A 113,372-nucleotide genomic window follows, 5' to 3' on the forward strand; every position below is an offset into this window, starting at 1 on the left:
GGATGCAGTTGGACTGCCGATGGTGATCTGGTATTAGGTTTCGTCCACTCGCTCACTGGAAGCATGCCATGATTGCTTTGAGTAGCAGCCAGTTTCGGCGCAATGTCGGTCGCGCGACGCGTGAATCGGAGCGGGGGCCAGTGCTCATCACGCAGCGAGGGGAGCCTGCGTACGTGCTGCTTTCAATTCAAGACTATCGCCGTTTGGTCGTGCCGCGTCGGACGCTTGCCGATGCGCTTGCGATGCCAGGCGCCGCAGCTGTCGAGCTCGATTTGCCACGTCTGCGTGACTATCCGCCGATGGTGAACTTGGCGAGCGAGGCCGACGGATAGAGCGCAAAAAAAATAAACAAAGAAGTAGCCAATCCAGGGCTTGACATCCTGTTCTTTCAGTAGCACGCTCGTCCCCGGAGCCTCGAAACTCCGTGCATAGCGGTACCCACCTCCGACAAACTGGTGGGTTTTTTGTGCCTGCATCTTTCGCAGGTGCAACCGGCGCGATCTCTGCGTCGGGAGGGCGGTGAATACAACACCCGAAAGGGGAATAAGCCCGCCGGCTATGCACGGTTTCGAGCCTCCCGACTTCCCGTCCACCGTGCGCGGTGGCGGGGCACTTCCCATGGAATGGAGGCAAACGCGATGTCCAAGCATGACCATGATGATCAGAATCAGCCTGGCTACTTCGTGCCGGAAGACAGCCGCACGCGGCTGCGGCAGCTGATCGAGCATATGCAGTTCTTGTCGGAACTGGCGCAACCGCGCTCGCTGGCTGATGAGGAGCAAGGCATCCCACAGGTGCGGGGCGGCGATGTGGCCACCTGCCTGACGCTGTTGGCCGAGCAGGCCGATCAGGTGCTCGAAGCGATGCGGTGGCGGCCATCGCGGGCGGCGCGGCAGGATGCGTACACGCCGCCGGAGGATCTCGAATCTGACGAGGCCACGCATGCCGATGACACGCCGCAAGAGGCGACCAGGGGCGCGTACGCCAAGGCACGCGCAGCGGAGGTAGCCGATGTGCCGGACGACTTCGTGTTCGGCGTCACCATCGACCAGGCCGATGCGCTGGATCGTCTGGTGCAGACGCTGATGGCGCATGGCGATGTGCTGGCGTCCGGCCATGAGGACGATTTGGCCGACGCCACGATCTCGACGCTGGGGCTGGCGATCTCGGAAGGTGCCGACACGGTGCGCGAGATTCTGGAACAAGTGCAGGAACAGCAGTTGCACGCGCCGTCGCGGCCGGCCACGGGTGTGCGTGAGCCGCGCCCGACGTACGGAGCCGTGCTGCACTGAAGTTGGTATGGGGCCGGGCGCGCCGCGTTGACGTTGCGCGCCCGGCTTTTAGTATCTAAACTTCAGATCAAGGGTGACGGAAACTTCGCAGTGCATGTCAGGCCATTAGGGTGCGCGGCCTGTGCCTCTGCGGGGACACCCGGACTGACTTCTCTGGACTCATTGCACAGGAAGCTCGCCGACATGACAACGCAACGGATGGTGGCTGGGGTCACGCTGGATCAGGTGGATCGACTCGACCACTTGCTGCAATCGATCACCGCCCTGGGTGATGTACTCGCGATGGGGGATGTCCCCCTCCTGCAGGAACACACGGTGTCCACGCTCGGGCACGCGGTCTTTCGCGCCGGGCTCGAGGCGCAGGAGATTCTGGACACGGTAGGCGCGCAGCGGCTTGGGATGAACGTTACGGTCGACCCTGTGGCCAGCTGCGATGTCGACAGTCGCAAGTCTCGCTCGGTCAAGGAGAACGAGTTGCGGCGCCGCCTGTCGGAGGCGCGCACGCGCGAAGAACTGGAGCGCGTGCTGGAGGACAGCTATTTCGACAGGATCCGCCAGGTGCTGGCCGATGGGCCTGGTGGGCCTGTCAAGGACGACGACTAGCCCAGGGCGCGGGCGCGGTTCGATGCCGCGGTGCCGGGCTTGCGTCGGGATTGCTTGACGTACTTGCGTCGTCGCGTTGGCCGAGCGGATGTGGCCGAAGATCTGACCCAGGAAACGCGCGTGCGCTTACTGTCGTATCGGGAGAATCCTGACATCAAAAGCCATACGCGCCTGATGTATCGGATTGTACAGAACTTGATAATCGAGTTCAGACGCGCTCGCGGGCGCCGGCGTGCCGCGCAGCATGTCTGCCTCGACGATGCCGGCATGCTGCAGGCGCCGTTACCCCCGATCGAGGAGCGGGCGCTGTCGACGTTACGTGCTGCAACAAGCTGACGATCCGTGCTTGGTATTGCAGCGCGATCTGTGGGTCGCACGCGATGGGTCGCGTTGCGAGCCGCCTGAAACGGATCGAAGGACGTTTCCCCCACACATGGAGGTCAATCATGACCGGATCACCGAATGACACGGACGAACACCTGGGTTACTACCTGTCAGTGGATGCCCAGTTCCGCCTGGAGCGGCTGCGCGTGTTCATGCGCTTCATCGCGCGGCTGGCCGAGCCGCGCACCAGTGAGGACGACCCACCGCAACTGGACTGGCAGGAACTGCAGTTCTGTATGGAACAGCTGGCCGAGCAGATCGACAGCGTGATGGAGGTGCTGGACTGGCCGGCGCGGCGGAGTGCGGCCGACCGCACCGACGAAGACGCAACGTCCGCGTCGGTGGATGAGGACGATGCGGCGCCTGCGGAACGCGCGGCCAAGACGGGACGGCCCGGCGGCCAGGCGTCGCGCGTGTCGGCGGGGCAGGCCGAGGACGCGCCTGCAGCGACCCCGTTCGGCCAGTGCACGGACGGCGAGCCGTTTGTCTTCGGCCTGACGACGGACCAGGCCGATGCGCTGGGGCGGCTGTTGCAGACGATTGCCGCGCATGGTGACGTCATTGCCTCCGATCACGCCGACGACCTCGCCGACGACACCTTGTCGACATTGGGTCTGGCGATCTCCGAGGGCGCGGATGACGCCCGTGTGCTGCTGGATCAGATCGAGACGCAGCGGCTCGGCGTCGCCTCGCGGCCGATCCACGGCGTCGAAGAACCCCGGCCTCGCTATGGCGCAACCCGCGTCGAGCGCACACGCCGCCCTACGGTTCGGCAGGCGGCAGCGCCGGTGTATCAGGTGCATTGAACAGGTGGACTTGGGGCTGCCGGACGCTTTGGCGTCCGGCAGTTTGAGGATGAAATGAGGTTGCGCATGTCTACCACTACCATTCGCCTACCTAGTGCGCTGAAGGCGCGTGTCGAGAAAGCAGCCGAGCAGGCAGGTAAGGGCCTCGATGCGTTCATCATGCATGCGATTGCCAAACCGGTCGAATTGGATGGGCGGCACGCCGACTTCGATGCCGTTGTAGAGGCGCGCTATGCGCGCTTGGCTGCGACAGGCCACGCTATTCCCTGGGACAACATGCGCACTTATCTGGAGGCGGTAATCGCCGGTGAACAACCGGAGCCGCTTGTGGCGCGCCACTGGAAGCGGGAGTGACGCGTGTCAAGTTGGAACGTGAAGCGGGCTATGCAGGTTGACGCATTGCTCACTTGCAGCGCCGAACCACCGATACGATCGTCTGTTCGAGCTCGTCCTGGGCTTGCGCCGGCGTGATGTCGCCGGCGCAAGCGGCATCGGACAGGGCATCGGCGGCGCCGAGCATCGCCCAGCGCGATGCCGTCGGCAGGCCCGCCGGACCGGCGAACGGGGCGAGGACCGCGGCGCATTTGTCCAGGAACGTCTGCTGATAGCGGCGTTTGACGGCAGCCAGTTCGGGCGAACCGCTGAGCGCGGCCAGCACGCCGGCGATCTCCGCGCCCTGGGTCAACACGCAGTCCACGTAGCTGGTGGCGATGGTGCGGGCCTTGGCCTGCAACGTTGGCCGTGCAGCGGCGACGGCGGCGTCGAAGAGTGCCGTCTGGCGCACGTCGAAGTCCTCGTACAGCGCCGCCAGCAGACCGTTGCGCGTGCCGAAATGGTCGTAGACGACGGGCTTGGTCACGCCCGCGGCCTCGGCCAGCCGTGCCAGCGTCAGGGCGTCCGTGCCTTCGTGGCCGATCAGCGTCCAGGCGGCGTCCAACAGCTGCCGCGTGCGCTCGGCACGTGGCAGTCGGCGGCGGGTGTTGTCGGGGGCGGGCGAGGGCAAGGTGTCGTGTCCGGTGTCGTCAGGGGCGGGGGGCAAACACACGTTGGCCCAGCGCGTGGGCGGTGTCGAGGTGCGCCTGTGGAAAGCCGGCGTCGGAGGCGAGCAGCAGTTCGGAAGTCAGCACCCGAGCGCCGCAGTAATCGAAGATGCCATGGTCGATCTGGGTCTTCATCGCGCCGAAGTAGCCATGCCGCGCCATGGTCCGCTGGTCGGCGCCGCCGTTGGCGATCAGGTGCACCTGCAGGCGTTGCAGCTTCTTGTGGAGCTTGCCGCCGTCGTCCTGGTCGTAGGCCCAGCCATTGGTGAAGACGCGATCGATCCAGCCCTTGAGCAATGCGGGGAACGACCACCAGTAGATCGGGTAGACCAGCACGAGCGCATCGGCGCGCTCGAGACGTGTGTGCTCGGCGGCCACGTCGCTCGGAGGAGACGCCTGTTTGTGGAACAGCGCGAGGTCGGCCTGGTTGAACCGGGGATCGAAGCCTTCCGCCGCGAGATCGGCGGTCTCGGCGGTATGGCCGCTGGCTTCGATGCCGGCGACAAAGTGCGCGGCGATGGCGTGGGTCAGGGAGGCAGGGTTGGGATGGGCGACGACGACGAGAGCGTGCACGGGAGATCCGGGGGAAGATGATTTCCTACGGATAGTAACTTACGAATAGTAATTTATGCTGAAGCGCCAGGCGCGTGGTCGGCTGCCAAGGCGGGCAGCGCGTCGCAGAAGAAATCCACGAACACACGCAGCTTGGGCGCCATCCACTCGCGCGCCGAGAAGTACAGATAGAAGCCCGGCTGCGCGCAGCGATAGTCGGCCAGCACCTCCACCAGCCGACCGGCGGCGAGATCGTCGGCCACGCATTGCGCGAATTGCCATGACAGGCCCAGGCCGCCGCGCGCGGCCTCGCGCACGAGGCGGTCGTCGGCGAACACCAGGCGGCCGTGGACGTCGAGGTCGATGTCGGTGCCGGCCTCGGCGAAGCGCCAGGCCTCGATGCGGCCACTGCCGGGCAGGCGAAAGCGGATGCAGTCGTGGGCGGTCAGGTCGCTGGGTGAGGCCGGGATGCCATGCCGGCGCAGGTAATCCGGGGTGCCGACGACGACGCGCTGCTGCGCACCGCCGATCGGCCGGGCGATGACATCGCGTGCAAGCGAGGGGCCGAACCGGATGCCGGCATCGAAGCCGCCGACGACGAGATCGGCCAGGGTGTCGTCGGTGAATAACTCGACCTGCAGCTCAGGGTAAAGGGCAAGAAAGTCCGGCAGTCGCGGCACCACCAGCAGGTCGGCGGCCAGGCGCGACAGATTGATCCGCAGCAGGCCGCTCGGCTGACCGCGGCCGGCGCGTGCCTGCTGCATGGCGATGTCGATCCGGTCGAGCGGGGTGTCGATCTGTTGGAGGAATGCGTGCCCGGCCTCGGTCAGCGTGACCCGGCGGCTGCTGCGGTGCAGGAGCCGCACGCCGAGTCGGGCCTCGAGCGCACGCACCCCTTGGGATACCGCGGACGGGCTGACGCCAGCGGCATCGGCCGCGCGGGTGAAGCTGCCCAGCCGCGCGACGCTGCGAAATGCGGCCAGGCCGGCGAGGGTTTCGTGCTTGGACATGAAGCAGAACTTACAGGCCGGTGAAGCCCGATCCGCTGTTTCTGGCATGTCGTGGGCGGGACAGTGTGTGCCCCGCAGCCCGAGAGTCCGCCATGACCGCCTTGTCTGCCTTGCTTGCCCTGTCCATTGCCGCCAGCAGCGCGCCGGCCACGCCATCGTCGCAGAACCTTGCGACGCGGCTCGACGCCGTGCTCGACACCGCGGTGCGCGAACAGCGCATCGTCGGCGCGGTGCTGCGGGTCGAACGCGATGGGCGCACGGTCTACCGGCGGGCCGTGGGCCAGATCGACCGCGAGGCCGGCCGTTCGATGCCCGAGGACGCGGTGTTCCGCCTGGCCTCGGTCAGCAAGCCGATCGTGACGCTGGCGGCGCTGCGCCTCGTCGATCAGGGCCGGTTGCGGCTGGACGACCCGGTCACGCGCTGGATTCCGGCGTTCCGCCCCGCGCTGGCGGACGGCCGCGTGCCGACGATCACCGTGCATCACCTGCTCACGCACAGCGCCGGGCTCGACAATCCGGGCGCGCAGCCACCGGAGGGGCCGTATCACCGGCTGGGTATTTCCGATGGGCTGGACCGGCGTGCGTTGACGCTGGCGCAGAACGTGCAGCGGATCGCCGACGCGCCGCTCGCGTTCGCACCGGGCACCGGCTGGCGGTACTCACTGGCGATCGACGTGCTCGGCGAGGTCGTCGCCCAGGCGCACCGCACCGATCTGCCGCGCGCGGTGGCCGACCTTGTCACCGGACCGCTCGGCATGACGGACACAGCGTTCTGGGTGCCGCCTTCGGATCGGGTCGCGGTGCCCTACGTCGATGGCGTTCCGGTGCCGCGGCGGATGGCCGGTGCGATGGACGTGCCGCTGCCCCCGGGGCTGGGCGTGTCGCTGCGCTTCGATTCCGAGCGTGCGTTCGATGCGCAGGCCTTCGCGTCGGGCGGTGCAGGGATGCTGGGCACGGCCGATGATGTCGTGCGCGCGCTCGAGGTCTTCCATGGGCGCGGGCCGTTCTTGCAGCCGGCCACCATCGCCCAGGCGAGGCGCGATCATGTCGGCGCGGCCGCGGCCACGCAGGGGCCGGGCTGGGGCTTCGGTTATGGCGGCGCCGTGCTCGTCGACCCGGCCGCCGCCGCCACCCCGCAGGCGCCCGGCACGCTGCAGTGGGGCGGGGTGTACGGCCACACCTGGTTTGTCGACCCGGCCAACGGTCTGACCGTCGTGCTGCTGACCAACACCGCATTCGAAGGCATGTCTGGCGCACTGCCGCGCGAGGTCCGGGATGCGGTGTATGCGGGCGACTGACTGGCCGTGGCTGCGGATTGCGAGCCATGCGTTGATTGGACGCTGTATTCGCCGCACAATATGCGGTGAATAAGGGGCGCAATCGCCGCAGGAGACGCCATGCCGCATTGGATCTGGGAACGTGACGATTGGCCTGCCTTCCGTTACGACCCTGGCCGCCTGGCGTCGTCACTGGCCGAGGCGGCCCATGCGATCGGCCGCCTGCACGGTCGCATCGAGGCACTACAGGCGCCGGAGCGCGACCGCGCCGCGTTGGCCGCGTTGTTGGCCGATGTCGTGAAATCCAGCGCGATCGAGGGCGAGCGACTGGACGTGGAGACGGTGCGCTCGTCTTTGGCACGACGGCTGGGCGTGGATGAAGGCAACACGATGGCGGTCGACCGCCATGTGGAAGGCGTCGTCGCGATGAACCTCGATGCGACGGAGCAGGCCGCTGTCCCGCTGACATCGGATCGATTGAAGGCGTGGCAGGGCGCGTTATTTCCCACCGGACGCAGCGGGCTATCGGCCGTGCGTGTTGCTGCATGGCGTGACGATCGTACCGGGCCGATGCAGGTGGTGTCCGGTCCGCACGGGCGCCAAGTCGTGCATTACCAGGCACCCCCCGCCGAGCGATTGGACGCAGAGGTCGCGCGTTTTCTGCGTTGGTTCGAATCACCTTCGTCCGAGTCGCCGCTGATCCGGGCCGGACTCGCGCACTTCTGGTTTGTGACCTTGCACCCGTTCGAGGATGGCAACGGACGCGTCTCCCGGGCAATCGGTGATATGGCGCTGTCGCGCTACGACCAGTTGCAATACCGCTACTACAGTGTCTCCGCTCAGATCCAGGCCGAGCGCGCCGATTACTACGCGCGTTTGGAGTGTAGCCAGCGTGGCGATCTCGATGTCACGTCGTGGCTGGCGTGGTTCCTCGGCTGTCTCACGCGAGCGGTGCTTCGCTCGGACGCCGAGCTCGATCGCGTGCTGCACAAGGCGCTGTTCTGGCAGCGCGTGGCGACGGTGCCGCTGTCAGAGCGGCAGATCAAAGCACTCAACAAAGTGATCGATGGCTTCGAGCAGCCGATCACCAACCGCAAATGGGCGGCGCTGACGCGGGTGTCGTCGGATACGGCATTGCGCGATCTCAAAGCGCTGGTCGCGGCAGGCGTGCTTGAACCGACGGCAGGCGGGGGGCGCTCCGCCGCTTATTGGCTCAAGGGCGTTCCACGGCCAAGTGAGAAGTAGGGCGCCTCCAGGCGTTTCCCGCGTCGAACTGGGATGATTCGCTCTACTGCCGCAGGTGGATCGCCCAATAGCCGAGCCCGACGCAGGCACCGCCGAGGATGTTGCCCAGCGTCGACCACACGAGGTTGACGCCGGCGCTGGCCCACGACAGGTCCGCGGGCGGCGCGATGCCGCTGGCGGACGCGGCCAGCAGGCCGAGCGGCAGCAAGGACATGTTGGCGATGGAATGCTCCAGCCCGAGCGCGACGAAGGCGGCGATCGGCGGCACGATCACCGCGACCTTGTCGACCGCGCTCTTGGCGCCAGCCGCCATCCACACCGCCAGGCACACGAGGATGTTGGCGAGGACGCCGCTGGCGAGGATCGCGGTGGGGGATTTCGCGGTCTTGGTCGCGGCGAGTTCGATTGCCGACGCCGCAACCGCGCCGTCGCCCGCGGTGTGCAGGCCGGCGGCGATCGCCAGCAGCACCAGCGCGAGCGCGCCGACGAGGTTGGCCAGCCAGACCACGCTCCAGGCACGCAGCAGACGTCTCGGACTGAGGCGGCGCTGGGCGAGCGGCAAGGTCATCAGCGTGTTGCCGGTGAACAGTTCGGCGCCGGCCAGCAGCACCAGGATCAGGCCGAGCGCGAAGCCGGTGCCGATCGCGAGTTGCGCCGGGCCGTAAGGCAGGTCGGCGGTGCCGGCGCCGAGCAGCGCGGCCATCAGACTACCGAAGCCAATGTAGGCGCCGGCCAGAATGCCCAGGCCCGCCATCGCGCCGAGCGGCCGATGGGCCTTCTCGACGCCGGTTTCGGACATGGTCTTGGCGATGTCCTCAGGGAGTGGCATCGCAAGGGCAGGCGTCGTCATCGGCGCGGTCCGTGCGGAGGGACAGGTGTAGCGGATGCGCGGTGAACGTGGCGGCCAGAGCGTTTTCGCGAACGGCTGCCCCCTCCCAACCTTCCACCCGTGAAGGGCGCAATGCCCCGTGCACGGGGAAGGAGACAAGCAGCCGCTCGCGTGGTGGCACCCCGCCGCGCGGGGAAGGAAACAGGCGATGGTCTGCGAGGTCGCCCTACTGTGTGAGGGAAAAGGAGGCAAGCGGCGGCCTTGCTTGATCACCTCCACTACAAGCGGGGGATCCACTATAAGCGGGGAAGGGAAACACGCAGTGATCTTGGATCGCCATCACCCGCGACTTGCGGGAAAGGAGAGGGGCCCGGGCGGTTACCTCCCCCGCGTGCGGGGGAGGTCGGTGCCGTGGGCACCGGGTGGGGGCGGGTTCGCAGGTACGAGGGGCTCGAGCCATGACCGGTGCAGGAGATGCCGATGGGAGGATCAGCACGGTGCGTCTTCCGCAATGGCCTTCACGCGTGCCGTCCTAGCCTCGAGGCTCTACCCATCGGGACAACGCCATGACCACGCAAGCCGGCAAGACGCAGGGCGGCGCCGCGCCGCAGGACGACGACACCACGCGGACTCCACCGCGCGATCCGAAGACAGGCATCGACCGCGAGGTCGGCGATCTCGATGATCCGGATGCGCCGGATAACGACGATGCACTGCCGGGGCGTGCAGGCGGGGGGCTGGCGGGCGGATGACGCCGAGCGCGTCTGCGACGCACCGCTTCGATCGCCGTTGGTGCGCGCAGCACACCTGCGAAAGCGACACGTTGCAACCCGCGACATTGCGTTCGCGACAACATCGCGTCGGACGCGACACTCGGGTTCTTGCGGTCGACGCGCACATTGGGGTCATCGTCCGCATTGAAGTCACCGAAACGCACGAGACGAGGTTGTCGCCTCGTGCGTTTCGATGCGAAGCGCCAGGCCGGCGATCAGACGATATCAGGCGACGTCCGGCAACCCCGGCAGCAGCTTGTCGAGCGTGATCGGGTAATCGCGCACGCGCACGCCGGTGGCGTTGTGGATGGCGTTGGCGATCGCGGCACTGACGCCGCACAGGCCCAGTTCGCCGACGCCCTTGGCCTTCATCGGCGAACTGTCGGCGTCGGCTTCATCCAGGAATACGACCTCCTGCTCGGGCACGTCGGCATGCACGGGGACTTCGTAGCCGGCAAGGTCGTGATTGACGAAGAAGCCGAGGCGCTCGTCGACGGCCAGTTCCTCCGACAAAGCGGCGCCGATGCCCATCGTCATCGCGCCGATGACCTGGCTGCGCGCCTGCTTCGGGTTGAGGATGCGACCGGCGGCGCACACGGCGAGCATGCGCCGCACACGGGTTTCGCCCGTCAGCGCGTCAACGCCGACTTCGCAGAAGTGCGCAGCGAACGTGGACAGCTGTTTGCGCTTGTCGAGGTCGCCAAACTCGATCGCATCCTCGACGACGATCTGGCCGTCACCGGCCACCTCGGCAAGCTTCACTGCACGTCCGCCGCCGCGCACTTCGCCGTCGACGAACTCTGCGGTCGCCGGATCGAGGTCGAGCCGGTTCGCGATGACTTCGCGCAATTTCATGCAGGCGGCATAGACGCCGGCGGTCGCGCTGTTGGCGCCCCATTGGCCGCCGGAACCGGCGGAAGCGGGGAAGGCGGAATCGCCAAGCTTGACCTCGATCTGGTCGATCGGCAGCCCCATCGTTTCGGCAGCGGTCTGCGCAATGATCGTGTAGCTGCCGGTACCGATGTCGGTCATGTCGGTTTCGACCGTGACCCGGCCGTCGGGCTGCAGGCGCGCACGGGCGCCGGACTTGGTGACCGGCGCATTGCGGAAGCCGGCGGCCATGCCGAGGCCGACGAGCCAGCGGCCATCGCGGACGCTGCCATGCGCGGCACGGCGATGCCAGCCGAAGCACTCGGCGCCCTGGCGCAGGCACTCGACCAGTTGCCGTTGCGAGAATGGCCGCTCGGGCTTTTCGGGATCGACCTGGGTGTCGTTGCGGATGCGGAACTCGACCGGGTCCATGCCGAGCTTCTCGGCCATTTCGTCCATGGCGATTTCCAGCGCCATCAGCCCGGGCGTCTCGCCCGGCGCACGCATCGCGTTGCCCTCCGGCAGGTCGAGCGTGGCCAGCCGCATCCTGGTCATGCGGTGTTCGCCGGCGTAGAGCAGGCGGGTCTGTTGGATCGCGACCTCCGGGTCGCCGCCGGGCAGGTTGCCCGACCAGCTCTCGTGACCGATCGCGGTGATGCGGCCGTCACGACCCGCGCCGATGCGAATGCGTTGCTCGGTTGCCGGGCGGTGCGTGGTGTTGTTGGCGATCAGCGGGCGGTGCAGGGCGACCTTGACCGGGCGCTTGGCCGCGCGTGCACCGAGTGCGGCGAGGATGGCGTCGGCGCGCACGAACAGCTTGCCGCCGAAGCCGCCGCCGATGTACGGCGAGACCAGACGCACCTTCTCCGGCGCAAGCCCGAGCGTGCGGGCGACGTCGCCGCGGCTCCAGGCGATCATCTGGTTCGACGTCCAGATCGTCACGTGGTCGCCGTCCCAGGCCGCGAGCGAGGCCATCGGTTCCATCATCGCGTGCGACTGGTCGGGCGTGGTGTAGGTCGCGTCGAGCGTGACCTCGGCCGATGCAAATGCGCTGTCGAAGTCGCCGACCGCTGTGTCGGCCGGCGTGTCGCCCTCCGGCTTGATGGCGCGGTCCTTCTCGGCATGCAGCGAGAAGCGACCGGGCTCGCGCGCATAGGTCACGCGGACCAGTGCGGCTGCGGCGCGCGCCTGCTCGAAGGTCTCGGCGACGACCAGCGCGATGGCCTGGTGGTAGTGCTCGATCGCCGGGCCGCCGAGCAAGGTCGCAGTGTTCATCTTGCCCTTGCCGAGCTCGCCGGCGTTGCGCGCAGTGACGACTGCCAGCACGCCCGGCGCGCGTTCTGCGGCCGAGGTGTCGAGCGCGGCGATGCGGCCCTTGGCAATGCCCGCGCCGACGACGTGGCCATAAGCGGCGCGTTCGGTGACGTCGTGCCATTCGTAGGCATAGGGGGCGGTGCCGGTGACCTTGTGTGGGCCGTCGATGCGGTCGAGCGGCTGGCCGACCACACGCAGGCGGTCGATCGGGTTGGGGCCGGCAGGCGTGTCGAATTTCATGCGCGGGTCTCCTGTGCGTCGACGAGCACGGCCGCGATCGTGCGCTGGGCGAGCGTGAGCTTGAAACGGTTGTCGTCGGTGGGCGTGGCGCCCTCGAACAGGCGCGCAGCGACGGCGGCCGCGCCGTTGGGCAGTTCGGCATCGGCGGCGTCGCTGCGCCAGGGCGTGTGCGCGACGCCGCCCACGGCGATGCGGCCGCGGCCATCGTCGTGCACGATCGCCGCGACCGACACCAGCGCGAAGGCGTACGAGGCGCGGTCGCGGACCTTGCGGTAGAGCTGGCGGCCGCCGACCGGCGGCGGCAGCACGACCGCGGTGATCAGTTCGCCGGGGGCAAGCGCGGTCTCGCGCTGTGGTGTGTCGCCGGGTGCGAGATACAGATCGGCGAGCGCGATGCGACGTTCGCGTCCGTCGGGCTGGACGGTCTCCACCGCCGCATCGAGTGCGCGCATCGCGACCGCCATGTCGCTGGGATGGGTGGCGATGCAAGCGCGGCTGCCGCCGATGACCGCGAGCTGCCGGCTGTAGCCGTCGAGCGCGCCGCAGCCGCTGCCGGGCAGGCGCTTGTTGCAGGGCTGCGCGGTGTCGTAGAAGTAGGGGCAGCGTGTGCGCTGCAGCAGGTTGCCGGCGGTGGTGGCGCGGTTGCGCAACTGGCCGGACGCGCCGGCGAGCAGGGCGCGCGACAGTACCGGATAGTCGCGGCGCACACGGGCATCGGCGGCAAGATCGGTGTTGCGCACCAGCGCGCCGATGCGCAGGCCGCCATCGGGTGTCGCCTCGATGGTGTCCAGTGCCAGGCCATTGACGTCGATGAGTTGCGCGGGGGTCTCGATCTCGAGCTTCATCAGGTCGAGCAGGTTGGTGCCACCGGCGATGAACTTCGCGCCCGGCGTACGGGCAGCAGCGGCCGCTGCCTCGGCCGGGGAGGCGGCGCGTGTGTAGTCGAAGGCCTTCATGCGCCAGCCTCCGTTGCGCGACGGCTGCCGGCCACATCCTCGATCGCGTCGAGGATGTTGGCGTAGGCGCCGCAGCGGCACAGGTTGCCGCTCATGCGCTCGCGGATCTCGTCGGGGCTGAGCGCAGGACGGGCAGTGAGGTCGCCGGTAACATGGCTCGGAATGCCGGCGCGCACTTCGTCGAGCACCGCGACCGCCGAGCAGATCTGCCCGGGCGTGCAATAGCCGCACTGGTAGCCGTCGTGCTTGACGAAGGCCGCCTGCATCGGATGCAGGCGCTCGGGCGTGCCGAGGCCTTCGATCGTGGTGACCTTGGCATCGGCGTTCATCACTGCCAGCGTCAGACAAGTATTGATGCGGCGGCCATCGACGATCGCGGTGCAGGCGCCGCACTGGCCGTGGTCGCAGCCCTTCTTGGTGCCGGTGAGCTGCAGGTGTTCGCGCAGCAGGTCGAGCAGTGTGGTGCGCGTGTCGACCTCGCGTTCAATGCGGCGGCCGTTGACCTCCAGCGAGACGCGTTGCATGACCGGGGGGCGGGGCGGGGCGGGGGTCACGGAGGCGGTGGCGGCCTGGGCGATGCCGGGCGCGGCGACGGCGCCGGCCGAGGCCGCGCCTGCCTTGAGCAGTTCGCGGCGGGAGAGCGGTGACATGGCGGAATCCTTCTGGCTGGCGACCGGGGGCACGGGCTGGCGGGGATTGGTGTGGGGCGGAAGATGCGCGCGCGGCGTGCGCACTTGAACGAGATGCAGAGCGAGCGTGCCGGTCGTGGCGTGTCGAGGGGATCAAGAATGCAGCGGGTTGTTGATCGGCGTGCGCGGCATGCCTATTCATTCGCCGCAAGCAGATGCGATCTGCGGACTTGCGGCGTGCTGGCGGTGGGGGCCCACCGGTCGCGACCGCCACCGATCTCAGCTGCACAGGGGCCTGCATGCTCGCGGGCGTTGATTCGGCGCGTGTAGACCGCGACCGTGACATGCAATTGTGGGCGCCTACGCGTGTGCGCCGCGCCAGAGCTGCAGTTGCGTGGCGATGCTCAACGCAATCGCCGCCGCGCCGCGGCCGCAGCCGGGAACACCGACCGGCGACTGCAGGCGCTCGGCGAGCGCATCGCGATCTTGAGCGCGCAGCAACTTGAACAGGTCGCGACGCCGACGCTCGGGCCCGAGCAGGCCGATGAAGGGAATGTGCGAGGCCGCCAGTGCTTCGAGTGCATCGCGGTCGGCCTCGAAGCCGTGGTGCATGACCAGCGCAACGTCGGCATCGGCGTGGGCGGTGATCGCGGCGGTGGGGGGGACCTCGATCACGTCGATGTCCGGCGCGACGCGGGCGCGCCAGGCGGGGCGGGCCTCGGCGATGACCACACGCCAGCCCAGCGTGCGCAGCATCGGCACCAGCACCGGCGTTTCCGGTCCGGTGCCGAGTACGAGCGCGGACGGCATGCGTCGCACGCTGATTGGCCAGTGGTCCACTTCGGAGGGCGGCACCGGCCCGCTGGGCAGGCGCCACTGCCATCGGCGTGCGCCGATGCGCCAGTCGATGGCGCCTTCGCGATCGAGCGTGATCGTCAGGTCCTGGTGTTCGGCGAGCCAGGCCTGCAGTGCGGTGTCGATGTCGTCTAGCGCAGCGAGCGGCAACAAGGCGATCAGCTGGCGGCCGCGACAGCCCACGGCCGAGCCCAGGAACAGCGCACCATCGTCGGTGGTGTCGATCTCCAGCCAGCCCACGCGTTCACCGGCCGCGGCCGCCATCGCCAGACGCGCGATCTCGGGTTCCAGGCAGCCGCCGCTGATCCAGCCGTGCTGCAGGGCCTCGCCGAACAGTGCGAGCGTGCCAGGCGCGGCATAGGTCGAGCCCTCGGTTTCGACGACGATCGCCAGCACCGGGCGCGTCCCTGCCGCCAGCGCATCGCGCGCTGCCTGCAGCACCGCGCCGGGGTCGCCGTCCGCAAAGCGGGAGGGCGGCGCCTGCGGACGTGGCGTCGATGCCGGTACGGTCGGCATCGGCATCGGCATCGGCGACGTGCGGAGCAGGGGAGCGACTGCGGCCATCGGGATCGGGAGCGCCGGCAGCGGAGCGCGATGCCGGACAGAAGCGAAAGAGCAGCCAGCCTCCATCAGTGGGTGTGAAGGGGGGTTGTAGGTGGTGCGGGTGGCAGGTTGAGCGCTTCGGGCAAGGCGGCCCCCATCCCAACCTTCCCCCGCAAGCGGGGGAAGGAGCAAAAACACCGCCGCGCGCAGATCACCTCCCCCGCCTGCGGGGGAGGTCGCCGCGCTTGCGGCGCGTGGGGGCAGGGCTCTGCGCGCGCGCTAGCCGCGGTGCGCGCGATCGGCGCCGACCGCGGCGGCGCCACGCAGCAGCATGCGGATCATCTTCGCGAGATCGTCGACCAGCGCGTCGTCGCGTTCGGGCGGAGAGTCGAGCGCGGTGCCGCCCAGCGCGAACACCAGGCGGGTGATCGCCCGGGCCACCAGCGCGGGTTCGTGGAAGGCCGCGCCCTGCGCGGCGGCGATGCGCACCAGATCGGCGCGCAGTTCGTCCTCGAAGAAATGCAATTGCCGGTCCACCGCGCGCTTGAACGCGTCCGAGCCCACGGTGCCTTCGCGCAGCAACACATGCAGCAGTTTGTCGTCTGCGCGCAGGCGTTCCATGAACGCCTCCAGAGAACCGCGCACGATGCTGCGTCCCGAGACCGCGCGCTTGCGGGCGTCGCCGACGATGCGGCGCAGCGATTCGCCGGCCTGGTCGATCAGCGCGACGGCCAGTTCGTCCATGTCGTGGAACTGGCGATAGAAGCTGTTCGGGGCGATGCCCGCCTCGCGCGCGACTTCGCGCAGGCTCAGCGTCGAGACGCTGCGGTGCGGACCGATCAGGCGCAGTGTTGCGGCGATCAGGTCATCGCGGACGATGGTCGGCTTGCGGCCGGGTTGACCGTCCTGAGCGGCGGGATCGCCGGCGGGCGCGGGAGCGGTGACGGTCAAAGGGGAAGCCAGGTGAAGCGGGCGACCAGCATAACAGTGCAGCGGGGAACGTCCGCCTGACCGCGGGAAACGGCGCGCTGAACAATTAATGCACAACTGTATACACGCCTGTGCGGATGCCTGTACAGTCGCGCCATGTCCGCCGTCTCCCAGTGTGCCTCCCGCACGCGCAGCCCGCTTCGTCGGCTCGCCGCGCCCTTCGTCGCGCCCCCGGTGTTCGACTTCTGGGCCCGCCGGCTGCATCCCACGTGGACCTGGGAGCGGCCGCTCGCACGGGTCGTCGGCCGGGTGCCGGCCGCCGATGGAGCGGTCACGCTGACCTTGCAGCCCAATCGCCACTGGACGGGGGCGCAGCCGGGCCAGCACGTCAATCTCGGTGTCGAGATCGACGGCGTGCGCATCACGCGCAGCTACAGCCTCGATGCGCCGGTGGCGGCCGATGGCAGGCTGACGATCACGGTCAAGCAGGTCGAGGGCGGTCGCGTGAGTGGGCATCTGCTCGAGCGCGCACGGCGTGGCGATGTGTTCGATATCGGTCCGGGCTTCGGCGACCTGGTGCTGCCCGAGGCGCCGCAGGGCAGCTGGCTGCTGCTGGCCGCTGGCAGCGGGATCACGCCGATGATGGCGCTGATCCGGCAACTCGCCGCGCAGGACATGCCGGTGCCGGTGACGCTGTTGTACTGGGTGCGTCATCGCGCGCAAGCCTGTTTCGTCGAGGAGCTCAGGACCTTGGCCGCACGCCATGCCGGCTTCGACGTGCGCTTCCTCCTGACGGGCGATGTGCCGGCGGTTGACGACGAAACGGCGGGCCGCATCGATGCTGCGTTGTTGGACACGCTGGTGCCCGATCTTGCGCAGCGCCAGGTCTATGCCTGCGGGCCCGGCGGCTTTGTCGCCACCGCGCAGACGCTGCTCGACGGGCGCGTGCCGCTTTTGCGTAGCGAAGCCTTTACACCGCCGCCAAGCCCGCCGGTCGACGACACCGGCACGGTGTCGGTGCAGTTGGCGCGCAGCGGACGCGCGCTTGTACTGCCGCGCGGCACCAACCTGCTTGCCGCCCTCGAAGCCGAGGGGCTCAAGCCCCGGTCGGGCTGCCGCATGGGCATCTGCAACACCTGCGCCTGCGGCAAGGCCGCCGGCGCTGCGCGCGACCTGCGCACCGGTCACGTCCACGGCGAGCCCTCGGCCGCGCTGAAGCTGTGTGTCAGCAGCGCGGTCACCGATCTCGTTCTCGATCTGTAGAAATTTGCGGAGCTCCCTGATGTCCAAGACCACCGCCCGCCGATTGGGCGCGCAGGAACTCGAAGCCTTCGGCACCGAACTCGATGCGCTGCACACGCGCACGATGGCGCAGGTGGGCAAGGTCGATGCCGACTACATCCGTCGGGTCGTTGCTGCGGTGCGCTGGACGGGCCTGGCCGGTCGCGCGCTGTTGATGCTCGGTGCGGTCGCCGGCGCGTTCGTGCCGTGGGTCCTGTGGGCGGCGTGGCCGGCGGGCGTCTTGCTGCTGGCGCTGGCCAAGATCCTCGAGAACATGGAGGTCGGGCACAACGTGATGCACGGCCAGTACGACTTCATGGGCGATCCGCAGCTCGAGGGCCAGCGCTACGAGTGGGACATCGTGGCGACCGGCGACAACTGGCGGCATTCGCACAACTACCGCCATCACACCTACACCAATGTGCGCGGCATGGACGACGACATCGGTTACGGCCTGCTGCGGATCTTTCCCGAGCAGCGCTGGAAGCCGTTCTACCTGCTGCAGCCGCTGATCGCGCCGGTGTTCGCGCTGTACTTCCAGTGGGGTGTGGCGATCCAGGAACTGAAGGTCGGTCGCTGGTTCGCTGGCAAGATGCCCAAGGGCAAGCTCGCGCGCGATTTCGCGCCGGTTGGCCGCAAGATGGGCCGGCAGTTGCTCAAGGACTACGTGCTGTTCCCGGCGCTGGCCGGGCCGTTCTTCCTGCCGGTGCTGCTGGGCAACCTGGTCGCCAACGGCCTGCGCAACATCTGGACGTTCGTGGTGATCTTCTGCGGCCACTTCACCGCCGATGCCGAGGTGTTCCCGAAGGACTGCCTGCGCCAGGAGACCCGCGGCCACTGGTACCTGCGCCAGTTGCGCGGCTCGTCGAACATCGGCGGTGGCCGGCTGATGCACCTGCTGACCGGCAACCTGAGCCACCAGATCGAGCACCACTTCTATCCCGACGTGCCGGCGCATCGCTATGGCGCAATGGCGGTCGAGGTGCGCGAGATCTGTGCGCGCTATGGCCAGCCCTACAACACCGGCTCGCTGCTGCGGCAGTTCGGCCAGGTGACCTGGCGGATCGTGCGGCATGCCTTTCCGAGCCGGCCGCGCCGCGCCGCCGCGCCGCTGGTCGGCGCGCCGCAGCAGGCTTGACGGGCCGGCAAGCGCCGCGCGGTCAAAGACTCGCGCGCAGGTCGCTCAGGGTCGCCATCAGCAGCATCGGATCGAGCGGCGAAGGCTCGAATCCCACCTGCCGGTAGAAGCGGGCGGCGTCTTGCGACAGCGCGTGCACCAGTAGGCCGCGGATGCCGATGGCGTCGGCCGCCTGCAGGACGCGCAGCGCGGCATCGCGGACGAGCGCGCGTCCGATGCCGCGCCCCTGCAGCGACCGATCCACCGCCAGGCGGCCGAGGACGACCACCGGGATCGGCTCGGGCATGTTGCGCCGGAAGCGGCCCGGCGCCGAGGCGACGGCGACTGCGCTCGAGGCCAGTGCGTAGTACGCCATGACGTGTCTGTCGTCGCATGCGACGAAGGTCCGCGACGCACCGCTGGTCTGGTTGGCGAGCGCGCGTCGTCGCAGCCACCGGTCCAGCCCGTCCTCGCCCGAGTCGAATGCGTCGACATCATGCAGAGCGGTCAACGGCTCGGGGGCAGCGAGCGTCATCGCGTCTGCGTGGAGCTGTCCCAGGGCGCCGGGGTCTGCATCGTGATACGCAACCGGTCATTTGGCTCGGGCGGCTGGTCCAGCCGTGCCAGGAAGGCGGCATAGGCCTTGCTGTCGACATGGAAGGTCGCCTGGTCGAGCAATGCTTCCTCGGCAGCGGCGCGGGCGGCTGCCAGCACGAAATCGGTGCGGTTCTTGCCCCGGCTCTTGGCGGCGCGATCGATCAGCGCCCGGTCCTCGGCCCGGATCCGCAGATTCAGGGTCTCGCGCTTGACGGGTGGGCGGCTGGCGATGGGCATGGTGTCGGGACGGTCGATGAACAAGATGATCATCGCACAAGTGTAATGACGGTGTCGTTACGTGGGCCGGAGCGCCGGCCGACGCCGCCGACACGGCGGCGGGCCGATAATGCCGGCCGCTTCCGCTTGTCAGGCCGCCCCATGCCCAAGTCGCCGTCGTCGATGCCGCCCGGTCCCGCGCACTGCGTGCGCGTGCGTGGCGCGCGCGAGCACAACCTCAAGGACGTCGATGTCGACATCCCGCGCGATGCGCTGGTGGTGTTCACCGGTGTGTCGGGCTCGGGCAAGTCGTCGCTGGCCTTCGGCACGCTGTTTGCCGAGGCGCAGCGCCGCTATCTCGATTCGATTTCGCCCTATGCGCGCCGGCTGATCGACCAGGCGGGCGTGCCGCAGGTCGATGCGATCGAGGGCCTGCCACCGGCAGTGGCGCTGCAGCAGGCGCGCGGCACACCGACCGCGCGCTCGTCGGTGGGCAGTCTGACGACGATCTCCAACTCGCTGCGCATGCTGTATTCGCGCGCCGGCGATTACCCGCCGGGGCAATCGATCATCTACGCCGACGGGTTCTCGCCCAACACCCCGGCCGGCGCTTGCCCGACCTGTCACGGGCTGGGCCGCATCTACGACGCGACCGAGGCGTCGATGGTCCCCGATCGCAGCCTGACGATCCGCGAGCGCGCGGTCGCGGCGTGGCCGGGCGCCTGGCACGGCCAGAACCAGCGCGACATCCTGACCACGCTCGGCATCGACGTCGATGTGCCGTGGTCGACGCTGCCGAAGAAGACCCGCGACTGGATCCTGTTCACCGACGAGCAACCGGTGGTGCCGGTCTATGCCGGCTTCAGCCTCGACGAGGTGCAGCGTGCGCTGAAAAAGAAAATGGAGCCCAGCTACATGGGCACCTTCACCAGTGCGCGGCGCCACGTGCTGCACACCTTCGCCAATACCCAGAGCCCGCAGCAGAAGAAGCGCGCGGCGCAATACCTGATCGGCGTCGACTGCCCCGAGTGCCACGGCAAGCGCCTGCGCCGCGAGGCGCTGTCGGTGACGTTTGCCGGGCTGGACATCGCCGCGTTCTCGCAGCGCCCGCTGGATGAACTTGCCGGCCTGCTGGCCCCGGCCGCGGCCGGCAAGACCCATGCCCGTGCGCATCCCGAGCAGGCGCTGGCCGCGCAGCGCATCGCGCAGGACCTGCTGGCGCGCATCGCGGTGCTGCAGGACCTGGGGCTGGGCTATCTGACGCTCGCGCGCAGCACGCCGACGCTGTCGCCGGGCGAATTGCAGCGGCTGCGCCTGGGCACGCAGATCCGCTCGCAGCTGTTCGGTGTGGTCTACGTGATGGACGAGCCCTCGGCCGGCCTGCATCCAGCCGATGCGCAGGCGCTGCTGCGCGCCCTCGACCAGCTCAAGAGCGCCGGCAATTCGTTGTTCGTGGTCGAGCACGAGATTGATGTGATCCGGCATGCCGACTGGATCGTCGATGTCGGGCCGGCCGCGGGCGAGCAGGGCGGCCGGGTGCTCTACAGCGGACCGCCGGCAGGCCTGGCGGACGTCGAGGCCTCGGCGACGCGGCGCTATCTGTTCGCCGGGCACGCGCCCGAGGCCAGCCGCTTGCGCGCGCCGACCGGCTGGTTGCAACTGCGCGGCATCGTGCGCAACAACGTGCGCGGGCTCGATGTCGACCTGCCGCTGGGTGTATTTGCGACTGTCACCGGCGTCAGCGGGTCGGGCAAGTCGTCACTGGTGAGCCAGGCGCTGGTGGAGTTGCTGGGCGCGCACCTGGGCCAGGCCGGCGATGCCGACGAGGCGCCACTCGACCCGCTCGAGCGCGGTGCCGAGACATCGCTCGAGGGCCGGATCGTTGGCGGGCTCGACGTCGTGCGCCGACTGGTGCGGGTGGACCAGAAGCCGATCGGGCGCACGCCGCGCTCGAACCTGGCGACCTATACCGGCCTGTTCGACCATGTGCGCAAGCGCTTCGCCGACACCCCGGCCGCGCGCCGTCGCCGTTTCGATGCCGGGCATTTCTCGTTCAATGTCGCCAAAGGGCGCTGCGCGACCTGCGAGGGCGAGGGCTTCGTCAGTGTGGAACTGCTGTTCATGCCCAGCGTCTACGCGCCGTGCCCGACCTGTCACGGCAGCCGCTTCGATGCGAAGACGCTGGCGATCACGCTGCGCGGCAAGACCATCGCCGACGTACTCGGCATGACCGTCGCCGAGGCGGCGGCGTTCTTCGAGGACGACAGCGCGATCGCACGACCGCTGCAGGTACTGCTCGAAGTCGGCCTGGGCTATCTGCGGCTGGGCCAGCCGGCGACCGAACTGTCCGGCGGCGAGGCCCAGCGGATCAAGCTGGCCAGCGAGTTGCAACGCGCGCAGCGGCGCGGCACGGTCTATGTGCTCGACGAGCCGACGACCGGCCTGCACCCGAGCGATGTCGACACGTTGATGACGCAGTTGCACGGGCTGGTGGACGCGGGCAATACCGTGATCGTCGTCGAGCACGATATGCGCGTGGCGGCTGCCAGCGACTGGATCGTCGATATGGGGCCGGGCGCGGGGGCGGCGGGCGGCCATGTGGTCGTGGCCGGGACGCCGGCGGCCGTCGCCAAGCATCGCAACAGCCGGACCGCGCCGTTCCTGCGCGAGGCGATGGGTGAGGTCGTACGCCGTCAGTCTGACGTGCAGACGCCCGAGCCGCCGCGCAACTAAGGCGAGATCGAGAACGCCACGAACGCGCCGATCTCGCCGGCGTCGGACTGGATACGTTCCACACGCAAGGTGCGGTTGCCGACGGTCAGCGTATCGCCAACGCGCAGTTCGAGGGCCTCGATCTGGTCGGCCGGCGTCCTCGCCAGCGGTTGCAGCTTGGGCCAGCGCCGGACATGGGCGATCTTCGCCTCCGGGGGAGCTACCAGTTCCAGGCGGGTCGATCCGATGTCCAGGCTGCCATGCAGCGGCAGGACCGCGTGCTCGGGTGGCACGGGTGCGATTGCACCTGTGTCGCTCGCCGGCGACAGGGCGATCCAGCCGCCGGGTTCGCCGTGACGGATCTCCGACACCCGCAGGAATCGGCCGCCGGCGGGCAGGATTGCATCTGGCTGCAGGCGGTGGTGCACCGACCAGGCCGGCTCGGCCTCGCTCCAGACATCAAGCAGGGCGCCGCCGCGTCCGTCGGCGCCGACGTAACCGAGCCGTTGGCCCTGCCACGTCGAGGCGGCACCCTGGCGGATCTGGAGGACATCGTCTTGCATGGGAGCCCCGGAAGAAGCAGAAGTGGACGCCGACGACGGCGTAGGAGCCGTGCACCCGGCCGCGATGCCAAGCGCCATCGCACTGGCAAGCAGCGGCCCCGAGCGGACAGACCGGACGTGCGTGTGGTGGCGCGGGAACGATCGCATGGGCCGATGCTACCGCACCGGCCCGCGATCGCGGTTCCGGTATCTGCAGTCGCGACCGGAGAGCAGTATCGACGTGCGCATCGCGCTGGCAAGGTCGCTGAGGCGGAGGATGTCGCCGTTACTCGGTCGCCGCGCTGCTGACCCAGCCGTAGACCTCCTGATAGCCCGAGTACGGCATGACTACGTCGGAACTGCCCCAGGGATTGTCGAGCACGACCACGTCCTCGTTGGCGACGACTGACTCACCGGTCGTGGGATCCACATAGGACGTGCCCGCGGGAATGACCTCGCTGACCGCGTAGGCGTGCCCGCCGGCAATGCCGTAGTGCTCGATCAACGCCTGTTGTTCTTCGGTGATCTCGGGCAGCCAGTTGCCGTCCCCGTCCTTGAAGCTCGGGGTCCAGGCGACGGTCGCCTCGCCATCGGCGAGGCGTCCGCGCATCTGCTCGGCCGAGACCTCGTCCGTGCCGGCGGTCTGCGCTTTCGCACCAAGAATGTGTTCCATCACGTCGGCTGGCATGACCCCGGTTTCGTAGGTGAGGTCGCCGTCCTTGTACTGCTGGGCGTAGGCGGCCTCGATGATGGCCGGCCAGACTTCCTCGCCGTTGGCGCCCACGTCCGCCGGATTCGCCGCGCCGCCGGTGAACAGACCGCTGACGGTCACCTCGACCGGCTTGAAGAAGGCGAAGCCGAGGATCTCGACCTTCTCCTGGAACGTCACTGTGTAAGTGCCATCGCCATTGTCCTGGATCATGTTCTGGATGACCGAGGGGTCGTGCTGGGCGATGGTGTGCAGCGTGGACAGCACCGCGCAGCTGCCGTAGCCGTCCTGCTGGATGTCGTTGGGATCGACGGTGTGCCGGTCGTCTTCGCCGCGGACGAACGGGGTCTGCTCGGGGGTCTCGGCTTTGGGCGAAGACTTGGGGTCGAGCGTCGGCGGCAGAAAGGTGGCCCTGAGGGCGTCGGGGGCGGCAATGTGCATCGTGGACCTCGGCGATCGTCAGCAGGTGGAAGGCTAGCGCGCGCGGCCCGATCGGGGCATTGGGGTGGACCCTAGCCTGGCGGTTGCCCGATCCTGCCTGGCTGTGGCACAAGCATCGACCGGCCGATCGGGCCGCTGCAGCGACGGGGACGATGGCACGACCGGACAAGGGGAGCGCGGGGCGGCTGGCCGCGTGGGGTGTGGCGGCGCTGCTGGCGCTCCCGGCGATCGTGATGGCGGCCGGGCCGGATGCCGACGACTACGCGCGCGCGCTGGCACTGCGCGCGCAGTGGAGCGGCTTGACGCGCAATGTGACCTGGCCGGCGCGCTGGACCGACGACGGGCGCTTCCATTACCGCGCGACGGTCGAGGGCGGCTTCGCGTTCCTGCGCTACGACCTCGCCGGCGGCGGGGCGCGCCGCGCGTTCGACCACGACGCGATCGCGACCGCATTGGGTCGCGCCGACGGCACGCGCCATGATCCGCTGCACCTGCCATTCGACGCGTTCGACTACGAGGCAGGCGGTCGCGCGATCGCGTTCCAGGTCGGCGACGTGCGCTGGGGCTGCACGCTGCAGCCCGCGCACTGCGCGCCGAAGCCAGCGCGCCCGGGCCGTCCGCGCGCATTCGGCGTGGTGCGCGACCTCACAGTGGCCGCCGACACGACACCGCGACCATCGCCCGACGGCCGTTACGAGGCCCAGGTCGAAGGCGACAACGTCGTCGTGCGCCGGGTCGCCGATGGCCAGGTGGTGCTGCGTGGCAGCGGCGGGAGTGCGGCGGCGTTCGACGATCCGCAGACGCTGGCCTGGTCGCCCGATTCGCGCTGGTTGGCGGTCTATCGCGTCGTGCCGGGCGATCGCCGCGAGGTCGTGCGGGTGGAGACCGCGCCGCGCGACCAGCGCCAGCCGCGGGTGCACACCCAGCTCTATCCCAAACCCGGCGACCGGGTCGATATCGAGCGGCCGGTGCTGTTCAATATCGCGCAAGGCCGGCAGTTGGAGATCGACGCCTCGGCGTTCGCCAACCCCTACCGGCTCTCGCCGATCCAGTGGCGTCGCGACAGCGGCAGCTTCGCGTTCGAGGTCGTGCATCGCGGTCACCAGCGCGTGGACGTGATCGCGGTCGACATGCCGCCCGGCGATGGCGCGGCGATTGCCCGGGTCGCGATCGCCGAGCCCAGCGCCACGTTCGTCGACACCTGGCGCGGGTTCCGCCACGAGGTCGACGGGCTGGGCGAGGAGATCGTCTGGGTATCGGAGCGCGACGGCTGGCGTCACCTGTACCTGTTCGACGGCCGCAGTGGTGCGATCCGCCAGCAACTCACCCGCGGCGACTGGGTCGTGCGCGACGTGCTGCGTGTCGACGAGGCCAAGCGCGAGGTCTGGTTCACCGCCAGCGGCATGGACGCCGGGCGCGATCCGTACTTCCGCCAACTGTTCCGCATCAGCCTCGACGGTGGCGACCCGGTGCGCTTGACCGAGGCGGATGCCGACCACGACATCGCACTGTCGCCCGATGGCGCTTATTACGTCGACGTATATTCGCGCGTCGACCTGCCGCCGGTGATGGAACTGCGCCGTGCCGACGGCCACCTGGTCGCGGAGATCGCGCGCGGCGACGTCACAGCGCTGCGTGCGGCCGGTTGGCGACCGCCCGAGCCGTTCGTCGCCAAGGGGCGCGACGGCGTCACCGACATCTGGGGATTGGTGGTGCGCCCGCGCGATTACGATCCGGCGCGGCGCTACCCGGTGATCGAGAACATCTACGCCGGTCCGCACGATGCATTCGTGCCCAAGACGTTCTGGCCGTTCGGCTATCACTCGGGTGGCGACAAGCAGATCGGCATGCAGGCGCTGGCGGATCTGGGCTTCATCGTCGTGCAGATCGACGGCATGGGCACGGCGCACCGCGGCAAGGCCTTCCACGACGTGGCCTGGAAGAACCTGGGCGACTCGGGCTTCCCGGATCGCATTGCCTGGCACCGTGCGCTGGCCGCGGTCGATCCGGCCTACGACATCTCGCGCGTGGGCATCTACGGCGCCTCGGCCGGCGGCCAGAGCACGCTCGGCGCGCTGCTGTTCCATCCCGAGTTCTACAAGGTCGGTGTGGCCTGGAACGGCTGCTACGACAACCGCATGGACAAGATCAGCTGGAACGAGCAGTGGATGGGCTTGCCCGAAGGCGAGGGCGATCACTACGCGCGCGCGTCCGGCGTCGACAATGCGCACCGCCTGCAGGGCGAGTTGCTGCTGATCCTCGGCGAGCAGGACGACAACGTCGACCCGGCTTCGACGATGCAGGTCGCCGATGCGCTGATCCGCGCCGGCAAGGATTTCGAACTGCTCGCCATCCCCGGCGGCGGCCATACCGTCGGCCGCTCCAGCGGGCCGATCGACTACGCCCACCGTCGCCAGGCCGACGTCTTCGTCCGCCATCTGCTCGGTGCCGCACCGCCACGCTGGAACCGCGCCGCGACCGCCACCCCATGAATCCGTTGTCCAGGAGTTGCCCGATGTCCATGCCACTGCGTCGTCGTACGACGCTGTCCGTTCTCGCCCTGTCGCTCTCGCTCGCGATCGGCGCCGCCCTGCCTGCGCTGGCGCAGGACGCGCCTCCCGCGCCGTTGGCCGCACCGGCGAACGCCGCAGAAGCCGCCCTGCGCGCGCTCTACACGCAGGAGTGGGCGTGGCGGCAGCGCGAGTTCGTGCGCGAGAAGGTCGACGGGCGCTGGCAATCGGGCGACCGCCTGCCGTCGGTGACCCCCGAGGCCTGGACGCGCCGCGCCGACTACTGGACACAGACACTGGCCGCGCTCGATGCCATCGACGTCGCTGCGCTCGGCGGCGAGGAGCGCATCAATGCCGCGGTGTTCCGCGCCACGCTCGAGGCCAATGTCGCCAACGCGCAGTGGCGCACCTACGAGGCGCCGTTCAACAGCGACAGCTTCTTCTGGGGCGGCATAAATCCGCGCCAGCCGTTCCAGACCGAGGCCGACTGGCGCCGGTTCATCGGCCGGCTGTCGGACGTGCCGCGGTACTTCGACGAGCAGATCGCCAACATGGAGCGCGGCCTGGCGCGGGGCTGGAGCGTGCCGCGGGCGACGCTTGAAGGCCGCGACAACACGCTCGACCCCTACGTGCAGACGGGCGAGGGCAATCCCTTGCTGGCGACCTTCGAGCGCATTCCCGCGACCATCCCCGAACCGGCGCGCACGCAGCTGCGCGAGGAAGGCCGGCGCGTGGTGCTGGAACGTGCGATCCCGGCGTACAGCAAGCTGCTGGATTTCATCCGCGGCGAGTACCTGCCGCGCACGCGCACCACGATCGCCGCCAGCGACCTGCCTGACGGCCGTGCGTTCTATCGCGCGCAGATCCGCGAGTACGTGACCCGCGACATGGACCCGCGGCAGATCCACGACCTGGGCCTGGCCGAGGTTGCGCGCATCACCGCCGAGATGGAGCAGGTCAAGCAGCGCGCCGGTTTCAGCGGGACCTTGGCGCAGTTCATCGAGTTCCTGCGCACCGACCCGCAGTTCTATGCGACCACGCCGCGCGGGCTGTTGGCCGAGGCGTCACTGATCGCCAAGAAGATCGACGGTCAGCTGCAATACGTCGTCGGCACGCTGCCGCGCTACCGCTTCACGATCCTGCCAGTGGCCGACGACATCGCGCCGATCTACACCTCCGGTCGCGGCGGGCTGGAGGCGTGTTTCTTCAATACCTACGACCTGCCGTCGCGGCCGCTGTACAACCTGCCGGCGCTGGTGCTGCACGAGTGCGCGCCGGGCCACAGCTTCCAGGCCGCGCTCGCGCTCGAGGCGCCGGCACGCCCGGATTTCCGCCAGCAAACCTACTTCTCCGGCTACGGCGAGGGCTGGGGGCTGTACACCGAGTGGCTGGGCACGCGCATGGGCCTGTACGAGACGCCGTACGAAGAGTTCGGGCGGCTCACGTTCGAGATGTGGCGCGCGGCGCGGCTGGTGATCGACACCGGCCTGCACGAGTACGGCTGGACGCGTGAGCAGGCGATCGACTACCTCGCCAGCCACACCGCGCTCGCCAAGCACGATGTCGTGACCGAGGTCGACCGCTACATCTCCTGGCCGGGCCAGGCGCTGTCGTACTACATCGGTTACAAGACCATCCTCGACCTGCGCGCCGAGGCCGAGCGCGAACTCGGGCCGGCCTTCGACCAGCGCCCATTCCACGACACGATCCTGAATCTGGGCTCGGTGCCGCTGCCGGTGCTCGAGACGGAGGTGCGCCGCTTCATCGCGGAAGAGAAGGCGAAGCCGGCCGCGCAAGGCTGACCGACGGCGCAGGCGCGCGCACCGCCGGTGCGCGGTCTCACGGTTTGAGACGTCGCCGCGGCAGGCTGTGCGCATGTCCCGACGCACCGGCAGCGCCGATCTTCCCCTGCATGGCGGGCGCGTGCCCGCGTGGCTGGGCCAGCGCATGACCCGGCTGGGGGCGGTGCTGTGCGAGGCCATCGTGCTCGAGTACGGGCGTGCCGAGCTGCTGCGCCGGCTGGCGCATCCGTTCTGGTTCCAGGCCTTCGGCGCGGTGATGGGCATGGACTGGCATTCGTCGGGCATCACCACCAGCGTGGTCGGCGCGCTCAAGCGCGGGCTGGCGCCGTTGTCGGGCGAACTCGGCCTGCATGTCTGCGGCGGGCGCGGGCGGCACTCGCGGGCGACCCCCGACGAGCTGCTGGCGGTCGGGGCGCGCACCGGGCTCGATGGCACGGCGCTGGCACGCACCAGCCGGCTGGTCGCCAAGGTCGACAGCGCGGCGGTGCAGGACGGCTTCGATCTCTATCTGCACGGCTTCATCGTCGCCGACGACGGCCAGTGGGTCGTGATCCAGCAGGGCATGCATGGCGGGCGAGGGCAGGCGCGTCGCTACCACTGGCTGTCCGAGGGCCTGGAGAGCTTCGTCGATGCGCCGCATGCGGCGATCGACGGGCCGGGGCAGGGGCGGATCGTCAATCTCGCCGATCGGCGCGCGGCCGCCTCGCGCGCATCGCAGGTCGCACTGCTGCAGGAGATGGCGCCTGCGCAACTGGTGCAGGAATTCGGGCAGTTGGAACGGGCGGCGGGTGCGGCGCCGGCACGTGTTCGGCCTGCGACATCGACGCAGCCGACGCCGGGCGCGACCGGCGATCTGTTCGCGCCCATCGGTGGTGACGCGGCCCCGCTGCAGCCGCACCTGAGTCTGCCCGATCATCACGACGTACGCAGTGGCGATGTCGTGCTGCGGCGGCTGCATGGCGCGCTGGCCGCGGCCGCCGAGTGTGGGCCGCGCGATTTCACCGAGCTGCTGCAGGTGCCTGGGGTGGGCGCGCGGACAGTGCGTGCGCTCGCGCTGGTGGCCGAGGTCGTGCACGGCACGCCGTGCCGGTTCAGTGATCCGGCGCGGTTCTCGCTGGCGCACGGGGGCAAGGACCGACACCCGTATCCGGTGCCGACGAAGGTGCTGGACCACACGATCGAGGTGATGCGCACCGCAGTGACGCGCGCCAAGCTCGGCAACGACGACCGGTTGGCGGCGATCCGTCGGCTCGATGCGCAATCGCGCGCGCTGGAGGCGACCGCGGGCGGTCCGTCATTGGCGGCCTTCCTGGCCCAGGAGCGCGCCGCCTCGCACACTTACGGCGGACGCAGCGTGTTCGGCTGGGAGCCGCCCGTTGATGACGCAGGCGTGTCGCGCGCGGGTTGAGGTGTTCGCGAGGCGTCTGCCCCCGCCCCAGCCCTGCACCCGTAAAGAGCGCAATGCCCCGCACGCGGGCAGGGTGAGGCATCGGCAGGGGTGTTCGCCCCCACCCCAGCCCTCCCCCGCATGCGGGGGAGGGAGCGTTATTCGGCGATTGGGGGCACTACCTTGCGGGGAGCGTTGCCTCGTAGGGCGAGCAGCGCTTTGCGGTAGGGTCACCTCCTCCGCGTTGCGGGGGAGGTCGGCGCGCATTGCGCGCCGGGTGGGGGCACGGCTCCGCGCAGGATCCTCAAGGCACCGCGTAGCCCGCCTCGCGCAACAGGCGGGCGGTCTCGATCAGCGGCAGGCCGATCAGCGCGGTCGGGTCGTCGCTGGTGATCGCCTCGAACAGGGCGATGCCCAGACCTTCGCATTTGAAGCTGCCGGCGCAGTCGAAGGGCTGTTCGGCGTCGACGTAGCGCTCGATCGTCGCCCGGTCGAGGGTGCGGAAGCGCACCTGTGTGCGATCGAGGGCCTGGCGTGCCGGCTCGCCATTGCGGACCAGGGCGACCGCGGTATGGAACACCACGGTGCGGCCGGCCATCGCCGACAACTGGACGATGGCGCCGTTGCGGTCGCCGGGCTTGCCCAGCGGCGCGCCATCGAGCGCGGCGACCTGGTCGGAGCCGATGACCCAGGCGTCCGGTGCATGGGTCGCCACGTCGACCGCCTTGGCCAGCGCCAGGCGTGTCGCCAGCGCCTGCGCGTCCTCGCCCGGGGCTGGCGTCTCGGACACCTCGGGGCGCCGGCATTCGAAGGGCAGGCGCAGGCGGGCGAGCAGGTCGCGGCGGTAGGGGGAGGTGGAACCGAGAATCAGGGGCGCGGGCATCGTGGGTCCTGTGCAGCAGGGGGCAGGGCGGGTGGAGCGGAGAGGCGCGGCGTGCGCCGTCATCATCGCCTGAATGGGTGGGCGATCGCGAAGTGGCCGCTCGCGCCGCTACAATACCGACCCATCGGCCGGCGCCCGCAGTGCGATCGGCCCGTGTCGAACGATAACGGCAGCATCGCCGGGCGGTCGAAGACGATTCCGGGGCGATGGCGTATTTGACAGGCTCTCGGCACGTCTTTAACATTCAGCGGCTTATGTCCGCGCAAATGCCCGAGTTGGTCGATGCTTGGCGTCTGGTCGCGGCCGGAAGCCGTCTGGAAGCCAAGGTTCCGTTGTCGTCGATGTCGCGTCTGCGCGACGTCCTGGCCGATACCGAGGCCGACGATGTCGTCTGTTCGATCGAGTTCGGTCGCGACGCGCTGCAGATCCCGTATGCGGAACTGCGGATCGACGCGATGCTGCCGCTGATGTGTCAGCGCAGCCTGCAGCGGTTCGTGTTGCCGGTCGGCACGGTGCAGCGGTTGGGCCTGATCCGCGACGAGGCGGACGAGGCCGGGCTGCTTCCGGACTACGAAGCGCTGCTGGTCCCCGAGGACGGCATGTTGTCGCCGGCCACGCTGGTCGAGGACGAGCTGATTCTCGCGGTGCCGCTGATTCCGGCGGCCCCGGGGTCGGAAACGGTCGAGCGCGATTGGCCGGTGTCGACCGAAGAAGAAACACGCGTCAATCCGTTCGCGGCATTGGCGGATCTCAAGAAAGAACGAAACAACTGAACCTGTTGCTGGAGCAATTCCCATGGCTGTGCAGAAATCCCGAGTGACCCCGTCCCGCCGTGGCCAGCGCCGCGCGCACGACAAGCTGAGCGCCAAGCTGCTGTCGACCGATCCGACGACCGGCGAGACCCATATCCGCCACCACGTCACGGCCGATGGCTACTACCGCGGCAAGCAGGTGATCCAGCCCAAGACGCGGATCGTCGAGGAAGACTGAGGTCTTCTCCGGGTCCGTCGCGTCGCGGCGGACCCTTCGGCGTGTATCAAGCGTTTTGAGTATCACGCTTTCCAGGCGACGCGCCGCGTTGCGGCATAGCGCCGGTCGCTTTCGCGAATTCGCGGACGCTCCGGTCGCCGCCGTCCTTTCCAAGACGTTCATGAGGCGAGGGCAGTCCGCACGATGAGCAGCGAACGCATCTATTCCCGCATCGCAGGCACCGGCAGTTATCTGCCCGAGAAGGTGCTGACCAACGACGACCTGTCGAAGATTGTCGACACCAGCGATGAGTGGATCGCATCCCGCACCGGCATTCGCGAGCGTCACATCGCGGCCGAAGGCGAGACCACCAGCGATCTGGCCTTCCACGCCGCCACCCGCGCGATGGAGGCGGCCGGTGTCTCGGCCAGCGAGCTCGACCTGATCATCGTCGGCACCACCACGCCCGACATCATCTTCCCGTCCACCGCGTGCCTGCTGCAGGCGCGGCTGGGCGCGGGCGGCTGCGGCGCGTTCGACGTCAACGCGGCCTGTTCTGGCTTCCTGTTCGCGATGTCGGTCGCCGACAAGTTCATCAAGTCCGGCGATGCGAAGACCGTGCTCGTGGTCGGCGCCGAGACGCTCACCCGCATGGTCGACTGGACCGAACGCACCACCTGCGTGCTGTTCGGCGACGGTGCCGGTGCGGTGGTGCTCAAGGCCGATCGCGAGACCGGCATCCTCAGCACCCATCTGCATGCCGATGGCGCGAAGAAGGAACTGTTGTGGAATCCGGTCGGCGTGTCGGCCGGATTCAAGCCCGACGAGCCCAATGCCGGCGTGCGCATCCGCATGGCCGGCAGCGAAGTGTTCAAGTACGCGGTCAAGGCGCTCGACTCGGTGGTCGACGAGACGCTGCACGCCAACGGTCTGGATCGCCACGACATCGACTGGCTGATCCCGCATCAGGCCAACCTGCGCATCATCGAAGCCACCGCCAAGCGGCTGGATATGCCGATGGATCGGGTGGTCGTGACGGTGGACCGGCACGGCAACACCTCGTCGGGATCGGTGCCGCTGGCGCTGGACGAGGCGGTGCGGTCGGGCCGCGTCGAGCGCGGCCAGTTGCTGCTGCTGGAAGCCTTCGGCGGCGGATTCACTTGGGGTTCGGCGCTGCTGCGCTACTGAATGCCGATCGTGGCGCGCGCGTGACCGGTCCGGCCCCGCGCGGACCGGCTGCGATCGCACGGAGGACGCCGCCATGGGCGTGCAATCGATCGTCATCGCCGGGCGCGAGGCCTGGCTCAAGGCCTATGAGGCTGGAGACAGCCGCAAGCTGACCCTTGGTCTGCTCGACGCCGTCGTCCGCAAGCTGGAGATCGATGCGCTGCGCCCGCCGCCGCATCCCGGCGGCGAGGAAGCCAAGGCCATCGAGGCGCGCCGTCTGGCCGAGCTCGAGGCCCTGGGCATCCGTGTGCCGCGGGTGCTCGGGGAAGGCGAGTCGACCCTGCTGCTCAGCGACATCGGCACCACGCTGTCCGCACGCCTGCGTGCGGCCGATGGCGACGCGGCCACGATCGATGCGCTGACCCGGCAGGTGATCGCCGCGATCTCCGATGCGCATGCACGCGGCGCCTATTTCGGGCAGATGGTCCCGCGCAACATCACCATCGACGACGCTGGCCGCGTGGGCTTCATCGACTTCGAGGAAGATCCGCTCGAGGTGATGTCGCTGCCGCAGGCGCAGGCGCGCGACTGGCTGCTGTTCGCCTTCGGCATCGCCAAGTACTACGACGGACGCACCGACGCGCTGGCCGATCTGCTTGCCCCGGCGCTGCGCGATGGGCCCGGTGAGGTCGCGTGGCATGCGGGCCAGGTCGGGCGCCTGCAGGGGCTGGCGCGGCGCATGCAGTGGCTGGGGCGCTCGGCGCGGCATATCGCCCATTCGATCCTGGTGGTGCATGCCGCGACGTTGCTGCCGCTGCTGGTGCTGGCCTTCGTGCTGTGGGACTGGATCGATGATGGTGAGATCGATCTGCTGCAGATGCTGTTCTGAACCTGCGTGACTGGCCGCTGCGCTGCTGCGCTGAGGGCGTGACCGCGCGCACGCGTCGTCGCCCTGCATACGCCTGAGTACAGACAATGTCGTACCCGGGCCCTTATCATCGCCCCGGTTTTTTCCGCTGGAAGATCGTGTGACCGCATCGCAACTCGCATTCGTGTTTCCCGGGCAGGGCTCGCAGTCGCTGGGCATGCTCGGCGAACTGGCCGCGCAGCACCCGATCGTGATCGACACGTTCGCGGAAGCTTCCGACGGTGCCGGCGTGGACCTGTGGGCGCTGGCCCAGCAGGGGCCGGAAGCTGAGTTGGGCCGCACCGAGTTCACCCAGCCGGCGCTGTTGGCCGCTGGAGTCGCGGTGTGGCGCGCGTGGCAGCAGCGCGGCGGTGCCCGCCCGGCGGTGCTCGCCGGCCACAGCCTGGGCGAGTACACCGCGCTGGTCGCGGCCGATGCGCTGTCGCTGGCCGACGGCGCGCGCCTGGTGCGTCTGCGCGGGCAGCTGATGCAGGACGCCGCGCCCGCCGGGACCGGTGCGATGGCCGCGGTCATCGGCGCCGAGGATGCGATGGTCGAGGCCCTGTGCCGCGAGGTGTCGGCCGACACCTCGGTGGTGGTACCGGCCAACTTCAATTCCCCCGGTCAAGTCGTGATCGGCGGGCATGCCGACGCCGTCGACCGGGCGATCGCGTTGCTGGGCGAGCGTGGCGTACGCAAGGTGGTGAAGCTCGCGGTCAGCGTGCCCTCGCATACCCCACTGATGCGCGAGGCCGCCGACCGGCTGGCCGACGCGATGGGCGAGATGACCTGGCAAGCGCCTGCGCTGCCGGTGGTGCAGAACGTCGATGCGGCCGTGCACGACGAGGTCGGAGCGATCCGCGACGCGCTGGTGCGCCAGCTCTACTTGCCGGTGCAGTGGACGCGTTGCGTCGAGGCCCTGGCCGCGCGCGGCACCACCCGTATCGCCGAGTGCGGGCCGGGCAAGGTGCTGGCGGGCCTGGTCAAGCGCATCGACAAGTCGATCGAGGCGCGCGCGCTGGGTCTGCCGGCCGATTTCGACGCCGCCCTGGCCGATTGGGCCGCCTGATTCCCGGGCGGCGGATCGGCCGGTCGGCGCGGATCGCGGGCAGGGCGGACGGGGATCGCACCGTCCGCCGTGACTTCGATCGACCTTGACCCCGCTGTAGATCCGTCGCACCCGACGTCTTTTTTTGGAGCATTCCATGAGCACACCGCTTTCGGGCGAGATCGCCCTCGTCACCGGCGCCAGCCGCGGCATCGGTGCCGCGATTGCCGACACCCTGGCCGCGCAGGGCGCGACCGTGATCGGGACAGCGACCAGCGAGGCCGGCGCTGCGAAGATCGGCGAGCGTCTGGCCGCGCATGGCGGCCATGGCCGCGTGCTGGACGTGGCGCAGGCCGGCGCGATCGAGGCGCTGGTCGAGTCGATCGCCGCCGAGTTCGGTGCGATCTCGATCCTCGTCAACAACGCCGGCATCACCCGCGACAATCTGCTGATGCGCATGAAGGACGAGGACTGGCAGGCCATCCTCGACACCAACCTGACCAGCGTCTACCGCAGCTCCAAGGCAGTGATGCGCGGCATGATGAAGGCGCGCCGCGGCCGCATCGTCAACATCGCCTCGGTGATCGGCGTGACCGGCAACGCCGGCCAGGCCAACTACGCCGCGGCCAAGGCCGGGATCATCGCCTTCAGCAAGTCGCTGGCCAAGGAGATCGGCTCGCGTGGGGTCACAGTCAACGTGGTTGCCCCCGGCTTCATCGCCACCGACATGACCCGCGACCTGCCCGAGGCCTCCAAGGCCGCACTGACCGAGCAGATCGCGCTCGGCCGTCTTGGCGAGCCGAACGACATCGCGCAGGCGGTGGCGTTCCTGGCCAGCCCGGCCGCCGCCTACATCACCGGTGAAACCCTGCACGTCAACGGCGGCATGTACATGCCCTGAGACGGCCGTCACCGTCCTCCCGATTTCGAGGGCAAGTCGTTGAATGGCAAGGGCTTCGATGGTGGTGCGCCCGCTGCCCGGCTTTCCCTTACACTATCCACCGCAAATCGCCTCCCCGGAGCAGAAGACCTATGAGCAACATCGAAGAGCGCGTCAAGAAAATCGTGATCGAGCAGCTGGGCGTCAAGGAAGACGAGGTCAGCAACAACGCCTCGTTCGTCGACGACCTGGGCGCCGACTCGCTGGATACCGTCGAGCTGGTGATGGCGCTGGAAGAAGAGTTCGAGTGCGAGATCCCGGACGAAGAAGCCGAGAAGATCACCTCGGTGCAGCAGGCGATCGACTACATCAAGGCACACGCCAAGGGCTGATGCCCGCGTCCTGCGTCGCGCCGCCCCGCGGTGCGCGCAGGTGCCGACCGGTCCGCCGGTCGGCTGCCCGATCCGAATCTGTCACGAGGCCGCACTGCGGCCTCGTGCGTATCGGCGGCCGCGATCTGCGCCGCATCCACGTCAGGAGTTCACCATGGCCAAGCGCCGCGTCGTCATCACGGGCATCGGCATTCTCTCGCCGCTGGGCAACGACCTGGCTTCGAGTTGGGACGGTATCGTCAACGGACGCTCGGGCATCGGCCCGATCACGCATTTCGACGCCTCCAACTTCGCCACGCGCATCGCCGGCGAGGTCAAGGGCTTCGATGCCGGACAGTGGATCGGGCCCAAAGACATCAAGAAGATGGACCCCTTCGTGCACTACGGCGTGGCCGGCGGCCTGATGGCGATCGCCGATGCCGGGCTTGAGATCCGCGAGGCGGACGCCGAGCGCATCGGTGTGGCGATCGGCGCGGGCATCGGTGGCCTGAAGGGCATCGAAGAGACCGCGATCAAGTACCACGAGGGTGGCCCGCGCAAGATCTCGCCGTTCTACGTGCCCAGCACGATCATCAACATGATTTCCGGCCAGGTCTCGATCATGACCGGCGCCAAGGGGCCGAACATCGCCGCGGTCACCGCGTGCACGACGGCCACCCACAACATCGGCCTGGCGATGCGCATGATCCAGTACGGCGATGCCGACGTGATGATCGCCGGCGGTGCCGAGTTCGCGACCACGCCCACCTCGGTCGGCGGCTTCTGCTCGATGAAGGCGCTGTCCACCCGCAACGACGACCCGACCGCGGCTTCGCGGCCGTGGGACCGCGACCGCGACGGCTTCGTCATGGGCGACGGCGCCGGCATCCTGGTGCTCGAAGAGTACGAGCGCGCCAAGGCGCGCGGCGCACGCATCTACGCCGAGGTCGCCGGTTTCGGCATGAGCGGCGACGCCTACCACATGACCGCGCCCAGCGAGAACGGCGAGGGCGGCGCACGCTGCATGCGCGCGGCGATCGCCGACGCCGGCATCGACGCCTCGCAGATCGGTTACATCAACGCGCACGGCACCTCGACGCCGGCCGGCGACCTGGCCGAGACGATGGGCATCAAGAGCGTGCTTGGCGACCAGGCCGGCAAGGTGATGGTCAGCTCGACCAAGTCGATGACCGGCCACCTGCTCGGCGCAGCCGGCGGCGTGGAAGCGGTGTTCTCGGCAATGGCGCTGCACGCCGGCATCATTCCGCCGACCATCAACCTCGACCATCCGGGCGAGGGCTGCGACCTCGACTATGTCCCGCACACCGCGCGGCAGGTGCAGGTCGAGTACGCGATGTCGAACTCGTTCGGCTTCGGCGGCACCAACGGCTCGCTGGTGTTCCGCAAGGTCTGACGCCTCCGGTATCCAGAGGACGACAAGGCCCGCGCAAGCGGGCCTTGTCGTTGATGGCATTCAAGAACCCGTTGCGCGCGCGATCAAAGAGCGCCTCCGTAGGCCGGTGCGGCGCACGATCCAGGCCCTCCCGCGTGCGGCGAGGCGGTGCGATTGCGGCCTCCCGCGTGCGGCGAGGCGGCGCGATCGAAGCCCTCCCCCGCGTGCGGGGGAGGGTTGGGTGGGGGCGCAGTGCAGCGGACACCCGCATCGCGCGCAGGAGCAGCCCCCACCCGGCGCCTGCGGCGCCGACCTCCCCCGCAAGCGGGGGAGGTGAACGACAAAGCCTTCCCTCGCATGCGGAGAGGCGCGCGATCAAAGCCCTCCCGCGTGCGGCGAGGCGAGCGATCAAAGCCCTCCCCCGCGTGCGGGGGAGGTGAACGAAAAAGCCTTCCCCCGCGTGCGGGGGAGGTGCGCGATATGGCGTTCTCCCACAGGCGGGACGGCGCGCTTTCGTCAGCCGCGCTTCCAGCGCACGCCCTGGGGGGTGTCCTCGAGCACGATGCGTTCGGCGGCCAGTTGGTCGCGAATCGCGTCGGCGCGGGCGAAGTCGCGCGCGGCCTTGGCGGCGACGCGTTCGTCGATCAGGGCCTGGATGCGGGCGTCGTCGTCGTCGCTGGCGCCGCGGCCGAACCAGTCGGCCGGCGCCTGTTGCAGCAGGCCCAGGGCCAGACCGGCGCCGAGCAGTGCGGCTTTTTGGGTGGCGCGGGCCTCGAGCGTCTCGGCGCGCCGGGCCTCGCCGGCGATGCGCGCCAGTTCGGCCAAGGCGGCCGGCGTGTTGAGGTCCTCGTCGAGGGCCCGCTCGATGCTGTCGGGGATCGCCGGCGCGGCCTCGATCTCCTGCAGGTCGCGCAAGGTGCCGTAGAGCCGGTCGAGGGTGCGCACCGATTGCTCGATCAACGCGTCCGACCAGTCCAGCGGCTGGCGGTAGTGCGCCGACAGCAGCGCATAGCGCAGCGCCTCGGGCGGGTGGGCGCGGACGAGGTCGTGTACGCGCTCGATGTTGCCCAACGACTTGGACATCTTGCTGCCGGCGAAGGTCAGCATGCCGTTGTGCAGCCACACGCGCGCGAACGGCGCGCCGCCGTGGGCGCACTCGCTCTGCGCGATCTCGTTCTCGTGGTGCGGAAACTGCAGGTCGACGCCGCCAGCGTGGATGTCGATCGTCGTGCCCAGGTGCGCGGCGGCCATCGCCGAGCATTCGATATGCCAGCCGGGGCGGCCGCGGCCCCACGGCGAGTCCCAGCCGGGCAGGGCGTCGGTCGAGGGCTTCCACAGCACGAAGTCGCCTGGGCCGCGCTTGTAGGGGGCGACCTCGATGCGGGCCCCGGCGAGCATGTCGTCGGGGTCGCGGCGCGAGAGCTTGCCGTAGCCGGCGAAGGTGTCGACCGCGAACAGCACGTGGCCTTCGGCGGCGTAGGCGTGACCGGCGGCGATCAGCGATTCGATCATCGCGACGATGCCGTCGATGTGCGCGGTCGCGGCCGGTTCGATGTCCGGCGGGGCAACGCCGAGCGCGGCCATGTCCTCGCGGTAGGCAGCGACGAAGCGGTCGGTGATCGCCGAGATCGGCACGCCCTGGGCGGCTGCGGCGGCGTTGATCTTGTCGTCGACGTCGGTGATGTTGCGCGCATAGCGCAGCGCGCCGTGCCGGCGGCGCAGCAGGTCGGCCAGTACGCCGAACACCACCGGGCCGCGGGCGTTGCCGATGTGGACGTAGTTGTAGACGGTGGGGCCGCAGACGTACATCGTCGGGCACGCGGGGTCGAGTGGGGCGAAGGGCTCCACTTGACGACTCAGGCTGTTGTACAGATGCAGGGACATTGCGTGCTCGCCGGATAACCGCTCGATTCTAGCGGCGGGGCGCTGTCGGCGACAGGTCGCACATGGCCTTGGCATGTCGCCAAGCCGGCCGGGTCACGACAGCGAGGATTCAGCCCCGGTCGTCGGGGGGCGCCTACACTGGTTTGGTGCCCACGCTCGCCCGTCGAATCCGCCGTTCGTCCATGCCGGTGCCCGTCCTGGCCCTGCTGGCCGTTGCCGCGCCCGGGGCAGCGTTCGCACAATCGCCGGCCGCATCGGCGCCGACGGCGCAGCAGCAGATCGAGAACGCACGTATCGAGTACGCCCAGGTGCTGCGCGCCGAGCCGGTGTACCAGACGTTGCGCGCCACCAGCATGGTCGAGCGCTGCGAGGCGACCACGCCGGTGACGGCCGAGTCGCAACGCCGCGGCTTTGCGCGGGTGGTGGGGGCGGTCAAGGACGTGCTGCGTTCGGATGATGACAAGGTCGAAGAGGTCGACCGTTCGGCCGGCGGCGACTGCCGCATGGTGCCGGTCGAGCGCGAGTTCCGCAGGCCGATCGCCTATGACGTCGACTACGTCCACAAGGGGGTCAAGTACCGCTCCCGGCTGCCGTACGATCCCGGCAACCGGCTGCGGGTGCGGGTCGCGGTGACCCCGGTCATCGAGCCGCGTTGAGCGTGCGGCCGGCCCCTGTTGCAGCGCAGCGCGGCGCATGCGAGGATGCGCGCCCATGACCGCATGCCGCGCCGACGCCGACATCCTGACCTCCGCCCGTATGGCGTCGGGCATGACCTCGCGCGCGCGTCGACCGCAAGCCCACATCCTCCCGGGCTAGACGGAACCTGCCTGCGCGTTGGCGCAGACTCCGACCAAACCCGGCCCATGCCGGGTTTTTTCGTTTCCGCACCGGCCATTTCCTTCCTTCCCGCCTCCCTCGAGCCCATTGCCGATGACCGCCATCCGCCATTTCCTCAACACCCAGGACTGGAGCCGCGCCGACCTGGACGCCGTGCTGGCCGATGCCGCGCGCTTGAAGCGCGAGAAGCTCGGCGATGCGCTCAAAGGCAAGTCGATCGCACTGGTGTTCTTCAATCCGTCGATGCGCACGCGCACCAGCTTCGAGCTCGGCGCGTTCCAGCTCGGCGGCCATGCGATCGTGCTGCAGCCCGGCAAGGACGCCTGGCCGATCGAGTTCGACCTGGGCACGGTGATGGACGGCGACACCGAGGAGCACATCGCCGAGGTCGCGCGCGTGCTCGGCCGCTACGTCGACATGATCGGTGTGCGGGCGTTTCCGAAGTTCGTGGACTGGCAGTACGACCGCCAGGACATCGTGCTCAGGTCCTTCGCCAAGTACTCGCCGGTGCCGGTCATCAACATGGAGACCATCACCCATCCCTGCCAGGAGCTGGCGCACGCGCTGGCCTTGCAGGAGCATTTCGGCACGTCCGACCTGCGCGGCAAGAAATATGTGCTGACCTGGACCTACCACCCCAAGCCGCTCAACACTGCGGTCGCGAACTCCGCGCTGACCATCGCCACGCGCCTGGGGATGGATGTGACCCTGCTGTGCCCGACGCCGGATTACATCCTCGACGAACGCTACATGGACTGGGCCAAGCAGAACGTCGCCGAGAGCGGCGGCTCGCTGGCCGTGAGCCACGACATCGACAGCGCCTACGCCGGCGCCGACGTGGTCTATGCCAAGAGCTGGGGGGCGCTGCCGTTCTTCGGCAACTGGGGCCCGGAGAAGCCGATCCGCGACCAGTACCAGCACTTCATCGTCGACGAGGCGAAGATGGCGCTGACCAACAATGGCGTGTTCTCGCACTGTCTGCCGCTGCGGCGCAACGTCAAGGCGACCGACGCGGTGATGGATTCGCCGCAGTGCATCGCCATCGATGAAGCCGAGAACCGCCTGCACGTGCAGAAGGCGGTCATGGCGACCCTGATGCGCTGACCCGCTGCTCGACACCGAATCTCCTTTTTACGCATCTCACGGACCACGCCCCATGACCAGCGCCACCACCTCCCGCGACATCGTCCTCGCCTTTTCCGGCGGCCTCGACACCAGCTTCTGCGTGCCCTACCTCAAGGAGCAGGGCTGGACCGTGCACACCGTATTCGCCGACACCGGCGGCGTGGATGCCGAGGAGCGCGCGTTCATCGAGCAGCGTGCGGCCGAACTGGGCGTTGCCAGCCACGTCACCATCGACGGCGGTCCGGCGATCTGGGACGGCTTCGTCAAGCCCTTCGTCTGGGCCGGCGAGGCCTACCAGGGCCAGTACCCGCTGCTGGTGTCCGACCGGTACCTGATCGTCGATGCCGCGCTCGCGCGCGCCGCCGAACTGGGCACGAATGCGATCGCGCACGGCTGCACCGGCATGGGCAACGACCAGGTCCGCTTCGACCTGGCGGTCAAGGCGCAGGGCGATTACCGCATCGTGGCGCCGATCCGCGAGATCCAGAAGGAGCACACCCAGACGCGCGCCTACGAGCAGGCGTATCTGGAAGAGCGGGGATTTGGCGTGCGCGCCAAGCAGCAGGCCTACACGATCAACGAGAACCTGCTGGGCGTGACCATGTCCGGCGGCGAGATCGACCGTTGGGAAGCGCCGGGCGAGGGCGCGCGCGGCTGGTGTGCACCGCGTGCCGAGTGGCCGGAAGCGCCGCTGCAGGTCACGCTGCGTTTCGAGCAGGGCACGGCGGTCGCCCTCGACGGCCAAACGCTGCCGGGCGCGCAGATCCTGGCCAGGCTCAATGCGCTGTTCGCGCCCTACGGTGTGGGCCGCGGCGTCTACACCGGCGACACCGTGATCGGGCTCAAGGGCCGCATCGTCTATGAGGCACCGGGTCTGATCTCGCTACTCGCCGCGCACCGCGCGCTCGAGGACGCGGTGCTGACCAAGCAGCAGAACCGCTTCAAGCCCGAGGTCGCGCGCAAGTGGACCGAGCTGGTGTACGAAGGCTTCTTCCACGATCCGCTCAAGACCGACATCGAGGCGTTCCTGGCCTCGTCCCAGGCCAACGTGACCGGCGAGGTCGTGCTCGAGACCCGCGGTGGCCGCGTCGACGCGGTGGCGGTGGCGTCGCCGCACATCCTCAATGCCAAGGGTGCGACCTATGCGCAGTCGGCCGACTGGGGTGTCGAGGAGGCGGAAGGCTTCATCAAGTTGTTCGGCATGAGCAGCACGCTGTTCGCGCAGGTCAATCGTTGAGCCCTGTTCGTGACGCTGGCTCATGCCGGCGTTGCAACGCATCCGTTGCTCCCGTGTCTCTGTCGATGTGGACTCCATGACCGATCTGCTTGCCGAGACCCTCGATCATCTCGAACGGCTGGTGTCCTTCGACACCCGCAATCCGCCGCGCGCGATTGCGGCCGAGGGCGGCATCTTCGATTACATCCGTGCGCAGCTGCCTGGCTTCGCGGTCGAGGTGATCGACCACGGCGCGGGTGCGGTCAGCCTGTACGCGGTGCGCGGTGCGCCGAAGGTCCTGTTCAACGTGCACCTGGATACCGTGCCCGACTCGCCGGCCTGGTCGGCCGATCCGCATACGATGCGGCGCCTGGACGACCGCGTGGTCGGGCTGGGCGTGTGCGACATCAAGGGTGCGGCCGCGGCGCTGATCGCGGCCGCCAACGCCTGCGAGGGCGATGCAGCCTTCCTGTTCTCGTCCGACGAAGAGGCCAACGATCCGCGTTGTATCGCCGCGTTCCTGGCGCGCAGGCTGTCGTTCGACGCGGTACTGGTCGCCGAGCCGACGCAGTGCGAGGCGGTGCTGGCGCATCGCGGCATCAGTTCGGTGCTGATGCGTTTTTCCGGTCGCGCCGGGCACGCGTCCGGGCGCCAGGACCTGGCCGCGAGCGCGCTGCATCAGGCGGTGCGCTGGGGCGACCGCGCGCTCGACCATGTTGCCTCGCTCGACGCCGAACGCTTCGGCGGGCTGACCGGACTGCGCTTCAACATCGGCCGGATCGAAGGCGGCATCAAGGCCAACATGATCGCCCCTGCGGCTGAATTGCGCTTCGGCTTCCGGCCACTGCCGTCGATGGATGTCGACCGATTGCTGGCGACCTTCGCCGGCTTCGCCGAGCCTGCGGCCGCGTATTTCGAGGAAACCTTCCGCGGCCCGAGTCTGCCGTCCGGGGACATCGCCCGTGCGGAAGAGCGCCGGCTCGCCGCACGCGACATCGCCGATGCATTCGAACTGCCGATCGGCAATGCGGTCGATTTCTGGACCGAGGCCTCGCTGTTCTCGGCCGCCGGCCATACCGCCCTGGTATACGGGCCCGGCGACATCGCCCAGGCGCATACCGCCGACGAGTTCGTGACCCTCGACCAACTGCAGCGCTATGCCGATGCGGTGCACCGGATCATCGACGGCGGATCGCGTCCATGAGTGCGTCACCCGACCCGCACCGTCGCGCCGCCGCGACCTGACGCAGCGGCCGATCGTTCTCCTTCCCGTCCGCGCCCGGTGCGCGGCACAGCACAAGCCCAGACCCATGCACGCACACCAACAGACCCGCCAGACCATCGTGCGCCTGCTCTCGAGCATGGCCAGCGCGAAAGAGATCAGCCAGTACCTCAAGCGCTTCTCGCAGCTCGATGCCAAGCGCTTCGCCGTGGTCAAGGTCGGTGGCGCGGTGCTGCGCGACGAACTCGATGATCTGACCTCGTCGCTGTCGTTCCTGCAGGAGGTCGGCCTGACCCCGATCGTGTTGCACGGTGCTGGCCCGCAGCTCGACGCCGAACTGTCGGCAGCCGGGATCGAAAAGAAGACCGTCGACGGCCTGCGCGTGACCACACCCGAGGCGCTGGCGATCGTGCGCCGCGTGTTTCAGGCCGCGAACCTGCGCCTGGTCGAGGCGCTGCAGAAGAACGGGGCGCGCGCGACCTCGATCACCGGCGGCGTGTTCGAGGCGCATTACCTCGATCGCGAGACCTACGGGCTGGTGGGCGAGGTGGAGCGCGTCAACCTGGCCCCGATCGAGGCCAGTCTGCAGGCCGGCTCGATCCCGGTAATCACCAGCCTGGGCGAGACCGCCTCGGGCCAGATCCTCAACGTCAACGCCGACTTCGCCGCCAATGAGCTGGTGCGCACGCTGCAGCCCTACAAGATCATCTTCCTGACCGGCACCGGCGGACTGCTCGATGAAAGCGGCAAGGTCATCGACTCGATCAACCTGTCGACCGAGTACGACCACCTGATCCGGCAGCCGTGGCTGCACGGCGGCATGAAGGTCAAGATCGAGCAGATCAAGGACCTGCTCGAAGGGCTGCCGCTGGCTTCGTCGGTCTCGATCACCCGGCCCGCGGACCTGGCCAAGGAACTGTTCACGCACAAGGGCTCGGGCACGCTGGTAAGGCGCGGCGAGCGCGTGCTGCGCGCCACCTCGTGGGATGCGCTCGACCTGCCACGGCTGCGCACGCTGATCGAGTCGAGCTTCGGACGCACGCTGGCGGACGATTACTTCGAACGCACGCCGCTGCTGCGCGCCTACGTGAGCGAGAACTACCGCGCGGCGGTCGTGCTGAGTGCGGCCGAGGGCAGCACCTACCTCGACAAGTTCGCCGTGCTCGACGACGCCCAGGGTGAAGGGCTGGGACGCGCGGTCTGGCAGGTGATGCGCGAGGAAACACCACAGCTGTTCTGGCGCTCGCGTCACCACAACCCGGTCAACATCTTCTACTACGCCGAGTCCGACGGCTGCATCAAGCAGGAGAAATGGAAAGTGTTCTGGTACGGCCTCGACGGTTTCGAGCAAATCCAGCGCTGCGTGGCCCATTGCGCAACACGTGCCGCCACGCTGGCGGGCTGAGGACAGCGACATGACGGACAAGAAGACCATCGGCATCGTCGGCGCGCGCGGTCACACCGGCAGCGAACTGATCCGCCTCGTCGCCGCGCATCCGGGCCTCGAACTTCTGTTCGTGTCCTCGCGCGAACTCGACGGCCAGCGCGTGGCCGACCACAACGCGGCCTGGCAGGGCGCGTTGCGCTTCGAGAATCTCGATGCCGACGCCGTGGCGGCCAAGGGCGCCGACGCGGTGATCCTGGCGCTGCCCAACGGCAAGGCTGCACCGTTCGTCGCTGCACTCGACGCCGCCCGGGCCGAGACGGTGATCGTCGACCTGTCGGCCGATTACCGCTTCGATCCGGCCTGGTACTACGGCCTGCCGGAGCTGACCCGCGACACCTACGCCGGTCAGCGTCGCATCAGCAATCCCGGCTGCTATGCCACCGCGATGCAGTTGGCCATCGCGCCGCTGCTCGACCAGCTCGCCGGCCCGCCCCAGTGCTTCGGTGTGTCCGGTTACTCGGGCGCGGGTACCACGCCGTCGGACAAGAACAATGTCGCGCTGCTGGCCGACAACCTGATGCCCTATGCGCTGACCGGCCATGTGCACGAGCGCGAGGTCTCGGCCCGGCTCGGCGTGCCGGTCGAGTTCATGCCGCACGTGGCGCCGCATTTCCGCGGGATCACGATGACCGTGAACCTGTGGCTGCGCGCATCCATGTCGCGCGATGCGGTCAAGGCGCGTTACGAGGCCCGCTATGCCGACGAACCGCTGGTCGAGGTGGTCGACGAGGCGCCCTGGGTGAGCCGCATCGCCGGCCAGCACGGTGCCCAGGTCGGCGGCTTTGTGATGGCCCAGGGCAACGGCCGCGTCGTCGTGGTCGCCACGCTCGACAATCTGCTCAAGGGCGCGGCGACACAGGCCATGCAGAACCTCAACCACGCGCTGGGCTTCGACGAGCTGACGTCGATCCAGTGATGCGAGCCCCTCGCAAGCGCCCGCACCGCGCTGCGCGGGATTGAACACAGGCCCATTTCGAGACACATTTCGATGAGCAATCTCCTCTGGCAGAAGCCCGGCGTCGCCGTCGACACCCAGATCCAGGCGTTCCTGGCCGGCGACGACGTGATCCTCGACCGTGCGTTCTTCCTGCACGACATCGCCGCCAGTGCCGCGCATGCGCAAGGGCTGCAGCGTGTGGGCATCCTGTCGTCTGACGAACTCGCCGGCCTGGAGCGTGAGCTGGCAACGCTGGCCGAGGACTTCCGCAGCGGCGCGTTCGTCCTCGACGACCGCTTCGAGGACGGCCATTCGGCGATCGAAGCGCGCCTGACCGAGCGCCTGGGCGATGCCGGCCGGCGCATCCACACCGGCCGCAGCCGCAACGACCAGGTGCTGGTCGCCACGCGTCTGTGGCTCAAGCAGAAGCTGGCGCGTCTGGCCGCGCTGTCGCGCGAGATCGCCAAGATCGCGCTGGATCGCGCCGAGGTCGAGCGCGATCTGCCGATTCCCGGCTATACCCACATCCAGCGCGCGGTGCTGTCTTCGGGCGGCATGTGGTGGTCGGGCTGGGCGGAAGCCTTCATCGATGACGCGGTGCGCGCGGCCGACACACTGGCGCTGATCGACTGCAATCCGCTGGGCACCGCGGCAGGTTACGGCGTCAACCTGGCGCTCGACCGCGACCACACGACCGCTGCCCTGGGGTTCGCGCGGCTGCAGGTCTCGCCGGTCTATGCGCAGCTCTCGCGCGGCAAGTTCGAACTCGCCGCGCTCGAAGCACTGGGCAGCGCCACGCTCGACCTGCGTCGCCTGGCCTGGGATCTGTCGCAGTTCACCAGTGCCGAGTACGGCTTTGTCGCGTTGCCGGCGCAGTACACCACCGGCAGTTCGATCATGCCCAACAAGCGCAATCCCGATGTGGTCGAGCTGATGCGCGCCACGCACGCCAGCGTCGCGGCCGCGCGCACCGAGATCGAGCAGCTGCTGTCGTTGCCGTCGGGCTATCACCGCGACCTGCAGAGCTCCAAGGGCGCGATCGTCCACGGCTTCGGTCGCGGTCTGGCCGCCCTCGAACTGCTGCCGGCCTTGCTGGCGAACCTGGAATGGCGCGAGGACCGGCTGCGTGCGGCGGTCGATTCGGGCATGTACGCGACCGATGTCGCGGTCGAGGCGGCGATCGCCGGCGTGCCGTTCCGCGAGGCCTACCAGGCGGCCGCGGCCAGCGCCGACACCGCCGGTCAGGGGCGCACGCCCGAGGGCAGCCTGGCTGCACGGACTTCGCCGGGGGGCGCGGCCGACCTGCGGCTCGATGCCTTGCGTGCACGCTGGGACGCGCTGGCATGAGCACGACCACGCGCTACCTGGTGCTGGCGATGCGGCGGCCGGACTTCGATGCCTCGGTCATCGCGCCGCACCTGGCCTTTCTCGACGACCTGCGCGCTCGCGGCCTGCTGGAGATGACCGGCGGCTTCGGCGACGGCAGTGGTGGGGCCTACGTGCTGCGCAATGTCGCCTCGCTGGAGGCGGCCCAGGCCATCGTCGCGGCCGACCCGCTCGCGCTGCAAAGTGCGAGCGACCTGGTCGTGCGCGAATGGCACACCCGCTGAAGGCAGACGCGATGTCGGTGTCCCAGTCTCCGGTGTTTCCCGAGCAGCCGCTGCCGCCGTGGCGCCGCGCAGTGCTCAAGGTCGGCAGCAGTCTGCTGGCCGCCGATGGTGGCGGGCTGTCGCCGCAGTACGCCGCTGCGCTCGCCGGTTTCGTGCGCGCCGTGCATGCCGCCGGGCGCGAGGTCGTGCTGGTGTCGTCGGGGGCGGTGGCCGCTGGCCGCGCGATCCTGCAGGCCGGCGGCGAGCCGGGCGCACCCATGGCCGAGCGCCAGGCGCTGGCCGCGCTCGGCCAGGCCCGGCTGACCGGGTTCTGGCAGGGCTTCTTCGAGCGGCCGGTCGCGCAGGTGCTGCTGACCCACGACGACCTGCGCAACCGCCGCCGGTATCTCAACGCGCGCGCCACGCTGCAGACACTGCTGCGCCATCGTGCGCTGCCGGTGGTCAACGAAAACGACACGGTGTCGGTCGACGAACTCAAGCTCGGCGACAACGACAACCTCGCCGCGATCGTCGCCGCGCTGGTCGATGCCGAGGTGCTGTTCATCGCCACCGACATCGATGGCCTCTACGACGCCGACCCGCGGGTGGAGCCGTTTGCCCGGCCGATGCCGGTGGTCGCGCAGATGAGCGGCTCGCTGCTCGCGGTGGCCGGCGGCGCGGGCAGCAGTGTCGGCACCGGCGGCATGCGGACCAAGCTCGAAGCTGCCCAGCGCGCCGCCTCGGCCGGCATCGCGACCGTGCTGTTCAACGGCCGTCGCGCCGACGTGCTCGAGGCGCTGTCCCACGACCGGCTGACCGGGACGCGCATCCATGCGCTGCGCACCCGTCTGGCGGCGCGCAAGCACTGGCTGCGCAATGCACCGGCCGAGCCGGGGGCGCTGGTCGTCGATGCCGGCGCCGCCCATGCCCTGGTGGAGAAGGGCGCCTCGCTGCTGCCCGGGGGCGTGGTCGCGGTCGAGGGGGCGTTCCGTCGCGGCGACCTGGTCGAGATCGTGCGGCGCGATGGCGATGGCCAGGACGCGGTCGCACGCGGTGTCAGCCAGTATTCGGCCGATGACATCCGCCGCCTGTTGCGCCGGCATACGCGCGACATCGAGTCGGTGCTGGGGTACAGCTACGGCGGCAACATCGTCCATCGCGACGATCTGGTGCTGACATGACCGGCGCCCAACTACGCAAGTCCGTATTGGCGGTGGGCATGGGGCTGGCGATGGTTGCCGGCATCCCGCTGCTGATCGCCTGGATGCTGTCGCGCCATGCCGACAGCCGAATCCAATCCGGTCCACTGTTGCTCGACGATGCCGAGGCGCCGCAGATGGCATTCGTGCTCGAAGACACTCGCGCGCACGCGGTCGAGAAGGGCATCGTGCGCAGCCGCTCGCGCCAGTACGCGCAAGTTGTCGACATGCGCGACGGCCGGCTGCTGTGGAGCCGGCGTCTGGACGCCGAGGATGCACAAGGCCGCGACTGGGGCCGCGGCGTGCTGCTGGGCGCATCGCAGCATCACCTGTTTGCTTGGCGCAATGCGGTCTATGCCTTCGGCCGTGCCGATGGCCACCGTGAAAAGCCGGACGGCCCCCTGGCCACACCGGTGGAACGGGCGCGCTACGACGCACAGGCCGGACGGCTGGCGATCGTCGACGCGCAGGGCCGCGCCTGGCGCATCGACGGCGACACGCTGGCGACGACGGCCGCAGACGACATCGATCCGGCAACGCTGTTCGACGAGACCAACCCGGAGATGGCCGCGCCGACGCTGGCGGCGGCCTCGGCGGCGGTCGACGCCGAGGGCCTTTGGACGTTGCTGGCGGCACCGGCGGAGGCCCAGGCGCTGGCCGCCGGCCGCGAGCGTAGCGGCGACGACATGCTCGATGCGCGCCGCCAGTTGCTGCGTGGGCGGCTGGATTGGCGATCGCCCGAGCGCAACCGCTTTGCGCCAGTGGGCGAGGCGGTGTTCATCCGTGGCGTATTCCTGCGCGACCCGGCGCACCCACCGTTGGACATCGACACGGTGTTCTCCCAGGCCGCCCCGGAGGACGACGTGCCGATGCCCGAATCGCCGCGCATGCCGCATTTCGGGCGCGAGCCGTCCGATTTCCCCAGCGAGGCTGCCTATCGGCAGGCACGGGCGCGCTACCGTGCGCAGTTGCCGGCCGCGCTGCGCCGCTTCCATGCCGAGCAGGCGGAGTACATGCGCGCGATGGCGGCCTATCGCGAGCAACGGCAGCAAGCCGATGCGCGTGCGGGGCAGGCGCGCGGTACGCGCAATGCCTACATCAACGCGATGCGTCCGTTGTTGCAGCGGGCCTGGCTCACGGCCGACGAGGCGCTGTGGACGGTCGGCGATGCGCGTGATCGCCTGGTGCTGCACGCCACCGACGCGGCGCGCGGTGCACCGCAACTGCTCAGTGCGGTCGGCGAGGACGGTCTTGTGCGCTGGACGCTGGCGCTGGGCGTGGACCGGGTCGATGCGATCTGGCGCGCGCGCGACGGCGCCCTGCTGGCCGCGGGGCGCAGCGACGACGCGCGTTCGGACGTGCTGCTGCGGGTGGACCTGGGCAGCGGCACCGGCTGGCGCTATCTGGCGCGGACACGCGAGACACAGCCGTTGGCGACGGAGGCGCGCCGATGATCGAACTGATCCTGGTGCTCATGGCAATGGCACTGGCGACGCTGGCGGCGGCATGGGCCGCGGTGTGGCCGCTGCGGCAATGGTGGCGCGTGCGCCGGATCGCCACCGCTGGCGTTCGCCGTGAGGCCGAGGTGGTGTCGGCGACCGCAGGGCCGGGCCCGGCGACCACGGTGACCTTGGCTTTCGACAATCTGGGCGGGCATCGGATCCAGGACGCGGTGACGCTGGTCGACACCCGGCCGCAGCTGCGCCGGTTCGTACCCGGTGGACGTCTGGCGGTGCGGCTGGCACCGGATCCGCGCCGCGTGCCGCAACTGGTGATCGAGGGCGCGCGTTCGCGCCCAACCCTCTGGGTCTGGGCCTTGCCGCTGCTGCCGCTGGGCATCGGCGCACTGTGCGCCTGGCGCCTGCGGCTGCGCCATTACCAGGCCGGCGGCGAGTGGTCGGAGATGTTCGGTCATGGTCAGGCCGAGTTCGGGCTGGCGATCGCGGTGCTGTTGCTGGTGGCGGTGCTGGCGTTCATGGGCCGGACGCTGCGGCGCCATGCGCTGACCGTGCCGGCCGAGCTGCGTTATGGCGGCGTGCCGGCGATGGCCGAGGTGCTGTCGGCCGAGCACACCGGCGCGGTGATCAACGACGCGCCGGTGATCGCCCTGCGCCTGCGCTTCGTCGACCGCGCCGGCGTCAGCCACACGGTGGTCGCCGAGCGTGCGATCGCGCCGCTGCGGCTGGCGCGCGTGGAGACCGCGCGGACGCTCGAGCTGCTGTATCTGCCCGCGCAACCGACGCGGATCGCCTTGCCGTCGCTGGAATAGGCAAAGGCGCAGGTCCCAGGCACGGCCTCTCGGTGCTACGGTGACGCCCTGTTTCCTCGGCACAGGAGCCGGCATGCAGACTCTCCGCGACCAGGCCCTGGCATGCCGCGAGGCCGCCCGCACACTGGCAGGTCTGCGCACCGCCGCGCGCGATGCGCTGCTGCGCGCGATGGCCGATGCGCTGGACGCGCACGCCGAGGCGATCCTCGCAGCAAACGCACGCGACGTCGCCGCCGCCCAGGCGCGTGGCACCACCGGCGCGTTGCTCGATCGCCTGCGCCTGGACGCGGCGCGGCTGGCCGGCGTGTCGGCCGCAGTCCGCGAAGTCGCCGCGCTGCCCGACCCGGTCGGGCAGGTGACCCGCGATGACGTGCGCCCCAATGGCTTGCACGTGCGCAAGGTGCGCGTGCCGCTGGGCGTGATCGCGATGATCTATGAGGCGCGCCCGAACGTCACCGCCGACGCCGCGGCGCTGTGCATCAAGGCCGGCAACGGCGTGATCCTGCGCGGCGGCAGCGAGGCCATCCACTCCAACACGGCGATCGCCACTGCACTGCGCGAGGCGATCGCCGCGCATGGCATCGGTCCCGATGCGTTGACCCTGGTGACCGACCTGCGGCGCGAGACGATGCTCGCGCTGTTGCAGCTCGTGGATGTCGTCGATCTGGCCATCCCGCGCGGCGGCGAGGGGCTGATCCGCTTCGTCGCCGAGCACGCGCGGGTGCCGGTGATCAAGCACTACAAAGGCGTGTGCCATCTGTTCGTAGATGCCAGCGCCGATCCCGAGGTCGCGTTGCGGCTGCTGATCGACGGCAAGACCAGCCGCCCCAGCGCCTGCAATGCGCTCGAGACAATGCTGGTGCATGCCGACATCGCCGCGACGTTCGTGCCGCGCGCGGTGCAGGCATTGCGGGCGGCAGGCGTCGAAGTCCGCGGCGACGCACGTATCCGCGCCGTGGCCGGCGATGTCGCCGAGGCGAGCGAGGACGACTACGCTGCCGAGTTCCTCGACCTGGTCATCGCCGTGCGCGTGGTCGATTCGCTCGACGACGCCATCGCGCACATCCAGCGCTTCGGCTCCGATCACACCGAGGTCATCGCCACGCGCGACGATGACAATGCCGCCCGCTTCGTCGCCGCGCTGCGCGCCGCGGTGGTGATGGTCAATGCGTCCTCGCGCTTCAGCGACGGTGGCGAGCTGGGCTTGGGCGCGGAGATCGGCATCTCGACCACGCGCCTGCATGCTTATGGGCCGATGGGCCTGGAGGCGCTGACCATCGAGCGCTTCGTGGTCGAGGGCGCCGGTCAGGTGCGGCACCCGTAGCGGACGCCGCGCCGCGCCGATACGCGGGCGCGGATTCAGTTCGACGCGGTGTGCTGGCGTGCGGCGATTTCGCGCATCCGGTACTTCTGCACCTTGCCGGTGATCGTCATCGGGAAGCCGTCGACGAAGTCGATGTAGCGCGGAATCTTGTAGTGCGCGATGCGGCCGCGGCAGAACGCGCGGATCTCGTCGGCGGTGCAGATGGCGCCTTCGGCCAAGCGGATCCAGGCGCAGATCTCCTCACCGAACCGGTCGTCGGGAACGCCGAACACCTGCACATCGGCCACGGCCGGATGGGTGTGCAGGAACTCCTCGATCTCGCGCGGATAGACGTTCTCGCCGCCGCGGATGAGCATGTCCTTGAGCCGGCCGACGATGCGGCAGTAGCCGTCGGCATCGAGCGTGGCCAGGTCGCCGGTGTGCATCCAGCCGTCGGCATCGAGCACCTCGGCGGTGCGCGCCGGTTCGCCCCAGTAGCCGCGCATCACCGAGTAGCCGCGGGTCTGCAGTTCGCCGGTCTCGCCGCGTGGCACCACTGCGCCGTCCTTGTCGACAATGCGCACTTCTACGTGCGGGTGCACCCGTCCGACCGAGTCGACGCGCCGGTCGAGCGGGTCATCGGGCGTGGTCTGGAAGCTCACCGGGCTGGTTTCGGTCATGCCGTAGGCGATCGTGACCTCGGTCATGTGCATGCGCTCGACGACCTTCTTCATGACCTCGACCGGGCACGGCGAGCCGGCCATGATCCCGGTGCGCAGCGACGACAGGTCGAACTCGCCGAAACGTGGATGGTCGAGTTCGGCGATGAACATCGTCGGCACGCCGTGCAGGCCAGTGCAGCGTTCGCGCTCGACCGTCTGCAGCGTCGTCAGCGGATCGAAGCCTTCGCCGGGCACCACCATGCACGCCCCGTGGGTCACGCAGGCCAGGTTGCCCAGCACCATGCCGAAGCAGTGGTAGAACGGCACCGGGATGCACAGCCGGTCGGCCTCGGTCAGGCGCATCGCCTCGCCGACGAACCAGCCGTTGTTGACGATGTTGCGGTGGCTCAGTGTCGCGCCCTTCGGCGCGCCAGTGGTGCCGGAGGTGAACTGGATGTTGATCGCATCGTCCGGCGCCAGGCGCTCCTGCAATGCCGCCAGCCGCGCGTGCGCATCGCTGTCGTCGCAGGCCGCCACCGCATCGAAGCGCAGCGTGCCGGGCACCTCGTCGCCATCGCCCAGCACCAGCACATGGCGCAGTTCGGGCAAGCGGGCGGCCTGCAGCGCGCCGGGCGCGGCGCTGTCGAGCTCGGGCGCCAGTTCGCGCAGCAGGCCGACGTAGTCGGAGGTCTTGAAGGCCCGCGCCAGCACCAGCGCTCGACAGCCGACGCGGGTCAGTGCGTACTCGAGCTCGTGGGTGCGATAGGCGGGATTGATGTTGACCAACACCAAGCCGGCGCGCGCGGACGCGAACTGCATCAGCACCCATTCGGCGCGGTTGAGCGACCAGATGCCGATGCGATCGCCCGGTTCGAGCCCCAGCGCGAGCAGGCCGGCGGCCAGCCGTGTGACCGCGGCATCGAACGCCCGGTAGTTCAGCCGCACCGATTGCGACGGAGCGACCAGCGCCTCGCGATCGGGGTGACGGGCCGCGACGCGCGCGAGCATCGCGCCGACGGTTTCCTCGAGCAGAGGCATATCGGTGGGGCCGGTGACGTGGCTGGGCGTGTCGTGCATGGCAATCGGCTGCGCTATCGTTGAGTGCGCAGGATACGAGGCTCGCCCGAGAAGTTCACGGCGCGGCGGCTGCGGTACAGCCGGTGCGACACGCAGATTCAGGCGTCTGTGACCGAACGCGAGTACCGATGCCTGCGCTTCGCCTTGCCGGATACGGATCTCTCGCCAGTTGAGCGCTTTCGTCTTTCTCTTCCAGCTGTTCGGCGGCATCGTCGGTCAGGTCGCGTTGATGCAAGGCATGTTCGTGCTGCGTCCGGCTGAGGCGGGCATCGACCATCCCTCGCGTCCGCATCGGATGTTCTATCGCGGCATGGCGTTGATGATGTGCAATCTGTGGTCGCTGCTGGCGACCGTTCTGCTGCTCGATGCGGCTGGCATCGATGTGCTGGCGCCGGGTCTGTCGCAGCCGGCGCGCGTGGCGATCTTGGTGCTGCTGCCGCTGCCGTTGCTCGGCGTGTTCTATTGGCTGTACCGGCGATTCCTGCATTGGGCAGTGCGCGGCGATGGGCGCGCGAACCGCTGACCGCCGGAACGCGTCGCCTACCAGCTGTCCTCGAGCGCGCGCGGCTTGCAGGCCAGCCAGCCGCCGACCAGCAGCACGGCGACGAAGCCGTAGAGCATCGCGAACGGCCAGCGCCAGCCGCCGGTCGCGCCGTGCAGCACGCCGAACAGCAACGGGCCGGCGCAACTGAGCGTGTAGCCCACGCCCTGCATGAAGCCCGAGAGCGCGGCCGAGCCGGCCGGCGTGCGCGTGCGCAGGTTGATCAGTGTCAGCGCCAGCGGGAACGTCGACGGACCCAGCCCCAGCAGCACGACCCATAGCACCGGTGCGGCCATCGGCGCGAGCAGCAGGCCGGAGAACGCCGCGATGTGGCAACAGGCGCACAGCAGCACGATCGCGAACGGATTGCGCACGCGCACCGCGAGCGCGGGCATGCCCAACGCGCTGACCAGACCGAGCGCGGAGAACAGGGCGACCATCGTGCCGCCGAACGCAGGCGATGCGCCGGCCTCGCTGAGCAGGGTCGGCAGCCAGGTGAACATCGCGTAGGTGATCAGCGAGGTGGTGCCGAACATCATCGCCATGCCCCAGGCGACCGGCGAGCGCCACGCCTGTCCGCGTGCGCCACCGGTCGGGACACTGGCCATCGCGGTGGACGGGCCATCGACCCGCACGCCGCTGCCGCGCCGCCGCGCCATCGCCAGCAGGCCGATCCACGGCAGCGCCGCGGCCAGCGCGGTCAAGGTCCAGGCGCCGAGCGCCACCCGCCAGCTGGCGGCCTCGGCCAGCGGCACGGCAAGCAATGCGGGCAGCATCGTGCCCAGCTGCAGCACGGTGATGTAGAGCGTGGAGACCGCACCGACCCGATCGGGGAAGTAGCGCTTGACCAGCGGCGGCAACACGACGTTGCCGATGCCCATGCCGGCCAATGCGACGATCGATCCGGCCATCAGCAGCCCCACGCCGCCGGCGCACGAGCGCAGCGCCAGGCCGGCGGTGGCCAGCAGCATCGCCAGCAAGGCAGTGCGCTCGATGCCGACACGGCGTGCCAGCATCGGCGTGGTCACGCCGAACACGGCGAAGGCCGCGGTGGGCAGCATGCCGAGCACCCCGGCGGTGGCCGAGCCGAAGCCGAACTGCGTGCCCAGCAGATCGAGCAGCGGGGTGAGCGAAGTCACCGCCGTGCGCAGGTTGAAGGCCGACAACACGATGCCCAGCAGCACGACCAGGCGCACCGTGCGCAAGGCGATCGGTGGGCGGGTGGCGTGAGGCGTGGGCGTCATGGAGGGCGGCATCGCATGCCGCGAACCGGGCACGGCCGTAATAGACGAAAACCGGCGCAAGGGCCGGTTTCGGATCACCAGATTGGTCGGGGAGACAGGATTCGAACCTGCGACCTCTACGTCCCGAACGTAGCGCTCTACCAGACTGAGCTACACCCCGACAGGTGAGCCGCGCATTCTACCGATGCACCTGTCATCAGGGCAAGGGGGTCGTGTTCGACGGGGGCGATCGGCCTCCTGGCGGAGGGCACTCGCGTCGTCGGCGCGGCGGGCTGCGATAATAGCGGGCACGACGCGATACCGACAATGGGTCGCCGTCATCCGCTGCTGGATTTTCCGATTCCATGACCTCGCCGCCGCAAGGAAAGGACCGTGCCGGTCCTCGTCGTCTTCGCCTGCAATGGCTCGATGCGCAACTGCTGCCGAGCCGGCCGCGCCACCGCGTGGCCCAGGCCAGCCAGGTGCTCGCCGGCTGGCTGCTGGTGCCGCAGGCCGCGGCGATCGCCTGGGGGCTGGATGCGGCGCTGATCGACGGACGCGGGCTCGAGGCGCTGCGTGCGCCACTCGCGCTGCTGGCGGTCACGTTGCTGACGCGCACGCTGCTGGGCTGGATCGGGCAGCGCGCGGCCGCCGATGCGGTCGAGGACACACTGGCGCGCATGCGCGTGGGGCTGGCACGTGTGGCGATCGCGCGCGGTCCGGTGTGGCTGCGCGGGCGGCGCAGCGGCGAATTGGTCGCGCTGTCGACCGGACATGTCGATGCCGCGGCGCCGTATTTCGGCGGCTACCTGCTCGCGCGCGCCGAGGTGATGCTGGTGCCGCCGGTGCTGCTGGTGGCGGTGTTCGCTGCCGACTGGATCGTCGGTCTGCTGCTGTTGGCAGCCGCGCCGCTGGCGCCGTTCTTCATGGCGCTGATCGGCATGCGCGCCGAGGGCGCGGGTCGCGCGCAGCTGTCGGCGCTTGCCAGGGCCGGTGCGCATTTCACCGACCGCTTGCGTGGGCTCGACCTGATCCGCGTCTACGGCCGTGGCGAGGCGGAGCTGGCGCAGGTGGGCGAGGCCACCGAAACCATCCGCGTGCGCAGCATGCGCGTGCTGCGCATCGCCTTTCTGTCCTCGACCGTGCTCGAGTTCTTCGCCTCGGTCAGCGTCGCGCTGGTGGCGCTGTACTTCGGCTTCAGTTATCTGGGGCTGATCGCGCTGCGCGCCCCGGCCCCGACACTGGCGACCGGCCTGTTCTGCCTGCTGCTGGCACCGGAGTTCCACGGGCCGATGCGCCGGTTGGCCGGGCATTACCACGATCGCGCGAACGCGCTGGCCGCGGTCGCCGAGGTCGAGGCCGCGTTCGACGACAGCCGCCCCGCGCTCGATGCAGTGCCGGCGGCCGACCCGGCACCGAATGCGACCGGTGCGCCGGCGGTGCGGATCGAGGCGGTCACGCTGCGTCATCCCGGCGCCGCGGTGCCGGCCCTGGCCGGCGCCTCGCGCGACATCCCGGCCGGGCAGCGCCTGGCGATTGTGGCGCCCAGCGGTGGCGGCAAGAGCACGCTGCTCGATGCGCTCGCTGGCTGGTTGCCGCCGGAATTCGGGTGTATCCATGTGCCTCCCGGCACGACGATCGCCTTGGCCGGGCAGCGGCCGTGGCTGTTCCAGGGCAGCCTGCGCGACAACCTGCGCATCGGCGCGCCGCAGGCCGACGAGGCTGCGGTGCGTGAGGCGGCGCAGATCGCGCAGGTCACACGGTTTGCCGCGCACCTGCCCGAGGGCCTCGACACGCCGATCGGCGAGCACGGTTTCGGGTTGTCGGGCGGGCAGGCGCGCCGCGTGGCGCTGGCGCGCGCATTGCTGCTGCGCCCGCAATTGCTGTTGCTCGACGAACCAACGGCGTTTCTCGATCCCGCAACCGAAGCCGACCTGCTCGCCGCACTCGACACCTCGCTGCGCGACTGCACGGTCATCGTCGCCACGCACAGCCAGGCGGTGATGGACTGGGCCGACGCGGTCTGGCGCTTGCCCGGGCCGTCGGCGGCCCCGGTCGAGCCCACCGTGGAGGCGGCGCGATGAGTGCGGCCTCCGATCGCGACATCGCCAGCACCCGCACGCTGCTGCGCCGACATCGCGGGCGCGTGGCGGCGGCGATCGGCTTGCTGGCGCTGACCCTGGTGTCCGGCGTCGCGCTGTTGGGTCTGTCGGGTGGTTTCATCGCCGCGAGTGCGCTGACCTTCGGCACGCTGGGCAGCTTCAATTTCTTTACCCCGTCGGCCGGCATCCGGGCGCTGACCTTCGCGCGCATCGCCTCGCGCTATGTCGAAAAGCTCGCCGGCCACGACGCGATGTTGCGCATCGCCCGCGACCTGCGCAGCTGGTTCTTTGCGCGCGCGCTGCGGCTCACGCCTGGGCAGTTGGGGCGGCTGCGCACCGGCGATCTGCTGGCGCGACTGCTGGGCGACATCGACGCGGTGGATGGTCTGTTGCTGCGCGCGACCGGCCCGCTGCTGGCCCTGCTCGCACTGGGCGTCGCAGGCCTGGGCATTGCCGCCTGGCTGCACCCGCCGACCGCGGCCTGGCTGGCGCTGGTCGCGCTGGCGACCGGGCTCGGCGTGCCCTGGCTGGTCGCGCGCGGGCGGTCGGCCGCCGAGGCCGAGCGGGCCCGGCGCCGTGCCGAACTGCGCGCCCGCCTGCACGAGCTTTACGACGGTCAGGCCGACCTGGCGGCGCTGGGCGTGGCCGACGGCTGGCTGGCCCGCGTCGACGCCGACGCGCAGGCCGTGGGCGATGCCGAGCGCGTGCGCCGGCGGCAGTTGGCCGATGGTGGCCTGTGGCATGGCCTGGCGACCGGCGTCGGCCTGGTCGGCACGCTGTGGATCGTCGGCGCCTCGGCGCTGGGCGGGGCGCTGCCGCCCGCACACGCGGCGGCGCTGTTCTTTCTCGCGATCGGGCTGTTCGAGGCCTGGGCGGGGGCCGGACTGGCCTGGCAAGCGTTGCTGGCCGCGCGTGCATCGATTGCGCGTCTGGACGCGGTGGCCGGCACCGAGCCGACGGTCGTCGATCCCCCAGCGCCGGTGGCCTTGCCGGCCGCCGGGGCGCTGCGTTTCGATGACGTGACCTTCGCCTGGCCTGGCCAGGACCGGCCGGTGCTACGCGGCCTGACGCTTTCGATCGCGCCGGGCGAACGCGTGACGATCGGCGGCGACAGCGGCGGTGGCAAGTCCACGCTGGCGGCGTTGCTGCTGCGCAGTGCCGAGCCCGACGCGGGCACGCTGTCGTTCGGCGGCGTCGACCTGCGCGCGGTCCGTCAGCGCGACTGGTTCGCACGGATTGCCTGGTTGCCGCAAAACGCCCCGGTGTTCGCCGGCAGCGTGCGCGACAACCTGGTCTTTGGCGCGCCGCAGGCCGATGACGCGCAACTGTGGGCGATGCTGGCGCGGGTGCAGCTGGCCGACTGGGCGCGGGCGCTGGGCGGGCTCGATGCCTGGGTCGGCGAGGCCGGCATCACGATGTCCGGGGGCCAGGCGCGGCGATTGGCGCTGGCCCGGGCGCTGTTGCGCGATGCCGCGCTGGTGGTTCTCGATGAACCCACCGAGGGCCTGGATCACGACACCGCCGACGCGCTGCTGCGCGAATTGCCCGACCTGCTCGATGGCCGCAGCCTGCTGCTGATCACCCACGGCGCGGTGCCTCCGGGGCTGGCGGACCGCTGCCTGTGGTTGCGCGACGGGCACCTGCATGCCGACACGCCCTAGAATGGCGGTCTTCCTCCGCATCACCGACGAGCTGCCCGCATGATCAAGCCCCGGACCCCGCCCGGCGTCATGGAACTGTTGCCGCGCGACCAGATCGCGTTCCAGCGCATGCTGGACACGATCCGCCGCACGTTCGAAGGCTTCGGGTTCCTGCCGATCGAGACGCCGGTGTTCGAACTGTCGGAGACGCTGCTGACCAAGTCGGGCGGTGAGACCGAGCGGCAGGTCTACTTCGTGCAGTCGACCGGTGCACTCGCCAAATCGGCCGACAGCGGCCAGGCCGACGGCCTGCCGGAACTGGCGCTGCGCTTCGATCTGACCGTTCCACTGGCGCGTTATGTCGCCGAGCACGAGCACGACCTGGCATTCCCGTTCCGCCGCTACCAGATGCAGCGCGTCTACCGCGGCGAGCGCGCCCAGCGCGGACGCTTCCGCGAGTTCTACCAGTGCGACATCGACGTGATCGGCAAGGACACGCTGTCGCCGCGCTATGACGCCGAGGTGCCGGCGGTGATCAGCGCGGTGTTCGCCGCGCTCGACATCGGCGAGTTCACGATCCAACTCAACCACCGCAAGCTGCTGCGCGGCTATTTCGAAGGGCAGGGCATCGACGATGCGCAGCAGATGACCGTGCTGCGCGAAATCGACAAGCTCGACAAGCGCGGCGAGGACGCAGTGCGCGCGACGCTGACCGGCGAGGCGTTCGGCCTGTCGGACGACGTCGCCGAACGCCTGCTGGCATTCTCGCGCGTGCGCTCGACCGGGCACGACGATGCGCTGGCCAAGCTCGATGCGCTCGGTGCCGGTACGGCGCTGTTCGAGGAAGGGCGTGACGAACTGCGCGCGCTGCTGGGCCAGTTGCGGGCGCTCGGCGTGCCAGAGTCGCGTTACGCGCTGAATCTGTCGATCGCGCGCGGCCTGGATTACTACACCGGCATGGTCTACGAGACCGTGCTCGACGCGCATCCGCAAATCGGTTCGATCTGCTCGGGCGGACGCTACGACAACCTCGCCAACCACTACACCAAGTCCAAGCTGCCGGGCGTGGGCATTTCGATCGGCCTGACTCGGCTGTTTTGGCAGTTGCGCGAGGCGGGCCTGGTGCACACCGCCGACAGCTCGGTCGATGTGCTGGTGACGCTGTTCGACGATGTCGGCCTGCCGTCGGCGCTGGCGCTGTCGCAGCGCCTGCGTAGCGCCGGACTCAACGTCGAGACCCAGCTCGAGCCGCGCAAGCTCGCCAAGCAGATGCAGTACGCCGATCGCGCCGGCATCCGCTTCGTGGTGATCCGCGGGGACGAGGAAGCGGCGCGTGGGGTGGTCGCGGTCAAGGATCTGCGCCGCGGCGAGCAGTTCGAGGTCGCCGACGACGACCTGCCGCGCACATTGCTGGTCGAGCGGGAACAGGCGAGATCGATGCCGTGATCGGCCGGCGTGTCGCCGCGCTGGCCGTGATCACGCTGTCGGCGTGCACGTCCGATCCGCGTGTGTCCCTGCACAAGGTGGCGGCCGACCGGTGGACGGTCGAGGTGGTGCGGTGCGGTCCCGATCCCGAGGCGCGGCGCGTGCGCGAAGATGTCGAGGCGATCGGTAGCCGGCGATGCCCGCGTGGGCATCTGATCGAGTCCAGTGAGGCGGACCTGACGTGGCTCGGCTCGCTCATTGGCGGTGAATGCCAGGCGACCCGCCTGCGCGCAACCGTCGTTTGCAAAGGAGCACACTGATGAAATCCATCCGCCTCGACGGCCGCTCGCTGACCCGGGCGCAGTTGGTGATTGTCGCGCACGGCGCGCCGGTTGAACTCGACGACCAGGCGCTGCGCGCGGTGGCGCAGGCGGCCGATTTCCTCGCCGAACAGGTGCGCCGCGAAGAACCGATCTACGGCGTCTCCACCGGCTTTGGCAGCAATGCCGATCGCCTGCTCGGGGCGCGCCCGCTGCGTGACGACCTGCCGGGTGCCACGCCCTCGGGCCGTGCGTTGCACGAGGAACTGCAGCACAACCTCATCGTCACCCATGCGGTGTGCGTCGGCGAGCCGTTGGCGCCGGAGGTGGTGCGCGCGATGCTGTGCATCCGCATCAACACACTGCTCAAGGGCCACTCGGGCATCCGCGTGGCGACGCTGCAGGCGCTGGCCGACCTGCTCAACGCCGGCGTTGTGCCAGTGGTCCCGGAGCTGGGCTCGGTCGGCGCCTCGGGCGACCTGGCGCCGCTGTCGCACCTGGCGATCGTGCTGCTGGGCGGCGGCGAGGCGTTCTTCGAAGGCGAGCGCATGCCCGGCGCCGACGCGCTGCGGCGCGCCGGCCTGGCGCCGGTCACGCTGTCGTACAAGGAAGGCCTGGCGCTCAACAACGGCACCGCGCAGATGCTCGCCACCGGCGTGCTGGCGCTGCACCGGCTCGATGCGCTGCTCGACACCGCCGATCTCGCCGCGGCGATGACCATCGATGCCTTCGCCGGCCGGCTCGGCGCGTTCGACGCCGATGTCCATGCGCTGCGTCCGCACCCCGGGCAAGTCGAAGTCGCCGCGCACCTGCGCGAGCTGCTCGACGGCTCGACGCTGGCCGACATCGCCTACCACCTGGTGCCGAAGTTCCGACCGTGGCTGCCGTCGAGCTGGGACACCACGCAGGCCCAGGCGCTGCGCTTCGACATCGGCTGGGACTGGGTGCCGAGCGATCAGCGCCATGGTCGCGAGAAGTTCTACGCGCGCTTCCGGCCGTTCCGCGGCGGCAAGAAGCACCAGCCGCAGGACGCCTATTCGTTGCGCTGCATTCCCCAGGTGCACGGCGCGGTGCGCGATGCGGTCGAGCAGGCCAAGCGCGTGTTCGACGTCGAGCTCAATGCGGTCACCGACAACCCGCTGGTGTTCCCGGGTCGCGAAGCCGAGCACGTCGAACAGCAGGTGATCTCGGCCGGCCACTTCCACGGCATGCCGCTGGCGCTGGCGATGAGCTACGTCAAGGCGGCGATCCCGGTGCTGGCGTCGATCTCCGAGCGCCGCTTGGCCAAGCTCGTCGACCCGGCAACCAACGACGGGCTGCCGGCGTTCCTGATCGGCAACGAGGACGCCACCGAATCGGGCTTCATGATCGTGCAGTACACCGCAGCGGCGCTGGTCAACGACCTGGCCACCCGTGCGCACCCGGCGAGCGTGTATTCGGTGCCGACCAGCGCCAACGCCGAAGATCACGTGTCGATGGGCACCAATGAAGCGCGCCACGTGCTGGCGATGGCCGACGATCTGGGCAAGGTACTCGCGCTCGAGCTCTACACCGCGGCGCAGGCGCTGGACCTGCGGATGGACATGATCAATGCCGCCCGTGACCTCGCGCGCCGGGCCGATGCCCAGGCGCTGGCGACGAAGGTGCAGGGCGGCCCGGCGCAGGACCGCGCGACGCACGCCGGCTTTCTTGACGAAGTCGAGGCGCTGCGCGGCGAGCTGGCCGCATGCGCGCCGTTCCACCCCGGCGCGATCGTCGCCGAGGCGCATGCGCGCATCCGCGAGGCGATCCCGTTCCTCGACCGCGACCGTGCGCTCGATGGGGAGGTCGCCGCCGCAGTGCGCCTGGTCGCCGACGGCACGCTGCTGGGGGTGCTGCCGCGCTGGCGGGTGCCGACCACTGGACCTGCGGCGTGAATCTGCCGCTGCATTTCGGCTGGCTCGGGGTGCTGGAGGCCGCGCTGATCGCGATGGCGGTCGGCGCGCTGTGCTACCTGCTGTTCCATTGGCTGGGCGCGCGCTACCGCTGGGCGCACGGGCATTCGATCGGTTGGGGTTGCCTGGGCGCGCTCGCGATCGCGGTCGGGATCGACGCCTGGCACCTGTTCTACATGGGCGTGGTCAAGCTCGAGTCGCCGGTCTACGCGCGCATCGCGCTGCAGAAGATCCACGATCCCGACTTCCTCGCCACCCGCGTGTTCATGTCCTCACTGGCCGCGTTCTCGGGCGTCGCACTGGCCTGGCTGGGCATGCAGGCACGCACGCGCGCCGACTGACACCCCTCTCAAAGAACCGGGGTCAGAGTGGATTTCTGCGAAGAAATCCACTCTGACCCCGGTTTTGTTTTGGGTGGGCGATCAGGGCTTTGAATGCCGTCCGCGCTCGATCCGTCGCAGGAACACCATCATCTCTTTGGACGACTGCACGTCTCCGCGCCGCGCTGCGGCGTCGAGTCCGGCGCGCCAGGCCGCTTCGGCATCCGCGTCGCGTCCCAGCGTCAGCAACGCTTTGCCGAGCAGTTTCCACGCGGCCGAGTAGTCCAGATCGTGTTGGGTGGCGGCGGCCAGGTGCGTCGCGGCCGCGGCTGGGTCGCCTGCCTGCAAGCAGGCGTTGCCCAGCCCGAAGCGCAGCAGCGCGTCATCGCGCCCGGCATCGAGCAGGGCCTGCAGTCGTTCGCGCATGGATTCCCCGGATCTGGAAGGCCGACGCGGGATCTTCGCGGATCGGCTGGCGAGGGCGGTGGAACGCTGCAATCCAGTCGACGACAGCGCGGACCGCCTGTAGGGCCACTGCGACACGCACGTCGGCGAGCGCTTGCACCGTCGCTGTACGGCCTCGCTGTCCCGGTTGACTTCAGGTCAGAAAGGCGTAATGTGCTAGCACGCTATTACATTGATACGTGCCGACGTCCGTGAAGCAACGCCCCGAACCCCTGCCTGACCACGAAGCCAGCGCCTCACTGCAGGCGCTGGCCCGCGCATTTGCGGCGTTGAAGACCGCCGGCGAGGTCGCGCGGTTCCTCGACGACCTGTGCACGCCGGCCGAGCTCGAGGCCCTGGTCGACCGTTGGCGGGTCGTGCCGCTGCTGCAGCAGGGCGTGCCGTATCGCGAGATCCACGAGCGCACCGGCGTCAGCGTGACCACCGTCGGCCGCGTCGCACGCACGCTCGACCGCGGCGCCGGCGGCTATGCGATCGCCGCGCGCCGTGTGGCGCGAACCGCGTCCACCGATTCCCACTGAGGTTCCCCATGAGTCCTGTCACCGGCGGCGCCGCGCGCGACCGCCTGCGTATCGCGATCCAGAAATCCGGCCGGCTCAGCGAGCCGGCGCGGGCGTTGCTGGCGTCATGCGGCCTGTCGTGGCGCGAGAGCCGCGACAAGCTGTTCTGCTACGGCGAGACGCTGCCGGTCGACCTGTTGCTGGTCCGCGACGACGACATCCCGGGGCTGCTCGCCGACGGTGTCTGCGATTACGGCATCGTCGGCCGCAACGTGCTCGACGAGGTCGCGGCCGATCGCGCATTGCGCGGCCTGCCGCAGGTCTCCAAGGCGGTCCGTGCGCTCGGCTTCGGCGGCTGCCGGCTCGACATCGCGATTCCCGAGTCGCAGGACTGGTCGGGGCCGGCGCAGTTGCAGGGCAGCCGCATCGCGACCAGCTACCCCGGCCTGCTGCAGCAATGGCTCGACGCGCAGGGCGTGCAGGCGAGCATCGTCACGCTGTCGGGTTCGGTCGAGATCGCACCGCGACTGGGCCAGGCCGACGTGATCTGCGACCTGGTGTCCAGCGGCGCGACACTGACCGCCAACCAGCTCAAGCCCGCGGTCACGCTGATGACCAGTGAGGCGGTGCTGGCCGGCCCGGTGGAGCCGTTCTCCGATGTGCGCGGCGATCTGGCTGCGCTGCTGCTGCGCCGGCTCGATGGCGTGATGCGGCTGCGCGACAGCCGTCTGCTGATGTTCCAGTCGCGCCGTGACGGCGTCGATGCCTTGCTCAAGCTGCTGCCCGACGCCGAACCGCCCACGGTGCTGCAGGTCGACGGCCGCGAGACGGTCGCGTTGCAGGTGCTGTGCCATGGCGAGCTGACCTGGCCGCGGCTCGAGGCGCTCAAGCAGGCCGGTGCGGCTGGATTGATGGTGCTGCCGGTGGAGCGGATGCTGGCATGAACGCAACCGATGCTTTCTCGCTGGACGGCGCGATCCCGGCGATCGTCGACTGGGCGGCCACGGACGCCGCGGCCCAGGCCGAACTGCTGCGTCGCCCCACGCAGACCGTCGCGGCGCAGACGCGGGCGGCTGTCGCCGACGTGCTCGACGAGGTGCGGACACGCGGCGACGCCGCACTGCGCGCGTTGACCGAGCGCTTCGACCGCGTCGCGCTCGACGATTTCGAGGTCGGCGCCGACGAATTCGCCGCGGCCGAGGCCGAGGTCTCGCCGCGCTTGCGCGAGGCGATGGCCAACGCCGCCGCACGAATCGAACGCTTCCATGCTGCGGGCAGGGTCGCCGGCTATGCGGTCCAGACCGCCGATGGCGTGGAGTGCGCGCGGATCGTGCGGCCGATTCCGCGGGTGGGGCTGTACGTGCCGGCGGGCACCGCGCCGCTGCCCTCGACCGCGTTGATGCTCGGCGTGCCGGCGCGCCTGGCCGGCTGCCGCGAGGTCGTATTGTGCACGCCGCCGCGTCCCGACGGCAGCGCCGATCCGGCAGTGCTGGTCGCCGCTCGACTGATCGGCGTGCACCGGGTGTTCAAGCTCGGCGGCGCGCAGGCGATCGCCGCGATGGCCTTCGGCACGACCTCGGTGCCGGCCTGCGACAAGCTGTTCGGCCCGGGCAATGCGTTCGTCACCGAAGCCAAGCAACAGGCGGCGCAGTCGGGCACGGTCGCAATCGACATGCCGGCCGGCCCGTCGGAGGTGCTGGTGATCGCCGATGCGGGCGCCGACGCGGCGTTCATTGCCGCCGACCTGCTGTCGCAGGCCGAACACGGACCCGACTCGCAGGTGCTGCTGCTGTGCGACGACGAGGCGCTGCTGCGTCGCGTGCGCGTCGAGCTGGCGGCCCAACTGGAAGCGCTGCCGCGCGCCGACATCGCGCGCCGGGCACTGGCGCGCTCGCGGTTGCTGCGGGTGCCGACGCTGGACGTCGCATTCGACATCAGCAACCGCTATGCGCCCGAGCACCTGATCCTGGCCCTGCGCGCGCCGCGCGACTGGCTCGACCGGGTCGAGGTCGCCGGCTCGGTGTTCCTCGGCGACTGGACGCCCGAAGCGCTGGGCGATTACTGCAGCGGCACCAACCACGTGCTGCCGACCGGCGGCGCCGCGCGCGCCTGGAGCGGCGTTGGTGTGTCGAGCTTCCAGACCCTGGTCAGCGTGCAGAGTGCCGATGCCGCGGGCATCCGTGCGATTGGGCCCGACGCGGTGACGCTGGCGCGTGCCGAGGGCCTGGACGCGCATGCCAATGCGGTCGCGTTGCGGCTGGCGAGGGCGGGCGCATGAGCACGGTGCTCGATCTGGTGCGCGACGACCTGCGCGCCTTCGCAGGTTACGCCTCGGCGCGGACCCAGGCGATCGAGGGCGAGGTCTGGCTCAATGCCAACGAGGCGCCGTGGGCCAATCCCGGCGATGCCGACGGCCAGTGCCGCCGCTATCCGGCACCGCAACCGCCGGCGCTGCAGGCAAGACTCGCCGCGCTGTACGGCGTGGACGCGTCGCGGCTGCTGATCGGCCGCGGCAGCGACGAGGCGATCGACCTGCTGGTGCGTGCGTTATGCGTGCCCGGGCGCGATGCGGTGCTCGCCACGCCGCCGGTGTTCGGCATGTACGCGGTCAGCGCCCGGTTGCAGGGCGCGCCGTTCGTCGAGGTGCCGTTGCGCGATGGCGCCGAGGGCTTCGTGCTCGATGTCGACGCGGTGCGCGAGACCGCGCTCGCGCGTGGGGTGCGCTTGGTGTTCTTGTGCTCGCCGTCGAACCCGACCGGCGGCCTGGTGCCGCTGGCCGATGTCGCGGCGCTGGCCACTGCGCTCGACGGACGCGCGGTCGTCGTCGTCGACGAGGCCTACGTGGAGTTCGCCCACGTGCCGTCGGCGACCACGAGGCTCGACGCCCACGCCAATCTGGTCGTGCTGCGGACATTATCGAAGGCGCATGGCCTGGCCGCGGCGCGGATCGGCGTGGCGATCGGCGACCCGGCGCTGATCGCGGTGTTGCGGCGCTGCCAGGCGCCGTATCCGGTGCCCACGCCCTGCGCCGAGCTGGCGCTGGCCGGGCTCGCCGACGCGGCGTTCGCGCAGACCCGCGCGCGCGTGGCGCAGACGGTCGCCGAACGCGATGCCCTGGCCGCCGCGCTGGCCGCGACGCCGGGCGTGCGCCGGGTGTATCCGTCGGCCGGCAACTTCCTGCTGGTGCGCTTCGCCGATGCGTCGCGCGCGTTCGCGGCGCTGCTGGCCGCCGGCATCGTCGTGCGCGACCAGCGCGCCGCGCCCGGCCTCGACGACGCGCTGCGCATCACAGTCGGCACACCGGCGCAGAACGCGCGTGTGGTGCAGGCGCTGCAAGCGCTGGAGGTGGCAGCATGAGCGGCACCAAGATTCTGTTCGTCGACCGCGACGGCACCCTGATCGAGGAGCCGGCCGACTACCAGATCGACGCCTACGAAAAGCTGCGCTTCGTGCCGGGCGTGATTCCGGCGCTGCTGCGGTTGCGTGATGCGGGCTTCGAGTTCGTCATCGTCAGCAACCAGGACGGCCTGGGCACCGAGGCCTATCCGCGCGCCAGTTTCGACGGTCCGAACGACCTGATGCTGCAGATCTTCGAGAGCCAGGGCATCGTGTTCCGCGAGGTGCTGATCGACTGCAGTTGGCCGGCCGACAATGCGCCCACGCGCAAGCCGGGCCTGGGGCTGGTGATGCACTACCTGCGCGACCGCGGCATCGATCTCGACGCCTCGGCGATGGTCGGCGACCGCGACACCGATCTGCAGTTCGCCGACAACCTGGGCATCCGCGGTTTCAAGCTGCGCACGCCGCAGTTCGGCGGCGACTGGGACTGGCCCGGCATCGCGCACGCGCTGAGCGATGCGCCGCGCCAGGCGCGTATCGTGCGCAACACCCGCGAAACGCGTATCCGGGTCGAGCTGGACCTCGATGCCGTGCGTGATGCGCACGTTGCGACCGGGTTGCCGTTCTTCGATCACATGCTCGACCAGATCGGCAAGCACGGCGGCATCGCGCTGACGGTGCAGGCCGAGGGCGACCTGGAGATCGACGAGCACCACACGGTCGAGGATGTCGGCATCGCGCTCGGCCAGGCGCTGCGCGCGGCGCTCGGCGACAAGCGCGGCATCGCCCGCTACGGGTTCACGCTGCCGATGGACGAGACCCTCGCCAGTGCCGCGCTCGACTTCGGCGGCCGGCCGTACCTGGTGTTCGACGGCACGTTCCGGCGCGAGCGCGTCGGCGACCTGCCGACTGAACTGGTCGAACACTTCTTCCGCTCGGTCTGCGACGCGGCGGCATTGAACCTGCACCTCAAGGTCGAGGGCGACAACGACCACCACAAGGTCGAAGCCTGCTTCAAGGCCTTCGCCCGTGCGCTGGGCCAGGCGGTGCGCCGTGATGGGGACGCGCTGCCCAGCACCAAGGGGGTGTTGTGATGCGTGTGGTGATCGTCGATGCCGGCGGCGCCAACACCGGCTCGGTGCGCTACGCGTTCGAGCGCCTGGGTGTGACCGCTGCGTTGGTCACCGATGCCGAGGCGATCCGCAGCGCCGACCGCGTGATCCTGCCCGGGGTCGGTACCGCGGCGCAGGTCATGGCGCGGCTGCGCGCGCTCGATCTGGTCGAGGTCCTGCGCACGCTGGAGCGGCCGCTGCTGGGTATTTGCGTGGGTATGCAGCTGCTGTTCGAGCGCTCGCAAGAAGGCGATGTCGAGGGGCTGGGCCTGCTACCCGGCACCGTCGCCCGGCTGCACGGCGGGCCCGGAATCCGGGTGCCGCACATGGGCTGGAACCGGCTGCAGCCCAAGGCCGACAGCGCGCTGCGTACCGGCATCGACGACGATGCGCAGGCCTTCTTCGTACACAGCTATGCGGCGCCGGTGACCGATGACTGCATCCTCTCCTGCGACCACGGCCAGCCGTTCGCCGCTGCCGTGCAGCGGGGCCTGGTCGCCGGTGCGCAGTTCCATCCCGAGCGCTCGGCCGCGGTCGGCGCGCAGCTGCTGCGCAACTTCCTGTCCCCATCGTTCGTTGCTGGAGTCCGCGCATGAGCGGTTTCACCGTCTATCCCGCCATCGACATCCGCGACGGTCGCGTGGTCCGGCTGGCGCAGGGCGACTACGCGCGCGAGACGCGCTACAGCGACGATCCGCTGGCCCAGATCCAGGCCTACGCGGACGCGGGCGCGACCTGGCTGCACCTGGTCGATCTCGACGCCGCACGTGCGGGCGGCTTCACCCTCGCACCCTTGCTGGCGCGCATCCGTCAGACCACCCGCCTGCAGGTACAGACCGGCGGTGGTGTGCGCAGCGCCGACGACGTCGCGCGGATCCTCGATGCCGGCGCGGCCCGCGTGGTCGTGGGTTCGCTCGCGGTGCGCGATGCCGATGCGGTGGTGGGCTGGATCGAGCGCTTCGGTGCCGAGCGCATCACCGTGGCGCTCGACACGCGGCAGGATGCCAGCGGGGTCTGGCGTCTGCCGGTGCATGGCTGGACGCAGACCGCCGAGGCCACCCTCGACACTTTGGCGGTGCGCTATGCGCAGGTCGGGCTGCGTCACCTGCTGAGCACCGACATCGCCCGCGACGGCATGCTGTCGGGGCCCAACAGCGCGCTGTACACCCACCTGCGCGTGCTGGCGCCGGCGCTGCAGGTGCAGGCGTCGGGCGGCGTGCGCGCACTCGAGGACATCGTCGCGGCGCGTGCGCAGGGCTGCGCCGGCATCGTGCTCGGTCGGGCACTGCTCGAAGGCCGCTTCGCACTGCAGGACGCACTGGCATGCTGAGCCGGCGGATCATTCCATGCCTGGATGTGCGCGAGGGCCGCGTGGTCAAAGGCGTGCGCTTCCGCGATCACGTCGACATGGGCGACATCGCCGAACTGGCGCTGCGCTATCGCGATGCCGGCGCCGACGAGCTGGTGTTCTACGATATTTCTGCCAGTCCCCAGGGACGTTCGGTCGATCGTGGCTGGGTCGAGCGGGTGTCGCGGCTGATCGATATCCCATTCTGCGTCGCCGGCGGCATCCGCGATGTCGCCACCGCGCGTGCGGTGCTGCATGCCGGCGCCGACAAGATCTCGATCAACACCCCGGCGCTCGAGCGCCCGGCACTGATCGCCGAACTGGCGGACGCGTTCGGCGTGCAATGCGTGGTCGTGGGCATCGATTCGATTCGCGAGGCCGATGGGCAATGGCGGGTGCGTAGCCACACTGGCGATCCGGACCGCACCCATGCGCTGGCGGTACGCACGCTGGACTGGATCGTCGAAGCGCAACGGCTGGGCGCCGGCGAGATCGTGCTCAACTGCATGGACAACGACGGTGTGCGCCGCGGCTACGACATCGCGCAGCTGCGGCAGGCGCGCGCGCTGTGCGAAGTGCCGCTGATTGCCTCAGGCGGAGCGGGGGAGACCACCCACTTCGTGGATGCGTTTCGTCAGGCCGACGTCGACGGCGCGCTGGCTGCCAGTGTGTTCCACAGTGGCCGCATCGCGATTCCCGAACTCAAGCGTGAGCTGCGCGCGGCCGGCGTGGCGGTGCGCGATGTCTGACCGCCGCGACCAGGGCGCGCAGTCCGCCCATCCCCCTGCGCCACAGGACGATGCGATGACCGATCTGCCTTTCGATCCGGCAACCCTGGATTGGCACAAGGGCGATGGCCTGTTGCCGGCGATCGTCCAGGACGCCGACACGTTGCGCGTGCTGATGCTCGGCTATATGGACCGCGATGCGCTCGATGCCACGCGCCGGCTGGGCAAGGTCACGTTCTTCAGCCGCAGCAAGGGACGGCTATGGACCAAGGGCGAGCAGTCGGGCCACGTGCTCGAGCTGGTGGCCATCGACGCCGATTGCGATGCCGACACGCTGCTGGTGCTGGCCCGGCCGCGGGGGCCGACCTGCCATCTGCAGCGGCCCAGCTGCTTCCCGTCCGCCCCGGGCGGCGTGCTGGCCGACTTGGATGCGCTGGTCGCGCAGCGCGCCCGCGAGCGGCCGGACGGCAGCTACACCACGCGGCTGTTCGACGGCGGCATCCGCCGGATCGCGCAGAAGGTGGGCGAGGAGGGCGTGGAGACTGCGCTCGCGGCGGTCGCGCAAGGGGACGACGAGCTGCTGGGCGAGAGCGCCGACCTGCTGTACCACCTGCTGGTGCTGCTGCGCGCGCGCGGACTGTCGCTGCGCGATGTCGAGCGCGTGCTGATGGCGCGGGGCCGCTAGCGCCGGCGCGCCCGCTTACCGATATGTCGTGCGCCGCCAGCGTCCAGCAAGGGCGGCGCGGCGACGGCTGACTCACACCGGGTCGCGGATCACCAGCAGCCGGTCCTCGCACATGTCGCGGATCGCATAGCGCACGCCTTCGCGGCCGATGCCCGAGTCCTTGATGCCGCCATAGGGCATGTTGTCGACCCGGAAGCTCGGCACATCCCCAACGATCACGCCGCCGGCCTCGATCCGGTCCCAGGCGCGCATCGCGTGGGCGAGGTTGCCGGTGAACACACCGGCCTGCAGGCCGAAATCGCTGTCGTTCACGCGGGCGATCGCCTCGTCGAAACTGTCCACTGGTTCGAGCAAGGCGACCGGGCCAAACACTTCCTTGCGCTGCAGGTCGGCATCGCGCGGCACTTTTTCCAGCAGCGTGGCCGGGATCAGATTGCCCTCTCGCTTGCCGCCGGCGATGACCTTGGCGCCGCCCTTGCGCGCGGCCTCGATCCACGATTGGATGCGGTCGGCCGCGTCGGCGTCGATCACCGGGCCAATGAACGTGGCCTCGTCGCGCGGGTCGCCCATGCGCAGTGCGCCGACGGCCTTCTTGAGTTTGCGCCGCAGCGCGTCGTGGATCGCGCGGTGCGCATAGATGCGCTGGACACCGATGCAGCTCTGCCCGGACTGGTAGTAGGCGCCGAACACCAGCCGCTCGACCACGTGGTCCAGGCTCGCGCCCGGGTCTTCGTCGACGATGCAGGCGGCGTTGCCGCCCAGCTCCAGCACGACCTTTTTCTTGCCCGCGCGCGCCTTGAGGTCCCAGCCCACCAGGCCGCCGGTGAAGCTCAGCAGCGCGATGCGCGCATCCTCGGTCAGCGCGGCGGCGTCCTCGTTGCTGCAGGGGATCACCGAGAACGCGCCCTTGGGCAGGTCGGTCTCGGCCAGGATCTCGCCGATGATCAGCGCGCCGACCGGGGTCTTGGCTGCGGGCTTGAGCACGAACGGGCAGCCGGCGGCGATCGCCGGCGCGACCTTGTGCGCGACCAGGTTCAACGGGAAGTTGAACGGCGTGATGAAGCTGCACACGCCCACCGGCACGCGCTTGACCATGCCGCGATAGCCGCGGGTGCGCGGCGAGATCTGCAGCTCGACGACCTCGCCGTCGAGCCGGGTCGCCTCGCCGGCGGCGATGCGGAAGGTGTCGATCAGGCGCGTCACTTCGCCGCGTGCGTCCTTGATCGGCTTGCCGGCCTCGATGCACAGCGCCAGCGCAAGTTCCTCGGCGCGCTCCTCGAACCGGCGCACGCAGTGTTCGAGCACATCGCGGCGCTGATCGGGCGCAAAGGCGGCCATCGCCTCGCGGGCCTTGTGCGCGGCGACGATTGCTTTGCGGATCGCGGTGGCATCGCCCATCGCCACGCGCGTGGCGACGGCACCGCTGTACTTGTCGCGGACCTCGAGATCGGTGTTGGCGGCGACCGCGACATTAGCGAGGTAGTAGGGATAGCGGCGGGCGAGCCCGTCGCTCTTGGGGGCGGTCTTGTGCTTGGCCATTGGGCGCTCCGGAGTCGAAGGCGGAAGGACGCGGCGCCGATCAGTCGATCGCGGCGCTGCGCGCGGGAATCTCGGTGTTGAGCAGGGCGTCGTCGTCGCGATAGTCGATCGCCAGATCGATCAGATCCACGCCCGGCGTGTTCAGCGCGGTGCGCAGGGCATGCGCGAAGGCGGCGGCACTGTCGGGGCGGTGGCCGCGCGCGCCGTAGCTCCGGGCGTAATGCACGAAGTCGGGATTGCCGTAGTCCATGCCGTACACCGGATAGTCCTCGTGCTGCTGCTTCCACTTGATCATGCCGTAGGCATCGTCGCGCAGCACGATGACCACCAGGTCGAGTGCCAGGCGCACCGCGGTCTCGAGCTCCTGCGAGTTCATCATGAAGCCGCCGTCGCCGCAGACTGCGACGATCTTCCGGTCGCCGTGCACCAGCCTGGCTGCGATCGCGGACGGCAGGCCGGCACCCATGGTCGCCAGTGCGTTGTCCAGCAGCAGGGTGTTGGGCGCGCGGCAACGGTCGTTGCGCGCAAACCACAGCTTGTACAGGCCGTTGTCGAGGCAGACGATGTCGCGCGGCTCGATCGCATCACGCAGCGTCTTGACCAAGTGCGGCACGTGCAGGGGGAAACGATCGTCGGCGGCGAGTTCGGCGATGTTCCGGCACAGCGCGGTCCGCACGCGATCGAAGAACGTGAAGTCCCAGTGCGACTGCGGCGCATCCAGTGCCTCGGCGAGCTGCCAGACGGTATTGGCGATGTCGCCGATGACCTCGATCTGCGGGAAGTACACCTGATCGACCACGGCGCTTGCATAGTTGACGTGAATCACCGTGCGCCGGCCGCGGTGCATGAAGAACGGCGGTTTCTCGATGACATCGTGGCCGATGTTGACGATGCAGTCGGCAGCATCGATCGCGCGGTGCACGAAATCGTGATCCGACAGCGCGGCCGTGCCGAGCCACAGCGGATGCGTCTCGTCCAGCACGCCCTTGCCCATCTGGGTGCTGAAGAACGGGATGCCGAGCCGGTCGACGAAGGACCGCAGCATCTTGGCGGTGGTCTTGCGGTTGGCGCCGGCGCCGATCATCAGCAGCGGATGTCGGGCATTGCGAATCGCCTGCGCGGCATGCGCGATTGCCTTGTGCTCGGCCAGCGGACGGCGCGTATAGGGGGCGGGCAACAGGCACGCATCGGTGTCGTCGCCGGCGATGTCCTGCGGCAGTTCGAGATGGGTGGCGCCGGGACGTTCCTCGATCGCACGCTGGAACGCGTCGCGCACGCGCGCGGGTATGGCGTCGGCGGAGACCAGTTGATGGGTCGACTTGGTCAGTGGCCGCATCATGTCGACCACGTCGACGATCTGGAAATGCCCCTGCTTGCTGGTTCGGATCGGCTTCTGGCCGGTGATCATCAACATCGGCATCGCGCCCAACTGGGCATAGGCGGCCGGCGTGACGAGGTTGGTCGCGCCGGGGCCCAGCGTCGACAGGCAGACGCCGGCCTGCCCGGTCAGCCGCCCCCAGGTGGCGGCCATGAAGCCCGCGGCCTGCTCGTGGCGGGTGAGCACCAGCTCGATGGACGAGGCGCGCAGCGATTCGAGCAGGTCGAGGTTCTCCTCGCCCGGAATGCCGAAGACATGAGTCACGCCTTCGGCTTCCAGCGCCGAGACGAACAGGTCGGAGGCCTTGGTCATCGGTCCGTATGCTCCAGCGACAGATCACCGGTCATCGTGCCAGCCGCGGCGTGATCGCCGGGCGAGGGCAGGGCCGTGCTACTGCACCTCGACCCGCAGCATGCCATCGCCGACGCGTGCATCGAGCCGATCGCCGGGCGCGGCGTCGGCGGTGCTGCGCACGATGCGGCCGTCGTCGCGCTGCAGGATGCTGTAGCCGCGGGCGATCGTGGCCAGCGGGCTCACCGCCTCGAGCGAGCGCACCAGCCCGCGCAGATGCAGCGCGTCGCGCTGCAGCCGTCGCGCCACCGCGGCCTGGGGCCGCGCCTGCAGCGCATCCAGGCGCTGGTGCAATTGGGCGAGCCGGCGCTGCGGCGAGGCGGCACGCAGCACCGCGCCGGCATGCTGGAGCCGCGCCTGACGCTGCTGCAACTGCTGCCGCTGGGCGGCCTGCAGCCGGCGCAGCGCCGCTTCCTGCCGCTGACGCAAGGCCTCGAGCCGCGCCTGGGGGCGGGTGGCCTGCAGACGCAGCGCCGCGCGATCGAGCCGTTGGGCGCAGGCCTGCAGCGTGCGCAGTTGCACGGCATCGACCTGGCGCTGCAGCTGGCGCACCCGTCCGAGCAAGTCGCTGCGGTCGGGCGTCAGCAACTCGGCCGCGGCCGACGGGGTCGGCGCGCGCAGGTCGGCGGCGAAGTCGGTCAGGCTGAAGTCGGTCTCGTGGCCCACGGCCGAGACCACCGGCACCGGCGAGGCCGCCACTGCGCGCGCCAGTGCCTCGTCGTTGAATGCCCACAGGTCCTCGAGCGAACCGCCGCCGCGGGTCAGCAGCAGCACGTCGTAGCGGCCACTGTCTCCAGCGCGCTGCAGCGTGCGCAGCAACTGCGCCGGCGCATCGACGCCCTGGACCAGCGTCGGCAGCACCTCGACGTCGAGCAGCGGAAACCGGCGCGCCAGCACGCTGAGCACGTCGCGCACCGCCGCGCCCGACGGCGAGGTGATCACGCCCAGCCGCCGCGGAAACGCCGGCATCGGGCGCTTGCGCTCGGCCTCGAACAGGCCTTCGGCCTGCAGGCGGGCCTTGAGCGCATCGAACGCCCGCCGCAACGCGCCTTCGCCGGCTTCTTCGAGCGCGTCGAGGATCAACTGGTAGTCGCCGCGCGCCTCGTACAGCGTCACCCGGCCGCGCGCACGCACCAGCATGCCGTCGCGCGGCACGAAGCGCAGCCATTGGCTCTTCTGCCGGAACAGCGCGCAGCGCACTTGGGCGCGCGCGTCCTTGAGTGTGAAGTACATATGGCCCGACGCCGGGCGTGAGACGTTGCACAACTCGCCCTCGACCATGACCTGGGGGAAGCTGTCCTCCAGCAACCCGCGGGCGAGGGTGTTGAGCTGGCTCGGGGTCAGGACGTCGCGTGCGGAATCGTGCATGCGCACAAGGATACCGGCATGCGGTGCGCGAGGCTGCGACACCCGGTCGCAGGCGCCACGCCCGCAGCCGGCGATAATGGCCGGCCAGGCGCCGCAGGCGTCGCAGCGGAGTACTCGGATGCGCCATCCCCGTTTCGGTCTTCTTGCCGTCGGCCTGACCGCCCTGACCCTGGCCGCCTGCCAGCCTTCGTCGCCCGATGCCGCCGCGCCGGCGGCCGCGACCGATGCCGCCCAGGTCGCGGTGTCCGACCCCTGGATCCGCGAGACCCCGCCCAATGCGGCGGTAGCCGGTGGCTATCTGACCCTGCGCAGCGCCGCCGACGATCGGCTGGTGTCGGTGGACAGCGCCGCAGCCGCTGCGGTGGAGATCCACGAGATGCGCCATGACGGCGGCATGATGCGCATGCGCGAACTGCCCGACGGCGTCCCGCTGGCCGCTGGCACGGATGTCGAATTGCGCCCCGGTGGCTACCACCTGATGTTCATCGACCCGGTCGAGCCATTGCGCGCGGGCGCCACGGTCGAGGCGACGCTGCACTTCGAACATGCGCCTGCACAGCAGGTCCAGTTCGACGTCCGCCCCCTGGCCGGCGATGCCGCGGCCGAGGGCCACAGCGGGCACTGACGCCGCGCGAGATCGCGTCTTGCCGACGTGATCGCGTCGGTGCGGCCGATGTACGCGCGATGCTGGTCGCCGGTGCTTGCATGACCAGCGCAATGCGGACCCGGTGCTTGAAGACGCCCCCACCCGCCGCGCGTTGCGCGTCGACCTCCCCCGCAAGCGGGGGAGGGAACGCACGGCTGCCGTGCGCGGTGTGCGCTCGCGTCGTATCCCGGTCGAATGAGAACGGCTTTGCTCCCTCCCCAGCATGCGGGGGAGGGAACACACGGCTGCCGTGTGCGGTGTGCGCTCGCGTCGTATCCACGGTCGAATGAGAACGGCTGTGCTCTCTCCCCCCGCATGCGGGAGGCCGGAATGCAACGGGTGCATTGCCTTGCTTCCTCCCCCGCATGCGGGGGAGGGCTGGGGTGGGGGCGGACGCTCGCGGCGAGCTTTCGGCAACGCCTGCACGCAAGCGCGCCGTCGCCTGCGCACGCTGCGACGGTGCGGGGATCGGGGGCGGTCTGTCCGAGCTCGGAAGATGCCGCGAGCGCAGCACGCAACGCGCATTGCGCGATCGATGAAACGCAAAAACCCGCGCAGGCGCGGGCTCTTGAAAGATGACCGGCTGGCGAGCGAAGGCTGGCGGGCGGGTCGTGCGCGGCTGGCTGGCGCGGGCGGGCTTGCGGCGCGCCTCGATTCTAGCGAGCGCGCACAGGGCATGACGGAATGAGAATTGCTCGCGTTACAGCAGGCGCAGTGCGTGCGACATGGCCTCGGTCTGACGCGCTGGCCGCGATCGCCCGCACCGGGCGATCGCGTTCGGCAACGATCTGCGCGGTCTCGTCATCATCGTGTCTGTGCGTTACACAGCACGCCGACAGGACGCGCGTGATCAGGCGGCAGGATCGACCGCGTCGAACGAGGTCACGCGGCGGTGGCCGTTTGCGGCGGTCGCATCGCGCGGTTCGGGATAGTCGTCGAGGCGGTCGACCAGCACCGTGCGCAGGCCGGCCTCGCGGGCGGCGTCGAGTTCGGCCACGACATCCGACAGGAACACGATCGCCGCCGGTGACTCGTGCAAGGCCTCGGCAATGCGCGCATAGCTTGCCGCTTCGCGCTTGCCGCCGACCTCGGTGTCGAACCAGGCCGAGATCAGACCCGTCAGGTCGCCGGCATCGCTGTGGCCGAAGAACAGCTTCTGCGCCGGGACCGAGCCCGACGAGTACACCGCCAGGCGTTCGCCGGCCGCATGCCAGCGGCGCAGGGCCTGCGCCGCGTCGGGGTAGATGTGCGCGGTGAAGTCGGCCTCGCGGTAGCCGGCTTCCCAGATCTTGCCTTGCAAGGCCTTGAGTGCGGTGTGCTTGCGGTCCTCGTCGATCCAGCCCTGCAGTGTCTCGACGATCATCGCGTCGTCGCACATCGCGCCGTGCTCGATCGCCACCGCATCCAGCCAGCGACGGACTTCGGGATCTTGACCATGTGCGGCGACGAAACCGGGCAGGGCGCGGCGGGCATAGGGGAAGAGGACGTCTTTGACGAACGAGATGCTGCTGGTGGTGCCTTCGATGTCGGTGAGGATCATGCGATTTATCGGTCCTGGCGCGCGTGTTGAGGAGCGGGTCAGTCGCGCGCGCCCGGCTCGTAGCGCGGGAACTGCTGGGCGATGTCCGAGCCGGTGAAGTGGCCGATCCAACCATCGGGCTGCTGGAAGAACCGGATCGCCACAAAGCGCGGCTCCGGGCCCATGTCGAACCAGTGGGTCACGCCATGCGGCACGCCGATCAGGTCGCCCTTGACGCACTCGATCTCGTAGACCTTGTCCTCGACATGCAGCGTGAACAGCCCCGAGCCGTCGACGAAGAAGCGAACCTCGTCTTCCTTGTGCAGGTGTTCGTCGAGGAACTTCTTGCGCAGCTCGTCGCGATTGGGGTTGTCCGGCGCGATGCTGATGACATCGACCGTCGTGAAGCCGCGCTCGGCGCTGATGCGGTCGATGTCGGCCTTGTAGGCGGCCATGACCTGCTCGGACGAGGCGCCGGCAGCGACCGGTTGCGCGGCTTCCCAGCGCTCGAAGGTCGCGCCGAGCCTGCCGAGCTCGCGGGCGATCTCCTCGCCGTCGCGGCTGTCGAACAGCGGCGTGTCGGGGGCGTTGTCGGCGAAGATGCGAAGGCGGCTCATGGCGGTCTGGCTCGGGCGAGAGGGTGAGCGCGCCAGACTAGCAGCTGCCCTCGGCGCCGGCGTTGACCGGCGCGGAACGCAGGCGTTCCACGCGCGCGTGGATCGGGACGTCAGCGACCGCGCAGACGATGCAGCGCCAGTTCGCAATGCAGCAGGAAATCGAAGGCTTCCAGATGCCGGCGCGCCTCGGCCATGTCGCGTCCCCAGGCATACAGGCCGTGGCCGTCGATCAGGTAGCCCCACATCGGGCCGGCATCGAGCAGGCACTCGACCTGCGCGGCGAGCGTGGGCATGTGCTGGCTGTTGGGCAGCACCGGCACGTCGATCGCGGTCTCGTGGGTGGCGTTGCCGGCGAAGGCCTTGAGCAGTTCGTAGCCTTCGAGGCGCACGTGACCGGCGCCGGCGTACAGCCGCGAGGCGATGGTCTGGTTGGGCGAATGCGTGTGCAGGATGCAGCCGATCTCGGGGAACCGGCGATAGAGCTGGGTGTGCAACAGCGTCTCGGCCGACGGCCGATGGGTGCTGCCCACGGCCTGGCCATCGAAATCGACGACCATGATGTCGTCTTCCTGCAGCCGGCCCTTGTCGCGGCCCGACACGGTGATCGCCGCGTGGCGGTCGTCGAGGCGTTGCGAGAAGTTGCTGCTGGTCGCCGGTGTCCAGCCGGCCTGAGCGAGTTCGCGGACGTTGACGATCAACTCGCCGGCAAGCTCGCGCAGGCGGTGGGCATCGAAGGGGGGTGTCGGATCGGGCATGGCGCAGAGTCTACCGCGCGTGCGCACCGATCAACGATGCCAGCGCCAGCGCGGTGGTTCGCCCTTCAGCGCACAGGTTGCGATCAGCAGCCCGGTGGCCAGCGACAGGCAGCCGAAGAAGGCCGCCGGGTCGCGCTGCGGCGGAAACCGCAGCAGCACGACGACGACGCTGATCGCATAGACCGCCAGCACCGCCCAGCCCTGCCAGCACCGCGGCGCCCCCCAGCCCCAGCCGAAGGACTTGGCCGGAAACCAGTAGTCGTCCTTCTGGGGCGTGGTCACGGTGCGGCATCCGGCCGTGCGCGGCGACTGAACCCGCGATAGCCGGCCCAGGCCAGCAGCGCGATGATCGCCGCGCCCATCAGCGTCTCGATCGGCGTCGACCAGACCAGCAGGCCGCAGGCGAGCAGGGCGCCCATGCCGAGCAGGCGCTCGCGCGTGCCCGAGGCATGCGTGCGGTTGCCGAGCAGCAGGCTCAGACCCGCGGCGGCATAGGCCATCACCACCAGCGTCACCGCCATGTTGATGATCGTCTCGAACTGGCCCGCCACCGAGTCGGAGAAGGTGGTCAGCGCGATCGCGGTCATCGAGATCACCACGATCAGCAGGCCGGTGCCGGCCGCGCCGTTGCGCAGCAGCCGGCCAAAGATCGCCGGCAGGAAACCGCGCTGGGCGGCGCGCGCGCCCGACTCGCCGGTCACCAGCATCCAGCCGCCGAGCGTGCCGGTGGCCTTGAGCGCGGCCGCCGCGGCGATCACGGGGATCGCCCAGGCGCCGAACATCTGTCCGGCGACCAGCGCGAACGGTGCGCTCGACTGCGCGAGTTCGGCGACCGGTACGATGCCCATCATCAGCACCGAGGACACCAGATAGACGATACCGGCCAGCAGGATGCCGCCGAGCGTGGCGATCGGCACATTGCGGTCCGGGTCACGGACCACGCCGGCGACCATCGCTCCGGTCTCCAGGCCGATGAACGCCCAGAACACCACCGACAGCGAGCCGATCGCGACCGCTGCGTCCGATTGCCCGCTGACGTTCCAGCCGGCCAGGTACAGGTCGGGATCGAAGTGCGCCCAGCCGGCGATCAAGATCGCGGCGACCGGCAGCAGGCCGAACACCACGCAGAACGACTGGAACCGGGCGATGGTGCGCGGCCCGAACAGGTTCAGCGCGAACATCGACCAGATCAGCACGACCTGGCCGACGACCTGCGCGACGGGCGTCGCCTCGATCGGCAGCAGGATGATCAGATAGCCGAACGCAGCCACCGCGATCGCGTTGTTGCCGATCCACGATGACAGCCAGTACAGCGTGGAGGCCAGAAAGCCCATGTCGCGGCCCAGCGTCGGGCGGATGTAGTCGTCGGGCGATTCGAGGTTCGGGTACTGGCGGGCCAGGCGTGCGAATGCGCCGCCAAGCGCGACCGCCAGCAGCGTGCCGAGCAGCCACGACAGCGCGGTCACCGCGCCCGAGCGCGCCAGTGTGGCCGGCAGCAGGAAGAAGCCCGAGCCGATCATGTTGTTGGCGACCATGAACGTCGCCAGCACCGGTCCGATCTTCCTGGCCGTGGGAGCAATGGACATCGCGGAATCTCGCAGTGGCGCGCGGCGCCGGGTCGGAAACGACACGGCCCGCGCGATGCGGGCCGTGGAGGGCACTCAGCGGGCGTTGCGCAGCTTGCTGTGCCGGTAGCCGTAGGCGAAGTAGATCGTGAAGCCGATCACCGTCCAGCCCAGCAGCACCATCCAGTTGAGCATCGGCATGATCGCCACCAGCCCCAGGCACGCCAGCACGCCCAGGGTGCCGACGACGTAGACCGCGGGCGTGCGGAACGGGCGGTGCAGCCCCGGCTGCGTGCGCCGCAGCACCATCACGCCCAGGCACACGGTCGCGAACGCAACCAGCGTGCCCATCGACACCACATCGCCGAGCAACTGGATCGGCAGCAACGCGGCCATGATCGCGGCGACCGCGGCAACCAGTACCGTGCCCTTGTGCGGGGTGCGGAAGCGCTTGTGCACCGCGCCGAAGAAGCGCGGCAGCAGCCCGTCCTGGGCCATCGAGAAGAAGATCCGCGGCTGGCCCATCAGCATCACCAGGATCACCGTGGTCAGGCCGGCGATCGCACCGACTTCCACCAGGACCTTGAGCCAGGCAAGGCTGGGATAGGCCTCCAGCGCGGTCGCGACCGGCTTGGCGGTGCCGAGTGCGGTGTAGGGCACCATGCCGGTCAGCACCGCCGAGACCGCGATGTAGATCAGCGTGCACAGCACCAGCGAGCCGAGGATGCCGATCGGCATGTCGCGCTGCGGGTTCTTGACTTCCTGGGCGGCGGTCGAGACCGCGTCGAAGCCGATGTAGGCGAAGAACACGATCGAGGCGCCGCGCAGCACGCCCTCCCAGCCGAAGCGGTCGCCACCCTGGTTCTCGGGAATGAACGGCAGCCAGTTGTCGACATTCACGTACTGGGCGCCGAAGGCCAGCAGCAACAGGATCACCACGACCTTGATCGAAACGATGATCGCGTTGGCGGTCGCCGACTGGGTGATGCCGACGTAGCACAGCGTGCCCACCGCGCCGACGATCAGCAGCGCCGGCAGGTTGAACAGCGCGCCGGTCAGCACGAACCGGCCGAACTCGCAGGCGCCGGCCTGCGCCGCTTCATGGGTACAGAAGTTGATCGGCGCCTGGGTCAATGCCGCGGGCAGATGCAGTCCGAACGATTCCAGGAAACTGACCGTGTAGCCCGACCAGCCGACCGCGACCGTCGAGGCAGCGAACAGATACTCGAGCACCAGACTCCAGCCGACGAACCAGGCCAGCGCCTCGCCGAGGGTGGCGTAGGTGTAGCTGTAGGCACTGCCCGAGGCGGGGATCATGGCCGCGAACTCGGCGTAGCACAGGCCCGCCATCGCGCAGGCGAAGGCGGCGATGACGAAGCTGAGCATGATCGCCGGCCCGGCATGGTTGGCGGCCGCGGTGCCGGTGATCACGAAGATGCCCGCGCCGATCACCGCACCCAGCCCCAGCATCACCAGGTGTTTGGCGGTGAGCGTGCGCTTGAAGCTGGCCTCGCCCGACAGGCTGCCTTCGACCGGCTCCCCGGCGTCGACATGTGGTTGGGCCTGGATGGGCTTGGTGATCAGCAGGTTCTTGAGCATCGGGTTCCCCGGGTTGGACGGTCGGTCGGGCACACGAATGGGCGGCTCCCTGCCGATACCCCTTTTCCCGATGCGCCCCGCGAATCGCCGTACCTTGCCAAACGCAGCGTTCCGGCACAAGCAACGCGCCGCATTCATTGCAGGCCCTCAGACGAGGCGTCCCGACATCAGTGGCGGCGGTGGCGATGCCGTCGGCCCCGGCGGATTCCCGGTGGGTTCATGCTGCAGTGCGCAACGTCCGGTCCCACAGTCGGCATGCGTTCGTCGCTACAATTGTCCGCTGACCTTGGTGCAGAAGCGGAGCGGCCGTGGAGTTCGGTTTCAACGAAGAGCAGTTGATGATCCAGGACATCGCGCGCCGGATCGCAAGAGAGAAGATCGCGCCCAGTGCCGAGCACTTCGACCGCACGGGCGAGTTTCCGCTGGAGAACATCCGGCTGCTCGGCGAAAACGGCCTGATGGGCATCGAAGTGCCGGTCGAGTACGGTGGCGCGGGCATGGACCCGATCGCCTACGTGCTGGCGATGATCGAGATCGCCGCGGGCGATGCCGCGCACTCGACGATCATGTCGGTCAACAATTCGTTGTTCTGCAACGGCGTCCTGACCCACGGCACCGAGGATCAGAAGCGCACCTACGTCTCGGCGATTGCTGAAGGGCGCGAGATCGGCGCGTTCGCGCTGACCGAGCCGCAGTCGGGCTCGGATGCGACCGCGATGCGATGCCGCGCGGTGAAGCAGGCCGACGGCAGCTTTGTCGTCAACGGCAAGAAGAGCTGGATCACCTCCGGCCCGGTCGCCAAGTATTTCGTGTTGTTCGCGATGACCGAGCCCGACAAGGGCGCGCGCGGCGTCACCGCGTTCCTGGTCGACGGCGAGCGCGCGGGCTTCCATCGCGGCAAGACCGAGCCCAAGCTCGGCATCCGCGCATCGGCGACCTGCGAGATCGAGTTCCAGGACTATGTCGTCCAGCCCGACGAGGTGCTGGGCGAGGAGGGGCAGGGCTTCAAGATCGCGATGGGCGTGCTCGATGCCGGGCGCATCGGCATCGCCTCGCAGGCGATCGGCATCGCCCGCGCTGCGTACGAGGCGACGATCGCCTACGTCAAGGAGCGCAAGGCCTTCGGCCAGCCGATCGGCGCGTTCCAGATGACCCAGGCCAAGATCGCCGACATGAAGTGCCGGCTCGATGCGGCGCTGCTGCTGACCTTGCGTGCGGCCTGGACGAAAGGCCAGGGCCAGCGCTTCGGCAACGAGGCGGCCATCGCCAAGCTCACCGCGTCCGAGACCGCGATGTGGATCACGCATCAGGCGCTGCAGATCCACGGCGGCATGGGCTATTCGAAGGAAATGCCGATCGAGCGGTATTTCCGCGACGCCAAGATCACCGAGATCTACGAGGGCACCTCGGAGATCCAGCGGCTGGTCATCGCCCGCAACGAGACCGGCCTGCGCTGAGCGCTTCGTGATCCTTCGCCCTGTTCCCGTCGTTCGTTCCACCGGTCCGCGCCGCCCTGAGGGCTGCGCGGCCGCTTCTGTCGTCCCCGATCCGGCCGCCAGCCGCACTGCGTGCAGCTCGCCACCCGTCGTTTTCCTTTTCCCTGTCGGCCCGCGTGAGAACGCGGGCCTCATTGCATCGGACCTATCGTCGTCATGAGCACATCCCGCAAGACCGGTACTCCTTCTTCCAAACACAAGGCCACCGCGGCCCCGGCCCCGGCACCGCGCAAGCGCGCCAAGCCGCAGGGCAGCGACGCCAGCGTCATGCCGGCGCCGTCCCGGCCCGCCGGCGCCAGCTTGCTGGACCCGATCTTCGAGGCGGTGCGGCGGCGCACGGGCAAGGCCGCGGGCCGCGGCGCCGATGCGTTCGCGCAAGGCTTCTACCGGCGCATGACCGAGGACGAGATTCCGCTGCACAGCGCCGAGGGCTGGGCGGCCCTGGCCGCCGACCTGTTCGAGTTCGCCGCGCGCCGCAAGCCGGGCACCGCCAACGTGCGGTTGTTCAATCCGGCCCAGGACAGCCACGGCTGGGAATCGCCGCACACCGTGCTGCAGATCGTCAACGACGACATGCCGTTTCTGGTCGACTCGGTGACCATGGCGCTGGCCGAGCGCAGCATCGGCGTGCACGTGCTGGGACACCCGGTCCTGCACATCGCGCGCGACCGCAGCGGCCGTTTGACCGGCGTGGGCGAGGGCGATGCCGAGTCGGTGATGCACCTGGAGATCGATCGGCAGACGCCCGAAGCGAGCGCGCAGATCGAACAGGTCGTGCGCCGCGTGCTCGACGATGTGCGTGCGATCGTGGCCGACTGGGGCCCGATGCGCGAGAAGATGCAGGAGGTCGCCGCCGATCTCGTCGCCCGGCCGATGCCGGTCGCCGACGCCAGCCGACGCGAGGCGCAGGAGTTCCTGCGCTGGGCCGCCAGCGACCACTTCACGTTCTTTGGCTACCGCGAGTACAAGGTGCGCCGCAAGGGCGCCGACGGCGTCCTTGAGCCGGTCGCCGACAGCGGCCTGGGCCTGCTGCGCACGCCGGCCACGGTCAAGTCGCGCCCGCTCAGTGAGCTCGGCGCCGATGCGCTGCGACGTGCGGGCGAGGTCGACGCGCTGATCCTCACCAAGACCAGCGCCCGTTCCACCGTGCATCGTCCCGGCTACATGGACTACATCGGCGTGCTGCGCTACGACGCCAAGGGCCAGGTGATCGGCGAGCAGCGCTTCCTGGGCCTGTACACCTCCAGCGCCTACACCCGCCGGCCGTGGGACATCCCGCTGGTGCGCGAGCGGTTCGAGCACGTGATGAGCGAGTCCGGCCTCAAGCCGACCGGCCACAGCGGCAAGACCCTCAAGCACCTGCTCGAGACCCTGCCGCGCGACGAGCTGTTCCAGTCCACGCCCGATGAGTTGTTCCGTCTGGGCACCGGCATCCTCGGGCTGCAGGAGCGCGTGCGCAGCCGGTTGTTCCTGCGCCGCGACCGTTACGGCCGCTTCTACTCGGTGCTGGTCTACATTCCGCGCGACCGCTTCAACACCGACGTGCGTCACCGGGTGGAGGACATGCTGCGCGAGACGATGCAGGCCGACCACGTCGATGCGCACGTGGTGCTGGGCGAGTCGCCGTTGGCGCAGTTGCACCTGATCGTGCGCCCGCGCGCGGGCGTGCAGGGCGATGTCGATCAGGCCGCACTGGAGCAGGCGCTGCAGAAGATCGTGCGCAACTGGCACGACGACCTGCGCGACGAGCTCGTGCGTCGCCAGGGCGAAGGCGAAGGTCTGCGCCTGGCCGGTCGCCTGGGGCGTGGCCTGTCGGCCGCCTACATCGAGTTCGCATCGCCGGCCGTCGCGGCCACCGATGTCGAGAAGCTCGCTGCTGCCCAGGCGAGCGGCGCGCTGCAGCTGAGCTTCTACACCCAGGCCACGTCACCGGCCGGCGACGCGCTGCTGCACTTCAAGCTCTACCGCAGCGGCCAGCACCTGCCGCTGTCGGAGGTGCTGCCGGTGATGGAGAACCTCGGCCTGCGGGTCATCGCCGAGAATCCGACGCGTCTGGTCGTCGACGGCACCACGCTCTACATCCAGGATTTCTTCGTCGAGACCCTGGCCGCGAACGTCGACATCGAGGCGCGCGCGGCCGCGTTCACCGAAGCGTTCGACCGCGTGTGGCGCGGCGATGCCGAGAACGACGGCTTCAACCGGCTGATCCTCGCCGCCGATCTCGACTGGCGCCAGGTGGCGATGCTGCGCGCGTACTGCAAGTACCTGCAGCAGGTCGGCGTGCCGTTCTCGCAGGCCTACGTCGAAGACACGCTCGGCCGCTATCCGCTGCTCGCGCGCTTGCTGGTGGAAGTGTTCGAGGCCCGCTTCGATCCGGCCACCGGCCGCGAGAGCGGGGCGCAGGTCGCCGCCGGCATCGAGATGCTGTCCAGCCAGCTCGGTGCCCTGTCGGGCGACGAGGCCACGCTGGCGCTGCTGCAGCCGGTGCTCGATGCCCGCGCGCAGGACCGCGACGCGCAATACGACGCGGCGCGCACCGCGCTCAAGGGGCTGCTCGACCGCGTCGCGAGCCTCGATGAGGACCGCATCCTGCGCAGCTACCTGGGCGTGATCGACGCCACCCTGCGCACCAGCTACTACCAGCGCACCCGCGAAGGCGCGGTGTGCGACACGATCGCCTTCAAGTTCGATTCGGCGCGCGTGCCCGAACTGCCCAAACCGCGCCCGTATCGCGAGATCTTCGTCTACGGTCCACGCGTGGAGGGTATCCACCTGCGCTTCGGGCCGGTCGCCCGCGGCGGTCTGCGCTGGTCGGATCGCCGCGAGGACTTCCGCACCGAGGTGCTGGGTCTGGTCAAGGCGCAGATGGTCAAGAACACGGTCATCGTGCCGGTCGGCTCGAAGGGCGGCTTCATCGTCAAGCGCCCGCCGGCCGGCGGTGACCGCGACGCGCTGTTCGCCGAGGGCGTGGCCTGCTACAAGCTGTTCATCAACGGCCTGCTCGACATCACCGACAACATCGTCGACGGCAAGATCGTGCCGCCGCGCGACGTGGTCCGCCACGACGACGATGATCCGTACCTGGTCGTCGCCGCCGACAAGGGCACCGCGACGTTCTCCGACATCGCCAACGGCATCGCCCGCGAGCATGGATTCTGGCTCGACGATGCGTTCGCGTCAGGCGGCTCGGTCGGCTACGACCATAAGGGCATGGGGATTACCGCGCGCGGCGCCTGGGAATCGGTCAAGCGGCACTTCCGGGCGATGGGCCGCAACTCGCAGACCCAGGACTTCACCGCGGTCGGCGTCGGCGACATGTCCGGCGACGTGTTCGGCAACGGCATGCTGCTCTCGCAGCACATCCGGCTGGTGGCCGCGTTCGACCACCGCCACGTGTTCATCGATCCGGCACCGGACGCGGCGGTCTCGTTTGCCGAGCGCCAGCGACTGTTCGCGCTGCCGCGTTCGAGCTGGGCGGACTACGACGCCAAGCTGATCAGCAAGGGCGGCGGCGTGTGGCCGCGCAGTGCCAAGTCGATCCCGCTGTCGAAGGAAGCCCGCGAGGCGCTGGGCATCGACGGCGACACCGCCGCGCTCAGCCCCAACGAACTGATGTCGGCGATCCTGCGCGCACCGGTCGACCTGCTGTGGAACGGCGGCATCGGCACCTACGTCAAGGCATCGTCGGAGAGCCACGCCGATGTCGGCGACCGGGCCAACAACGCGCTGCGCGTCGACGGTCGCGAGCTGCGCTGCAAGGTGGTGGGCGAGGGCGGCAACCTGGGCATGACCCAGCTTGGCCGCATCGAGGCCGCGCAGAGCGGCGTGCTGCTCAACACCGACTTCATCGACAACTCCGCCGGCGTGGACACCTCCGACCACGAGGTCAACATCAAGATCCTGCTCAATGATGTGGTGCAGGCCAAGAAGCTGACCGTGCCCGCACGCAACAAGCTGCTGGCCTCGATGACCGACGAGGTCGCCGAGCTGGTGCTGTGGGACAACTACCGCCAGAACCAGGCGCTGAGCCTGATGGAGCGCATGAGCGTCTCGCGGCTGGGTTCCAAGCGTCACTTCATCCGCACGCTCGAAGCCCAGGGCCTGCTCGATCGCCAGATCGAGTTCCTGCCCTCGGATGCCGAACTGTCCGAGCGCAAGGCCAAGGGCCTGGGCCTGACCCGTCCCGAGCTTGCGGTGCTGTTGTCGTACTCCAAGCTCGTCGCCTTCGATCAGATGCTCGCCTCCGACATCCCCGAAGACCCGTACCTGTCGCGCGAACTGCAGCGCTATTTCCCCGTGCCGCTGCAGAAGAAATACGCCGCGACGATGGAGCAGCACCGCCTCAAGCGCGAGATCATCGCCACCGCGGTGACCAACCAGATGATCAACCGCATGGGCGCGACGTTCCTGCTGCGCATGCAGGAAGACAGCGGGCGCTCGCCCGGCGAGATCGCCAAGGCGTTCACGATCACCCGCGAGACGATCGAGGCGCGCGCGCTGTGGAACAGCATCGACGCGCTCGATGGCACCGTGCCCGAGTCGGTGCAGGTCGATGCCCTGCAGGTGATCTGGAACCTGCAGCGGGCCTTCACCCGCTGGCTGCTGGCGCGCGCCGGTGCGATCCCGGACATCACCACGGCCGTGGCGCGTTATCACGATGGCTTCCATGCCATCCGCATCGGCAGCCAGATCATCGCCGACAGCCAGCGTGCCGAGCACGATGCCAGTCTGCAGGTCTGGCGCGAGAAGGGCGTGCCGGAGGACCTGGCCGAGCAACTCGCAGCGCTGCCGTATCTGGAAGCGGCCTGGGACATCATCGAGGTTGCCAGCGAGACACGGCGCAAGCCGATCGATGTCGCGCGCGTGCACTTCCGTCTCGGCGAAGCGCTCAATCTGCCGTGGCTGACCGCGCAGATCGACGCGCTCGAGGTCGATGGCCGCTGGCATGCGGTGGCACGCGGCGTGCTGCGTGAGGACCTCGGCCAGCAGCATCGCCTGCTCGTGGGCCAGGTGCTGGCGATGCCCGGCGACACGCCCGAGGAGAAGGTGCGGACCTGGCTCGAGCGCGACGATCCGACGTTGCGCTTCACGCTGGCGATGCTGGCCGAGCTCGCCGCGCAGAAAACGCTCGACTACCCGACCGTCTCGGTCGCGGTGCAGCGTGTCTCGCAGCTCGTCCAGCGCAGCTGAGGCAGACGGGGAGGGCGCATGGGCGCCCTCCCTGCACGTCGGCGGGGTCGAGTCGTCGATCCACTGCTGCGGCATCGACCCGCCACCCCATCACCTGCGCTAAGCTGCGCGCCGACGTTCCCGCACCGGCCCGCCGATGACCGCAACGCCCCGCATCGCCTTCGTCGCCAGCCAGACCGCCGATGCCCAGGAGGCGCTGCAGGTGCTTGGCGCCGAGCACGGCCAATGTGATCCGGCGGACGCCGATGTCCTGGTGCCGCTCGGCGGCGATGGCTTCATGCTGCAGACGCTGCATCGCCATGGCCATCTCGGCAAGCCGGTCTACGGCATGAAGCTGGGCACCGTGGGGTTTCTGATGAATCAGCACCGGCAGGGCGACCTGCTGGCGCGCATCGCCGCGGCCCAGCCCGCGGTGCTGCATCCGCTGGAGATGCTGGCCGAGACCGAGTCCGGCGCCACCGTCTCATCGCTGGCCTACAACGAGGTCTCGCTGCTGCGCCAGACGCGTCAGGCCGCGCACATGCGCATCGAACTCAACGGCGTCACGCGCCTGGAGGAACTGGTCGGCGATGGCGTGATCCTGTCCACCGCTGCCGGCAGCACGGCCTACAACTTCTCCGCGCACGGCCCGATCCTGCCGCTGGGCGCGGGCATCGTCGCGCTGACCCCGATCGCCCCGTTCCGTCCGCGCCGCTGGCGCGGCGCCATCCTGCGTGCCGAAACCGAGGTCCGCTTCCGCGTGCTCGATCCCTACAAGCGCCCGGTCAGCGCGACCGCCGACTCGCACGAGGTCCGCGATGTCGTGCAAGTCACCGTGCGCGAATCCGAACGCACGGTGACGTTGCTGTTCGACCCCGAGCACAATCTCGAGGAGCGCATCCTCAGCGAGCAGTTCGTGGCGTGAGCCACACGGGCGCTGATGGCGCCCATGCGGTCCGGCGGGTCCGTCCCTGGACCCGCCGGAGACGGACTCAGCGCAGGCCTTGCTCGATCGCCCGCGTCAGCGTGCCGCTGCTGTCGTCGCCGCTGAACTCCCAGAAGAACGCGCCGCCAAGGCCCTGCGCCTTCACGTAGGCCATCTTTTCGGCGATCAGCGCCGGGTCGTCGAACGACCAGAATGTCGTGCCGTTGTAGATCCACTGTGCGCGCGCGGTCGAATCCACGAAGCGCGGCCAGCCGAGCGTCTTGAGCACTTTCCAGTCCTCGATGCCGGCCTCATACGTGCCCGGCGCCGCGGTACCGGTCTGGTACAGCCCATTATTGGCGTTGGGGACATTGGTCCAGCCGCGCCCGTAGTAGCCGATGCCCAGGTTGAGCTTGGACGCCGGCACGCCGAGGTCCAGGAACGCCTGGATGGCATCGTCGGTGTTGTACAGGCGCACATCGCCCGTGGACGGGTCGCTCGGGGAGGCGAACAGCGCCGAGTGGTGGTTGGTGCGCGGCTCCCAGCCGCCGTGGAAGTCGTAGGTCATCACGTTGATGTAGTCCAGCGACGGGTGGTAGAGGTTCGGGTCGGTGACGCGGATCTTGTCGACGCCCGCACCCACCGCCACTGTCAGCAGCAGGCCTGGCCGCACCGCGTTGAGCTGGCGGCGGAACTCGGCCAGCAGCGCGGTGAAGTTCTGCCGGTCCTCCGCCGTGCCGCAGGCGATCCCGCAGGCCACCGGATACTCCCAGTCGATGTCGATGCCGTCGAACACGCCGGCCGCAGCCGCTGCGCCGCCCGCCCCGTCGGTCACCGGCAGGTTGCCGCGGATGTAGGCATCGATGCACGAGGCCACGAACGCCTGCCGGTTCTCCGGCCGTGCGGCTTGCGAGAACCCGCGCGACCAGGTCCAGCCGCCGAGCGAGATCAGTACCTTCAATCCGGGGTGGCGGGCCTTGAGCTTGCGCAGTTGGTTCCAGTTGCCACGCAGCGACTGGTCCCAGGTGTCGGCCACGCCATCGACGCTTTCGGCCGCCGAGAACGCCTTGGTGTAGTCGGCGAACGCATCGCCGCCGGCCCCGGTGTTCGGATCGGCCGGCTGGGTGACGCCGACCTCGCAGCGGTTGTTGCGCACGTTCCCGAACGCGTAGTTGATGTGGGTGAGGCGGGCGGCCGAACCGCTGGTCTCGATGTCACGCACGCGGTAATTGCGGCCGTAGATGCCCCATTGGGTGAAGTAGCCGATCACCCGCTTGTCGCCGCCGGCATTGGCCGCAGTCGTGCGCGCGACGATCTCCGGCGACGAGGCCGAGGCGTTGCCGCTGCGGTCGCGTGCGCGGACCCGGTAGGTGTAGGCGGTATTGGCCGATAGGGGGCTGTCGGTGTAGCCGGGCGTGGTCGGCGACCCGACGAGCTGGCCGTTGCGATAGACGTCGTAGCCGGCCATACCGCTGCCGCCGACGTTGTCGGTCGAGGCGGTCCAGCTCAGCGTGATGCTGGCGGCCGTCTGCTGCGTCGCCTGCAGCCCGGTCGGCACGCTGGGCGCGGTGGTGTCCGGGCCGGTGCCGCCGCCGACGGTGATCGTCACCGCGGCCGACGTGGTGGTAGCCCCCTTGTTGTCGGTGGCCACGGCGGTCAGCACGTGCTGGCCTGCGGTCGCGTTCTGCCAAGTCAGCGAATACGGCGCGGTGGTATCGGTGTCCAGCGACACCGCGCCGCGGAAGAACTGCACCGAGGCGATCGTGCCATCGTTGTCATTGGCGTTGGCGGAGATCGTGACGTGGGCGCCGGTGGCGAACGTCGCCCCCTGAGCCGGGGCGGTGAGCGAGACGGTCGGCGGCTGGTTGGCGGTGCCGCCGCTGCAGGCGCCCAGGTCCTGATACCAGCCACAGGACGTGCAGTAGTCGGGCGCCGCGTTCCAGATCTGGGTGCGCGCCTCGTAGAGGCGGTTCTGGTAGGTCAGGCGGTCGCCCGGGTTGTAGATCGTGCCGGCGTTCCATGCGGGAACGCCGGCGCAGGCGGCGGTTTGCGCCTGTGCGCTGGTGGCCATGCCGGCCGAAGCCAGCAGGCACAGCGACCAGGCGGCGAGTCTGCGATGCATCATGACGAAGTCTCCTTTTCCGATGCCGAGTGAAGCCGGCGCCCAGCCGCCATCGGCGAGCCGATCGCGGAGCGCAGCGCCGACCGGGTGCCCTTTCCGCCGCCTCCTGCGATCCAGGGGGCAGCGGAAACCGGTACGAGGTCGGGACGAGGAGCGGTCGGCCGCCATGTGCCTCCCGAAAGACAACGTTGTCAATGCCGAATGCCCGGAATGCGAGGGCAGTCACGCTTGTGCGGACTGCGGGCCGACAACACCGGGCATTCATGATGCGGCGCAGCGAACGCAGCCGCTGCGTTTGCGGCGCGCGGCCCGGGGCTTCGGGCGCATCGGGCAGCATGGGGCGACGCACATGAGGTCGGAGGCCTGGGCGTCTCGCCGCCTTGACCCGAGACGACACCGTCTCGACAGCGCGAGCGGGCAGGGCGGCGGGGCGGGTCGCAGCCCGGGCTGGCATAATGTGCGGTCGGCCCGCGATGTGATTCGGCGGCGCGGTCCTGCCGTCGGTCCGACGATCCCCGCTGCCTGCGGGGAGGCGCCGTCCCCTTCGAGCTCACGACATCCTGCCATGCCCGACACTTTCGTCCCCACGCTGACCGTCGCGATCTCTTCGCGTGCGTTGTTCGACCTCGAAGACAGCCATGCGCTGTTCGAGAGCGAGGGGATCGATGCCTACGCCGAGCACCAGCGCGCGCACGAGGACGACGTGCTGGAGCCGGGGATCGCATTCCCTGTCGTGCGCAAACTGCTGGCGCTCAACGTCGATGCGCCGCCCGATGCCCCGCGCGTGGAGGTGATCCTGCTGTCGCGCAATTCGGCCGACACGGGCTTGCGGATCTTCAATTCGATCCAGCACCACAACCTGGGGATCACCCGGGCGACCTTCACCTCGGGCGAGCCGACCTGGCCGTACATCAAGCCGTTCGGCACCCAGCTGTTCCTGTCGGCCAACCCCGATTCGGTACGGCGGGCGCTGGAGAACGGCATCGCGGCGGCGACGATCATTCCGGCGCGCGCGCCGGCGCATCGCAACGATCAGTTGCGGATCGCATTCGACGGCGATGCGGTGATCTTTGGCGACGAAGGCGAGCGTCTGTCGCAGGAAGGCGGCCTGGACGCGTTCCACAAGCACGAGCGCGAGCGTGCGCGTGAGGAAATGACCGGCGGTCCGTTCCGCGGGTTCCTGGCCGCGCTGCACGACCTGCAGGCGGCGTACCCAGCCGGCAAGGACGCGCCGATCCGCACCGCCTTGGTCACTGCGCGCTCGGCACCGGCGCACGAACGGGTCATCCGCACGCTGCGCGCCTGGGGCGTGCGCCTGGACGAGGCGCTGTTCCTCGGTGGGCGGCCGAAGGGGCCGTTCCTGGATGCGTTCGGGGCGGACATCTTCTTCGACGATTCGCAGCACAACATCGATTCGGCGCGGCCGCACGTCGCCGCCGGGCATGTGCCGCACGGCTGGTCCAACCGCTGAGCGCCGGCATGGGGCAGGCGGACGACACCGGGGGGGCGTCGTGGTGGGCGCGATGGCTGGCGCATTGGCGCGGCCGCGGCGCACCCAAGCGGCCGTACGTGCGCCGGCATGACGGCTTCACCTCGCTGCAGTTCGTGCGGCGGCAGACGCAGAGCCGCATGGTCAGCGGCGATCCCGATCGGCTGTTGGTCGACTACACGCGCACCATGTTCGCCGCGCTGCTATGGCAGCCGGCACCGGCGATGCTGGGCATGATCGGCCTGGGTGGCGGTTCGCAGGCCAAGTTCGCCTATCGCCACCTGCCGGCCGCGCGGATCGAGGTGGTAGAGAACAACCCGCACGTGGTCGCGCTGCGCACGGAATTCGGCGTGCCGGCCGACGACGCGCGGCTGGAAGTCGTGATCGATGACGGCGCGCGGTTCGTGGCGTCGCGTCCGGCCCGTTTCGACCTGCTGTTGGTCGACGGCTACGACGAGCACGGCATTCCGGCGGCACTGTCGAGCCAGGCGTTCTACGACGCCTGTCGTGACGCGCTGGTCGCCGACGGCGTGCTGGCCTGCAATCTGTACGTGCGCGATCCCGAGACGCATGTGGCCCGGCTGCGGCAGGCCTTCGGCCAGACGCAGGTGCTGGTGGTCGACGAGCCGAAGATGAGCAACCGCGTTGCATTTGCTTGGCGCGGGCCGCTGCCGGCATTGGAGGCCGAAGCGCTCGTGGCGCGGGTGCCCGAACAGGTGCGCGCGTTGTTGCCGGAGGTGTTTGTACGTATCGCCGCGCGCGTGGTGCGGCACAGGACGATGGCCGCGCGCACGCCCTAGCGATGTGACCCACGTCGCGGGTCAGCGCATGGGAAGCTTGGAGATAGGCGGCTTGTATTTGCCGCGGATGAGGACACGGGGAGACGCAGCATGCAATTGATCTATCTCGCGCTGTGCGTGTTGGGCGCTGTGCTTCCGCTCTCGCGGTTCCTGCCGTGGCTTGCACAGTATGGCCTCGATGTTCCGCTATTGATGTCTGAAGCAATGGCGAGCCCTGTTTCCGCATTCGCCTGGGCGGATGTGCTCGTGTCTGGAATCGTCGTCATCGTGCTGATCGTTGCCGAAGGGCGGCGGATCCAGATGCGCAGGCTGTGGCTTCCACTTGGATGCCTGGTTGTCGGCCCTTCGCTCGCCTTGCCCGCATTCCTTCTGATGCGAGAGCGCCATCTGGCCGCTGTCGGGCGCCTGAGATAGCGTCGAATGGGGCGCGCGTGGCGGACAGACGCGGCTTCGTCTGGCGTCTCGATGCCGCTCGGCCCGCGCGCCGTTGCGCCCCCCGCCGAAGCCGGTCAAAGTCCGGGGCTGTCTTTCGATCGGGGAACCCGAATGCAACGTTGGATCATGGGGATCGCCTGCGCGCTGGTGCTGGCGACCGGGACGCCGGCCGTCGCCGCGCGCCAGAGCGCGGGCATGACGCTCGAACAGGTGGCGCAGACGCGGGCCGCGAACCAGGCCGCGATCAGCCCAGACGGCAGCGAAGTGGCCTACGTCCTGTCGGTGCCGCGCACCTTGGGCAAAGATCCCGATGGTCCGGCGCGCAGCGAGTTGCACGTAGTGGACCGCGCAGGCCGTGACCGTGGATTCGTGACCGGGCAGGTCGATGTGTCCGCACCGCGCTGGCTGCCCGATGGCCAGTCGATCGCTTATCTGAGCAAGCGCGAAGGCGACGCGACCCGGCGGCTGTACACGATCCCACTGCGTGGCGGCGAATCGACCGCGGTTGCGCACCTGAGCGGCGACATCAGCAGTTTCGATCTTTCGCCCGACGGCCGCCGCGCCGTACTGCTGGCCGCGCAGCCCGAGGATGCGACGCGCAAGCAGCTGCGCGAGCAGGGCTTCTCGCAGAAGGTCTACGAGGAGGACTGGCGCCCGGTCGAGGTGTGGATCGCCGACCTGGGCGGCAGCGCATCGCCGCGCAAGCTCGCGATCGAAGGCAGCGTGCGCACCGTGCGCTGGAGCCCGGCCGGCGACCGGCTGGCGGTGGTCGTGGCCCCGCGCCAACTCACCGACGACATGATGGTCGACGCGCGCGTGCGCATCTATTCGGTCGAGGGCCGCGAACTGGGCCGCGTGGACAACCCCGGCAAGCTCGGCGAAATCGCCTGGAGCCCGGATGGTGAGCACCTGGCAATCATCTCGGCCGCCGACGCGAACGATCCGAGCGAAGGCCGGCTGACCGTGGTCGGCAAGACCGGCGGCGCGCAGCGCGACTTGCTGCCCGGACTCGAAGGCCACGTCTGGCATGTCGGCTGGCGCGATGCGTCGACGCTGGTGTTCCTGAGCCAGGAGGGTGTACAGAGCCGGCTGGCCGAGATCGCCGTGGACGGCACGGGCCAGCGCACCCTGCTGCCGGCCGCAGGCCCCGTGCACATGGGTCTGAGCGTGGCGCGCAACGGCGACATCGCCCTGGTCGGCAGCACGCCGGCGCACCCGTCCGAGGTCTTTCACCTGGCCGCCGGCAGCGCCGAAGCGCGGCGGCTGACCGACAGCAACCCGTGGCTCGCCGACGTGCGTCTGGCGCGGCAGGAGGTGGTGCGCTACACCGCGCGCGATGGCCTGGAACTCGAAGGCCTGCTGGTGCATCCGCTCGAGCGCCGGGGCAATGCGCGGGTGCCGCTGGTGGTGGTCGTCCACGGCGGCCCCGAGTCGCACAACGTCAACGGTTGGCTCAACAGCTACGCACAGCCGGCGCAGACGCTGGCCGCGCAGGGCTTCGCTTCGTTCTTCCCCAACTACCGCGCCAGCACCGGGCGTGGCGTGGCGTTCTCCAAGCTCGACCACGGCCGGCCGGGCATGGAAGAGTTCGACGACCTAGTCGACGGCGTGGATCACCTGGTCGACATCGGCCTGGTGGACCGCGACAAAGTCGGCATCACCGGAGGCTCCTACGGCGGCTACGCCAGCGCTTGGGGCGCCACCTACTACAGCGAGCGCTTCGCCGCGTCAGTGATGTTCGTCGGCATCTCGGATCAGGCCAGCCTGGTCACCACCGGCGACATCCCGCGCGAGCAGTACCAGGTGCACATGCAGACCTGGCCGTGGGAGAGCCCGGAGATGTACCGCCAGGCCAGCCCGATCACGCACGCGCAAAAGTCGCGCACGCCGACGCTGATCCTGCACGGCGAGGCCGACCCGCGCGTGCCGGTGATGCAGTCCTACATGCTCTATCGCTACCTCAAGCTGGCCGGCCAGGCCCCGGTACGCCTGGTGCTGTATCCCGGTGAAGGCCACGGCAACAGCCGCGGCGCCTCGCGCTACGACTACTCACTGCGCCTGATTCAGTGGATGCGCCACTACCTGACCGGGCCGGGCGGCGAACCGCCGGCCTATCAGCTCGACTACGCGCTGCCGAAGACCGACGCCACGCGCTGAGATCTGCATCGAGGCCGCGTCCTTCCCGATGCATCGGGAGGGCGCAGGCCTGGGACGGCAGCCGCCGCGCAAGCGCATGCAGGGCGGTCGCGCTTTCACAAGATCGTCGCCCGCGCGTCACGTGTCCTTGCCCGACGCGTGGCTAGGGTAGGCCCCATCGCTCCACGGCAACGCGCAGTCATTGCTTGCCTGGACGATGCGGCCCGCGACCCTGATCGCGATCACGCCGCGCCATCCCTCATTCGATCGGAGACCCAGATGACCAACAAGTCCGCGCATACGCTCAACGACCTCATCGCCATCGCTCGCGACGGCAAGGATTTCTACGAGGAGGCTGCGCAGAAGGTCGATCACGCCGAACTCAAGACGCTGTTCTCGCGCATCGCCGCGCACAAGTCGCAGCTGGTCACCGACCTGAGCGCCGCGGTGCAGGCCGTCGGCGGCAAGCCGGAGACCTCGGGCACGATGGTCGGCACCCTGCAGCAGTTCTACGGCAAGGTCCGCGCCGCGTTCGGCGACAAGGAATACGGCTACGTCGCCGAGCTGGAAGAGTCGGAAGACCGCCTGCTCGAGGCGTTCGATGAAGCCGCCCGCGACGCCGACACGCCGCCGGCCGCGCGCGATGTCGTGACCCGTCTGCTGCCGGAGGTCCGTGCGACCCACGACGAGCTGCGCGCCCGCAAGCATGCGCTCAAGGAGCTCAAGGACCGCGGCTGATGCTTCAGCCGGTGTCTCGGGCCGGCTGACATGGTTGCTTCCAAGCCCCGGCTCGCGTCGGGGCTTTTTTGTGCTGGTGGCCAGGCATTCGCTCTCTGACGAGCAAATGCGCAACCTTCAGTCGACGCGCAGCAACCCGCGCAGCAACAGGTCCAGCGCATCGAGACTTCGCGCCAGTCGTGTGGGGCCGTCGTCGCCGGTCGCAATCCAGAACGCAGCCTCGGCCAGGCTGCCGTGAATCAACGCGGCCAGCGCCTGCGGGTCGGTTGTGGCGATAACGCCTTGCGCCATCAACGATTCGAGCAGGCCCTGCATCGATGCGATGCACGCGCGCTGCGATTGTGCCGATGCGCCGCCCAGCACGATCCGGGCATCGCGCAGCACGACCTGCTGGATCTCCGGGTCCAGGGCCATTTCCAGATAGGCGCGGCAACGGCTGGTGAGTCCGGTCCAGGGCGTATCGGCCGCCTCGGAGAGCGCGTGCAGGCGCGCGTCCATCTCGGCATCGATCTGCGCCACCACGGCGGCCAGCAGGCCCGGCTTATCGCCGAAGTGGTGGTACAGCGCGCCCCGGGTGAGGCCGGCCTGCGCGGTGAGCGCATCCATCGATGCCTCGGCATAGCCATGGTGGGCGAATGCGTCGCGGGCGGCGGCCAGCAAGGCCGCTCGGGTTTTCTCCATCTCCGCGCGGGTACGACGCACCATCGCCATCTCCTCGATACCGGCACAGTGGTGTTTACATACGAGGCGTATGAATCTACGATTGGATTCATACGCGATGTATGTATTGTCTGCTTGTCGCTCGACCTCGGCAAGCGCATCCAGGAGGCCCGTGTGCGCAATCCCTATGTCGAACTGTTCGCCGCGCCCGGCACCCGGGGGCTGGTGCTGGCCGGCGTACTGGCCCGGATCGCGTTGCCGATGGCCGGCATCGGCATCATCACCATGCTGGCGCAACTGCGCGGCAGCTATGCGCTCGCGGGCGCGGTGTCGGCGACATTCGTGCTGACCTACGCGCTGCTGTCGCCGCAGATCTCCAGATGGGTGGACCAGTACGGGCAACACCGCGTCCTGCCGATCGCGACCGCGATCAGCGTTGCCGGCTTTGTGCTGCTGATCGCAGGATCCCACTGGCCCGCCGCCGACTGGGCGCTGTTTCCGGGCGCGCTGCTAGCCGGCTGCATGCCGAGCATGTCGGCGATGGTGCGGGCGCGCTGGACGGCGATCTATCGTGGGCAGCAGCGGTTGCAGACCGCGTACTCGCTGGAAACAGTGCTCGATGAGGTCGTCTTCATCGCGGGGCCGCCGCTGTCGGTGGGCCTGTCGGTGGTCGTCTGGCCCCAGGCCGGGCTGCTGGCGACGGCGCTGTTGCTGGCCCTGGGCACGGCGGCGCTGGTCGTGCAGCGTGGCACCGAACCGCCAGCCGCCGGCCAGGCGTGCGGCGATGATCGTTCGGCATCGGTGATCCGCCTGACTGAAGTGCGGTTGCTGGCGCTGTTGATGCTGGCAATGGGCGTCATCGTCGGCACGGTGGATATCGTGAGCGTGGCGTTCGCCGGGCAGATGGGCCAGCCCGCTGCTGCGAGCCTGGTGCTGTCGGCCTATGCCTTCGGGTCGTGTCTGGCCGGATTGCTGTTCGGCGCCGTGCGCGTGCCGATGCCGCTGCATCGGCAACTGCTGGCCGGCGGGCTGGCGACGGCCGCGACGACGTTGCCCTTGCTGCTGGTCGACAGCATCGGTGCACTGGCAGGTGCGGTCTTCGTCGCCGGGCTCTTCTTCGCGCCCACGATGATCGTGGCCATGTCGCTGATCGAGCGGGTGGTGCCGGCGCGCCGATTGACCGAAGGCATGACCTGGCTGCTGGCCGGCCTGAATGTCGGCGTGGCGCTGGGGGCGGCGGCGTCCGGACAGCTCGTCGATCGCAGCGGCACGCGCGTCGGCTTCGCCGTTGGACTGGTGGCTGGCGCCGCGGTGCTGCTGTTCGCGTTGTGGGCCAGCGTCCGCCTGCGCGGACGCGACGCGCAGGCCGGCGAGCTGGCGTGACGCGCGGCATCACGAGCGTGCGCCGCCGGTCGTGACCGGTCAGGGCAGGCTGCGCAGGGCGCGGGTGCAGATGCGACGCGTGGCCTCGGTCGGCTGTCCCTGGCGCCAGCGCGCGCAGAGCGCGCGCACCCGGTCGGGTCGATCCTTCGCCGCAGCGTTGCGCCGGCTCGCCACCGCCCTGGACGTCGGCGGCGGGTTGGCTGAAGCGGCTTGAGGAGGCAGCACGGCAGCGGGCTTGGGCACAGTAGTACCCAGAAGCGACGCAGGGCGTTGACAGTTCGTTAACGAACGATAATCATTCTCGTATCGGCGCATACATCCGGCGCTGATCCGCCGCAGTCGCCACCCGTGCGAGACCGCTCGCACCGGCCAGCCCTCCCTGCCACCCGTCGCGTCGCTTTGGCGCGCGACGCGTGCCGCCTTTTGCCTGTCGTCCAAGGAACCCTCATGTCCCGTTGTACCGCTCGACCTGTCCGCCCCATCACGTCCCCCGTGCTCGGTTGCGCCGTCCCCGCGTCTGCGCCGCCGACTCGCCGCCCATTGGCGCTGGCGCTCGGGGTGCTCGTGGCGGCCGCGCCGCTGCTGGCGCAGGCCGAGGACAACGACAGCGGCCGGTACGCGGATGCGACCTCGCTCGACCAGGTGGACGTGCACGGCACGCGCTACGCGGCCGGGATCAAGCAGGCGGTGGACCTGAAGGACATTCCGCAGACGATCTCGGTGATCTCGCGCGAGCAGATCGAGCTGCGCAATCTCTACACGCTCGAAGACGCGTTGATGCAGACGCCGGGCATCACGGTGACGGGCGTCAGCTCCGAGGGGCAGACCTACATCTCGCGCGGGTTCAACATCAGCACCTATCTCATCGATGGTGTGCCCTCGACCGGTTATCCGGGGCCGCGTCCCGACCTGACCGTGTACGAAAGTGTCGAGGTCCTGCGCGGTGCGTCGAGCCTGTTCTCCGGCGCCGCGCAGCCCGGCGGCGCGATCAACCTCGTGCGCAAGCGCCCGCAACACACCTTCCACGCCAGCGGCGCGCTGCTGGCCGGCAGCTGGGACAACACCCGCGCCGAGATCGATGTCGGCGGGCCGCTGGTCGAGGGTGGGCAACTGCGCGGCCGCTTCGCCGCCTCGGCGCACGAATCGGACATGTTCTACGACGTCGGCCGCCGCGAGCGCTATGTCGCCTATGGCGTGACCTCGCTGGACCTGGGCGACGCCGCCACGCTGACCGTCGGTGCGCACTACCAGGATTACCTGGCGCCGATCCAGACCGGCCTGCCGGGCTACGTGGGCGGCGGTCTGCTGCCGGTCCGGCGGTCCACGTATCTGGGCGCCGACTGGAACGCGCTCGACAGCCAGAGCCTCGTCGGCTTCGCCGAACTCGACTGGCGTCTGGGCGAGGACTGGCGCGCCAAGGTCACGTTCCAGCGTGCCCGCGACGAGTCCGAGAACTACTATGCCTACGTCGGCAACGGCGCGGTCCGGCCGGACAACGGCTGGGTCAACCAGATCGCCTACTACGGCGACACCACCGAACGCTGGACCAGTGTCGACGTCAATGTCGGCGGCGCGTTCGAACTGTTCGGTCGCGACCATGACGTGCTGATCGGCGCCGACCTGCAGAAGAGCGACTACAGCTACGTCGAATGGCGCGACAGCGCGTTCGCGCGCATCGACGTGTTCAATCCCGATACCGGGATCCCCCGTCCGGCCTACCAGCCCAACAGCGGGGGCCTGAGCAAGACCCGCCAGTGGGGCGTGTACGGCCACGCCAACCTGAGCCTGAGCGAGCACCTGCACCTGTTGGCCGGCGCGCGCTTGAGTCAGTGGCAGATCGAACAGCGCGACGGCTTCACCCGCGACCGTCCCAGCCTGAGCAATCCGCAGCCGGTGCGCCTGGGGCCGTGGACGGAGAACCGCATGCCGTCGGAAGTCACGCCGTTCGCCGGCCTGACCTACGCGTTGAGCACGCAGTGGACGGCCTATGGCAGCTACGTCGAAAGCCTGCAGCCGCAGCAGAACCGCACCGCCGACGGCCGGTTGATCGATCCCTCGCGTGGCGAGCAGTGGGAGGGCGGCGTCAAGGGCACGCTGATGGACGGTCGGCTGCTGCTCAGCGCAGCCGCCTATCGCATCGACCAGGTCGGCCGCGCCCAGCCCGATCCCGACAACGAGGGCTTCTACGTCGCCGAAGGCGAGGTGGAATCGAAGGGCGTCGAACTCGAAGCCAACGGCCGCATCACCGACAACTGGTCGATCTTCGGCGGCTACGCCTACAACACCAACGCCTATGCGAAGGACACCACCAACGAGAACCGGCCGTTCACGCGAATCTCGCCCAAGCACGGCCTGAAGCTGTTCACGCACTACGACGTGACCGCCGGTGCACTCGCAGGTCTTCAGCTGGGCGCGGGCGTGAACTGGTATTCGCCGGTCGAAGGCGGTAACGCGTACGTCGCCGTGCCGACCGTAGTGCGACAGGGCGGATACGCCGTGGTCGATGCGCTGGTCGGCTACCGGGTGCGGGACAACCTGACCGTGCGCTTGAACGTGGGTAACCTGTTCGACAAGGTCTACTACACCCGGATCTCGGCCACCGGTCGCGGCAACTTCTACGGCGAACCGCGCAACGTGACCCTGTCGCTGCGCACCACGTTCTGATCGGGGCGTGTCGGGCGGGCCCGTGCCCCCACCCGACACGCTGCGCGTGTCGACCTCCCCCGCACGCGGGGGAGGTTGATCTCGCGCGATCCCTCGCACGCGGAGGACGTGGATCCCGCGCGATGAGGGCTTTTGGCCCCTTCCCCCGCAGGCGGGGGAAGGCTGGGATGGGGCCGCTTTCTGCGACCAGCCCGTTCCCCCACCCGACACGCTGTCGCGTGTCGACCTCCCCCGCGCGCGGGGGAGGTTGATCTCGCGCGATCCCCCGCACGCGGAGGAGGTGGATCCCGCGCGATGAGGGCTTTTGGCCCCTTCCCCCGCAGGCGGGGGAAGGCTGGGATGGGGGCCGCTTTCTGCGACCAGCCCGTTCCCCCACCCGACACGCTGTCGCGTGTCGACCTCCCCCGCGCGCGGGGGAGGTATGCCCTGGGCGTTGAACAGCTCGCGCTGGAAGAGCGACCTCTCCCGCGCGCGGGGGAGGTATGCGGCGCAGTCCGCACCTTTGCAAGCCACGGCCCGTCCTGTCCAGAATGCCGGCTCCCCCCGCGCTGCCTTCGCCATGTCCTCGACGCCGCCCAACTCGAAAGGCCGTGTGCTGTTCGCCAGCCTGATCGGCACGACCATCGAGTTCTTCGACTTCTATATCTACGCCACGGCCGCGGTGCTGGTGTTTCCGGCGCTGTTCTTTCCCGACGCCGATCCGGCCGCAGCCACGCTGCAATCGCTCGCCACGTTCGCATTGGCCTTCATCGCCCGCCCGATCGGGTCGGCGGTCTTCGGCCACTATGGCGACCGCATCGGACGCAAGGCCACGCTCGTCGCCGCGCTGCTGACGATGGGCATCTCCACCGTCGTCATCGGCCTGCTGCCCACGCACGCCCAGATCGGCATCGCCGCGCCGATCGCGCTGGCGCTGTGCCGCTTCGGCCAGGGCCTGGGACTGGGTGGCGAGTGGGGTGGGGCGGTGCTGCTGGCGACCGAGAATGCGCCGCCCGGCAAGCGCGCCTGGTACGGCATGTTTCCGCAGCTCGGCGCGCCGCTGGGCTTCTTCCTGTCGACCTCCACCTTCCTGCTGCTTGGCCGGCTGATGGACGAGGCCGCGTTCCTCGCCTGGGGCTGGCGCATTCCGTTCCTGGCCAGCGCCCTGTTGGTGCTTGTCGGCCTGTGGGTGCGCCTGCGCATCACCGAGACGCCCGACTTCCAGCGCGTGCTCGACCGCCATGCGCGGGTGCGCCTGCCGATGCGCGAGGTGCTGCTGCGCCATGGGCGCGGCGTGCTGCTGGGCACGCTGCTCGCGCTGGCGACCTTCGTGCTGTTCTACCTGATGACAGTCTTCGCGTTGAGCTGGGGCACTGCGCAGCTCGATTACACCCGCGAGGAGTTCCTGCTGCTGCAACTGGTCGGCGTGCTGTGCTTCGCCGCGACGATTCCGGTGTCGGCGCTGTATGCCGACCGCGTCGGCCGTCGTCGCACGATGATCCTGGCCTGTATCGCGATCGCGCTGTTCGGCCTGCTGGGCTTTGCGCCGTTGTTCGTCGCGGGCAGCCCCGGTGCCACGCTCGTGTTCCTGATGCTCGGCCTGGCGCTGATGGGCCTGACCTATGGCCCGGTCGGCACGCTGTTGGCCGAGCTGTTCCCCGCCACGGTGCGTTACACCGGCGCCTCGCTGGCGTTCAACCTGGCCGGCATCTTCGGCGCCTCGCTCGCGCCGTATCTGGCGACCTGGCTGGGCGGGCGCTTCGGCCTGCATGCGGTCGGCGCCTATCTCGCGGTGGCGGCGCTGCTGAGCCTGTGCGCGCTGTTGGCCTTGCCGCGCGACCGCCCGGCGGCATGCGCGCGCGCAGGCGCGGGCCGCGCCACGTAGACTGATCCGCCGCTATGCCGGAGTCCCGCATGAACATCTGGCTGCTGTCCAGCATCGCGCTCGCTGCGGTTGTGGGCATGGCGCTGCCGCTGCAGGCATTGCTCAATGCGCGCCTGGGCGCGCTGACCCACGGGGCGCTGTTCGCGTCCTTCGTCTCGTTCGCCGTCGGCACCTGCGCGCTTGGCGTTGCACTCGCAGCCAGCCGCACACCTTGGCCGTCGCTGCGCGAGCTCGTCGCGCTGCCGCCGTGGCTGTGGCTGGGCGGGTTGATCGGCGCGGTATTCGTGTTCAGCGGCACCTTGCTGGTGCCGCGGCTCGGCGCGGCCGGGATGATCTGTCTGATCGTGGCCGGGCAATTGGTGGGTTCGCTGCTGGTCGATCACTTCGGTGTGCTCTCGCAGCCGCGTCCGATCGACGCGATGCGGGTGGTCGGCGCGTTGCTGGTGGGCGTCGGCGCACTGCTGGTGGTGCGGCCGTGGCGGGTGGCGACATGACCCGGCCGGCCCCGATCGCGTTGCCGGCGCCGATGCGGGCCGCGCTGGAGGCCGCCTACGCCACGCCGCCGCGCGCGTATCACAACCTCGACCATGTGGCCGAGTTGCTCCGCCATTACGATGCCGTCACCGCGGCCGAGGGCTGGGCGCAGCCGGTCGAGGTGTGGCTGGCGGTGCTCTATCACGACGCGATTTACGAGGCCGGTCGCAGCGACAACGAGTCGCGCTCGGCGCAGTTGGCGGCCGATGCGATCGCGCGTTGGCTGCCTGAGGCGGGCGTCGACGTCGCGCGCGTGGTCGAACTGATCGAACTCACCGCGCGCCACGGCAGCCTCGCGCCAAACGACTTCCCGCCCGATGCGCAGGGCGACGACACCCGCCGGTTTCTCGACTGCGACATGGCGATCCTCGGCGCCGAGCCAGCTGCGTTCGATGCCTACGACCGCGGCATCGCGTCCGAGTACCGCCACGTGCCGCGCTGGCTCTACGCGCTCAACCGGCGACGCTTTCTCAAGTCGCTGCTGGTGCGCGACCGGCTGTATCTCGACGACGGCTTCCATGCCCGGCTCGATGCGCAGGCGCGCCACAACCTGCGCCGCGCGGTGACGACCAAGCGCTGAGGCCGGGCTATCATCGGTGCACGCTGCCACTGCAGCGTCGCCGTCTCCGTCTTCTTCGATCGCCATGGCCAAACTGCTGCTCAACCTGCGCTACGTGCCCGAAGACGAGGCCGCCGACGTGCGCGCCTTCCTCGACGAGGCGCGCATCGACTGGTATCAGACCCGGCCCAGCCCGTTCGGGATCTCGCTGGGCGGTATCTGGCTGCGCGATAACGATGACCTGCCGCGCGCCAAGGCGCTGATGGCCGACTACCAGGCCAAGCGCCAGACCCAGGCGCGCGCCGCGCAGGCCCAGGCCGAGCGCGACGGCACCGCCGAGACCTTCGCCGACATCGTGCGCGAGAATCCGTTGCGCGTGGTGCTGATCGTCGCCGCGATCGTGGCGCTGATCGGGCTGATGGCGGTGCCCGGGTACATGCTCTCGCGCTGAGCCCACGTCACGCCGGGGCGACGTCAGGCGCTGCAAGCTCGCGCCCGTCCCGTCGTCGTCCTGGCCGGCATCGCTGCCGGCGGACGGGGACGGGCGATCCTTCGCACTCGATGAGCGCATCGCCATGTCCGGCACGCCGACCCGCGCGCAGCCCAAACCCAAGAGCAAGCCCTGGACACGGCCGAATCCGAAGCCGCGACCCGCACGCACCCGGTTGAGCACGGCGCAGAAGAACGCAGCGCAGCAGCGGGCCGACGAGAACGGTCGGCGTTATCCCAACCTCGTCGACAACATGTGGGCCAGTCGCCATCTCGCGAAGGACGGCTCGCCGAAAGCGTGAGCGCGGTTCGGCAGGCATGACCATCGGCACGGCGTCAGACGCGCCGGCATTGTTAAGGTCGATGGTTGCCCGCGCGCGCGGGCCCGCCCATCGCCCTTCGGAGATTCCATGCGCCGACCCCGACCGCTGCAGCCGCTGCTGCTCGCGAGCCTGATCGCCACGTTCGCCCTGCCTGCCGCCGCGCAGCGCGACATCCGCTTCGACAGCGCACAGGCCCCGGCCGGCGGCACGCTGGTACTGGCGGTCCCGGAAGCGACCGATGGCGCGGTGCGCAGCAGTGCGTTCGCGCGGATCGACGACGCCAGCCAAGGCGCACTCTCGCGGGCCATCGCCGCTGCCGGCTTTAGCGGCAGGGCGGACAGCCAGCTCGATCTGCCGGGGATCGCCGGCTACGACCGCGTGCTGCTGATCGGGACCGGGGCGGGCACGCCCGATGCGCGCCGGATCGAGGACGTCGGCGGCCTCGTCGGACGGTTCGCCGCGCGCAGTCGGGCGCCGCAGGTCGACGTGCTGTGGGAGGGCACCGAAGCGGGCGCCGCCGCGCACCTCGCGTTCGGCGCCGCGTTGGGCCAGTACCGCTTCGACAAATACCGCAGCAGTGGCGATACCGAAGCAACCGGCACCGGCACCCTGGTCGTGCGCAGTCCCGCCGGCGCCGATGCTGCGCGTCAGTGGGACGGCGATTGGAAGGCGGTGGCCGAGGGTGTGGCGTTCGCGCGCGATCTCGTCACCGAGCCGGCCAACGTGCTGTACCCGGAGACGTTCGTCGCACGCACGCGTGCAGCCTTCGCCGGCAAGTCGAACGTCAGCATCGAGGTACTCGACGTGCCGGCGATGGAGAAGCTGGGCATGGGCAGCCTGCTGGCCGTGGGGCAGGGCAGTGCGCGGCCACCGCGGCTGATGGTCGTGCGCTACAACGGCGGCGCGCGCGGCGAGGCCCCGGTCGCGTTCGTCGGCAAGGGCATCACCTTCGACACCGGCGGCATCTCGATCAAGGGCAGCGAGAACATGTGGCGCATGAAGTACGACATGACCGGCGCGGCCAGCGCGACCGGTGCCGTGCTCGCGCTCGCCGGCCGCAACGCCAAGGTCAACGCCGTGGCCGTCGCCGCACTGGCCGAGAACATGCCCTCGGGCACCGCCGCGCGTCCCGGCGACGTGGTGCGTACCGCGTCCGGCAAGACCTACGAAATCATGAGCACCGATGCCGAAGGGCGCATGGTGCTGGTCGATGCGCTGTGGTACGTGCAGCGTCAGGACAACCCGCGGGTGATCGTCGACATCGCCACGCTGACCGGCGCGATCGTCACCGCGCTGGGCAATGACTACGCCGGCCTGTTCACCCGCGACGATGCCCTGGCCGCACAGCTGACCGCCGCCGGTCAGGCCGCCGGCGAGCCGGTCTGGCGCATGCCGATGCATCCGGGCTACGGCAAGCTACTCGAATCGCCGATCGCCGACCTGCGCAACGGCGGCGGCCGCCCGGGCTCGGGCACGGCGGCGCACTTCATCGGCGAGTGGATCGATCCGGGCCGGGCCTGGGCGCATCTGGACATCGCCGGCATGGCCTGGCGCGACGGCAACGAGTTGCCGACAACCCCGGCCGGCGCATCGGCCTATGGCGTGCGGCTGTTCGACCGCTTCGTGCGGGACAACTACGAGCGCTGAGGTCCAGCCACCGCACGCCATTGCAATCGCGCGCCCTCCTCGCGGCGCGAGGGCTGTCCCGCAACAACGGCACGCCGATGCGATCGTGCTCCTTCCCCCGCGGCGCGGGAGAGGCTGTCCCGCGGCAACTGCACGCCGTTGCGATCGTGCTCCCTCCCCCGCGGCGCGGGGGAGGGTTGGGGTGGGGGCATGGGCCGCGGGCGGAACGTCTCGACTCCCGAGATCGGCGCACATGTCTCGCTCCGGTTGTTCGGCGCCCCGAGCGTTCGCGCGCTTCCAACCGATTCCCGCAGGGAGCGCACGTCGGCGCAGAGGCCGTGGGCGGGCACCGCTACAATTGCGTCCATGATCGACAACCTCGCCGCCTACCACTTTGTCGCCATCGACGACCCGACTGCCGTCGCCGACTGGCTGCGCGCGCTGGCCGAAGCCGGCGAGCTGCGCGGTACGGTGCTTGTCGCGCCTGAGGGCATCAATCTGTTCTTGGCCGGCCGCGTCGAGGCGATCGATGCACTGGTCGCGGCGGTCCGCAGCGATCCCCGCTTCGCCACGCTGCAGGTCAAGCGCAGCCGCAGTGAATCGGTGCCGTTCGCGCGCCTGAAGGTCAAGGTCAAGCGCGAGATCATCAGCTTCCGCCGGCCCGATGCAATGCCCTTGGCCGCACCGGCGCGCGCGCCCGACGTCGCGCCCGAAGATCTGGCGCGCTGGATCGCGCAGGGCCACGACGATGCCGGTCGCCGGCTGGTGCTGCTCGACACGCGCAACCGCGAGGAGATCGCCCACGGCAGCTTCGCCGGCGCGCTGACCCTGCCGATCGACAACTTCACCGAGCTGCCCGATGCGCTCGCGCCGCACCGCGACGGACTGCGCGATGCGACCGTCGTGAGCTTCTGCACCGGCGGCATCCGGTGCGAGAAAGCGGCACTGTGGATGCGCGCCGACGGCATGGACAACGTGCTGCAGCTCGACGGCGGCATCCTGGGCTACTTCGAGCGCGTCGGCGGCTTCGGCTACGACGGCCGCTGCTTCGTCTTCGACGACCGCGTCGCGCTCGATCCCGCGCTGCGCCCGCTGCACGACGGCGCGGAGGCCGCATGAGTTGGCTCGGTTTCGTGCTGGTCATCGTCGGCATCTGGCTCGCGTTCAAGGTCGCGGGCGTGGTGCTGCGGCTACTGGTGACCGTACTGATCCTGGTCGCGGCCTACTGGTGGCTGGCGCCGTACTTCGGCTGGCCGCCGTTGGCCGAGGTCTGGCACGTGCTGGGGCCGGACGTCCGTCTGCCGGATGTGTCGTTGCCGGAGATCGGGGGACGGCTGTAAGAGGCAAGCCCGTGCCCCCACCCGACGCGCGGTGCGCGTCGACCTCCCCCGCAGGCGGGGGAGGTGTGCGCTTGTCCGTTCTCCCATAACGCGCGGCGTCGCTCTGCTCCTTCCTCCGCGAAGCGGGGCATTGCGGCCTTTACCGGAGGGTTGGAATGGGTGTGCTTCTGGGGCGGCCCGGTATCTCCACTCGGGCGCTTCCGCTCAGCCGAACTCCCGCGACGGCAGCACGAAGCGGCGATCGGGACGGCCGACCAGGTCGAGAAAGGTATTGAAGACCGCTTCGGCGCGCGCCTGCATCGGGGCGATGTGCTGGGCGGTGAGTGCGCGGATCGCCTCGGCGTCGTGCGGCAGGCCGGCGCTGGCGAGCTCGTCGCGATAGGCCGGCGTGCCGAGCCAGCGTTCGATCAGCGGCGCGTCCATTTCCAGATGGAACTGGAACCCGTAGGCGTTGTCGCCGTAGCGGAAGGCCTGCTGCTCGCAACTGTCGGTGCGTGCTAGGTGCACGGCGCTGCTGGGGATTTCGAAATGCCGGCCATGCCACTGGAACACCGGCGCGCCTGCGCCGAGCGGGGCGAGCACGGGGTCGCTGAGCCCGGCCTCGGTGCTGCGTAGTGGATACCAGCCGATCTCCGGCCGCGCGATGCGCCGTACCGGCGCGCCGAGCACGTGCGCCAGCAGCTGCGCGCCCAGGCAGATCCCCAACACGGGACGGCCGAGTTCGAGCATGCGCTCGATCGCGCGCAACTCGGTCAGCAGGTGCGCCCGCGCATGCCGGTCCTCGACGTTCATCGGACCGCCCAGCACGATCAGGCCGCGGTAGCGGTCGACATTGGGCTGCGCATCGGGTTCGCGCTCGAAGTTGACGAAGCGGATTCGATGCCCACGCCGGCGGATCAGCGGATCGAGTGTCCCCAACGGCTCGGCGGCGACATGCTGGAAAACGAGAATGCGGGGCATCTCCCGATTCTAGGCACACTCCAAACCGGGATCCAAAAACCGGGGTCAGAGTCGAATTTCGCTACGGAACGCCGGGGTCGAACGCACGTCAGGCGAAATTCGACTCTGACCCCGGTTTGGGGTTGAGTCAGTCGCGGCGGGGGCCTTTGCGCGGACCGCCGGGGCGGAAGCCGGGTTTGCCGTGCGGCTTGCCGGCGAACGGGCGCTTGCCGGTACGCGGCGGGGCGGCGGCCATATCGGCCTCCTCGGCGCGGCGCATGCGGATCGACTGGCCGGCGACGCGGACTTTCTTCAGGTGTTCGAGCAGTTCGCGCGGCATGCCTTCGGGCAGGTCGACCAGGCTGTAGTCGTCGCGGATGTCGATCCGGCCGATATAGCGGCTTTCCAGGTCGGCCTCGTTGGCGATCGCGCCGACGATGTTGCCAGGCTGCACGCCGTGCACATAGCCGACTTCGATGCGGAAGGTCTCCATACCCACGTCGGGCTCGCGCGGGCCCTGGTCGGGACGCGGCGCGCGGGGTTCGCGGGGTTCCCGCGGCTCGCGTGCGGCGCGCGAGGCCTCACGACCGCCGGGGCGCTCGATGAACTCGCGCTCGAACGGCTTCTCGGGCTTGCGCGGCGGGTCGAGCAGCAGCGGCGTGTCGCCCTGGACCAGCGTGGCCAGGGCCGCGGCGATCTCGACGGCGGGCACGTTGTGCTCGCGCTCGTAGCGTTCGACCAGATCGCGGAACTGCGCCAGCTGCGGGCTCTCCAGCGCGCCAGTGATCTTCTCCAGGAAGCGATCGACGCGGCGTTCGTTGACGATCTCGACCGTCGGCAGCTGCATCTGCTCGATCTTTTGCCGGGTCGCACGCTCGATCGCGCCGAGCATGCCGCGCTCGCGCGGGGCCACGAACAGGATCGCCTCGCCGCTGCGTCCGGCGCGACCGGTGCGGCCGATCCGGTGCACGTAGCTCTCGGTGTCGTAGGGGATGTCGTAGTTGAGCACGTGGCTGATGCGCTCCACGTCCAGTCCGCGCGCGGCGACATCGGTCGCGACGAGCACGTCGATGCGGCCATCCTTGAGCTGCTGGATGGTCTTCTCGCGCTGCTTCTGGTCGAGGTCGCCGTTGATCGCGGCCGCGGCGAGGCCGCGCGCCGAGAGCTTCTCGGCCAGTTCTTCGGTCGCCAGCTTGGTGCGCGCGAAGATGATCATCGCGTCGAACGGCTCGGCTTCCAGGATCCGGGTCAGCGCATCGAGCTTGTTGGTACCGCTGACCATCCAGTAGCGCTGGCGGATATTGGCGGCGGTCGTGGTGGTCGCCTTGATCGCGATCTCGACCGGCTCGCGCAGGTAGGTCTGCGCGATGCGCCGGATCTGCGTCGGCATCGTCGCCGAGAACAGCGCCACCTGGCGCGAGTCGGGCGTCTTCTTCAGCACGGCTTCGACATCGTCGATGAAGCCCATGCGCAGCATTTCGTCGGCCTCGTCGAGCACCAGCGCGCGCAGTTCGGACAGGTCCAGCGAGCCGCGCTCGAGGTGGTCGATCACCCGGCCGGGCGTGCCGACGATCACCTGCACGCCGCGCTTGAGCGCCGACAGCTGCTGGCCGTAGCCCTGGCCGCCGTAGATCGGCAGCACGTGGAAGCCGGGCATGTGCGCGGCGTACTTCTGGAACGCCTCGGCGACCTGGATCGCCAGCTCGCGGGTGGGGGCGAGCACCAGTGCCTGCGGCTTGTGGGCGGCCGGGTCGATGCGCGCCAGGATCGGCAGCGCGAATGCGGCGGTCTTGCCGGTGCCGGTCTGGGCCTGGCCGAGCACATCGCGGCCCTCGAGCAGCGGCGGAATGGTCGCGGCCTGGATCGGCGACGGCGACTCGTACCCCACGCCGGCCAGCGCGCGCAGCAGCGGCTCGGGCAGGGCGAGGTCGGTGAACTTGGGGGTCGAAGCGGGGGCGATGGGCGTCTCGGCGCTCATGGTGCGGTCTCTCGTAGCGCCGGCGCAGTGCCGGTCGGGGGAACCGCATAGTGTAACCCGCCATGGCGTCTGGATTGACGGAAGACGGCGCAAACGCCAGCGAGACGCCGGGCAGGGGCGCAGCGCAGGCGTGGTCCCGGTTCTGGTGCGGGCACCTGCGATGAGGCCCGGCGAGGTCCTGATCCTGAGCGAGCGCAGCAGACGGGCACGGCCATCGGGGGCAGGCTTGCAGCGATTGCCGGCCCCCACGGTGCGCGGGCCGCCCCGATTCTCCGCGTCTTGTCATGCCCTGGCCCATCATGGCGGCCACGAGCCGAATGCAGAGGACCCGATGGCGACGATCCGCGTGCATCACCTGAACAACTCCCGCTCCCAGCGCGTGCTGTGGTTGCTCGAGGAACTGGGGCAGCCCTACGAGGTCGTGCGCTACCAGCGCGACGCCCGCACGATGCTCGCCCCCGAGACGCTGCGCGCGGTGCATCCGCTGGGCAAGTCGCCGGTGGTCGAGCTCGATGGCCGCGTACTGGTGGAGTCGGGGGCGATCGTCGAAACCCTGGTCGAGCGCTTCGACCCCACACATACGCTGTCGCCCGAACCGGGCGACGAGGACGCCCGGCTGCGCTACCGGCAATGGCTGCATTACGCCGAAGGCTCGGCGATGCCGCCGCTGCTGCTGACCCTGGTGATGGCGCGCCTGCGCAGCGCGCCGATGCCGTTCTTCGTGCGGCCGATCGCGCGCGGCATTGCCGACCGGACGATGCAGGCCTTCGTCGGCCCGCAACTGGGCACCCATCTTGGCTATGTCGAGCATGAACTGCAGGCGCAGCCCTGGCTGCT

General features: G+C 69.5%; 102 protein-coding genes and 1 tRNA gene (1 of these 103 running past the window's edge). 71 read left to right on the forward strand and 32 right to left on the reverse strand.

Annotated elements, in window-relative coordinates:
- Positions 1–68 precede the first annotated feature (68 nt).
- The 6 genes from WAF18_RS11940 to WAF18_RS11965 all read left to right on the forward strand — a co-directional run bounded on the left by WAF18_RS11940 (position 69) and on the right by WAF18_RS11965 (position 3,439).
- The gene (locus tag WAF18_RS11940; RefSeq protein WP_337245288.1) at positions 69–332 is read left to right on the forward strand and encodes a type II toxin-antitoxin system Phd/YefM family antitoxin; all 264 of its coding nucleotides are present in this window, start codon (positions 69–71) and stop codon (positions 330–332) included.
- Between the two features lie 306 nt (positions 333–638).
- Positions 639–1,292 carry a hypothetical protein gene (locus tag WAF18_RS11945; protein WP_337245289.1) on the forward strand — a complete coding sequence of 218 codons (654 nt, stop codon included), beginning with the start codon at positions 639–641 and terminating at the stop codon, positions 1,290–1,292.
- A 183-nt stretch (positions 1,293–1,475) separates the two neighbouring features.
- The gene (locus WAF18_RS11950; protein WP_337245290.1) at positions 1,476–1,895 is read left to right on the forward strand and encodes a hypothetical protein; all 420 of its coding nucleotides are present in this window, start codon (positions 1,476–1,478) and stop codon (positions 1,893–1,895) included.
- 30 nt (positions 1,896–1,925) lie between these two features.
- Positions 1,926–2,231 (forward strand): sigma factor, encoded by a 306-nt coding sequence (locus WAF18_RS11955; protein ID WP_337245291.1) that lies wholly within the window; start codon positions 1,926–1,928, stop codon positions 2,229–2,231.
- Positions 2,232–2,275: 44 nt separating this feature from the next.
- Entirely contained in the window at positions 2,276–3,085 is an 810-nt protein-coding gene (locus WAF18_RS11960; protein ID WP_337245292.1) for a hypothetical protein, read from the forward strand.
- A gap of 66 nt (positions 3,086–3,151) precedes the next feature.
- Positions 3,152–3,439 carry a CopG family transcriptional regulator gene (locus tag WAF18_RS11965; protein ID WP_337245293.1) on the forward strand — a complete coding sequence of 96 codons (288 nt, stop codon included), beginning with the start codon at positions 3,152–3,154 and terminating at the stop codon, positions 3,437–3,439.
- Between the two features lie 49 nt (positions 3,440–3,488).
- On the opposite strand, the gene WAF18_RS11970 is transcribed toward WAF18_RS11965, so the two are convergent.
- Genes WAF18_RS11970 through WAF18_RS11980 form a run of 3 tightly spaced genes read right to left on the reverse strand, consistent with a single transcriptional unit; the run spans position 3,489 to position 5,687 of the window.
- Positions 3,489–4,088 (reverse strand): TetR/AcrR family transcriptional regulator, encoded by a 600-nt coding sequence (locus WAF18_RS11970; protein ID WP_337245294.1) that lies wholly within the window; start codon positions 4,086–4,088, stop codon positions 3,489–3,491.
- A gap of 19 nt (positions 4,089–4,107) precedes the next feature.
- Positions 4,108–4,698, reverse strand: coding sequence for an NAD(P)H-dependent oxidoreductase (locus WAF18_RS11975; protein ID WP_337245295.1), 591 nt, complete (start codon positions 4,696–4,698; stop codon positions 4,108–4,110).
- 53 nt (positions 4,699–4,751) lie between these two features.
- Positions 4,752–5,687, reverse strand: coding sequence for a LysR family transcriptional regulator (locus WAF18_RS11980; RefSeq protein WP_337245296.1), 936 nt, complete (start codon positions 5,685–5,687; stop codon positions 4,752–4,754).
- Between the two features lie 92 nt (positions 5,688–5,779).
- Between WAF18_RS11980 and WAF18_RS11985 the strand changes: the two genes are divergently transcribed.
- Entirely contained in the window at positions 5,780–6,985 is a 1,206-nt protein-coding gene (locus WAF18_RS11985) for a serine hydrolase domain-containing protein (RefSeq protein WP_337245297.1), read from the forward strand.
- Positions 6,986–7,084: 99 nt separating this feature from the next.
- Entirely contained in the window at positions 7,085–8,209 is a 1,125-nt protein-coding gene (locus WAF18_RS11990) for a Fic family protein (protein ID WP_337245298.1), read from the forward strand.
- 43 nt (positions 8,210–8,252) lie between these two features.
- On the opposite strand, the gene WAF18_RS11995 is transcribed toward WAF18_RS11990, so the two are convergent.
- On the reverse strand, positions 8,253–9,059 hold the full coding sequence (locus tag WAF18_RS11995) for a formate/nitrite transporter family protein (RefSeq protein ID WP_337245299.1): 807 nt from the start codon (positions 9,057–9,059) through the stop codon (positions 8,253–8,255).
- Between the two features lie 545 nt (positions 9,060–9,604).
- Here WAF18_RS11995 and WAF18_RS12000 point away from each other — a divergent pair.
- Positions 9,605–9,790: a hypothetical protein gene (locus WAF18_RS12000; protein WP_337245300.1), complete on the forward strand. Its 186-nt coding sequence runs from the start codon at positions 9,605–9,607 to the stop codon at positions 9,788–9,790.
- A 246-nt stretch (positions 9,791–10,036) separates the two neighbouring features.
- On the opposite strand, the gene paoC is transcribed toward WAF18_RS12000, so the two are convergent.
- The 5 genes from paoC to fabR form a co-directional block, all read right to left on the reverse strand.
- Complete coding sequence (gene paoC, locus WAF18_RS12005) at positions 10,037–12,235, reverse strand: aldehyde oxidoreductase molybdenum-binding subunit PaoC (RefSeq protein WP_337245301.1); 2,199 nt, start codon at positions 12,233–12,235, stop codon at positions 10,037–10,039.
- The gene (locus WAF18_RS12010; protein WP_337245302.1) at positions 12,232–13,191 is read right to left on the reverse strand and encodes a xanthine dehydrogenase family protein subunit M; all 960 of its coding nucleotides are present in this window, start codon (positions 13,189–13,191) and stop codon (positions 12,232–12,234) included. The genes paoC and WAF18_RS12010 overlap by 4 nt, the downstream gene beginning before the upstream one ends.
- On the reverse strand, positions 13,188–13,841 hold the full coding sequence (paoA, locus tag WAF18_RS12015; protein ID WP_337245303.1) for an aldehyde dehydrogenase iron-sulfur subunit PaoA: 654 nt from the start codon (positions 13,839–13,841) through the stop codon (positions 13,188–13,190). The genes WAF18_RS12010 and paoA overlap by 4 nt, the downstream gene beginning before the upstream one ends.
- A 339-nt stretch (positions 13,842–14,180) precedes the next feature.
- Positions 14,181–15,203, reverse strand: coding sequence for an XdhC family protein (locus WAF18_RS12020; RefSeq protein ID WP_337245304.1), 1,023 nt, complete (start codon positions 15,201–15,203; stop codon positions 14,181–14,183).
- A 294-nt stretch (positions 15,204–15,497) separates the two neighbouring features.
- Positions 15,498–16,169, reverse strand: coding sequence for an HTH-type transcriptional repressor FabR (gene fabR, locus WAF18_RS12025; protein WP_337245305.1), 672 nt, complete (start codon positions 16,167–16,169; stop codon positions 15,498–15,500).
- 135 nt (positions 16,170–16,304) lie between these two features.
- On the opposite strand from fabR, the gene WAF18_RS12030 reads away from it, so the two are divergent.
- Both WAF18_RS12030 and WAF18_RS12035 read left to right on the forward strand, forming a co-directional pair.
- Positions 16,305–17,411 carry a ferredoxin reductase gene (locus tag WAF18_RS12030; protein WP_337245306.1) on the forward strand — a complete coding sequence of 369 codons (1,107 nt, stop codon included), beginning with the start codon at positions 16,305–16,307 and terminating at the stop codon, positions 17,409–17,411.
- Positions 17,412–17,430: 19 nt separating this feature from the next.
- Entirely contained in the window at positions 17,431–18,567 is a 1,137-nt protein-coding gene (locus WAF18_RS12035) for an acyl-CoA desaturase (protein WP_337245307.1), read from the forward strand.
- Between the two features lie 22 nt (positions 18,568–18,589).
- Here WAF18_RS12035 and WAF18_RS12040 read toward each other — a convergent pair whose 3' ends face one another.
- Entirely contained in the window at positions 18,590–19,081 is a 492-nt protein-coding gene (locus WAF18_RS12040; RefSeq protein WP_337245308.1) for a GNAT family N-acetyltransferase, read from the reverse strand.
- Positions 19,078–19,404: a DUF1778 domain-containing protein gene (locus tag WAF18_RS12045; RefSeq protein WP_337245309.1), complete on the reverse strand. Its 327-nt coding sequence runs from the start codon at positions 19,402–19,404 to the stop codon at positions 19,078–19,080. Before WAF18_RS12045 ends, WAF18_RS12040 begins: the two co-directional genes overlap by 4 nt.
- A 138-nt stretch (positions 19,405–19,542) precedes the next feature.
- Here WAF18_RS12045 and WAF18_RS12050 point away from each other — a divergent pair, with 138 nt between their 5' ends.
- Entirely contained in the window at positions 19,543–22,092 is a 2,550-nt protein-coding gene (locus tag WAF18_RS12050) for an excinuclease ABC subunit UvrA (protein WP_337245416.1), read from the forward strand.
- Here WAF18_RS12050 and WAF18_RS12055 read toward each other — a convergent pair.
- Entirely contained in the window at positions 22,089–22,634 is a 546-nt protein-coding gene (locus tag WAF18_RS12055; RefSeq protein ID WP_337245310.1) for a hypothetical protein, read from the reverse strand. The genes WAF18_RS12050 and WAF18_RS12055 overlap by 4 nt on opposite strands.
- A gap of 265 nt (positions 22,635–22,899) precedes the next feature.
- Entirely contained in the window at positions 22,900–23,763 is an 864-nt protein-coding gene (locus WAF18_RS12060) for a C2 family cysteine protease (RefSeq protein WP_337245311.1), read from the reverse strand.
- Between the two features lie 233 nt (positions 23,764–23,996).
- On the opposite strand from WAF18_RS12060, the gene WAF18_RS12065 reads away from it, so the two are divergent.
- From WAF18_RS12065 to WAF18_RS12075, 3 genes are all read left to right on the forward strand, one after another.
- A complete protein-coding gene (locus tag WAF18_RS12065; protein WP_337245417.1) occupies positions 23,997–26,255 on the forward strand; it encodes a DPP IV N-terminal domain-containing protein in 2,259 nt (752 codons plus the stop codon).
- A 23-nt stretch (positions 26,256–26,278) separates the two neighbouring features.
- The gene (locus WAF18_RS12070; RefSeq protein WP_337245312.1) at positions 26,279–28,075 is read left to right on the forward strand and encodes a DUF885 family protein; all 1,797 of its coding nucleotides are present in this window, start codon (positions 26,279–26,281) and stop codon (positions 28,073–28,075) included.
- 73 nt (positions 28,076–28,148) lie between these two features.
- Positions 28,149–29,483, forward strand: coding sequence for a DUF763 domain-containing protein (locus WAF18_RS12075; protein ID WP_337245313.1), 1,335 nt, complete (start codon positions 28,149–28,151; stop codon positions 29,481–29,483).
- 283 nt (positions 29,484–29,766) lie between these two features.
- Here the strand turns inward: WAF18_RS12075 and WAF18_RS12080 are convergent, their stop codons facing one another.
- Positions 29,767–30,345 (reverse strand): nucleoside triphosphate pyrophosphatase, encoded by a 579-nt coding sequence (locus tag WAF18_RS12080; RefSeq protein ID WP_337245314.1) that lies wholly within the window; start codon positions 30,343–30,345, stop codon positions 29,767–29,769.
- A gap of 254 nt (positions 30,346–30,599) precedes the next feature.
- On the opposite strand from WAF18_RS12080, the gene WAF18_RS12085 reads away from it, so the two are divergent.
- From WAF18_RS12085 to fabF, 8 genes are all read left to right on the forward strand, one after another.
- Positions 30,600–31,118, forward strand: a complete 519-nt coding sequence (locus tag WAF18_RS12085) for a YceD family protein (RefSeq protein ID WP_183425631.1) — start codon at positions 30,600–30,602, stop codon at positions 31,116–31,118.
- 22 nt (positions 31,119–31,140) lie between these two features.
- Complete coding sequence (gene rpmF, locus WAF18_RS12090; RefSeq protein WP_183425630.1) at positions 31,141–31,335, forward strand: 50S ribosomal protein L32; 195 nt, start codon at positions 31,141–31,143, stop codon at positions 31,333–31,335.
- 183 nt (positions 31,336–31,518) lie between these two features.
- Positions 31,519–32,502: a beta-ketoacyl-ACP synthase III gene (locus tag WAF18_RS12095; RefSeq protein WP_337245315.1), complete on the forward strand. Its 984-nt coding sequence runs from the start codon at positions 31,519–31,521 to the stop codon at positions 32,500–32,502.
- 73 nt (positions 32,503–32,575) lie between these two features.
- Entirely contained in the window at positions 32,576–33,370 is a 795-nt protein-coding gene (locus tag WAF18_RS12100; RefSeq protein ID WP_337245316.1) for a serine/threonine protein phosphatase, read from the forward strand.
- A gap of 139 nt (positions 33,371–33,509) precedes the next feature.
- The gene (gene fabD / locus WAF18_RS12105) at positions 33,510–34,457 is read left to right on the forward strand and encodes an ACP S-malonyltransferase (RefSeq protein WP_337245317.1); all 948 of its coding nucleotides are present in this window, start codon (positions 33,510–33,512) and stop codon (positions 34,455–34,457) included.
- 136 nt (positions 34,458–34,593) lie between these two features.
- Positions 34,594–35,337: a 3-oxoacyl-ACP reductase FabG gene (gene fabG / locus WAF18_RS12110; RefSeq protein WP_183425626.1), complete on the forward strand. Its 744-nt coding sequence runs from the start codon at positions 34,594–34,596 to the stop codon at positions 35,335–35,337.
- A gap of 131 nt (positions 35,338–35,468) precedes the next feature.
- Entirely contained in the window at positions 35,469–35,708 is a 240-nt protein-coding gene (gene acpP, locus WAF18_RS12115) for an acyl carrier protein (RefSeq protein ID WP_047137282.1), read from the forward strand.
- 154 nt (positions 35,709–35,862) lie between these two features.
- Entirely contained in the window at positions 35,863–37,101 is a 1,239-nt protein-coding gene (gene fabF / locus WAF18_RS12120; protein WP_183425625.1) for a beta-ketoacyl-ACP synthase II, read from the forward strand.
- A 495-nt stretch (positions 37,102–37,596) separates the two neighbouring features.
- Here fabF and cysS read toward each other — a convergent pair whose 3' ends face one another.
- Positions 37,597–38,964, reverse strand: a complete 1,368-nt coding sequence (cysS, locus tag WAF18_RS12125) for a cysteine--tRNA ligase (RefSeq protein ID WP_337245318.1) — start codon at positions 38,962–38,964, stop codon at positions 37,597–37,599.
- Between the two features lie 182 nt (positions 38,965–39,146).
- On the opposite strand from cysS, the gene WAF18_RS12130 reads away from it, so the two are divergent.
- From WAF18_RS12130 to WAF18_RS12185, 12 genes are all read left to right on the forward strand, one after another.
- Positions 39,147–39,620 carry a hypothetical protein gene (locus WAF18_RS12130; protein ID WP_337245319.1) on the forward strand — a complete coding sequence of 158 codons (474 nt, stop codon included), beginning with the start codon at positions 39,147–39,149 and terminating at the stop codon, positions 39,618–39,620.
- A gap of 274 nt (positions 39,621–39,894) precedes the next feature.
- Positions 39,895–40,905, forward strand: coding sequence for an N-acetylornithine carbamoyltransferase (locus tag WAF18_RS12135; RefSeq protein ID WP_337245320.1), 1,011 nt, complete (start codon positions 39,895–39,897; stop codon positions 40,903–40,905).
- A gap of 52 nt (positions 40,906–40,957) precedes the next feature.
- A complete protein-coding gene (locus WAF18_RS12140; protein ID WP_337245321.1) occupies positions 40,958–42,163 on the forward strand; it encodes an argininosuccinate synthase in 1,206 nt (401 codons plus the stop codon).
- A 76-nt stretch (positions 42,164–42,239) separates the two neighbouring features.
- A complete protein-coding gene (locus tag WAF18_RS12145) occupies positions 42,240–43,346 on the forward strand; it encodes an acetylornithine deacetylase (protein ID WP_337245322.1) in 1,107 nt (368 codons plus the stop codon).
- A 106-nt stretch (positions 43,347–43,452) separates the two neighbouring features.
- Complete coding sequence (locus tag WAF18_RS12150) at positions 43,453–44,769, forward strand: acetylglutamate kinase (protein WP_337245323.1); 1,317 nt, start codon at positions 43,453–43,455, stop codon at positions 44,767–44,769.
- A 10-nt stretch (positions 44,770–44,779) separates the two neighbouring features.
- Entirely contained in the window at positions 44,780–45,727 is a 948-nt protein-coding gene (argC, locus tag WAF18_RS12155) for an N-acetyl-gamma-glutamyl-phosphate reductase (protein WP_337245324.1), read from the forward strand.
- A 72-nt stretch (positions 45,728–45,799) separates the two neighbouring features.
- Positions 45,800–47,095 (forward strand): argininosuccinate lyase, encoded by a 1,296-nt coding sequence (locus WAF18_RS12160; protein WP_337245325.1) that lies wholly within the window; start codon positions 45,800–45,802, stop codon positions 47,093–47,095.
- Entirely contained in the window at positions 47,092–47,358 is a 267-nt protein-coding gene (locus tag WAF18_RS12165; RefSeq protein ID WP_337245326.1) for a YciI family protein, read from the forward strand. Before WAF18_RS12160 ends, WAF18_RS12165 begins: the two co-directional genes overlap by 4 nt.
- An 11-nt stretch (positions 47,359–47,369) precedes the next feature.
- A complete protein-coding gene (gene proB / locus WAF18_RS12170; protein WP_337245327.1) occupies positions 47,370–48,518 on the forward strand; it encodes a glutamate 5-kinase in 1,149 nt (382 codons plus the stop codon).
- Complete coding sequence (locus WAF18_RS12175) at positions 48,515–49,990, forward strand: PA2928 family protein (protein ID WP_337245328.1); 1,476 nt, start codon at positions 48,515–48,517, stop codon at positions 49,988–49,990. The genes proB and WAF18_RS12175 overlap by 4 nt, the downstream gene beginning before the upstream one ends.
- Positions 49,987–50,805 (forward strand): hypothetical protein, encoded by an 819-nt coding sequence (locus WAF18_RS12180; RefSeq protein WP_337245329.1) that lies wholly within the window; start codon positions 49,987–49,989, stop codon positions 50,803–50,805. Before WAF18_RS12175 ends, WAF18_RS12180 begins: the two co-directional genes overlap by 4 nt.
- 73 nt (positions 50,806–50,878) lie before the next feature.
- Complete coding sequence (locus WAF18_RS12185) at positions 50,879–52,129, forward strand: glutamate-5-semialdehyde dehydrogenase (protein WP_337245330.1); 1,251 nt, start codon at positions 50,879–50,881, stop codon at positions 52,127–52,129.
- 35 nt (positions 52,130–52,164) lie between these two features.
- Here WAF18_RS12185 and WAF18_RS12190 read toward each other — a convergent pair whose 3' ends face one another.
- Positions 52,165–53,847: an AMP-binding protein gene (locus tag WAF18_RS12190; RefSeq protein ID WP_337245331.1), complete on the reverse strand. Its 1,683-nt coding sequence runs from the start codon at positions 53,845–53,847 to the stop codon at positions 52,165–52,167.
- A 169-nt stretch (positions 53,848–54,016) separates the two neighbouring features.
- Between WAF18_RS12190 and WAF18_RS12195 the strand changes: the two genes are divergently transcribed.
- Entirely contained in the window at positions 54,017–54,370 is a 354-nt protein-coding gene (locus tag WAF18_RS12195; protein ID WP_337245332.1) for a hypothetical protein, read from the forward strand.
- A gap of 17 nt (positions 54,371–54,387) precedes the next feature.
- Here WAF18_RS12195 and WAF18_RS12200 read toward each other — a convergent pair whose 3' ends face one another.
- Both WAF18_RS12200 and WAF18_RS12205 read right to left on the reverse strand, forming a co-directional pair.
- Positions 54,388–55,632 (reverse strand): MFS transporter, encoded by a 1,245-nt coding sequence (locus WAF18_RS12200; protein ID WP_337245333.1) that lies wholly within the window; start codon positions 55,630–55,632, stop codon positions 54,388–54,390.
- 83 nt (positions 55,633–55,715) lie between these two features.
- Positions 55,716–55,792, reverse strand: a tRNA-Pro gene (locus tag WAF18_RS12205).
- Positions 55,793–55,976: 184 nt separating this feature from the next.
- Here WAF18_RS12205 and cydD point away from each other — a divergent pair.
- The 6 genes from cydD to WAF18_RS12235 are packed head-to-tail and all read left to right on the forward strand — an operon-like array spanning position 55,977 to position 63,373.
- Entirely contained in the window at positions 55,977–57,695 is a 1,719-nt protein-coding gene (gene cydD, locus WAF18_RS12210; RefSeq protein ID WP_337245334.1) for a thiol reductant ABC exporter subunit CydD, read from the forward strand.
- On the forward strand, positions 57,692–59,374 hold the full coding sequence (gene cydC, locus WAF18_RS12215) for a thiol reductant ABC exporter subunit CydC (protein WP_337245335.1): 1,683 nt from the start codon (positions 57,692–57,694) through the stop codon (positions 59,372–59,374). Before cydD ends, cydC begins: the two co-directional genes overlap by 4 nt.
- A gap of 39 nt (positions 59,375–59,413) precedes the next feature.
- Positions 59,414–60,799 carry a histidine--tRNA ligase gene (hisS, locus tag WAF18_RS12220; RefSeq protein ID WP_337245336.1) on the forward strand — a complete coding sequence of 462 codons (1,386 nt, stop codon included), beginning with the start codon at positions 59,414–59,416 and terminating at the stop codon, positions 60,797–60,799.
- On the forward strand, positions 60,796–61,098 hold the full coding sequence (locus WAF18_RS12225; protein ID WP_337245337.1) for a hypothetical protein: 303 nt from the start codon (positions 60,796–60,798) through the stop codon (positions 61,096–61,098). Before hisS ends, WAF18_RS12225 begins: the two co-directional genes overlap by 4 nt.
- Complete coding sequence (locus tag WAF18_RS12230; protein ID WP_337245338.1) at positions 61,098–63,014, forward strand: aromatic amino acid lyase; 1,917 nt, start codon at positions 61,098–61,100, stop codon at positions 63,012–63,014. Before WAF18_RS12225 ends, WAF18_RS12230 begins: the two co-directional genes overlap by 1 nt.
- Positions 63,011–63,373, forward strand: a complete 363-nt coding sequence (locus WAF18_RS12235) for a hypothetical protein (protein ID WP_337245339.1) — start codon at positions 63,011–63,013, stop codon at positions 63,371–63,373. Before WAF18_RS12230 ends, WAF18_RS12235 begins: the two co-directional genes overlap by 4 nt.
- A gap of 81 nt (positions 63,374–63,454) precedes the next feature.
- Here the strand turns inward: WAF18_RS12235 and WAF18_RS12240 are convergent, their stop codons facing one another.
- Positions 63,455–63,778, reverse strand: a complete 324-nt coding sequence (locus WAF18_RS12240; protein WP_337245418.1) for a tetratricopeptide repeat protein — start codon at positions 63,776–63,778, stop codon at positions 63,455–63,457.
- A 230-nt stretch (positions 63,779–64,008) separates the two neighbouring features.
- Here WAF18_RS12240 and WAF18_RS12245 point away from each other — a divergent pair, with 230 nt between their 5' ends.
- From WAF18_RS12245 to hisIE, 9 genes are read left to right on the forward strand one after another with little or no spacing between them, the layout of a single operon-like run.
- Positions 64,009–64,338, forward strand: coding sequence for a YerC/YecD family TrpR-related protein (locus tag WAF18_RS12245; protein ID WP_337245340.1), 330 nt, complete (start codon positions 64,009–64,011; stop codon positions 64,336–64,338).
- Positions 64,339–64,346: 8 nt separating this feature from the next.
- Complete coding sequence (hisG, locus tag WAF18_RS12250; RefSeq protein WP_337245341.1) at positions 64,347–65,261, forward strand: ATP phosphoribosyltransferase; 915 nt, start codon at positions 64,347–64,349, stop codon at positions 65,259–65,261.
- On the forward strand, positions 65,258–66,595 hold the full coding sequence (hisD, locus tag WAF18_RS12255; protein ID WP_337245342.1) for a histidinol dehydrogenase: 1,338 nt from the start codon (positions 65,258–65,260) through the stop codon (positions 66,593–66,595). Before hisG ends, hisD begins: the two co-directional genes overlap by 4 nt.
- Positions 66,592–67,674, forward strand: coding sequence for a histidinol-phosphate transaminase (gene hisC / locus WAF18_RS12260; RefSeq protein WP_337245343.1), 1,083 nt, complete (start codon positions 66,592–66,594; stop codon positions 67,672–67,674). The genes hisD and hisC overlap by 4 nt, the downstream gene beginning before the upstream one ends.
- Positions 67,671–68,750: a bifunctional histidinol-phosphatase/imidazoleglycerol-phosphate dehydratase HisB gene (gene hisB, locus WAF18_RS12265; RefSeq protein WP_337245344.1), complete on the forward strand. Its 1,080-nt coding sequence runs from the start codon at positions 67,671–67,673 to the stop codon at positions 68,748–68,750. The genes hisC and hisB overlap by 4 nt, the downstream gene beginning before the upstream one ends.
- Positions 68,747–69,364: an imidazole glycerol phosphate synthase subunit HisH gene (gene hisH / locus WAF18_RS12270; RefSeq protein ID WP_337245345.1), complete on the forward strand. Its 618-nt coding sequence runs from the start codon at positions 68,747–68,749 to the stop codon at positions 69,362–69,364. Before hisB ends, hisH begins: the two co-directional genes overlap by 4 nt.
- Positions 69,361–70,098 carry a 1-(5-phosphoribosyl)-5-[(5-phosphoribosylamino)methylideneamino]imidazole-4-carboxamide isomerase gene (gene hisA, locus WAF18_RS12275; protein ID WP_337245346.1) on the forward strand — a complete coding sequence of 246 codons (738 nt, stop codon included), beginning with the start codon at positions 69,361–69,363 and terminating at the stop codon, positions 70,096–70,098. Before hisH ends, hisA begins: the two co-directional genes overlap by 4 nt.
- Entirely contained in the window at positions 70,092–70,865 is a 774-nt protein-coding gene (gene hisF / locus WAF18_RS12280) for an imidazole glycerol phosphate synthase subunit HisF (protein WP_337245347.1), read from the forward strand. The genes hisA and hisF overlap by 7 nt, the downstream gene beginning before the upstream one ends.
- 55 nt (positions 70,866–70,920) lie before the next feature.
- Complete coding sequence (gene hisIE, locus WAF18_RS12285) at positions 70,921–71,529, forward strand: bifunctional phosphoribosyl-AMP cyclohydrolase/phosphoribosyl-ATP diphosphatase HisIE (RefSeq protein WP_337245348.1); 609 nt, start codon at positions 70,921–70,923, stop codon at positions 71,527–71,529.
- A gap of 72 nt (positions 71,530–71,601) precedes the next feature.
- Here hisIE and WAF18_RS12290 read toward each other — a convergent pair whose 3' ends face one another.
- The 3 genes from WAF18_RS12290 to xseA form a co-directional block, all read right to left on the reverse strand.
- Positions 71,602–73,068, reverse strand: coding sequence for an aldehyde dehydrogenase family protein (locus tag WAF18_RS12290; RefSeq protein WP_337245349.1), 1,467 nt, complete (start codon positions 73,066–73,068; stop codon positions 71,602–71,604).
- 40 nt (positions 73,069–73,108) lie between these two features.
- Positions 73,109–74,758 (reverse strand): acetolactate synthase large subunit, encoded by a 1,650-nt coding sequence (locus WAF18_RS12295; protein ID WP_337245350.1) that lies wholly within the window; start codon positions 74,756–74,758, stop codon positions 73,109–73,111.
- A 78-nt stretch (positions 74,759–74,836) separates the two neighbouring features.
- A complete protein-coding gene (gene xseA / locus WAF18_RS12300; RefSeq protein ID WP_337245351.1) occupies positions 74,837–76,165 on the reverse strand; it encodes an exodeoxyribonuclease VII large subunit in 1,329 nt (442 codons plus the stop codon).
- 118 nt (positions 76,166–76,283) lie between these two features.
- Between xseA and WAF18_RS12305 the strand changes: the two genes are divergently transcribed.
- Positions 76,284–76,790: a copper chaperone PCu(A)C gene (locus tag WAF18_RS12305; RefSeq protein ID WP_337245352.1), complete on the forward strand. Its 507-nt coding sequence runs from the start codon at positions 76,284–76,286 to the stop codon at positions 76,788–76,790.
- Between the two features lie 871 nt (positions 76,791–77,661).
- Here WAF18_RS12305 and mtnC read toward each other — a convergent pair.
- From mtnC to WAF18_RS12335, 6 genes are all read right to left on the reverse strand, one after another.
- Positions 77,662–78,351 (reverse strand): acireductone synthase, encoded by a 690-nt coding sequence (gene mtnC / locus WAF18_RS12310; protein ID WP_337245353.1) that lies wholly within the window; start codon positions 78,349–78,351, stop codon positions 77,662–77,664.
- A gap of 38 nt (positions 78,352–78,389) precedes the next feature.
- A complete protein-coding gene (locus tag WAF18_RS12315; RefSeq protein ID WP_337245354.1) occupies positions 78,390–78,947 on the reverse strand; it encodes an acireductone dioxygenase in 558 nt (185 codons plus the stop codon).
- Between the two features lie 110 nt (positions 78,948–79,057).
- Positions 79,058–79,702: a methylthioribulose 1-phosphate dehydratase gene (locus WAF18_RS12320; RefSeq protein WP_337245355.1), complete on the reverse strand. Its 645-nt coding sequence runs from the start codon at positions 79,700–79,702 to the stop codon at positions 79,058–79,060.
- Between the two features lie 30 nt (positions 79,703–79,732).
- Positions 79,733–79,984 (reverse strand): hypothetical protein, encoded by a 252-nt coding sequence (locus WAF18_RS12325; protein ID WP_337245356.1) that lies wholly within the window; start codon positions 79,982–79,984, stop codon positions 79,733–79,735.
- Positions 79,981–81,288 carry an amino acid permease gene (locus WAF18_RS12330; RefSeq protein ID WP_337245357.1) on the reverse strand — a complete coding sequence of 436 codons (1,308 nt, stop codon included), beginning with the start codon at positions 81,286–81,288 and terminating at the stop codon, positions 79,981–79,983. The genes WAF18_RS12325 and WAF18_RS12330 overlap by 4 nt, the downstream gene beginning before the upstream one ends.
- A gap of 75 nt (positions 81,289–81,363) precedes the next feature.
- Entirely contained in the window at positions 81,364–82,866 is a 1,503-nt protein-coding gene (locus WAF18_RS12335; RefSeq protein WP_337245358.1) for an amino acid permease, read from the reverse strand.
- Positions 82,867–83,174: 308 nt separating this feature from the next.
- Between WAF18_RS12335 and WAF18_RS12340 the strand changes: the two genes are divergently transcribed.
- The 3 genes from WAF18_RS12340 to WAF18_RS12350 all read left to right on the forward strand — a co-directional run bounded on the left by WAF18_RS12340 (position 83,175) and on the right by WAF18_RS12350 (position 90,456).
- Positions 83,175–84,323 (forward strand): acyl-CoA dehydrogenase family protein, encoded by a 1,149-nt coding sequence (locus WAF18_RS12340; protein WP_337245359.1) that lies wholly within the window; start codon positions 83,175–83,177, stop codon positions 84,321–84,323.
- 306 nt (positions 84,324–84,629) lie between these two features.
- Positions 84,630–89,552, forward strand: coding sequence for an NAD-glutamate dehydrogenase domain-containing protein (locus tag WAF18_RS12345; RefSeq protein WP_337245419.1), 4,923 nt, complete (start codon positions 84,630–84,632; stop codon positions 89,550–89,552).
- A 136-nt stretch (positions 89,553–89,688) separates the two neighbouring features.
- On the forward strand, positions 89,689–90,456 hold the full coding sequence (locus WAF18_RS12350; RefSeq protein ID WP_183425577.1) for an NAD kinase: 768 nt from the start codon (positions 89,689–89,691) through the stop codon (positions 90,454–90,456).
- A gap of 67 nt (positions 90,457–90,523) precedes the next feature.
- Here WAF18_RS12350 and WAF18_RS12355 read toward each other — a convergent pair whose 3' ends face one another.
- Positions 90,524–92,578 carry a glycosyl hydrolase family 18 protein gene (locus WAF18_RS12355; protein WP_337245360.1) on the reverse strand — a complete coding sequence of 685 codons (2,055 nt, stop codon included), beginning with the start codon at positions 92,576–92,578 and terminating at the stop codon, positions 90,524–90,526.
- Between the two features lie 565 nt (positions 92,579–93,143).
- Between WAF18_RS12355 and WAF18_RS12360 the strand changes: the two genes are divergently transcribed.
- From WAF18_RS12360 to WAF18_RS12380, 5 genes are all read left to right on the forward strand, one after another.
- Positions 93,144–94,049: a 5'-nucleotidase gene (locus WAF18_RS12360; RefSeq protein WP_337245361.1), complete on the forward strand. Its 906-nt coding sequence runs from the start codon at positions 93,144–93,146 to the stop codon at positions 94,047–94,049.
- Positions 94,050–94,057: 8 nt separating this feature from the next.
- Positions 94,058–94,867 carry a transferase gene (locus WAF18_RS12365; protein WP_337245362.1) on the forward strand — a complete coding sequence of 270 codons (810 nt, stop codon included), beginning with the start codon at positions 94,058–94,060 and terminating at the stop codon, positions 94,865–94,867.
- 90 nt (positions 94,868–94,957) lie between these two features.
- Positions 94,958–95,281 (forward strand): DUF2834 domain-containing protein, encoded by a 324-nt coding sequence (locus tag WAF18_RS12370; protein ID WP_337245363.1) that lies wholly within the window; start codon positions 94,958–94,960, stop codon positions 95,279–95,281.
- Positions 95,282–95,413: 132 nt separating this feature from the next.
- Positions 95,414–97,459 carry a S9 family peptidase gene (locus tag WAF18_RS12375; RefSeq protein ID WP_337245364.1) on the forward strand — a complete coding sequence of 682 codons (2,046 nt, stop codon included), beginning with the start codon at positions 95,414–95,416 and terminating at the stop codon, positions 97,457–97,459.
- Between the two features lie 258 nt (positions 97,460–97,717).
- Positions 97,718–98,176, forward strand: a complete 459-nt coding sequence (locus WAF18_RS12380; RefSeq protein WP_337245365.1) for a PA2169 family four-helix-bundle protein — start codon at positions 97,718–97,720, stop codon at positions 98,174–98,176.
- Positions 98,177–98,293: 117 nt separating this feature from the next.
- On the opposite strand, the gene WAF18_RS12385 is transcribed toward WAF18_RS12380, so the two are convergent.
- The gene (locus WAF18_RS12385) at positions 98,294–98,881 is read right to left on the reverse strand and encodes a TetR/AcrR family transcriptional regulator (protein WP_337245366.1); all 588 of its coding nucleotides are present in this window, start codon (positions 98,879–98,881) and stop codon (positions 98,294–98,296) included.
- Positions 98,882–99,010: 129 nt separating this feature from the next.
- On the opposite strand from WAF18_RS12385, the gene WAF18_RS12390 reads away from it, so the two are divergent.
- From WAF18_RS12390 to WAF18_RS12435, 10 genes are all read left to right on the forward strand, one after another.
- The gene (locus WAF18_RS12390; protein ID WP_337245420.1) at positions 99,011–100,219 is read left to right on the forward strand and encodes an MFS transporter; all 1,209 of its coding nucleotides are present in this window, start codon (positions 99,011–99,013) and stop codon (positions 100,217–100,219) included.
- Positions 100,220–100,759: 540 nt separating this feature from the next.
- Complete coding sequence (locus WAF18_RS12395; protein ID WP_337245367.1) at positions 100,760–102,883, forward strand: TonB-dependent siderophore receptor; 2,124 nt, start codon at positions 100,760–100,762, stop codon at positions 102,881–102,883.
- Positions 102,884–103,442: 559 nt separating this feature from the next.
- Entirely contained in the window at positions 103,443–104,747 is a 1,305-nt protein-coding gene (locus WAF18_RS12400) for an MFS transporter (protein WP_337245368.1), read from the forward strand.
- 29 nt (positions 104,748–104,776) lie between these two features.
- Complete coding sequence (locus WAF18_RS12405) at positions 104,777–105,241, forward strand: DMT family transporter (protein ID WP_337245369.1); 465 nt, start codon at positions 104,777–104,779, stop codon at positions 105,239–105,241.
- A complete protein-coding gene (locus WAF18_RS12410) occupies positions 105,238–105,861 on the forward strand; it encodes a hypothetical protein (RefSeq protein WP_337245370.1) in 624 nt (207 codons plus the stop codon). The genes WAF18_RS12405 and WAF18_RS12410 overlap by 4 nt, the downstream gene beginning before the upstream one ends.
- A gap of 64 nt (positions 105,862–105,925) precedes the next feature.
- Positions 105,926–106,291, forward strand: coding sequence for a DUF6164 family protein (locus WAF18_RS12415; protein WP_337245371.1), 366 nt, complete (start codon positions 105,926–105,928; stop codon positions 106,289–106,291).
- A 124-nt stretch (positions 106,292–106,415) separates the two neighbouring features.
- Positions 106,416–106,631 (forward strand): hypothetical protein, encoded by a 216-nt coding sequence (locus tag WAF18_RS12420; RefSeq protein ID WP_337245372.1) that lies wholly within the window; start codon positions 106,416–106,418, stop codon positions 106,629–106,631.
- A 108-nt stretch (positions 106,632–106,739) separates the two neighbouring features.
- Positions 106,740–108,299 (forward strand): leucyl aminopeptidase, encoded by a 1,560-nt coding sequence (locus WAF18_RS12425; protein WP_337245373.1) that lies wholly within the window; start codon positions 106,740–106,742, stop codon positions 108,297–108,299.
- 345 nt (positions 108,300–108,644) lie between these two features.
- The gene (locus tag WAF18_RS12430; protein ID WP_337245374.1) at positions 108,645–109,397 is read left to right on the forward strand and encodes a sulfurtransferase; all 753 of its coding nucleotides are present in this window, start codon (positions 108,645–108,647) and stop codon (positions 109,395–109,397) included.
- Positions 109,394–109,618, forward strand: a complete 225-nt coding sequence (locus WAF18_RS12435) for a hypothetical protein (protein ID WP_337245375.1) — start codon at positions 109,394–109,396, stop codon at positions 109,616–109,618. Before WAF18_RS12430 ends, WAF18_RS12435 begins: the two co-directional genes overlap by 4 nt.
- A 204-nt stretch (positions 109,619–109,822) precedes the next feature.
- Here the strand turns inward: WAF18_RS12435 and WAF18_RS12440 are convergent, their stop codons facing one another.
- Together WAF18_RS12440 and WAF18_RS12445 are read right to left on the reverse strand one after the other, a co-directional pair.
- Entirely contained in the window at positions 109,823–110,578 is a 756-nt protein-coding gene (locus tag WAF18_RS12440; protein ID WP_337245376.1) for a glutamine amidotransferase, read from the reverse strand.
- 127 nt (positions 110,579–110,705) lie between these two features.
- Positions 110,706–112,535 (reverse strand): DEAD/DEAH box helicase, encoded by a 1,830-nt coding sequence (locus WAF18_RS12445; protein WP_337245377.1) that lies wholly within the window; start codon positions 112,533–112,535, stop codon positions 110,706–110,708.
- Positions 112,536–112,866: 331 nt separating this feature from the next.
- On the opposite strand from WAF18_RS12445, the gene WAF18_RS12450 reads away from it, so the two are divergent.
- Positions 112,867–113,372, forward strand: partial view of a glutathione S-transferase gene (locus WAF18_RS12450; protein WP_337245378.1) — the 5' portion only. 175 nt of this gene lie beyond the right edge of the window; 506 of the gene's 681 nt are visible here — the first part of the coding sequence; it begins with the start codon at positions 112,867–112,869; its stop codon lies beyond the right edge, outside the window.

It is taken from the genome of Luteimonas sp. gir (genome assembly GCF_037198055.1).
GTDB lineage: Bacteria > Pseudomonadota > Gammaproteobacteria > Xanthomonadales > Xanthomonadaceae > Luteimonas > Luteimonas citri_A.

Excerpts from the sequence above, each read along its gene's own strand:
- WAF18_RS11940 (WP_337245288.1), top strand. The coding sequence starts at position 69 with ATGATTGCTTTGAGTAGCAGCCAGTTTCGGCGCAATGTCGGTCGCGCG.
- WAF18_RS11945 (WP_337245289.1), top strand. The coding sequence starts at position 639 with ATGTCCAAGCATGACCATGATGATCAGAATCAGCCTGGCTACTTCGTG.
- WAF18_RS11950 (WP_337245290.1), top strand. The coding sequence starts at position 1,476 with ATGACAACGCAACGGATGGTGGCTGGGGTCACGCTGGATCAGGTGGAT.
- WAF18_RS11960 (WP_337245292.1), top strand. The coding sequence starts at position 2,276 with ATGGGTCGCGTTGCGAGCCGCCTGAAACGGATCGAAGGACGTTTCCCC.
- WAF18_RS11965 (WP_337245293.1), top strand. The coding sequence starts at position 3,152 with ATGTCTACCACTACCATTCGCCTACCTAGTGCGCTGAAGGCGCGTGTC.
- WAF18_RS11980 (WP_337245296.1), bottom strand. The coding sequence starts at position 5,687 with ATGTCCAAGCACGAAACCCTCGCCGGCCTGGCCGCATTTCGCAGCGTC.
- WAF18_RS11985 (WP_337245297.1), top strand. The coding sequence starts at position 5,780 with ATGACCGCCTTGTCTGCCTTGCTTGCCCTGTCCATTGCCGCCAGCAGC.
- WAF18_RS11990 (WP_337245298.1), top strand. The coding sequence starts at position 7,085 with ATGCCGCATTGGATCTGGGAACGTGACGATTGGCCTGCCTTCCGTTAC.
- WAF18_RS11995 (WP_337245299.1), bottom strand. The coding sequence starts at position 9,059 with ATGACGACGCCTGCCCTTGCGATGCCACTCCCTGAGGACATCGCCAAG.
- WAF18_RS12000 (WP_337245300.1), top strand. The coding sequence starts at position 9,605 with ATGACCACGCAAGCCGGCAAGACGCAGGGCGGCGCCGCGCCGCAGGAC.
- paoC (WP_337245301.1), bottom strand. The coding sequence starts at position 12,235 with ATGAAATTCGACACGCCTGCCGGCCCCAACCCGATCGACCGCCTGCGT.
- WAF18_RS12010 (WP_337245302.1), bottom strand. The coding sequence starts at position 13,191 with ATGAAGGCCTTCGACTACACACGCGCCGCCTCCCCGGCCGAGGCAGCG.
- paoA (WP_337245303.1), bottom strand. The coding sequence starts at position 13,841 with ATGTCACCGCTCTCCCGCCGCGAACTGCTCAAGGCAGGCGCGGCCTCG.
- WAF18_RS12020 (WP_337245304.1), bottom strand. The coding sequence starts at position 15,203 with ATGCCGATGCCGATGCCGACCGTACCGGCATCGACGCCACGTCCGCAG.
- WAF18_RS12030 (WP_337245306.1), top strand. The coding sequence starts at position 16,305 with ATGTCCGCCGTCTCCCAGTGTGCCTCCCGCACGCGCAGCCCGCTTCGT.
- WAF18_RS12035 (WP_337245307.1), top strand. The coding sequence starts at position 17,431 with ATGTCCAAGACCACCGCCCGCCGATTGGGCGCGCAGGAACTCGAAGCC.
- WAF18_RS12040 (WP_337245308.1), bottom strand. The coding sequence starts at position 19,081 with ATGACGCTCGCTGCCCCCGAGCCGTTGACCGCTCTGCATGATGTCGAC.
- WAF18_RS12050 (WP_337245416.1), top strand. The coding sequence starts at position 19,543 with ATGCCGCCCGGTCCCGCGCACTGCGTGCGCGTGCGTGGCGCGCGCGAG.
- WAF18_RS12055 (WP_337245310.1), bottom strand. The coding sequence starts at position 22,634 with ATGCAAGACGATGTCCTCCAGATCCGCCAGGGTGCCGCCTCGACGTGG.
- WAF18_RS12060 (WP_337245311.1), bottom strand. The coding sequence starts at position 23,763 with ATGCACATTGCCGCCCCCGACGCCCTCAGGGCCACCTTTCTGCCGCCG.
- WAF18_RS12065 (WP_337245417.1), top strand. The coding sequence starts at position 23,997 with ATGGCGGCCGGGCCGGATGCCGACGACTACGCGCGCGCGCTGGCACTG.
- WAF18_RS12070 (WP_337245312.1), top strand. The coding sequence starts at position 26,279 with ATGTCCATGCCACTGCGTCGTCGTACGACGCTGTCCGTTCTCGCCCTG.
- WAF18_RS12075 (WP_337245313.1), top strand. The coding sequence starts at position 28,149 with ATGTCCCGACGCACCGGCAGCGCCGATCTTCCCCTGCATGGCGGGCGC.
- WAF18_RS12080 (WP_337245314.1), bottom strand. The coding sequence starts at position 30,345 with ATGCCCGCGCCCCTGATTCTCGGTTCCACCTCCCCCTACCGCCGCGAC.
- WAF18_RS12085 (WP_183425631.1), top strand. The coding sequence starts at position 30,600 with ATGTCCGCGCAAATGCCCGAGTTGGTCGATGCTTGGCGTCTGGTCGCG.
- rpmF (WP_183425630.1), top strand. The coding sequence starts at position 31,141 with ATGGCTGTGCAGAAATCCCGAGTGACCCCGTCCCGCCGTGGCCAGCGC.
- WAF18_RS12095 (WP_337245315.1), top strand. The coding sequence starts at position 31,519 with ATGAGCAGCGAACGCATCTATTCCCGCATCGCAGGCACCGGCAGTTAT.
- WAF18_RS12100 (WP_337245316.1), top strand. The coding sequence starts at position 32,576 with ATGGGCGTGCAATCGATCGTCATCGCCGGGCGCGAGGCCTGGCTCAAG.
- fabG (WP_183425626.1), top strand. The coding sequence starts at position 34,594 with ATGAGCACACCGCTTTCGGGCGAGATCGCCCTCGTCACCGGCGCCAGC.
- acpP (WP_047137282.1), top strand. The coding sequence starts at position 35,469 with ATGAGCAACATCGAAGAGCGCGTCAAGAAAATCGTGATCGAGCAGCTG.
- fabF (WP_183425625.1), top strand. The coding sequence starts at position 35,863 with ATGGCCAAGCGCCGCGTCGTCATCACGGGCATCGGCATTCTCTCGCCG.
- cysS (WP_337245318.1), bottom strand. The coding sequence starts at position 38,964 with ATGTCCCTGCATCTGTACAACAGCCTGAGTCGTCAAGTGGAGCCCTTC.
- WAF18_RS12130 (WP_337245319.1), top strand. The coding sequence starts at position 39,147 with ATGCCGGTGCCCGTCCTGGCCCTGCTGGCCGTTGCCGCGCCCGGGGCA.
- WAF18_RS12135 (WP_337245320.1), top strand. The coding sequence starts at position 39,895 with ATGACCGCCATCCGCCATTTCCTCAACACCCAGGACTGGAGCCGCGCC.
- WAF18_RS12140 (WP_337245321.1), top strand. The coding sequence starts at position 40,958 with ATGACCAGCGCCACCACCTCCCGCGACATCGTCCTCGCCTTTTCCGGC.
- WAF18_RS12145 (WP_337245322.1), top strand. The coding sequence starts at position 42,240 with ATGACCGATCTGCTTGCCGAGACCCTCGATCATCTCGAACGGCTGGTG.
- WAF18_RS12150 (WP_337245323.1), top strand. The coding sequence starts at position 43,453 with ATGCACGCACACCAACAGACCCGCCAGACCATCGTGCGCCTGCTCTCG.
- argC (WP_337245324.1), top strand. The coding sequence starts at position 44,780 with ATGACGGACAAGAAGACCATCGGCATCGTCGGCGCGCGCGGTCACACC.
- WAF18_RS12160 (WP_337245325.1), top strand. The coding sequence starts at position 45,800 with ATGAGCAATCTCCTCTGGCAGAAGCCCGGCGTCGCCGTCGACACCCAG.
- WAF18_RS12165 (WP_337245326.1), top strand. The coding sequence starts at position 47,092 with ATGAGCACGACCACGCGCTACCTGGTGCTGGCGATGCGGCGGCCGGAC.
- proB (WP_337245327.1), top strand. The coding sequence starts at position 47,370 with ATGTCGGTGTCCCAGTCTCCGGTGTTTCCCGAGCAGCCGCTGCCGCCG.
- WAF18_RS12175 (WP_337245328.1), top strand. The coding sequence starts at position 48,515 with ATGACCGGCGCCCAACTACGCAAGTCCGTATTGGCGGTGGGCATGGGG.
- WAF18_RS12180 (WP_337245329.1), top strand. The coding sequence starts at position 49,987 with ATGATCGAACTGATCCTGGTGCTCATGGCAATGGCACTGGCGACGCTG.
- WAF18_RS12185 (WP_337245330.1), top strand. The coding sequence starts at position 50,879 with ATGCAGACTCTCCGCGACCAGGCCCTGGCATGCCGCGAGGCCGCCCGC.
- WAF18_RS12190 (WP_337245331.1), bottom strand. The coding sequence starts at position 53,847 with ATGCACGACACGCCCAGCCACGTCACCGGCCCCACCGATATGCCTCTG.
- WAF18_RS12200 (WP_337245333.1), bottom strand. The coding sequence starts at position 55,632 with ATGACGCCCACGCCTCACGCCACCCGCCCACCGATCGCCTTGCGCACG.
- cydD (WP_337245334.1), top strand. The coding sequence starts at position 55,977 with ATGACCTCGCCGCCGCAAGGAAAGGACCGTGCCGGTCCTCGTCGTCTT.
- cydC (WP_337245335.1), top strand. The coding sequence starts at position 57,692 with ATGAGTGCGGCCTCCGATCGCGACATCGCCAGCACCCGCACGCTGCTG.
- hisS (WP_337245336.1), top strand. The coding sequence starts at position 59,414 with ATGATCAAGCCCCGGACCCCGCCCGGCGTCATGGAACTGTTGCCGCGC.
- WAF18_RS12230 (WP_337245338.1), top strand. The coding sequence starts at position 61,098 with ATGAAATCCATCCGCCTCGACGGCCGCTCGCTGACCCGGGCGCAGTTG.
- WAF18_RS12240 (WP_337245418.1), bottom strand. The coding sequence starts at position 63,778 with ATGCGCGAACGACTGCAGGCCCTGCTCGATGCCGGGCGCGATGACGCG.
- hisG (WP_337245341.1), top strand. The coding sequence starts at position 64,347 with ATGAGTCCTGTCACCGGCGGCGCCGCGCGCGACCGCCTGCGTATCGCG.
- hisD (WP_337245342.1), top strand. The coding sequence starts at position 65,258 with ATGAACGCAACCGATGCTTTCTCGCTGGACGGCGCGATCCCGGCGATC.
- hisC (WP_337245343.1), top strand. The coding sequence starts at position 66,592 with ATGAGCACGGTGCTCGATCTGGTGCGCGACGACCTGCGCGCCTTCGCA.
- hisB (WP_337245344.1), top strand. The coding sequence starts at position 67,671 with ATGAGCGGCACCAAGATTCTGTTCGTCGACCGCGACGGCACCCTGATC.
- hisA (WP_337245346.1), top strand. The coding sequence starts at position 69,361 with ATGAGCGGTTTCACCGTCTATCCCGCCATCGACATCCGCGACGGTCGC.
- hisF (WP_337245347.1), top strand. The coding sequence starts at position 70,092 with ATGCTGAGCCGGCGGATCATTCCATGCCTGGATGTGCGCGAGGGCCGC.
- hisIE (WP_337245348.1), top strand. The coding sequence starts at position 70,921 with ATGACCGATCTGCCTTTCGATCCGGCAACCCTGGATTGGCACAAGGGC.
- WAF18_RS12290 (WP_337245349.1), bottom strand. The coding sequence starts at position 73,068 with ATGGCCAAGCACAAGACCGCCCCCAAGAGCGACGGGCTCGCCCGCCGC.
- WAF18_RS12295 (WP_337245350.1), bottom strand. The coding sequence starts at position 74,758 with ATGACCAAGGCCTCCGACCTGTTCGTCTCGGCGCTGGAAGCCGAAGGC.
- xseA (WP_337245351.1), bottom strand. The coding sequence starts at position 76,165 with ATGCACGATTCCGCACGCGACGTCCTGACCCCGAGCCAGCTCAACACC.
- WAF18_RS12305 (WP_337245352.1), top strand. The coding sequence starts at position 76,284 with ATGCGCCATCCCCGTTTCGGTCTTCTTGCCGTCGGCCTGACCGCCCTG.
- mtnC (WP_337245353.1), bottom strand. The coding sequence starts at position 78,351 with ATGATCCTCACCGACATCGAAGGCACCACCAGCAGCATCTCGTTCGTC.
- WAF18_RS12315 (WP_337245354.1), bottom strand. The coding sequence starts at position 78,947 with ATGAGCCGCCTTCGCATCTTCGCCGACAACGCCCCCGACACGCCGCTG.
- WAF18_RS12320 (WP_337245355.1), bottom strand. The coding sequence starts at position 79,702 with ATGCCCGATCCGACACCCCCCTTCGATGCCCACCGCCTGCGCGAGCTT.
- WAF18_RS12330 (WP_337245357.1), bottom strand. The coding sequence starts at position 81,288 with ATGTCCATTGCTCCCACGGCCAGGAAGATCGGACCGGTGCTGGCGACG.
- WAF18_RS12335 (WP_337245358.1), bottom strand. The coding sequence starts at position 82,866 with ATGCTCAAGAACCTGCTGATCACCAAGCCCATCCAGGCCCAACCACAT.
- WAF18_RS12345 (WP_337245419.1), top strand. The coding sequence starts at position 84,630 with ATGCCGGCGCCGTCCCGGCCCGCCGGCGCCAGCTTGCTGGACCCGATC.
- WAF18_RS12350 (WP_183425577.1), top strand. The coding sequence starts at position 89,689 with ATGACCGCAACGCCCCGCATCGCCTTCGTCGCCAGCCAGACCGCCGAT.
- WAF18_RS12355 (WP_337245360.1), bottom strand. The coding sequence starts at position 92,578 with ATGCATCGCAGACTCGCCGCCTGGTCGCTGTGCCTGCTGGCTTCGGCC.
- WAF18_RS12360 (WP_337245361.1), top strand. The coding sequence starts at position 93,144 with ATGCCCGACACTTTCGTCCCCACGCTGACCGTCGCGATCTCTTCGCGT.
- WAF18_RS12365 (WP_337245362.1), top strand. The coding sequence starts at position 94,058 with ATGGGGCAGGCGGACGACACCGGGGGGGCGTCGTGGTGGGCGCGATGG.
- WAF18_RS12370 (WP_337245363.1), top strand. The coding sequence starts at position 94,958 with ATGCAATTGATCTATCTCGCGCTGTGCGTGTTGGGCGCTGTGCTTCCG.
- WAF18_RS12375 (WP_337245364.1), top strand. The coding sequence starts at position 95,414 with ATGCAACGTTGGATCATGGGGATCGCCTGCGCGCTGGTGCTGGCGACC.
- WAF18_RS12380 (WP_337245365.1), top strand. The coding sequence starts at position 97,718 with ATGACCAACAAGTCCGCGCATACGCTCAACGACCTCATCGCCATCGCT.
- WAF18_RS12385 (WP_337245366.1), bottom strand. The coding sequence starts at position 98,881 with ATGGTGCGTCGTACCCGCGCGGAGATGGAGAAAACCCGAGCGGCCTTG.
- WAF18_RS12400 (WP_337245368.1), top strand. The coding sequence starts at position 103,443 with ATGTCCTCGACGCCGCCCAACTCGAAAGGCCGTGTGCTGTTCGCCAGC.
- WAF18_RS12405 (WP_337245369.1), top strand. The coding sequence starts at position 104,777 with ATGAACATCTGGCTGCTGTCCAGCATCGCGCTCGCTGCGGTTGTGGGC.
- WAF18_RS12410 (WP_337245370.1), top strand. The coding sequence starts at position 105,238 with ATGACCCGGCCGGCCCCGATCGCGTTGCCGGCGCCGATGCGGGCCGCG.
- WAF18_RS12415 (WP_337245371.1), top strand. The coding sequence starts at position 105,926 with ATGGCCAAACTGCTGCTCAACCTGCGCTACGTGCCCGAAGACGAGGCC.
- WAF18_RS12420 (WP_337245372.1), top strand. The coding sequence starts at position 106,416 with ATGTCCGGCACGCCGACCCGCGCGCAGCCCAAACCCAAGAGCAAGCCC.
- WAF18_RS12425 (WP_337245373.1), top strand. The coding sequence starts at position 106,740 with ATGCGCCGACCCCGACCGCTGCAGCCGCTGCTGCTCGCGAGCCTGATC.
- WAF18_RS12430 (WP_337245374.1), top strand. The coding sequence starts at position 108,645 with ATGATCGACAACCTCGCCGCCTACCACTTTGTCGCCATCGACGACCCG.
- WAF18_RS12435 (WP_337245375.1), top strand. The coding sequence starts at position 109,394 with ATGAGTTGGCTCGGTTTCGTGCTGGTCATCGTCGGCATCTGGCTCGCG.
- WAF18_RS12440 (WP_337245376.1), bottom strand. The coding sequence starts at position 110,578 with ATGCCCCGCATTCTCGTTTTCCAGCATGTCGCCGCCGAGCCGTTGGGG.
- WAF18_RS12445 (WP_337245377.1), bottom strand. The coding sequence starts at position 112,535 with ATGAGCGCCGAGACGCCCATCGCCCCCGCTTCGACCCCCAAGTTCACC.